This is a genomic window from Spiribacter salilacus, assembly GCF_009649225.1.
Lineage (GTDB): Bacteria > Pseudomonadota > Gammaproteobacteria > Nitrococcales > Nitrococcaceae > Spiribacter > Spiribacter salilacus.
This window is the reverse complement of sequence record NZ_WJPP01000006.1, coordinates 1-81634: the sequence shown is the minus strand read 5'-3', so window position 1 is coordinate 81634 and position 81634 is coordinate 1. Positions and strand designations below refer to the sequence as shown.

General features: G+C 56.1%; 17 protein-coding genes and 1 tRNA gene. 16 read left to right on the top strand and 2 right to left on the bottom strand.

All coding sequences use genetic code 11. The features are described from left to right. The first annotated feature begins 21 nt into the window (after positions 1-21). From GH984_RS10460 to GH984_RS10410, 11 genes are all read left to right on the top strand, one after another. On the top strand, positions 22-31302 hold the full coding sequence (locus tag GH984_RS10460; RefSeq protein WP_216643667.1) for a hypothetical protein: 31281 nt from the start codon (positions 22-24) through the stop codon (positions 31300-31302). A gap of 53 nt (positions 31303-31355) precedes the next feature. Beyond that, complete coding sequence (locus GH984_RS10455) at positions 31356-31568, top strand: toxin-antitoxin system HicB family antitoxin (RefSeq protein ID WP_153720169.1); 213 nt, start codon at positions 31356-31358, stop codon at positions 31566-31568. Between the two features lie 94 nt (positions 31569-31662). Then, a complete protein-coding gene (locus GH984_RS10450) occupies positions 31663-63954 on the top strand; it encodes a hemagglutinin repeat-containing protein (RefSeq protein ID WP_153720168.1) in 32292 nt (10763 codons plus the stop codon). Between the two features lie 92 nt (positions 63955-64046). Continuing rightward, on the top strand, positions 64047-64745 hold the full coding sequence (locus GH984_RS10445) for a SapC family protein (RefSeq protein ID WP_153720167.1): 699 nt from the start codon (positions 64047-64049) through the stop codon (positions 64743-64745). 4 nt (positions 64746-64749) lie between these two features. Next, positions 64750-66321 carry a TolC family protein gene (locus GH984_RS10440; RefSeq protein WP_153720166.1) on the top strand — a complete coding sequence of 524 codons (1572 nt, stop codon included), beginning with the start codon at positions 64750-64752 and terminating at the stop codon, positions 66319-66321. Between the two features lie 49 nt (positions 66322-66370). Further along, positions 66371-67192, top strand: a complete 822-nt coding sequence (locus GH984_RS10435) for an efflux RND transporter periplasmic adaptor subunit (RefSeq protein WP_172973229.1) — start codon at positions 66371-66373, stop codon at positions 67190-67192. Beyond that, the gene (locus GH984_RS10430; RefSeq protein ID WP_153720164.1) at positions 67189-69036 is read left to right on the top strand and encodes an efflux RND transporter periplasmic adaptor subunit; all 1848 of its coding nucleotides are present in this window, start codon (positions 67189-67191) and stop codon (positions 69034-69036) included. The genes GH984_RS10435 and GH984_RS10430 overlap by 4 nt, the downstream gene beginning before the upstream one ends. A 6-nt stretch (positions 69037-69042) precedes the next feature. Then, positions 69043-71193 carry a site-2 protease family protein gene (locus GH984_RS11110; RefSeq protein ID WP_153720163.1) on the top strand — a complete coding sequence of 717 codons (2151 nt, stop codon included), beginning with the start codon at positions 69043-69045 and terminating at the stop codon, positions 71191-71193. After that, positions 71193-73130 (top strand): preprotein translocase subunit SecA, encoded by a 1938-nt coding sequence (locus tag GH984_RS10420; protein ID WP_153720162.1) that lies wholly within the window; start codon positions 71193-71195, stop codon positions 73128-73130. The genes GH984_RS11110 and GH984_RS10420 overlap by 1 nt, the downstream gene beginning before the upstream one ends. After that, positions 73123-73482: a hypothetical protein gene (locus GH984_RS10415; protein WP_153720161.1), complete on the top strand. Its 360-nt coding sequence runs from the start codon at positions 73123-73125 to the stop codon at positions 73480-73482. Before GH984_RS10420 ends, GH984_RS10415 begins: the two co-directional genes overlap by 8 nt. A gap of 33 nt (positions 73483-73515) precedes the next feature. Then, complete coding sequence (locus GH984_RS10410; protein ID WP_153720160.1) at positions 73516-73809, top strand: hypothetical protein; 294 nt, start codon at positions 73516-73518, stop codon at positions 73807-73809. Here the strand turns inward: GH984_RS10410 and putA are convergent. Further along, the gene (gene putA, locus GH984_RS10405; protein WP_153720159.1) at positions 73806-77084 is read right to left on the bottom strand and encodes a bifunctional proline dehydrogenase/L-glutamate gamma-semialdehyde dehydrogenase PutA; all 3279 of its coding nucleotides are present in this window, start codon (positions 77082-77084) and stop codon (positions 73806-73808) included. The genes GH984_RS10410 and putA overlap by 4 nt on opposite strands. 182 nt (positions 77085-77266) lie before the next feature. Here putA and GH984_RS10400 point away from each other — a divergent pair, with 182 nt between their 5' ends. From GH984_RS10400 to tadA, 3 genes are read left to right on the top strand one after another with little or no spacing between them, the layout of a single operon-like run. Beyond that, complete coding sequence (locus tag GH984_RS10400) at positions 77267-77920, top strand: response regulator transcription factor (RefSeq protein ID WP_153720158.1); 654 nt, start codon at positions 77267-77269, stop codon at positions 77918-77920. Beyond that, entirely contained in the window at positions 77907-80234 is a 2328-nt protein-coding gene (locus tag GH984_RS10395) for an ATP-binding protein (RefSeq protein ID WP_153720157.1), read from the top strand. Before GH984_RS10400 ends, GH984_RS10395 begins: the two co-directional genes overlap by 14 nt. A gap of 14 nt (positions 80235-80248) precedes the next feature. Next, entirely contained in the window at positions 80249-80710 is a 462-nt protein-coding gene (gene tadA, locus GH984_RS10390) for a tRNA adenosine(34) deaminase TadA (protein ID WP_256365623.1), read from the top strand. On the opposite strand, the gene GH984_RS10385 is transcribed toward tadA, so the two are convergent. Further along, positions 80703-81044 carry a hypothetical protein gene (locus tag GH984_RS10385; protein ID WP_153720156.1) on the bottom strand — a complete coding sequence of 114 codons (342 nt, stop codon included), beginning with the start codon at positions 81042-81044 and terminating at the stop codon, positions 80703-80705. The genes tadA and GH984_RS10385 overlap by 8 nt on opposite strands. A gap of 16 nt (positions 81045-81060) precedes the next feature. Here GH984_RS10385 and GH984_RS10380 point away from each other — a divergent pair, with 16 nt between their 5' ends. Both GH984_RS10380 and GH984_RS10375 read left to right on the top strand, forming a co-directional pair. Beyond that, the gene (locus tag GH984_RS10380) at positions 81061-81393 is read left to right on the top strand and encodes a DUF1820 family protein (RefSeq protein WP_153720155.1); all 333 of its coding nucleotides are present in this window, start codon (positions 81061-81063) and stop codon (positions 81391-81393) included. Positions 81394-81429: 36 nt separating this feature from the next. Further along, positions 81430-81520 (top strand) — tRNA-Ser (locus GH984_RS10375). The last annotated feature ends 114 nt before the right edge of the window (positions 81521-81634 follow it).

Here is an 81634-nt window from a genome sequence, read left to right as displayed (position 1 = left end):
ATTGCCGAGCTTGATAGCTTTGTGGAAAGCTCTGGCGGCTCGAACACCGGTGGTGGTGACTCGGTGGCCACGAATGGCGCCATTGCCACCAACCTCGTACTCGGCACTGCCACAGCTGAGATCCGCAACAGCACTATCACCACCACCAGCGGTGGCGTCTCCGTCATTGCCGATAACGAAGCCAGCATCGAGGCTACCAACAAGAGTGTCACGCTCTCGGGCGATAACGCCGCGGGGGCCAGTCTTGCCTTTAATACCGTGGGTTACAAACCGCAGAACCTGCTGCAGGCAGGCTTTGACACGATTCTCGGCATTTCTTTGCAGGAAGCAGCCGACGCGCAGGCTATTGCCCGGGTGGTCAACAGCACAGTCACCGCGGCGGGCGATGCGGATGTTAAGGCATTTAACGAATCCTTTATTGAGGCCAATCTCCTTAACGATGCCACCTCGTCAGCCAGTGCCCTTTGGGGGGCTTCCGGCTCCGCCACCAGTGGCTTACTGGCCAACAACCGCGTTGCCGGAGGGGCATTGACCGAGATCGATGGCAGTGATGTCACCACCAGCGCATCCGGTAACCTGACGCTGTTGGCTGATGATAATTCTTTTATTAATGCCACCAGTGTAATGAAGGCCATCTCTAGCAGCACCAACGATGGTGGCGCCAGCCTGCTCGGCGGCATGATTGATCAGATGGGTGAGAGCTATGGCTTTACCAGTAACTCCGGTACTCAGGCGCTTGAGAAAGGCGATCGGGTGCGGGTGGCCAGCAGTCACACAGCCAGTGGTGTTCAGGGCGCGACTTATCGGTACGTCGGCTCAGATCAAGATGTCAATCTGGGTACCACTGACTACAACGCCACCAACCTCTGGGCCCGCGTTAGCGAGAGTGATCCCTCTGATCTGATTCCGCAGGGGTTGAATATCACCGGCTCCAATTCGGTGGCCGCTGGTGCGCTGATCGTGCGCAATGATTTAAGCGGCGGTGCCACGGCCAAGGTGTTCGATAACAGTACCCTCACTTTAGATGGCTCCGCCACGGTCGAAGCCACCAGCCGCACGCAGCTCAATGCCAGCTCTGAGGGCATCGTGACATCCAGCGGGGGCAGCGCCACCGGCGCCGGAGTCAGTCTGGCTAAAAACGGCATGATTGTGGTGAACCTGGTGCTGGGCGCGGCCAACGCCGAGATCGTGGGTGGCTCGGTCACCACCGGTGGTGACCTCACCGTTAAAGCGACGAATGACGCGCGCCTCAATGCGCTGCTCAATAGCGTCACCACCTCGGGTGATGCCGCCGTGGGCGCAGCGGTCGCGTTTAATACCCTGGGCTATCAGGCCCAAGACATTCTTTCGCAAAGCGTCGATGCGCTGCTGGGAACAGGCTTTGGTGTGGCCGAGCCGGCGGAAGCAGTGGCAAAGATTACCGGCACCACTTTGGATGTGGGCGGTGATCTGACGATAACCGCGGATAACATCGCACAGCTCAATGCCACGCTGTCCAATGCCGCCAAGTCTGAAGCCTCAGCGCTCTATGGCGCTTCGGGCTCGGCTGCCGGCTTTGTACTGACCAGTAATTTGGTGGCCGCCGGTGCGGATGCACGCCTGGATAACCCGGCCGAAAACAGCACGGCTATCGGTGATGTGACCGTCGAAGCGATCGATAATGCGGGCATTTACGCCAACACCAAGCTGGTGAGCTCTTCGGTTACCTCCAATACCGGTGGCCTGGATATTCTGCGCAGTTCGCTGGATACCGCCACTGATCTGGCCAACCCGCCGCGTTACTACAGCAGCGATGGTCTGGAAGATTCCAGCTTCCCGCTCGCCTTTGGTGACCGGGTACAGGTTAACGATGGCTACACCGTTGATGTGGACGGCGAGGCGGTTGAGGTTCCCGCGGGTGTTTACGAATTCCTTGGTGTTACCGGTAACTTTGCGCCTACCACCGAAGACTATCTCGATCTGGATTACTGGAAGCCCGAAACCTCCGCCAGCGGCCTGATTCCGGATATCGGTAACGTGACCGGCTCTGATGCCATTGCCGTGGGCGGCATGGTGGTGCGCAACCAAGTGGAATCGGGTGCCGTGGCGTTGGTCACGGGCGCCACCTTAACGGCCGGTAGCCTCAGCGTGACGGCCAAAGAGACCTCTACGATGGTTGCCGAGCTCGATAGCTTTGTCGAAAGCTCCGGCGGTTCTAACACCGGTGACGGTCAGTCCGTGGCCAAGAACGGCGCGATTGCCACGAACTTGGTGATTGGCAGTGCCACCGCCGAGATCCGCAGTAGCGATATTACGACAACTGGTGCGGGTGATAGTGACGGTAGCGTTTCGGTGCTTGCCGAAAACGACGCCTCCATGGAGGCCATTGGCAACAGCGTGACACTGTCGGGCGACAAGGCCTTTGGCGCCAGTTTGGCGTTTAACACCGTGGGCTATGAGCCGCAGAACCTGCTTTTAGCCACACTCGATGCGTTAATGGGCACCAATATTGGTGACCAACAGCCCGCTGAGGCTAGCGCCTTAATCCTGAACAGCACGATCAGTGCCGCCGGTGATGTCACCGTGCGTGCGGATAACACCGCCAGCATTGAGGCAGAGCTGCTCAACGATTCCACCTCCGCGGCCTCGGCACTGATTGGTGCCGAGGGCATTGCCATTAGCGCGGCCCTGGTCACCAACCTGGTAGCCAGTGGGGCGAGTGCTGAAATTATCAACTCCACCGTGGATGCGAGCGGTAGCGTGACCGTAAAGGCCACCGATGAGGCCTCAATTGCCGCATCCAGCATGATGAAAGCCATCTCGAGTACCAGCAATGATGGGGGCGCGAGCCTGGCCGCTGGCCTACTGGACCAGATGGCCGATAGTTACCGGTTTACCAGCAAATCCGGTACGCAGTTCATTACCCAGGGCGATCTGGTGCGGGCAGCCTCAGACCATGACAGCAGCAAAGCCGTGGGCGGAGCGGTGTACCGCTACAAAGGGTCCGGGCTGGGGGCTGATATTGATTTGGCCACCGCTAACTTCCTAGGCAGTGACTGGGAGCGGATTAATCTGGATGGTGCCGGCGCCATCATTCCATCGCTGAATATCGGCAAATCCAATTCCATCGCCGGCGGCGGATTGGTGGTGCGTAACGATTTGCGCGGTGCGGTACTCGCTCGCATCGAAGGCGGGCAGGTTGAGGCCGATCAGGATATTACGATTGATGCCACCGAAGCGGTCACGCTGGCCGCCAGCAGCGAGGGCATTGTGTCGTCCTCCGGCGGTAGCGCGCTGGGTGCCGGCACCTCGCTTGCCGTTAATGGCACCATTGTCACCAACCTCTTGTTATCCGGCGCTGAGGCCCTGGCGCGCAACACGAGCCTAGATGCCGGGCGCGATATTCTGATTCAGGCCGATAACGCGGCCTTAATGGATGCCACGCTCAATAGCAAAACCCAATCGGGTGACAAGGCTGTGGGCGTATCGCTGGCCTTTAATAGCATGGGCTGGCAGGCCCAAAACCTGATCTTTAGCGCGATTGATGCGGTGCTGGGCAGCAGCATTGGCGATGCCGACCCCACCGAGGCCAAAGCCACCGCGTTAGACACCACCTTAATCGCCGGGCGTGATCTCACGCTGGATGCCAGCAATTCAGCCCAGCTGAATGCCACCTTATCGAATGCCGCTACCTCAGAAGCCTCGGCGTTGATCGGTGCCGGGGGTGCTGCCGCCGCCGCCGTGGTGTCCAGCAACATGGTCGCGAGCAATGCCGAGGCCTGGATTGACTTCACCACCACCGGCACCGTCAGCGCCGCGGGTGATCTGACCGTGCGCGCCGAAGATGAAGCGGGAGTGTTCTCCAACATCAAGCTGGTGAGCTCATCGGTTACGAGCAACACCGGCGGCATGGATATCCTTAAAAACGCGGCCAACCAGCTGGATGAAAGCGCCTTTAAGTTCGTGAGCACCGACGGCGAGCAAACCGTTGAGTTTGGCGATGTGGTGCGACTGGCCGCTGGGCATGCGGCCGGTGGCACGGGTGGTGGCCTGTATCGGTACATGGGCGAGACCGCCACCATCGATTTGAATGAAACCGATTTTGAAGACTTTGGCTACTGGACCGAAGAATCGGCCGCCAAAGATGTGCCTGAGCTGAATATTACCGCCTCAAGTTCCGCCGCCATGGCGGCGCTGATTGTGCGTAATGATGTGCGCTCAAACGTGCTGGCCCGGGTGGCCGACAGCACGGTGAATGCCGGCACGGTCACGGTAGAAGCCCTCGAGACGGCCTCCATTCGGGCGCTGAACGATTCCACGGCCGAGTCCTCGGGCGGCAGTGCGGTAGGCACGGGCGACTCGATTGCGGCCAATGGTGTAATTGCCACCAATGCGGTGCTCTCTGCGGCGGATGCGGAAATTCGCAACAGCACGGTGACAACCACGGATACCACCGGTGCAATTACCGTTAATGCCGAAAACCGCTCGCTGATCGACGCACGTAACCTCTCCAACGTAATCACCGGTGACACCGGCATTAGCGGCACGCTGGCGTTTAACACCATCGGTTATCAGTCACAGAACGTATTGCTGCGCACCATCGATGCGCTGATTGGCACAGATATTGGCGATACCCAACCGGCGCGCGTGAATGCGCTGATTATAGACTCCAACCTAAACGCCGCCGGCGATGTGATCGTGACCGCGGATAACACCGCCACGCTGCGCGCCACCGTGAGCAACGATACTGAGGCAAAGGCCGAGGCATTAATTGGGGCCAGTGCGCTGTCGGTGGGCGCCATCCTCACCAGCAACCTGGTCGCGGCTGAGACAAACGCAGCCATTGAATCGAGTGCCCAGCGCACACTCACCGCTGGCGGTGATATCCGCATTGAGGCTAACGAGGCGGCCAATATTATTGCCAATGTCGAATTATCGTCTGTGGCCAGCGCCGTTAATGATGGCGGCCTGGGCATGGTCACCAAGCTACTGCTCGAAGAAGACGGGCTTGATTTTACTGATCGCTCGGGCTCACAGTCGGTTTCTAACGGCAATTTGGTACGAGTGGCGGCACCGGCATACACCAGCCTTGAGATAGCGGAAACGCTCAATCAAGGCGACCGGGTCAAGCTGAAGTTTGACATTGACGCCGGCGATTCAGGCGATGTGTTTGAATATATTGGCACTACGCCGCTGGAAAATGCCGAGCTTGATCGCCAGAACTATGGCAACACCAACCAGTGGCGCAAAGTGCTGGGGGATGCCGAGCAGGTCTATCGCTACAAAGGCAGCAACGCCACGGTTGATTTGGGCACGGCCGATTACACCGACGAGGATGTTTGGGAAGCGCTTGCGGATGTTGATCCCAACAATCTGGTCCCCGGGCTGAGTCTGTCGATTACCCCCTCTAGCGCGCCGGCCTTTGGTGGGCTGATTGTGCGTAATGACCTGCGCAGTGGTGTGACGGCCGATTTAGATCGCCAAGTGGCCAGTGCCGGTGGTGATGTGGTGATTTCCGCGGTGGAGCAAAGCCGCATTCTGGCCCAGACCAATAGCACGGTGATTTCCTCGGGCGGTAGCATGTTTGGGGGCGGTGTCTCCATTGCCGTCAACGGCGTGATTGCCACCAACACGGTGCTGGCCTCGGCTGAAGCCACCGCGCAGCGTGGCTCGATTACCGCTGGTGGCGATATTGACATCGTGGCGCGTAACGAAGCCGGCATTATCAGCACCATTACCAATACCACTGAGGCCGGGGGTATTGGGGTTGGCGTGACGCTCGCCTTTAATACCGTCGGTTATGAGGCGCAGAACATCTTTGCGCAAACCATTGATGTGATTGCCGGCGGGGTGTTTGGTACGGCTGACCCGATCGTGACCTCAGCCACCACTGAGAATCTTGATCTCAGCGCTGGCGGTGACCTCACGGTAGCGGCGGATTCTAATAGCTTTATTGACGCCCGCATCGAAAGCGCCACGGCCGTTCAGTCGATTGCGGTGGCTGGGTCGTCCTCGACCATTGGTGTGGGTGCGGTGCTCACGCTCAACCGAGTGAGCAGCATCACCGATGCGCTGATTGGTACGGCCAATAACACACTCACGGTAGGCAGTGACCTTACTGTTAGCGCGCTGGAGCGCGGCACCATTCTCTCGCAGGTAGAAGCCTCAACCATTTCGATTGCCGGTGGACTGGCTGGTGGCGCTACGAGCGTTTCCGTTGCTTTTGCGATGGCGCGCAACAGCTTAAGCGCGGTGAACACCGCCAAGGTTGATACCGGCCAAGCGCTGAATGTGAGCGGCGATGTGCTGATTGAAGCTGATCGCACCGCCTTGATCGATAGTGAGGTGAGTGCCACGGCGGTGTCGGTGGCTGTTGCAGGAAGTGGTCCCTCTGTGGCCGCCAGTGCAGCGGGGGCCATCGCGGTGAACCGCGTGCTCGGCGGCAACTTCGCGCTCTTGGAGAACAGTAACCTTACGGCCGGTGGTGCGGTGAGTATTCAGGCCAAGGATCAAAGCCGAATTGATGCGCAAGTCAGTGCGGATGCGCAATCGGTGGCGGTCAGCTTTAGCAGCCCCGCACCGGCCCCTGCGTTCGGGCTTTCGATTGCGATCAATGAAATTGGCTGGAATAGCACCGATGTGTCCGCCACTTATGAGAATAACGACACGCCCACGAGTTTGGTGGCCGGGCAGAGCATTCGCATGCGCACCGGCCCGCTGGTCGGCCAGGTGTTTGAATACCTCGGTCCAACCCTGACTAATCCCAAACTGGGCGAACAGAATTATGGCGATCGCACGCTATGGCGGCGGATTGATCGCGTTCAAGATGGCGCGCAGACCGTGGCCGCCATCCGCAATGGCAGCGTAGATGCCACGGGGGCCTTGAGTATTGAAGCGGCCTCTGAGGCACAGATCGATGCGGTGGTCACCGCCAAGACCGTGGCGATTGGTGCATCAGCGGTAACGGCCGTCGGCATTAGCGTGGGCGGTGTCGTGACCACTAACGACATCAACATGGACGTGCTGGCGTACATGGAAAACGCCCAGGATCTAAGCGCCAGCGCAATTGTTGTGTCTGCCAATAACCAGGCCCGCATCAATGCGGTGGCCGAAGCGGCTTCGATTGGTGGTGCAGTGGGTGGCGGCCCAGCCGTGGCCGTAAGCGTGGGCATGGCGCTGAGCTTTAACGAGATCCTGGGTGATACGGCAGCCTTCCTGCGCAATGTCACCGATATTCAGAGCACCAGTGGTGATATTCAAGTTACTGCCAATGCCAGCCCAACGGCGCTGGGCTCTTTTGACCTGAATAATGAAGCAAACCTCAATGTGGCCGCACTCAACGCGGCGGCCATTTTGGATGGCGATACGCCCAGTGCCACCACCCTCAATGCCTTAGAGTCCGCCCTGCGTGGTGCAGGCGCGGCGGTTAGCGACGTCGTACAGCTGCGCGTGGTCGAGGCCAATCAGCGCTGGCTGGCCATTGATCAGTCGGGCCGCAGCTACCAGCTGGCGCTTAATGGCAGTGTGCTCGAGGTGACCGCTACTAGCATTAATGCCGTGGCCAGTGCAGCCTCGATTTCTGTCTCCGGCAGTGGGGCTGCGAGTGTGCCGATTAGCGGTGGTGCCGCGATGGCCTTTAACCAAGTCGGCAACCGGGTTCAGGCGCTGATTGAGGGCGGCAGCACGGTCACCAGCGCGGCGGGCCTTGATCTTACCGCCACCAATCTCTCAGGCATTAACGCCAGTGTGCGCACAGAATCTTTGGCGGTTGGCGTCGGTGGTGGTGCGGGTGTGGGTGCTTCCATCGGTACGGCGGTGGCCCGCAACTGGCTGGGCTTCGATAGTAAAGACAGCGCTTACTCGGCGATTACCGAGGCGCGCATTCTCAACGCCAGCGTCACGGCCGCGCAAAAACTCACCATCAATGCGCTGGCTGATCAGCGGATTACCGCAGATGTCTTTAGTGGCTCGGTGGCCGTCGCCGGTGGCGGCGGTGTCGGCATTGGCGCAAGTGGCTCCGGGGTAAACGCCAGTAACGTCATTGCTAATATGGTGCGCGCGGAGATTCGTGGCTCGGGTAACGATAGCCGGGTTGCCGTGGGCAGTCTTGATATTGATGCGGTCGATCGCTCCAGCATTCAAAGCTTTGCGGGTGCGGCCTCGATTGCCGCCGGCATTGGCGGCGGTGGCGGTACCGCCATCTCCATTGGCGCGAGTATTGCGCGCAACACCATCCAGACGGTGGTGCAGGCGGGCGTTTTTGATCACAACTCGGTGCGGGCATCCAGCACTACCGGGGCGATTACGATTGACGCCAAGCGTGAGGGGTCCATTCATACCGAGGCCATGGCGGCGTCTGCCTCGGTGGGTCTCGCCGGTGCGAGCGGACTTGCCTTAAGTGGTGCGGGTGCCGATGCCAAGAACTTAATTACTGGTGCCACCCGTGCGCTGGTCGACAATGCCGATCTTTACTCCTCCGGTGCCGTTCACCTGGATGCGCAGGATCAGGCTTCCATCAATGCGCGTATCAGCGCGCTCTCCGCGGCTGTCGGTGCAGGCGGTGCCACTGGCGCGGCCGCCTCCATAGGCGTAGGGCTGGCGCGCAATGTGATTGGCTGGCAGCCCAGCGATGTGGAGGCCAACTACACCACCGATAGCCGCCCAGCGGTGGTGGCTGCCGGTCAAGTGGTTGAAGTGCGTCATGGCGTGCGCGATGGCGAGAAGTACGAATACATTGGTGAGACCCCCCTGCTGCTGATTGCTAACCAAAACGGCAATCTCTCGACCCAGGATTACGGTAATCGCAATCTCTGGCGTCAGGTGGGTCTGGCCCGTGAGGGCGGTGAGATCCATGCCCGCATTACGGATTCGTCAGTGAATGCCATCGGCGCATTGAGCGTGACGGCTAATTCCGAGCAAAGCATTACCGCCGATGTGCAGTCGGCCTCGGTGGCACTGGCCGGCGGCGGAGCGATCGGTTTGGGCTTAAGTGGCGCTGGCGTGGGTGCTACTAACCGTATTGAAGTGGATGTGCGCGCCGATATCAGCGGCCAGGCCAGCGATCGGGTGCGGGCAGACCGCATTACGCTCACCGCTACCGATGATTCCTCAATTGTGGCCGATGTGCAGTCGGCGGCCATCAGCGCGGCCTTTAGTGGGGTCAGCGGTATTGCGCTCTCCGTATCCGCCAGTGTGGCGAATAATACTGTCAGCAATCAGGTGATTGCCGAGGCGAAGGGTCTGTTTTTAGAGTCTCGCGGTCGTGACATCGTTATCAAAGCCACAGAAAACGCCCAGATTCGCTCTGAGGCGGTTGCCATTGGTGCGGCCCTTAGTGGCGGTGGATTTGCCGGCGTTAGCTTTGCCGGTGCCTTTGGTGATGCGTACAACGCCATTAGTACCAATACCCAGGCGCTTGTGACTAATGCACAGATTAGCACGGGCCATCAACTGCATGTGCTGGCCGATAACACCGCCAGCATTCGGGCAGAGATTGGCAGTATTGCCGCCTCGTCAGCTGGGGGTGCTGTAGGTGGGGGGAGCATTTCGATTGGCTCCGCGGTGGCCGAAAATGCCATTGGCGGTATGGTCAAAGCGACTGCCACTAACGCCGACATTTATGCCCGCACCGTTACGCTGCGTGCCACCAACGATGCCTCCATTCGTACCGAAGTCGATGCCAAGAGCCTGGCGGTGGCCGGAGGTGCTGCGGTTGGCGCTGCGGCGGCAGGTGCTGGCTCGGCCTCCTACAGCCAGCTTGAAACACTGGTGTTGGCCGAGGCGCGCGATACCAAGCTCCGGCTCTTTGGTGATGCCACCATCCAGGCTACAGACAAATCCACCATCGTCTCTGATACCGCTGCGGCTAGCTTAGCTGCCTCGGCTGGTACAGTTAGTGGCGCTATCGCGATCGGTGTTTCCCTTTCAGAAAACCGCCTAGATAACCAGATCTTAGCCATTGCAAGTGGCCTTGATTTTGCCTCACAAACCGGCGGTTTGGCCGTATTAGCGAGTGATGAGGCCAGCGCCAACGCCGCCTCTGCGGCGGCTGCCATGAGCGGCAGCTTTGGCCTAGGCGTGGCCGCCTCCGGCGGTGGTGCCAATGCCATTGCCAAGGTCAACACAGTCACGCGCGCGCTATTAGAAGACTCAGTAGTTAATGCCGGTGGCGATGTTCAAATTACCGCAACGAATAATGCAAATGTCACCACTGAGGTGCGTGCAACATCGGTTGCGGTTGGCTTTATTGCAGCGGCGGCGGCGGGCACGGTTTCGCGGGCTGATTTTGCCAATGTGGTTGAAGCCATCATCGAAGACAGCCATGTCTTTGCGCAAGGCCGGGTGGGTGTTGATGCGCGCTCCAACGTTAGCGGTGATGCCAGTGCCAGCGGGCTGGCGGTAAGCGGCGGTTTAAGCTTGTCGGTGGGCGCATCGGATGCCCAAGCACAGGCCGAGGGCACGGTGCTTGCCACGCTGCTGGGCGATAGCCTGATCCGCTCTGAAACCTTCGTACTGCAATCCGAGGCTCACGATGCACTCTACGCGCGCAGTGAAGCGAGCAGCGCAGGCCTGCTGGCCGGTTTGGCCGGCACTATCGCCATTGTTGATGACACGCGCGATGTGGTTGCTCGGATTGGCCAGGGCACGATGGTTGATAGTGGCAATGTGGCGATTTTTGCACGCCATAATCAGGTGGGCGATACGCGAGCAGACGCCAAGGCGCTTGGCCTGCTAGCAGGTACCGGGGCGCTGGTCGAGACGAACATGACGGGCGCGGCCTATACGCTGATTGACGAGCAGGCCACGCTGCGGGCCACCAAGAACATTCGGATTAACGCCAGCAACTTAGGCCTGAAAGAGCGTTATGCCAACGAGAATAACCTGACCTCAGGCTCAGCCGGTTTGGTTACGCTCAATGCATTAGTCAGTCACACACTCTTTGGGACCGACTCCAGCCGCTTTACCGCCGAAGTGATCGTAGGCGATGGGGCAATCATTGAGGTGGCTGGCTCACAGCTAAACCCGGGCCGCATCGATATTGGCAGTGAGGTCAATGTGTATGCGGTAGATAGCGTATTTGTTGAGGGTGTTTCTCTGTTTGGCCTGTCAAAAGGTCGAAGTGAGATCGACGCGGCAACGCGCTCGGCGGTAACGATTGGTGATGCGGAAATTCGCAATCCGAGTGGCGATATCTACATCACTACGCGCAGCGTGGGCACCGCAAACGCCAGCGCCAACATGTACACCACTTCCGTTTTAACCGGCGTGACGGGTGCCGATGCCGTGGGCCGCGTGAATGCGCTCAACCTGATTGAAACCAACGATAGCTTTATTCAAGGCGGCACGGTACATCTGTTGGCCGGCGTGAATAGCCGCGGTGAAGTTAACCAGCTCAATGGCTTTAGTGATGCGCAAATCACCTCGGTCAGTATTTTCCCGGCAATTAACGACCCCAACCCAGATTTGAGCATTCGCGAGCAAAATCGGATTAACCTTGCGGGTGCAACGGTACTGCAGTCCATTGGCAACGTGCACTTAAGAACGGTTGAGGGCATTGGTGGGGATGAGCGCGGTGCAGAAACCGGCGGCATGGTCTCCGTGTCCCTGATTCCTTATGGCTCTGGCATCGACCGACGTGGGCAGGTGGATGAGTCAACCAATCAGGTCAATATTGCCGATACGGCACGGGTGCAGGCGGGTGTGAATAATCGCGCGGTACTGCATGTGTTGCCGGTGACCGTGGATGGGGTAACTCAGTTTGACTGGAATCGCGTCGGGACTGAGCTCAGCACAGCTGAGAAAGCAAAAATGCATATCGATGCCAATGTGGCGATGGAATACGCCGCGCTGGATCTTTCCGGTTTGGATATGGCCGGCCTTGATGCTGAAGAACGGGCCGCGCAGCAACAAATCCTTAATGCGCTAGATCGCAAGTTCTACGTCATCAAGCCAGTGGCCATGGAAGCGCCGATTGTGCGCATCGAAAATGTCTCCAACATGTTGCTGGAGCGGCGTGAATCGATTTTGGGCTGGATGGCGAGCCATTCGGACAATCCTGAAGCCATAGCGCGCTATCAAGAGCAGCTTAAGCAGGTTAACGAGGCGCTCGACGAGCTGGGTCTGGTCGAGACCATTGTGGTGGACGGTGAGTCTTTTGAGGTAGTGGCACAGGAAATGGACGAGGTCTTCCTCGACATGCCGGATGTCTATGCGGCCCCGGGTTCGGTATTTATCGACGCCACCAGCACCAGTGGCTCAACCATTGATAATCTGATTCAAGGAGGGCGTATCAGCACGGCCAGCACGGCGCGTATTGATATCCTCAACTCAACCCCACTTCAGATGCGTACCTTTGATGCCGTGATCAAAGATTCGCTGGTTGTAAAACCGGTTGATGGGGCGATGACCACCTTTAATCCGGGCAATGTTTTCCTGAATAGCGGTGCGCTGACGGATGAAGGCCCGTCTGAGGTGCAAAGCAGCATCAATATTCGCCAGCTCAGTGAGGCGCCAGCTCGTCTGAATCTCGGCACCTTGATTCAGTCACGCCTCTCTGGCCCACAGGATCTGTTCCTGCTGGGCTCGGTGTATAACGAAAACGGTGCCGTGACCGTTAATAACCTCATGGGCAGCATCGAGGTGTCGGGACAGTTGCGTGCCGGGGAGCTCGATGTCTCCAGCGCGGGCAACTTTGATTTGAACGTGGCCGGCTGGCAGCACATGGCAGATCCACGCCAGCTGGCAGATTTCACCAGCCGTTATCCACTCGTTAACCCATCACAAAGCGAAACGCAGGGCTTTGAGGCGTATAACCGGCTTGCTGATTTCAATACGTTGCAAAGCGGTCTGACACAGCGCGCGCTATCGCAGATCGTGGCCCAGGGCGATATCAACATTAATGCGCAGTATCTGAACATTAATGGCCTAATTCAAAGTGGATTTACCGACCTTCAATTGACGGTCTCAAAAGATTTTGCGGCCACCCAAACCACTAGCCTGTATAACTTGGCCGCCTTTGGTAAGTCGCTGGATGACTACAAGCAGCCAGCGGTCACCTTGGATGGTGTGAACTTTGGCACGGTGCCGTTTAGGAGTTACTTTGACGCCGATCTGGGTGCCATTGTGGTTGAAGAAATCACCAGCACCCCAGGCAGCATTACCCTAACCGGTCAGGTCTTTAGTACCGGTAACGGTCAGATTTTGGTTTCGGACGGCGCACCAAACATCCGTGTTGATAACTTTAGTCAGTACGATGTGATTTTTGACGGGATTGATCTGCGAGCTTCACGCCCTGGGCAGTTGACCATTAACGATACCTCCCGTCTGTTGAAGTCTGAGTATGTTTTTGTGGGCGATGAGGTCACGCAGTCTGACTTCCAAGGCGCTTTGGTTAATGGCGAGATCGTTTACACGCCAATTGGTACAGATCAGGTCTTTGATCTGGCCGCCATGGAAACCGCACGTGCGGCGTTTGAAGCTGATTCCAGTAACTTTGGCAGCGGCTATGAAGTGCTGCGTGACACGGCGCATCGTATTGTCTACGAACCAGCTGAAGATCTTTACTACACTTGGGTTGAAGGGCAGGGCTTTGCCGAAACAGAGATTAGAAAGTACGAGAACAACAGCTTTAACCTCTTTGGCGTTGACTCAGATTGGCTTTCTAAAGATACCGAGTATGTCTGGCAGACGGTGGAGTACACCGATGAAAAACCGCTGCTGGAATCAGAGCTGCTGCTAAGTGAAGCTGAGCTATTAGACCTGCTGACGGTTGGTTCTCCCTTTAGTAGTGATGAGCCGGTTTATGGCATTGAGTACTTGCTCAAGCGCAACACGGCGGTGCAGCTGTACAAAGGCGTTTCAGAGGTTCGGGATGTCCGCACCAACCGGATTTATCAGTTCGTCGGTGAAGGTGAAGATACCGCACTGAATCTGCCACGCACCGATTTCTCAGATACCGATCTATGGAAAGATACAGGCCGTAGCGTGAGTGGTGATGATTACCAGAGTGTGGGCGCCAACCGCTTTGATAGCACCTTTGAGAACATCTCAACCACCCAAAAGAGCTGGACAACCGGTGGCGGCTGGCTGAGGAAGAAAACCCATCATGTCGAGACGACTGTCGTCACCGGCATGACTGACTATTACACGCATTATCTGCGTGCTGATTATCCCATTCAGATTGGTCAAATCACCGCCTCAGAAACCCCTGGCGTGATTGTGAATAGCTCCGAGGGCTCGGTCATCTTCCGCGGTGATGTGAAGCTGGCCGAAGGGGGCATTAACGACGATGGCGTAGAGACGACGCGCATGGCAATGACCCTGGATGTGGGCGGCGATGTGCGCTTTACCGATTCAGCCGCTTTCTTTGGTTATGCGCCACAGATTGAGGCGGGCGGTCAGGTTGACCTGACGATGGAAGGCAACAAGGGCACCACCAATATTGAGGCCGGTGGTGATATTGACCTGGTGGTGTTCTCCACTGAGAACGACAGCAGTGTGTTGGTTGCCAATCGTATCGAATCAACCCGCGGTGATGTCACCATTCGGGCGGCCCAGGGTATCGAAGGTATCGGTTCGGGCGAGGGCCAAGAAATTAAGATTCGCGGTAATCGGGTGCAGCTCGATGCCGTGGATGGCAGCGTGGGCCAGGTTCTGCTTGATGGCAATACCCAAGGAGATGGGGGTTTAGCGGTACGTGCCAAGGGCGGCGTCAATATCACCCAAACTGCCGGCGATATGGTGTTAGTGCTACCGACGCTATGGGATAACCCAACCGCCTCGGTCTTGTCCCTTGAGGGCAACGTAACGCTGCATAACTTGGCGGGTTCCATCACTGATGGGGTGAACGGTCAGCTATCGCTAGAGGCCAATGGTAATGCGGGCCTTGCCTCTGCCCTGTCTGAGGCGGGTATTGATGCGGCGCGCTCGGAATATAGCCTGAACGCCGGTTTTGCGAAGTTCCTTAATCCGCATGTGGATATTCGCAGCCTAGGTGCGGCGGAATCGAGTGATTTTCTTAACATCAAAGCCAATGCCGTGGCGCTGGAAGCGTGGGCCGGCGGGCAGGTGGGTGAGCTCGGCGATATCTTGGTGATTGAATCGCCGCATGAGTTTGAAAATTTATCGCTTGCCCAGCAACGGGCATTGAGTGCGGCCGGCGCGGGCGATGTGGTGGGTGTAACCCACGAGCTCTACCGCTACCTCGGTGCAGATCGCGACCTTGACCTGCTGCACACCGATTTGGTTTCGGGTGAAACGCTGGTGCAAGACATCGATACCGGGTCGCTGTGGCGCTACACCGGCCAAAATCGCACCGCGTTGCTGTCTGATGCGCTAGCTGGCGCCGAAGACTCTGCAGATTGGGAGCTCATCCCAACAGTCATTGAACTCAAAAAAGATCAGACGCTGATTAAAGATATTAGCGATGACAAGGTATGGCGTTATATCGGTGAAGATCCTGAGGATGGTGAAGAAGGTAAAGAGACAATCTCACTCGCGCTACTTGGCCGCGAGCTATCTGAGGTTGATCCAGAGAACAGTGAGGTCTGGGCATTAGTTGAAGACAGCGCGGTCACTGATAACTTTGCGCTTGATCCTGATGCCGATCAGTTCTTCACCCTATTAAAAGACGATGGTCGTTTTGATAAAGATCCGCAAAAGGGCTGGTATGAAAGCGATTATTTAAATGTGGATCGGTTTGCTGATGATGGCGTTTGGGAGCGGATTACCGCCGATTACGTCACTGATACCGATCGGCGGACCGAGTCTGAGGCCAATCGGGCACTAGCGCTCACCAGTGGCGATCGGGTTCAGGTGCAGTACTCCAAAACAGAATATGGGCTGTATGAGTATGTGGGCGATGCAGGCAGTGTTGACCTAAGCCGTCAGGACTTTGCCAACGCCAGCCTTTGGCAGCGTATTGATGCCGATGGCGCAACCGACGGCGGCACGCTTGAGCTTGAAACCGGCATGGTCGTTGCCAATAAATTCCGCATCGATCGCATGGCGCTGCAGGTAGCCGAAGATGTGAATATTGGGTTTAACGATCCAGCAACCAGTGGGCTAACCGCCCGTGGCGGCGATGTGATCGTGCAGACCAACCAAAGCGTGATTGTGGATAGCGTTGTCGCAACAAGCACCGAAGGTGGCAATATCCGCTTGGTCTCCGGCGGCGAAGTGGTACTCAATGCCGCCTCAGAAATCTCTGCCTTGAACCAAAATTCTAGCATCTATGTGGAATCCAGCCAGGCGATGACGCTGGGTAGCGGCTCGATTGTGAATGCTGGCGTTAAAGTCGAAGGCGGCGTGCCAACAGAAACCGGCGCACAGGCCAGTGTTTATCTGTTTGCCCAAGAGGAGATGTGGATTGATGGCGTCGTTGCCGCCTCAGGCAACTTGACCATCGATATGGGCACACCAAACGCTGACACGCCAAGCAGTGCCGAGGTTTTTAATAATTACTTTAACTCGCTGGATGAAAGCCATCCGCTGTATGCCGCAAGCGCGGCAGACATGCCCGACTACGGGTTGTTGATGACGGGCACGCTGGTCACCACCGGTGCCGATGCCGATATCCGCATCACCGGGCCCAGCAACCTGTTTATGGTCGGTAATATTAAAACGCAGGGCATTGGCGCCGATGCCATGCTGCAGTCTGATCAATGGGTGTATGTCGAAGGCGAAATAACCATTGCCGGCAATTTGGAGATACACGGTGGGGTGCTACGCAGTGGCATTGAGCTGATTGATCGTGGTGGCGCGAATGCAGACGGTATCAGTGTGTGGATTGCGCCAACCAGCGTAATCACCACTACGGGAGATAACAGCACGCTGAGCCTCATTGGGTCGCAGGCCGTGCAGGTGGATGGCGTGGTGATTGCCGGTGGCAACAGCGGCACAACAGGCTTTGAGTTCACCGCAAAAGATGCGCACCTTCAGGTTGAGTCGGTGAACGCAGCGGTCACCATTAACTCCGGCATGGCGGCCTCGGGTAGCGCGGCGGTGACTGCGGTGCTTGATGAAGATGAGTCGTTCTATAACGGGGTGGGCGTGGGCATTCAAGTAACCGCCGCGGGCGGTATTACCGTGGGTGGCGGGCTGAGCGACGGCAGTTATGTCTCAACCGAGGCCACGCTCAAGCTTGAAACGGGCGGGCATATCGAAGTGATGGGCTTGTTGCTCTCGGGCGGGGCCATTGAGCGCACCGTGTCTGATGACAGACGCACAGACACGGTGGATTGGCTCAATACCGGTGCCTCGTTAAGCCTGATGGCGCTCGGCCAGGCCTACCTAGGCGGGCAGGCAGCTGGCGTTAACGGCGGGGGCAAAGTCGAGGTGCCTGGCACACTGCGGGCTGGTGGCGCCATCAGTATCCGTGGCGGCAGTGGCCGTGCAGATGCCAATGGCGATAATGATGGTCTCGCTATCAAGCTGCCCGCCGATTCACGCATGATGGTGAAAGACGCCGACGGCACGATTGATTTGATCGCCGCGGGCGCCATTGATGTTTGGGGTTTTGCGGCGGTTGGCGGCGACTTTACGCAGACCTTTGATGCCGATAACGACCCGCTGAGCCTGACGGTCTCGACCACCAGCCTGGCGGGTGATGGTGCCCTGAACATCACGGCTGATGATCACATCAGCGTGCTGGGTGAGCTTCATTCCACCGGATTGATCGATGCGGCAGCCGATACGATTGAGGTGGGCGGCGCGGCACTTCTAAAGACCACCGACGCAGACAGTCTGATTCGCTTAGGCGTTCGCTTAGGCGCTGAGAACACCATTGTGGTGCAGGAAAAAGCGGAGACGGGTGATCCCGCAGCGATTCAATCGGCAGGCGCCGTCGAATTTAAGGTGCTGCGCTCTGATCAGCTCACCTTGGGCCAGAATCAGTTTGATGCGGCCAAGGGGGTAATCCTCCGGTCCTCCGAAGACTTATTGGTGGATACCAAGATCGATGGCGACACGCTGGGTGTTGGCCAGATTACGCTGGCCACCGATGGCTTGCTGACGGTAACGAGCGACGGTTACGTTGTGGCCGATGAAAGCGTGAGCCTAGAGGGCGATGAGATCGCTTTTGCCGGTGTGGCCGAAGTGCGTCAGGCAGACCCAACGGCCTTGTCACACTGGCAGGCGGTGAACGACTTCACCATTTCTGGTGAGTTTATCGGTGGGCGGTATCTGATTGAGGCCGGCGCCGATCTCACCCTTGAAAATGTGGTGGCCGATGTCGAGGCCTTCCGCCTGAAGTCAGGCGCCGATCTGACGCTGGGCAATTTCGCCACACAGGATCAGGTTGATGACAGCGCCACAATCGCCGACAGCGTGACCATCGAGGCGGCTTCACTGATCGGCCTTGAGGCAGATGGGCACTTAATGCTTGGCGGTAATGCCACGCTTGAGGCGACCGACACAGATAGCGAGTTCAATGTAAACGTAGGTTCAGCCCAATGGATTGGTGAAGGCCGAGCTGCCGAAATGGCCGTGGATGTGAGCAACACATTCACGTTGGGTGGCCCAGTCATTAGCTATAGCGGTGAAGAGCCTAATGCGTTGACCGATAGCCGAGCGGTGCTGGATGCCGTTGATCAGGTGCGCATCGATGTGGGTAGCAACTTTACAGTGAATGACGCGCTAATCACAGCGGATGCGCTTGATTTGGGCAGTGCCGGCCAGCTCGTGCTGGCGGGTGGCACGGTATCGGCTTTGAGTGATCTTACTCTGCGTGGCGACTCGATTGTGATCGATTCTTCGCCGGTAGTTGGCGCGGGCGGCAGCATTACGGCCGTGGCTGAAAAGTCATTGATGCTGCGGACGCATTTGGGTGCTCAATATGACGATGAAACAAACCTTGTTGATTGGGTAGACAGCATAAGCCTCACGTCGAACACTGCTGACATCTCCATCGGTAATGGCGCCACGGATATCGATGGCGATACGGTGACGGTGCTTAATGCGGGTGCGATTTTCGCCAATAACCAGATTGAGCTTGATGCCAGCGGGCAGGTCAACTTACTGGCTGGCGCAGCCTTGGAGGCGCGGGATACCGGCTCGACATTGCGCGCCACGGCTGACGCTGAGCTATTCGTGGCCGGATCAGCCGATTTGTCCGCCGGCGGTTTGCTGCATCTGGCTGGTGAGGTGGTGACCATTCAGGGCGATGGCGAAGTGACTGACACGGGCGCAAGCGCTGAGCTGCAGGTCCATGCGGTTGATCAGATCGTGATTACCGGTGCGCTCGATTCGAGTGGGAATATCGAGCTGAAATCTGGCATTGATTTGAACAACAACGGCACAGTGCGAGTGCTAGAGGTGGGGCGTGCCACTGCGGCGGGCAATCTGGATGTTTTAGCAAGCGGTGCGGTAAAGCTGCGCGCCGATGTCTCTGGCCAGAGCTCAGAGCTGATTCGCGTGCCGACTCTGGTTGATCGAACCGTGTATGAGCCCGAGGTCAGTGGCTATCAAGACACCCTGGACGGCACCATCGTCATTCCCAAGGTGACCTGGAGTACGACCACGCAGCTTGAAGTAGTGGCACAGAAACGCGTTGTTGTGGGTGAGGAATTTGTTCGCCTAGACGCCACCCTTGAGCAGATTGGTTACCACAACGGGACTGACTTTAAAGAGTTCTTTGTTGAGGGGATTGGTGAGTCGGATGAGGGGGTCGATTACTCCAATGATGAGATCGACTGGAGCAATGCGGGTACCACGCTATTGCCTGACCGTGCCGCAACTGCTGTCTCGACAACCGATCCTAACGATCCGGATTATAAACGCTTCGACCAGCTCGACACCGCCCAGCGCCAGGCGGTATTGAATCACCTGGGCTACAAGCCGCTGTTTGACTTTAGCTACAGCAATGCCGAGAAGGTTACCGTCATCGACGGTACGGCCACCACGCAGGCCACCACGCCAAGTTGGTCGGGCAACAGCACACGCGTAATGAACCTTTCTGAGTCTGGCTGGCAGGATTTCTACATCCAGCTACCGCAGGGCGCTGAAGAAGACATCCAGCGCATCGTCTCCCAAGGCGCGCCGCAGTATCTGGTGGATGACGACACCCGCGAGGGAACCAACGACGGAGAATGGAAAACTGCCGCCGATTTCGGCGTGACGGTGGAGTACGTGAACGTCGATGATGATTCCGATGTTCAGACCACCTTTACCGAGGGTACGGATTACAACAATGCCAATATCGATTGGGAGAGCTTTGAGCTGAGCGAACCGGCAGTTGACGCTGGATGGGATGATTTGACGGATGCCCAACAAATTGCGGTGGCCAAGGAGCTGGGCTATCTGCCAGTGTTTGGTGATCCAACAGCGGACCTTGATGAACTCGGTGAGTGGGTCGGTACCGTCTTCGACACGGCTCAGGTGACATACACGCAGGAGGAATCTCGCTGGACTGAAGCGCTATATCCAACGAACCGAAGCTACCGGGTGGTGGAGACGGGGGCTGATGAAGCCTACTGGGAAGTGGGTTATGTGGATAACACCGGCAAGCGGTCCTTTGAGCTGCTTGATAGCGAAAAGACGCTCGAGTTGAGCTACACCCCTGCATGGGCGGAGAACTATGCAGCGACATCTGGCCCCGAGGAGGCGGAGATGGCAGCCGACTACGTCGGTGGTGGCGGATTTACTAACCTGATTAAGGCGGATCAGGATTACTTGGATGCGCTTGAGGATTACACGGCAAGCTTGACGCGCCAGGGTGAACGTGAGATCGGCGATCAGCTCGCGGCAAAATACGGATTTTTTGACGGAAGTGCCAGCCAGAGCTTTGAAGTTTCTTCAAGCGATCAGTCTAAATGGTCGCGAGAGATCTTGAGCGAGTTGGGTGACGGGAGTTATTCCGTTTACCGCAGTGATGGCACCCAGAGTGGTGATTTGATTGGCGCTGAGCAAAAAGACGATGTGACCGTCAGTATTTCTCCGGTCGTTAAAACCTCGGGTAATGTAGGTTTAGGGAGTGATACGTTCGCTCAAACGTTTACCCTTGAAGCTTGGATATATAATTCTCCCGACGGAAAGATTTTTGAGTTTGTCAGTGATGACGCCGGTAACACTCGGTCTATAGAAATTATTGACGGGAAGGCCATCTTTTGGTTATACCAAGGAGGAGACGACGTTTGGAGTGGAGTAACTTCAAGTTCTAGAGTCGATGTTACTCAGTACCGCCACGTGGTCGCGAAATACGCATACAACCCCGATTACCGTGCTCCGCTCATGTTGTTTGTCGACGGGAAAAACGACACTAATAAATATAAAGATTATAGTGATACCCTCACGCGCCCATACAACGTGGAGGGTGATTGGGAAATAGGCATTGCTGGCGCTGTAGCGCTCCGTTCCTATGATGTAGATATCTATAATTATTATCTGTCGGATAGCGGCATAAGAGATAACTACATTGCCGGAATATTTGGTGCATACGGCGATGGTAGCTATTCCGGCGGAACCCAAACTCAATCTCGGGCCGACTGGATTGCACAGGCCATTGACTTATCGCTTTCCAGAGACACTGCTGTCAGCAAGAACAACAGCTTTATGAGTTTCGCCGAAGGCGGTCAATATCGTGTTCAATACGATATTGACGGATCGACTTTAACGGCGTCTAAGATCAGTAAGAAGGATGTCACTACCGCCAAGGAAATCTTCTACGACTACGATTACGAATGGCAATCCACCGATGTTGACTTAAGAGATCAGCGGCTGAAGTTGGATTATCAGATGGTGTACCAGCCATCGGATGTAACCGGGTTGGTTAACGAGTTTGGGCTGAAGTCGCAGGAAGTCGCGACCGTCAGCGAGATTACGGAAAACGTCTGGAAGCGCACGCCCACCTATAGCCTCTCCGCGCAGACTGAGCAGGTGGCCGGCGTTGGAAACGAAACCCAAACCATCGCCACCTTCGCCGGCAATGCCCTCGATGCGCAGAACATTCGGATTGAAAGTGGCGCGGATGTCACCGTTACCGCGGTGGTCGAGGCCTCGGGCACGCTGGAGATCGACGCTGCCGGCACGGTCACAGCGCAGGGTCATAACGTCACGGCCGATGATGGCATTACCACCATCAATACCATCGCCGAGCTTACCGCTGGAACAAGCCTGGATATTTCAGCGGGTGGGGATGTTGACCTGGCGGCCACGTCTGTTTTGACCGCACAAGGCCCGGCCGGTGAGGTCGCCGTGGCCGCCACGGGTGATGTGACACTGCGTGGTACGGTCCTCGGCAGCGATCTGGACTTTGAGGCGGGCGTAAACCTGACGCTGGTGAGCACCGCGGTCCTCGAGGGCTTGGGCGAGGCCAACTCCGACACCCTGGCACTCGCCGCGGGTCAGACCCTCTCCCGGACGGCCGGTGAAACCGCTCAACACAAGGCGTATCTGGCGGTCGATCATCTGATCGTCGATGTGGATGGGCAGACCGCCTTGGATCTGAATGGGCTGGATACCCTTACGCTCAAGGGCGAGGGCGGCGATCTCCAGATCAGCCATCGCGGTGCCCTGAATCTGAACGCCGAGGCCACGGATTCCGACATCAGCCTGACCAACTGGGGCGATCTGAGCCTGCTGGATCTGAACCTTAGCGGTGACACGGCCGATAACCGTCTCGAGATTGAGGTGAAGACGGAGTTCTCATCGAACGCCGTGGCGACGCAGGCCGGCATTGTGGTGCGTGATCTGGTGAGCACCGGGTACGTCGCGCTCACCGCCGCCGGCACGCTCAGCCACGAGAGCGCAACTTCGACGGCCATTGAGGTCGATCATCTTGATCTGGATTTGGTGGGTGATGCCGATCTGCGCACCCTGGTTGGTCGGTTGGATGCCAAGATTGAGTTTGGTGACCTCACGCTGGATCAGGGCTCAGGCGTTTTGACGCTTGATGAAGTGCGCGTGATCGGTGGTGATCTAACGGTTGACTCGGATGCCGGCATTCGCCTGGAGGATGTGCAGCTGAGCGGGGTGGCCGAAGCTCGAGGGGACGGTGAGACCACGAATGCCGGCGACACCCGTGATATTACCCTCGATGCGGCCAACATCGTCGATCGCGTCGGCACCGCCACGCTGCGCACGACCGCTGGCGATATCCTGGGCCTCGGCGGGCTGGATGTGGCACAGCTCAGCGCGGATGAGCTAGTGCTTGAAGCTGCCACCGGCATTGAAGGTCTGGCCATTAGCGCCAACCGCCTGACCACGGCCACCAGCACCGGCGGTGATCTCACCCTTCGCCACCTGAGCGCGGATGAAACGCTGAGCATCGGCGACTTGAGCCTGGCCGGCAGCGGCACGCTGACGCTTAACACCGTGGACGATCTTTATCTGGATGACGCCAGCAGCGTGAGCGTGAATAACGGCACGATCCGGCTGGAGTCTGAAACCGGCAATATTACCGTGGACGAGCCCACCGGCTGGTCGAGCAACTCTGATGACTCGATTGCCGGCTATAAAGACTTGAGCTTTATCGCCACGCTGGGCGTAGTCGATCTCCACCGCCAGTACGCCACAGCAGACGGCACGCTCGAGTACCGCGCCGCGGGGTTCCAGTTTGATGGTGAAACGGCCTTTACTGAGAATCTCAGCGCGGAAACCGTGATCATCCACGCGGTGCATGGTGATCCAACGGATCTGGACAAGAGCACCTTTGGTGAGACGCTGACCATCAATGCGGATATCGCCGCCGAGTCTCGGGTTGAACTGATGTCTGATCGCGATGTGCTGGTCATTGGCGACATTACGCACAGCGACGGTGGCGACAATCAGATTGATACGCTGTCGATGCGGGCCAATGGCCTAGCGACAGTTGAAGTGCAGGATGTTGATGGTGATGGCAACGGCATCGTAGACGGGGGTGGCAATGCAGTTACGAGCACGCGTACCACCGGTGATATCACCCTCAACACGCAAGCCTTGTCAGTCGACGTCTTTGATCTCAGAGCCGATGCCAACATCGCCATTGCCACCCAGGATGACTTAACCCTCAAGGGCAATTTCCTGGCGCTTGAGGGCTTCTCGCCCGTGGAATCGTTGCGGGTGGATGTGCGCGGCACCGATGGCACACCGTCGGTGTTGGATTTTGCCAGCGGCGTGCTGAAAGCCACTGATAGCATCAACCTGGTAGCCGATGAAATTCAGATGAACGTGGGCAGTCTGCTGCAGACGCGAGATCTGATAGTCGATGCCGGCTTCGATGTGATGGTCAATACCCGAGTCGACACGCTCGACGCCTATTCAGCCGGTGGCACCGTGGAAGTGCGTGAGGCAACCGACCTGGAGGTCCAGCGCCTGGGCAGCGGTGGTGGCGATGTTATTCTTAATGCGCGCGGTAATCTGACGCTGCACGATGTCTGGATCGATGCCGATGGGCGTGATGATGACAGTGGGCAGACCATCGGCAACCGAATTATCGTCAGCAACCTGGGCGATATTGCGCTGGCCGCCGTAGAAGCTGGTCGGGACGATGTCGATAAGCTGCTCTCCGAGGTTCAGATTAATACACGGGGTGCTGTTAGCCTGATTACCGGCACCGCTGGCGCTGACAATCACATCATTGCCGCCAACGCCAAAATTAATGATGGCAAGCTCAAGTCTGGTAGTAGCGATCGTCAGGATGACTGGGCACAAGGCTCTGGCCAGTCTGGCCTGAATGTGGCCACGGCAGACGGAACCTTTGATTACAACGCCACTGAAAACGCCGCCAATGCCCTGCTTGACCTCGAAGGCAGCGATGGCAACGCGGTGCAGGGCGATTACGTCATCAGCTTGCCATCGGACGATCCAAGCTTTGGAGAGGGTAGTCTTGCCACGCTCACCTCAAAAGCAACGGGCGATATTTTTGTGCTGGAGTTGCCGCTTGGTGATGCTCAGGGGCTAGACCTTGAGAGCCTGAATGGCAAAGTTATGTTGGCTGGAGACTTTGGTCGCGCCGATTCAGACATCCGTCTAAGCGGTCAGTCTATTGATGCCGGCGGCACCATCACCGCACAGAATTTGAGCGTTAAGCTCTCAGAAAACGCCACACTCAATACTCAAGCCAGTGGTCTCAGCCTAGAGAACGGTCAGGCCGTGGATTTGGTGATCCATCAGTCGGGTGAGCTCAGCAGCGGCGACGTTGAACTCCAGGGCGGCAGCCATCTCACGCTGAATGCAGATAACAACGTGCAGCTAGCCACGCTCAAATCCGCCAATACCGATTCTGAGCAGCTGGTTGTGGTGCTGCGGGGTGATGGCGGTTCAAACTTCGCCCTGACCGATGGGCTGGATATGACCGGTAGCATTGATGCTGGTGATCGCGCCTTCACGGTGGATGCCGATACCAGCCGCCTGGAGGGTGATTTGATTGCCGGTAGCTTTGTGCTGGTCGGCTCAGGTAACACCGCCGTGTTGGATGGCACCGTCACCGCCAGTGATGCGGCCGGCATCACCATTGATGACTCCCTGCGCGCAGTCGATGCGCTGACCCTGAAGGTCACGGATAACACCGCTGATATTGTGTTGGGCCGAGCAGCTGATCAGCTCAGCGAGGGCCAGGCTCCATTCTATCTGGCCAGCAACGGTGACAGCGATCTGGCCACCCTGCGCCTAGAGCTGGCCGGCGGTGATGCCGTGTTCCACTCGGTGATTGATGCGGGCACTGGCACCAGCCCAACTACAGACCGCCTTGAAGGGCTTGAGATTGACGGGGCAGAGGATGTCACCTTTAACGAAGCGCTGGAGGTGGCCGGTGATGTCACCATTAACGCCACTGGTAATGTGAACTTTGCCAAGGGCGTGACGCTACATGATGGCGGTTCGCTGACGATTAATGGCGCGCAGGATGTGCGCTTCACGGATGGCCTGCTCACGCTGCAGGCCAGCAGCGGCGAGGCGGGTGATGTCACCATCAATGCGGCTGAATTGCTCACTGGTGATGGCAACACCGCGGAAGACTTCGTGATTGACTATGACCTTAGCGGCAGTGCCGAGGGCGGCGCGGTTACTCTGAATGCGGTGCTGGGCGCGGATAATCTCCTGCAGGACTTAACCATCGATAACGCCGCTTCAGTCAGCCTTGACAAGGCCGTGACGGTGCAGGGCAATGTCGATCTCACCACCGATACGCTGGTGGTTGATGCGGCGCTTAATTCTACTAGTAGCGGATCACTTGCAGTGACGGCCGCCACGGCCAACCGCGATATGGCGGTGGATGTGGCTACAGAGCAGGCGGATACCCTAACCCTGACCACAGCCGAGATTGACCGCCTCTCTGGCTTTGCCAGCCAGCGCCTTGAAGCAACCGGTCAGCTCAGCGTGGGCGTAGCGGACACCACCTTTGAGCTGTCTCGCGACACCGAGCTAGTGAGCGGTGGCGCCATGACCCTGAATGCCATTGGCTCGGCGGATGGCAGTGCGCGCGATCTGCTGCTGAATTCAGGCACGGGGAACCTTGAGCTCAATGCCATTGACCTGACGGGCGATCTTAGCGTTGTGGCGGTGGGTGATATTACCCAGGCAGCGGATACCACCATCGATATCACCGGCCTTGCCGATCTGACCACCACGGGCAATAACATTACCTTGGGCACCGGCAGCGATGCCTTTACCTCAGGTACCCTGCGGGTGAACGCGGCAGACGTTACCGTAGTGGATACGGATGCCGGCATCACCTTCAGCGGCGATAGTGATATCACCGGTGCGTTGAACTTAACCGCGCAAAACACGATTACTGACGATACGGCTGCCACGCTATCCGTTGCAGGCGCCGCCACCTTTAATGTGGTCTCCGAGACGGGCGATATCCTACTCGATAACGCCAACCATCTTGATGACGTGATCACGGTAACGGCGGCCCGCGATGTGGTGCTCAAGGATACCGATAGTGGCATCACGCTGGGCGCTATGGACATTGGCCGCAACCTGACCGTAACGGCTGACGGCAACATCGATCAGGCAAATGGCACCAGCATCGATGTCACTGGCCTGGCCGATCTGACCGCCACGGACTATGACATCACCTTGGGCACCGGCAGTAGCGATGACTTTACCTCCGCCACCCTGCGGATGAGTGCGGATAACGTCACTTTGGTAGATACGGATGCCGGCATCACCTTCAGCGGCAATAGCGTAATTACGGGTGATCTGGATCTAACCGCGCAAGACACCATGACCGATGGTGATAACGCGACGCTGTCGATTGATGGCGCAGCCACCTTCAACGTGATTTCCAGCACCGGCAACATCCTGCTTGATAACGCCAATCATCTTGATGGCGTGATCACGGTGACGGCGGCCTACGATGTGGTGTTGAACGATACCGATAGTGGCATCACGCTGGGCGCCATGGCCATCGGCCGCGACCTGAACGTAACAGCAGCCGACAACATCAATCAGGCAACCGGTACCGATATTGATGTCACTGGCCTGGCCGATCTGACCGCCACGGGCAATGACATTACCTTGGGCACCGGTAGCGACGACTTTACCTCCGCCACCCTCCGGGTGAGTGCGGATAACGTTACCTTGGTAGATACGGACGCCGGCATCACCTTCAGCGGCAATAGCGCAATTACGGGTGATCTGGATCTAACCGCGCAAGACACTATTACCGATGGCGATGCCGCCACGCTGTCTGTCACCAGGGCGGCCACCTTTGAAGTGAATGGTGGAGATGGTGATGTGCTTCTCGACAACGCGCACCGTCTCGATGGCGTCGTCACAATTACAGACGCCACCCATGTGAATCTGCACGATGACGATGACGATGACGATGCCGGCATCATGCTGGGCAACATCGATATCACCGGTGATCTCACGGTCAACACCAGCGGCTTGATTGATCAGGCTACGGATACGCGGTTTGTGGTGGGTGGCAATGCGGTGTTTGATGCCGAAGCCGCGGCCATTAATCTTACCGCTACCAATAATGCCGTCACCGGCACGGTGGCGCTGAATAACACCGGCACTGATGCCGTGGCCTTTACGCAAACTGGTGCACTGGCGCTCGCGGCCTCCAATGTGGGTTCGGGGGCATTAACGCTTATCGCCACTGGCGCCATTACCCAAACGGGCGCCTTGGTACAGGCCGAAGAGGCTGAAGGCACGGCTCTAACCGTGGCCCGCTTTGCAACAGACGGTGCCGCCATTACGCTTGACCACGCCGATAACGAGCTTACCCAAGCGGTGTCGGCACAAAATACCGGCACAACGAATAGCATTCATATCGTCAACAGCATCGATACGGCGCTGGATGATGTGGACACCGCCGGTGATTTCACCATTCACGTGAATGGGGCGCTGACTCAATCGGCCAATGGCGTGTCGGTAGGCGGGCTCACGGATCTGACGGCAGACAGCATTCGACTGGGTAATAACCCCTCGTTTACCACCAAACAGGTGACGTTCACCTCGGATGGGGCCGTTGAAATTAATCACACGCAAAATAATGATGCCAAGATCGTCGGCACCAACACGGCGGCCTCGCTGATCCTGCGCGCCGATGGCGTAATTACCAGTGCAGCGAATGCCAGCGTTACGGTCACTGGGGATGCCAGCATTAAAGCTGACAACCTGAATAGTGAAGACGATGCGATTACGGTTGGCACAGAATCAGATGAAGTCTTCTCGATTGGCGGTGAAGCCTGGTTCCAGGCCGGCAATAGCGGAGATATTACCGTTGGCGGCGATGGCACGGTCAACTTTGGCAGCCTGCGCCTGACCACCGATGGCGATGTCACCATTAACGAAAACAGCAGCACGCTGTTGAGCAATGCCAGTGTCATCGGCTCGCTGGATCTGACCTCAACCGGAAATATCACCGACGGTGATGCGGAGGCATCTGATGCAGCCACACTTACCATCACCGGCGCGCTAACGCTCGAAACCGATACCGAGTCAGACATTCTGCTAGATAACGGTCACGCAGTAGGCGGTATTGTTACCTTTACCCAATCGCGCGATGCCACCTTAATTACCAATAGCGGTAATATCCGCCTGGGCAATGTTGATGCCTCCCGCAACCTCACGCTTAACAGTGCGGGTGGTATTTCGGCCGAGGCGGACGTCGACATCAACGTGGCCGAGGTAGCCACCCTGCAGATTGGTGATAACTCTGATCTGACCCTGGGCGCCGATAACAATGTCTCCTTTGGTGCGCTGCAAGTGGTGACGGGTGGTAATGTCACCCTTGAGCTTGATCGGGCCCTGGAGTTCTCAGGCGCCAGTTCTATCACTGGCAACTTAGACCTAGACGTGGCGGGTACCATTGGCACCCGTGATGGCGGCAACTTAAGTGTGGGTGGCACGAGCAAGCTGGTGGCGGAGCGCGATGAGGATCCCCTGAACATTATGCTAACCAGCAACTTGAACGAGTTTGCTGGTGCGCTTGAAATTGCCGGTGAAGAGGTACAGATTGCGGCATCCGGCGCGGTGGAGTTGGCCGATGTGTCAGCCTTGAGTTTTGATCTCAGCCTATCCGGTGCGCTGACGAACACGGATGATGCCGATATCGATGTCATCGGCAATGCCACGCTAGAAGCAGCCAGCATGGACCTGGGCGGCCAAGCCAACGCCAGCCTAAAAGCCGGTACCTTTACGATCACCAGTGATGGGCTAGTTAAGCTGACTCATGTTGACGACACCCTATTTGTGGGTGAGAACACCATGGGTGCGCTTGAGCTGATCTCCCGCGGGGAGATTACCGATCAAGACGATGGTGGTGTAACGAGCCTGAGCATTACCGGTCAAACCACACTGACCGCGCAGGCAACTAATCAAACGTTGTTCGTCATCACCTTAGATAACGGTAACGACTTTGGGGGTGCATTTAACGTGCTAGCCGCCGAGTCGCTGCGCGTAAATGACGTGAATACCCTGCAGCTGGGTAACGTGGCGGTGCCTGAGGCCGAAGTAAGCGCCAATGGCATGATCACCAATGTGGCCGGTGCGCAGATGATCATTGATGAGCAGCTCACACTATCGAGCGCGAGTGCTGATTTGGGTGATCAAAATGGTGACCAGCTTGAAGCGAGCCTGTTTAACATCACCACCACGGGCGATGCGGTGCTTAGCGTGGATGGCGCGGCCGTGCTGGCCGCTGATAACTCCATCGGAGGGCTTTTTGACCTAAGCGCTACCGGCGAGATTGATGACGGTGGCAATGCCGTACTGGATGTGACCGGCACGGCGCGTTTTGGTGCGGCCGGCTCACCCATCACACTGGAGAATGATCACCGCTTTGGCGACCTGGAGATTACCGAGGCCGGTGGTCTTGTATCGGTGAATATGAGCGGCGATTTGGTGGCCAACGGCATTAATGCCGATGGAGCAGTTAGCCTAACTTCTACCGGCGCCATGACGCTCAGCGGCACGGTGCGCGCTCAGGGCTTAACCGCAACAAGCGGTGGGGCGATTACCAGCACAGCGGATATCACGCTGGGTGGCAATGCCGACTTGCGGGCCCGCGGAACGATTGACTTGGGCGGCTCGTTGAATGCACGTGCAGTTAACCTAAACGCCAGCATCATTCAAATGCAGGCGGATGGTGAGATTCGCTCTGGTGGCGGGCTCATTAACTTGCGCTCCACAGCGGCGCCGATGGTGCTTGGCCAGTTAACCACCGGCGGAGAAGTGCGGCTTGATGCCGGTGGGCATCGGGTGATGAGCGCATCGGGCAATATCGGTGTGAACGTTCAGGCCGGTGTGTTAACGCTCTCTGCACTGCCGCATACCGTTACCGGCTCAGCGCCCGGTGTGCGTGGGCAGTTGCTTGATTTAGAAAGTGAGCTGATTAAAGTTTCTGCAAACTCAATTCGCCTACCCGCTGGATTTGGTGATCGGCTGAGCCTAATCGATAGAGATGGCAACGGCTTCCTCTATCAAAGTGGCCCGCAAAACCAGGGCGTGTTCTTGATTTCGGTAGGTAATCGCGCCGGGCTAGCACCATGGCTAGACCGGGAGATACTGCTTCGCTCATACGGGCTTGGGGCGGCGCTTTCAGAGGATGCGGCAGGCCCTAACAACTCACTGTTGCTTGATAGCCGAGCAGGCTCATGGTTTGGTCAGGGCATGCTTGAGCGTGATCGCATGTCGCGCTCTAGCTTCCTTTCGGAATGGCGTGAAAGCATGTGGGGTGATCGTGAGTCACAGACCCTTGTGGGAAGTGGCGCGCGAGATAGCCTGCTGACCATGCGTTTACCGGGTGATCTCTGGCAGCCTGGCTATAACCTCTGGGGCCTAGGCACCGGCAGCTTGGTGGTTAACCACTACGGTAGCTTACAATTCTGGAGCCTCGGGCAAACCCTGCCCGATCTGCTGGATTTTGATCTGATTGCTACGCCGACACTCTGATTGTTGACATCCATCTTAGATTGGATAGTAATGGCTACGAGAGGAATAATGCCATGGCCACGTTAACCATCCGACTACCCGATGACAAACACAGCCGTTTGAAGGCGCTAGCTCGTCGTAAAAAGATGAGCGTCAATAAGCTCATCGAAGAAATGTCTACGCAGACACTGGCTGAGTTTGACAGCGAAATTCGTTTCCGAACGCTGGCGGCATCAGGCGATGTTAAACGCGGCCTTGAACTACTTGATAAGCTCGATTCAGAATAAAATGTGGGTGGAGGGCTCCCACTTAGCGTGTGGCCCTAGCCGCTGAGAGCAAGTGAGAAGTTCGCGCTCGTGGGTATGATTTACTCGCGAGACTATGGGTGTATTCCAATCTTTTAAACGGCTTTCCACGGCGCTCCATCGGGCTGCAGATGCTGAGCAGCCGCGGGATATTTTTGCCCTTGAACCCTTAGAGCAAAGAATTCTTCTATCGGCCGACCCCATGCTCTCGCCCGCCGGCGTGATGGCGCCAGAGGATGAGCCAGAATCCAACCACGTTGAAACCATCCCCAAAGATGAGCAAGCCGAAAAGGTGGAGCTTGCCCTTGATGTGGAGGATCTCTCTGAGCAAGAGCGCGTTAATGTGGCAACGGATGAAACGCTAAAGGGTGATGGCGAGCAGGCTATTCGGATCGACAATGCCGGTACGCTGGCACCGGGGCACTCACCCGGCAGCCTAAGCGTTACTGAATTCTCTCAGGATCGCACCGGCACACTAGAGCTTGAGGTAGGCGGAACCACGGCGGGCACGGAGTTCGATGAGCTCGATGTGGCCGAGCGCGCAAGCCTAAACGGTGATTTGGATCTTTCCTTTATCGATGATTTTGTCGCTGACTATGAGCCGAGCGCGGGCGATACCTTTGAGCTAATGCGCTATGGCGAGGTTGAGGGCGGTTTTGATCGCATCAACGGGCTGCATGATCAGGGCTTTGAAGACACACTGCTGCGCTTGGATGAAACGCCAACAAAACTCGTGCTTGAAGCGCTGGAGAGTCAAACAATTACGCTTCCAACAACCGCTGAAGAGGGCGGTCAGGTCGAAATCCGGCAGGATGAGCTCGGGAGTTTGTCCTTCTCGGGGCTGATGACAAACACGATTTCGCTGGATGCCTCACCGGGGCTGACCATTCAAGGCACGGCGGGCTATACGATTCGCTTTATCGACACCCTAGATTTTCAAGACAGGCATGTGTTGGTGAGGGGTGGCGATATTGAAATTGGCAATGGCGCTTCACTAAGCACCACCGGCGATCTCACCTTGCTCTCACAAACCGGGAATATCGCGGTATCGGGGCAGCTTGAGGCGGGTAAAACGCTCACGCTTGATGCTCGGCATGATGCCGCGCAAGCGCAAATTACCCTTGAAGATGATGCCTCGCTGCAAGCAGAGCGGATACGGCTGAATGCCTCCACTGCCGGCAGCGTGAGCGAGACGAACGCCCGCGTGGAAGGCGATACGCTGGCGCGCGTAGATTTAGGCGCTGCCAACTTGCAAAGCACTGCTGGCGGCGTGCACCTGGTGGCTGAAACGGCAACAAGCTATCAGTCTGCCGGTATTTTGGCCGGCAATACGGTAGCCGCTGCGGCGGAAATTACTGCTGATGGCGCCAACATAGACACCCAAAATGGCCCGCTGCGTTTACACGCCAAACAATCCGTTTCACTCACCGCTGAAACACCCGAGGCGTTCGCCTGGAGTGGCGCGGGGTTGGCGGTTAATCGGCTTGATGCCGATGCGCGCATTACGCTAAATGAAACCGCCTTATCGGCCAATAATGGTGATATTGATGTTGCCATTGACTATGCGCCAACGCTGAGTGCATCGGTTAAGGCGATTACCATCGATGAGCTGCTGCCCCCAATTGACCTGCCGGTTGATTTGCCAAGCTTTGGTGTAAACGCGCTAGCGGCAAGCAATACGCTTAATGGCGTGGCCAATATTACGCTTACCGGTGGTGAAATCACCACCACGGCAGCGGGCAACGTCACCGTACTCACCCAGCAGCGCGCCAGCCTAACCGCCAGTGTTGAGGGGGGTGGGGGCACTACGGCCTCGGCCGTCGTTGCGCTCAATACGCTGGGGTGGGAGGCCGATTCGCTATGGGCACTGGGCGCAGACACTTTATTGGGCCGGCCTGATGCCGATGCCGCCAAGGCCTTTGAGGTGCAGGTTGGCATCACCAACACGCGCTTTACGGTGGCGGACAATTTACGCATTGAGGCCATCTCGGCCCCGCAGTTAAGCACCTCACTGGTTGTGGATGATGGCGCGGATGACCCCGGGTTTGGGCTGTTGCTCAGTAGCAACTTGGGCAATGTGAATGTGGCCGTAAGTCTTAATTTAGACGCCGATGTGACCCATAACATCGGTGGTGAGATGATTGTGGTGGCCTCCGATGCCGCCGAAATTCAGGCCAACGCCACCGCAGGCCGCGGGGTGCTGATTGCACGCAATGACCTTAATCACGATGTAACCATTAGCATCGCTAACGCGCAGCTCAACGCCAATAGCGATATGCGCATCTTAGCGCGCAATGCGGCGGTTATTGCAGCCAGCCTTAATGGCGTTCAGCCGGGCACAGATGATGAGGCCACGGCTACCGGTTTTAGCGGCATCGCCGCAGTCAATCAGCTCCGTGGCTCGGTGGGCGTAACGATTAGCGATAGCAGCCTTAAGGCATCGGGCGATTTGGTGGTTGATGCGCGTAATGCGGCGGAACTGAGCGCAACCACCGAATCAGAGGCCCAAGGGGGGCAGGCATCCGTAAGTGGCGTGCTTGCCTTTAACGTGATGGGCTGGAGCGCGCCGAACCTGCTAGCCGGCAGTCTCGATGCCCTGATTGGCAGTGAGCTGGGCACCGAGGTGCCACTGCAGGCGCGGGTGATTGTGCGAAATTCTGAGCTAGAGGCCGATGGCAATCTGCAGGTGGGCGCTGCCAGCCAGCAAAGTCTGACGAGCACCCTTAGCTCGCTAGTTACTGCAGCAGACGCTGGCGTTGCTGCCGGCGTGGTTCTGGCAAGCAATCTGATCAGCAGCCGCGCGCGCTTGCAGCTAGAGCGCAGCACGCTGAAGTCTGGTGGGCAGGCCACGTTAACGAGTAGCGATGCCATAACGGTGACTGCCTCCATTGATTTAAGCGCCGGCGCCGGCGGCCCCGTGGGCGCTGGCGCGGTGGTGGCGCGTAACGATGTGCGAGGTGGTGCTGAAAATCAGCTCTCAGTGATTACGCTGGAGGCGGGTGGAGATATCTCGCTTACAGCCAGTGGGCAGGCCAGCATTACTGCGGATTTAACCGGCGTGGTAGAGGCCACTGACGGTGTTGCCCTAAGCGGTTTAATGGCCACTAATCTCATTCTGGCGGATGTTGAAAATCGTCTGCTAGACAGCACACTCACCGCCAACGGCAGCATCGAACTAACTAGCACACAAAACGCACAAATTAAGGCCACCAATACTGCTAGTGCCAGTGCCGATGGCGCCGCGGTGGGCTTAACGCTGGCATTTAATGTACTCGGCGTGGCCGCGCAAAATATCTTATCGCTGGGCAAGGATGCTCTGCTTGGCGGGGCACTGGGCAGTGTCGATAAAAATCTCACGCTCACCCGCCTTGAGCGCAGCACAATTACCGCCGGTGGTGATGTTACGGTTAGTGCCCAGGCAGGGATGGGTGAGCAAAGCGGCATCACCTCACTGATTGATGGCGCCGCGGCCTCAGAGGCCGGTGCTGGCGTGGGGCTGATTTTGGCCGGCAACCGAGTTGAGGCGGATACACAAGCAGTAGTGATTGGTGGGCAGGTCAACACCGCCGCTGCCAACCCTGCCGCTAGCCTGACATTACAGGCTGAAGATCTCGCATCGATAGATGCCCAGGTGCAGCTGGCGGCCGGCGGTGGCGTTGCCGTCGGTGCCGTGCTGGCACGTAACGACATCAACACTACCGTGGTTGCGCAGGCCAAAGATGCGGCGATCACGCTGAGTGGCAATGCCACCATCACCGCAAAGCAAAATCAGCGCATTAACGCGGTTCTCAGCGGCAGCATCAGCGCATCAGCAGAAGGCTCTGGTGCCAGCGGCATTGCGGCAAGCGGTGCTATTGCTTCGAATCGCCTGCTCGGGTCGGCGCAGGCCGAGCTGCAGGGTGGCAGCCTGACTATTGATGGTGATTTGCTGATCAGCAGCACCGCAGATGGGCAGGTTGATGCGGATAACACCCTAGCACTAGATGCCAGCGGTAGTGCCGCAGGGCTAATGCTGGCGTTTAATAGTATCGGGCATCAGGCGGGCAATTTACTGACCAGTGGGTTGGGTGTTTTGCTGGGTGGTAGCCCACAAAGCACGGTGCCCTTATCGGCTACCGCGCGGGTTACCGGCGCTGAAATCACCGTGGGCGGTGATGCGGAAATCACGGCAGCAACCACGGCAACCATCAACGCCAACACACAAAGCACGGCCGCCGCCTCGGGCAATGGCGTGGCGGCTGGCCTGGTGTTGGCCACCAACCGCGTAGCCAGCGAGGCCATCGCCGAAATCCGTGATACCAATGGCGTGGTTTCAATAACTGGCGATTTGGTGGTTAAAGCAACCGATGCCCCGCAGATTTTGGCCGATGGCGTTGTGCAAGCCAGCAGTGGCCTGCCTGGCGAGGCGCCGGCTGGGCTTGATGGGCAGCTGGGCGCGCTCATTGATTTCTTAAGTGGCGATATGCCCAACCTTGAGCGGGCCATGACGCTGGCAACGTTGCCGATTGGCGATGCGGTGCATGAGTTGGGCCTGCGGTTTAACCTAGGCTGGGAAGATCTCAGCGTGCTCTCCTTTTTGGATGGGGCGGGTACTAACCCCGCAGCGGCTGGCTTTGCAGACGGGGTGTTGTCTTTGCAGCCCGGTGCGATTGCCGGTTTTGCTGCACCGCGGCTTGATCTTGAGCTGCTGGTGCCTGATCCGGAACTTCCCGCCTACACGGTGCGTGAGCAACTGGGCAGCACCGAGTTTGCTGGTGAAACGGTGAACTGGGGCGTACAGATTGATTTTGGCTGGGACGAGCTTAAAACCAGCGAGCTACTGGCCGCCCTGGTTGCCAATGATTTTCAGGCCGCCTTGCCGGGTGTGGAGTATTCGATTTACATCGAAGGCGAGGAATCTACCGTTTGGACGCCCGAGCCGTTTTTGCCAGAGACCATTACCTTTGAGCCGCCTAAGCTTGCCATGCGCTTATTTGATAAGCCCGTGGAATTTAAGCTGGCAGACGAGGCCGCCGGCAATGCGCTAACGCTGAATTTAAAAACGCTATTGGCGGATACCCCGCTTGAGCGCCTCATTGATGGGGATTTTGCCGAGCAGAGCTTTGAACTGGGTACCATCAATTTGGCTGATCCAGGCGAAGGCACCCCGCTGGTTATCGAAATTGCGGATGACCCCGCCGCCACGGTGGCCAACTTGCTCCAAGCCGTGGCGTTTTTGCCCTCGAGCGTGAAGCTGCGTGACCCCAGTATCGACTTCTCTTTGCTCGGTACGCGTTTTAACGAGGCCTTGCCAATTGCCACCTTGGCCAACCAAGTGGATTGGTTAACCAGTGGTACGGATGACACCGGCGGTTTTGCCGAGCTTGATCTGGCGGCGCTTTATGGTCAATGGCTGCCGCCATCACTCAGCGGCTATGTTAACCAGCTGGTGGATGACACACGCACATTGGAGCAAAGCTTGCCGGATGTGCGCTTGGGCGATATCACGCCAGAGGGCCTAGAAGACTATCGTGGTGTGATCGATCAGGCTATCGGGTTTTTAGACGACCTCGGTGTCAGCCTGCCGTTTAATGCGGTACCCGATGGGGATGATGCCGCCGCAGATCCTGCCGACTCAGTTGTAGCTGTTCAAACCATGGCGCCGGCCGGTAGCGAGGCGCCAGCCAACCCCGCCTGGGCGTTTAGCCTGCCCGATACCGAGCGCTTTAAGCTGAGTTTTGCGGTGAATGGCGAAGGCCTCGAAACGCGAGAGCTAGTGCGCACCGCAGGGGCAGCCAGCATTCAGTCGGCCATTGCCGCGGCGCTGTCGGCAACCGATGTTGGCGCTGAGGTTAGCGCGGAGGATGATCGCTGGCGGGTCGAGTTTACTGGGGCCAACGATGGCAAGCGGGTGAGCGACTTTGCCTTAAGTGCGCTGGGTGATCCGGCCGATCAAAACGCAAAACCCGCCTCGGCAAGTGCCATTGGCGGTTTGATTGCGCGTAACGATGTGCAGGGTAAGGCCCTGGCTCAGGTTGCCAGGGCCGTTCTTGAGGTGGGCTCAGCCAACATTCAGGCTGATGAATCAGCACGCATTCATGCCCAGCTTGATGGCGCGGCCACCGTGGGTGAGGGCAGCGGTGCCGGGCTGGCCGCCGGTGGCATTTTGGCCACCAACCGGGTGCTGGGCCAAGTGGATGCGAAAGTAAATTCGGCAACTATCACCACCACGGTAGGTGATCTTCACGTTAAAGCAACAAACACCACCGATTTACTGGCCAAAAACACCAGCGCTATGAGCGCGGGAGACAACGCGGTTAACGCCACTTTAGCTTTTAACACCGTGGGCTGGGAGGCCACCGATTGGCTTACCGCCACGGCCGAGGCGCTGGCAAATACCGATATTGGCGATGCCGATCCGCTGATTGTGCGCGCACAAGTAACCGACTCAACACTGGATTTGACCGGTGGGTTACGTATTGAGGCGCTTAATGATTCGGCCATTAGCGCGCAGTTGGGTAATGAAACAGCTGCCGGGGGTGGTGGTCAATCAGGCGGGCGATCGCTGGCCGCAGGTTTTGTGCTTTCAAGCAACATGATTGCCACCGATACGCTGGCAACACTGAATGAAAAGGGCGGCTCGGCGGCTGATGCGCTGGTCAATGCCCAGGATACCGCCAGCATCATCGCAGATACGGCACTGAGTGCCACCACCGGTAGTGAGGGTGCCATGGCATCGGCATTGCGCGCTTTAGGGGCGCTCTATCGGGATGAGGCAATGGCCGATACCGATGAGCTTACCCTGCAAGGTGGCGAGCGAGTTGGGATTCGTGAGGCAGAGTACCGATTGCTGGATCGCCCCGCCGAGCTCAGCACCGGTGAACGGGTGCAGCTGGACTGGGCTATAGGCGGTGGTGAAGCCGGCGCCATTTATGAGTTTATTGCCACCTCAAGCGAGACGGATGTACGGCTAGATCGGGAAGACTTTAGCGATACCAGCCGCTGGCGCAAAGTATTAGCCGCGCCGCGCGGCATTTATGTATATGAAGGCAATGCCGGCGACACGGTCGATCTTTCCGCTGAGAACTTCCTCAATACCGATCGCTGGCGCGCGGTGGATGTAGATGGTCTGCTCAATGATGCCGCCTTAGCGGCTATTGATGAGGTAGAAGCGGCCTTTGGTCCGGCCGCCCGAGGTAGTAGCATCGGTGCGGTTATCGCGCGTAATGATGTGCGGGGCCAGAGCCTGGCCGAGGTTAAGGCCGCCACCTTAACGCTTAATGATGCCCTGCAAATTCAAGCGCTCGATGAGGCGCTGTTGGTAGCGGATAATCGCGCCCAGGCCACGGCCGATACTGTGGCTGCCAATGTCATTATCGCAACCAATACCGTGCTAGGCGGCAGTGAGGCAAGCCTGCTCGGCAGCACAATCACCACCGGGGGCAATCTGCTGGTTAAAGCCGATGCCGCCAGCACCCTCATTGCGCAGGTGGATAGCCAACTACAGGCCTCGGTATCCGTTGGCATTACGCTGGCGTTTAATACCATCGGCTATCGCCCCGCTAATCTTTTTGAAAACGTGGTGGATACCCTGCTTGGCACCAATTTAGGCGGGCTTGAAACCTTAAAAACGCTTGCGCGTATTGAAAATAGCACGCTCGATATTGGCGGTAATGCGCAAGTGTTGGCAACGGCCGATGGCAGCATTAGTGCCCATATCGCCAATCAGGCCCTAGCGCTTGATGTGGCCGTTGGTACAGACAGCGGCGCTGCCACCACACTCACGGTGGCGCCGGTGATGGCGCTTAACCGAATTGCTGCCACTACAGAGGCCCGCTGGGAGCTGGGTAATAACGGCGATGAAGCAAGTGTTGATGGCGACCTTAAAGTGCTGGCCGCCGGTGATACCGATATTACCGCGCGGGTTAGTGCTACCGCTGCCAGTGCAGGCTTAAGTCAGGCAGGTGCCGCTAAGGCACTGTCTTTTGCAGTATCGATGGCACGCAACGCCATTACCCATGCGGTAACCGCAGCGGTAAGGGATGATGCCGATGGCCTGACCACGCGGCCGTCTCTGCGTGTTGATGGCGATATTGAGATTAAAGCCACGCGCGATGCGGCCATTAATGCCCAAGGGTTAGCAACGGCAATTGCGATAGTCGCCAGTGCATCCGGCAGTGGCTTGGCCATCTCCGGGGCGGGCGCGCTGGGCTTTAACCGCATTAATGGCGCCACGCGGGCCGTATTAAGCGGCGTGTCGCTAAGCAGTGGGGGTGATTTGCGGGTTGAATCGCGAGACCGGGCGCGTATCGAAGCCCGCCTGCGTGCAACGGCGGCCTCCGTGGCCGTAGGGCTGGGCAGTGGCAGCGCGCCGGCAGCGGCGCTGGGGCTGGCGGTATCACGTAACGAAATTGGCCAAACCAGCCGTACCGATATCACCGCAGATTACACCCAAGCCGATACGCCTACTGCGCTTAGCACGGGGCAAACCGTCAAAATCACCGATGGCCCACTACGCGGCGGGGTCTATGAATACCTCGGCAAAGCCGTTAGCGATTTGGTGCTAGCCAACCAGAATTTTGAAGACCGTACGCTGTGGCAGCGAGTTGATCTGATATCAGCCGCCGCGGGTATTGCAGCAAGCATTGAAGATGCCGATATCGATATCGCAGGCAGCTTGGTGGTGCATGCCGATGCCCGATCGCTTATCAACTCTGTAGTGGCTGCCAACAGCGTAGCCATTGGCGCGAGCAGTGGCACGGGGGTTGCCGTAGCCGCCGGTGGCGCGGTCACATTGAACCTGATTAATCGAGATGTGGTGGCTGAGGTAAATCAGCTAAATCAACTGCTTGCTGATGATATCTCCATTAGATCTGAAAACCTCACAGGCATAGATGCACGAACCGGCGCAGCCGCGATTAGCGGCGCACTCGGTGGCAGTACCGGTGTGGCCATTAGCGTGGGTTTAGCGCTGGCGTTTAACGAGGTGGATACTGACGCGCGCGCCAGAGCCGTTAATGTGAGTCGCCTTGAAAGCCGCACCGGTGCCATCGATATTCGTGCCAACCAGAGCAGCACGCCGCTGGGCACGATTGATCTGACTGAACATGCAGCACTCTCAGCCGCCGCGCTCAACGGTGCCGCTGAGCAAGAAAGCGATAACCCAGACACGGATGCCGATGAATTTGCGCAGGATTTAACCGCTGATCGTGCGGTACTCACGGCGTTGGCTGGAGCGCTAAGCAGTGCCGGCGTTGAAATCAACAGCGTGGAGGATACCGATGAGCGGCCCTTTGAACTGGCCACGATTGATGCGGGCACAGCCTGGCTGCTCACCGATCAAGATGGGCGGAGCTATCAGCTGAAGATCAATGACCCTGCCACGGCGCCCGATGCGTTGCAGGTGTCAGCCTATACCGTGAATGCCGTGGCCACGGCGGCGAGTCTCTCCTTTGCAGCGGGCGGCAGCACGAGCGTGTCGGTGAGCGGCGGTGCCGCGGTGGCGGATAACCGGGTTAATGGCGATACGCTGGCAGAAGTCAGTGGCAGCACGGTTAAGAGCGCTGATCGGTTTGATTTAAACGCTAGCCAAACAACCGGTACTAATGCGGGTGTTCTAACGGCCTCGCTAGCCATAGGGGCGGGCGGCTCCACGGGCGTGGGCGCATCAATTGGGGTAGCGGTAGCTTATAACCGTATTGGCAATGGCGCAGAAGATCGCGCTGAGGCCATTGCCCGGGTGGTGAATAGTTCACTGGATATTACTGGGCAGACGGCCATCGAGGCGCGTGCTGGCCAGCAGATTACCGCCAACGTTTTTAGTGGCTCGGTGGCCATTGCCGGCGGTGGCAGCGTGGGGATTGGTGCCGCTGGCTCTGGGGTGGATGTGCGCAACCGTGTGCATGCGGGTGTGAGTGCGCAGGTTAGCGGGGGTACCGCGGATACCCAAGGGCTGAACCTATTGGCTGAGGATGCCTCGCGTATTTTGGCATTTGCTGGCGCGGCTTCATTGGCAGCGGGGCTTGGTGGGTCCACTGGCGGGGCGTTGGCCATTGGCGCGAGTATTGCCCGCAACAGTATTGATGTGGTGGTTGAGGCGAGCCTTAAAGACGCCAATGTTAACAGTGGCGATGTGCGGATTGAGGCGCGTTCAACCGCAGTGATTGAGGTAACGGCGATTGCCGCCTCGGCAGCGGCCGGATTAGCGGGCACCACGGGTTTGGCCCTAGCCGGCGCCGGGGCAGATGCCAAAAACCTCATTGGCGGTGCAACGCGGGCATGGATAGAAGATGCCTCGATAACCGCAACGCGCAGTGTGGTGCTGGATGCTGAAGATGCCGCACGCATCAATGCCTTTGTGGCGGTGCTGGCACTATCGGCCGGCGGCGGTGGCACGGCTGGCGTGGGGGCGTCGTTAGGTGTTTCGCTGGCGCGCAATGAAATCGGTATTCAGGAAAACGCAGTCACGGCGGACTACACCACCGATGAGGGTGAGATCGCCAGCCTGGCTAATGGCAAAGTGGTTAAGGTGCTGCATGGCGTAAGAGCCGGTGAAACCTATCGCTACCTGGGTGAAGACCCCGTAGAAAACGAAGACCTGGCGCAGCAAGACTATGGCAACACCGATCTTTGGAAGCGCGTTGGCATCAGCCCAAATGCACGGGCCGTTGAAGCCAAAGTGCTCACCAGCGATGTTGATGTTACCCGCGGTTTGACGGTAAAGGCGCAGGCCGATCAGCAGATTCGTGCTGAGGTGTTCTCCGTTTCTTTAGCGTTGGCCATTGGGGGCGCTGCTGGCGTTGGGCTAAGTGGCGCTGGGGTGGGTGCGGTTAATCGCATTCATGTTGATGTGCTTGCCAGTATTGATGGTGATGCCAGCAACCGGGTGCGTGCCGGTAATGTGCTGTTAGACGCACGGGATACCGCAGAAATTAACGCACGTGTTGGCGCGGCAAGCATAGCGGCGGCGTTTGGTGGCAATGTTGGCATTGCGGCATCGGTGGCAGCCACCGTGGCGCAAAATCGTATTACCAGTTCGGTAGTTGCCCGGGTCAACAACCTAGATTTGCTGGAGACTCGCCGCACCGGGCTGGATGTGCGGGCACGCAGTGACGGGCAAATTGATGCGTTGGTGTTTGCGCTAGGCGCGGCGGCAAGTGTGGGTGGCACGGCCGGTATTAACTTCTCTGGGGCGTTTAGTGATGCGCGTAATGTCATCACAACCACTACCCAGGCGCAGCTGCGCGACTCAACCTTGCGTAGTGCCGGCAATGTGTATGTGGATGCCCGTCAATCAACGCAGATTGATGCGGAGGTGCGGGCGGCGGCGGCATCGGTGGCCGCGGGCATTAGCGTTGGTGTGGGTATTGCCATTGGGTCTGCTCAGGCCACCAACACCATAGACGGTGAGGTGAGCGCAACGGCCAACAGCGTTAATTTAACCGCTGAGGGTGGGCTCAGGCTGACTGCAGATAACGATGCCAGCATTAAAGCGTTGGTAGATGCCAAAAGTGCGGCATTGGCTGGCGGTAAGGTTTCAGTAGCCGCTACTGGCGCCGGGTCTGATGCACGTAATCGCATTGGTATTGATGTGACGGCGCAAAGTATTGGCAGCACGCTAACGGCAAAAAATAATGTGATATTGCGGGCTGAGGATGAATCCCAAATTGATGCAACCGTGCGTGCTGCATCAGTGGCGGCATCGTTTGGGTTGGTCTCTGCAAGCCTAGCAGTTGGCGTGGCGCTGGCTGATAACCAAATTGATAATCAGATTAAGGCAGAAATTAACGCGGGCCGCGTGACGAGCGAGGCAGGCAGCATCACGCTAACGGCAAAAGATACCGCGCGGGTCAATTCGGAGGCCGCCGCGGCGGCCGTTGCCGTTGGGGTGAGCTTAGGTGGCAGCCTTGCTGGTGGTGGTGCGGAGTCACTCGTTACCATCGAAAACCTGACCCAAGCGCGCACAACCAATGCCGCTCGTCTCGATGCCGCTCAAGATGTCACGCTGCAGGCCACTAGTGAGGTAAACGCGAGCAGCGAGGTCAAAGCCACCGCCGTATCGGTTGGGCTTATTTCCGCAGCAGCGGCTGGCAGTGTTTCGCGCGTCACCTTGAACAATCCCGTTGAGGCGCTAATTGACGGCGGTACCGTGAACGCCGGTGGCGCGGTGGTGGTATCGGCAGACGCCAAAGCCACCGGTTCCGGTAAGGCGGCCGGTCTTGCCGCAAGTACCGGCGTTGCGGTGGGGGTAACTACCGCCAAGGTCAGTGCGAGCGGTAATGTGCGCGCGGGCTTGGGCCAATCAACCACGCTTACGGCAAACCGACTCAATGTTCAGTCTAGTGCCTTGGATACGGTCTTTGCTGAAGGCGAATCGAGCAGTGGTGCATTATTGGCCGCGGTTGCTGGTGCACAGGTTGAGGTGGTGGACACGCGCGATGTGATTGCCCAAATTGCTGATGGGTCAAAGATTACGGTTACTAATTTAAGCGTGGCATCGAGCCACCAGCAGGCCGGCGATGCGCGGGCAAATGCAAGCTCCATTGGCCTAGCCACCGGCACGGGGGCAAAGGTCGAAACGCGCCTCACGGGTGCGGCGCTTTCACGAATTGGTGACGGGGTGGCAATAGATGCCACCGGCAATGTCTTTATTAATGCGGTCAATATTGGGCTTAAAGACCGGTATGCGCAGCAAAATAATTTGCGCGCTGGATCTGCCGGTGCGGCAAACGTGAGTGTGCTAAGGAGTTACACCCTGTTTGGCACCGATAGCAGTCGGTTTAGTGCTGATGTTGAGATAGGTGATAACAGCCGTATTGAGGTAGCCGGCTCGGTGCAAGCGCCCGGGCGTATTGAAGTTTCAAGCCTTGCCGATGTTTTTGCGGTTGATAGCGTTAGGGTTGAAGGCGTGGGCGGGTTCAACCTCTCGCTAGGCCGTAGCAAAATTGATGCCGCTACGCAGTCGGGTATTGCTGTAGGTGCCTCCACCCTGCGTAATGACAGCGGCGATGTGATTCTTTCCGCGCGCACGATTAGTAGTGCAAACCCCAGTGCGAATCTTTACACCGCCTCGATTCTAACCGGGGTAACGGGTGCTGAAGCGGTGGGCCGAGTCAATGCCTTAAACTTGATTAAGACCAGTAATGCGCTAATTCGTGGTGGCAGTGTGCAGCTGCTTACGGGGCTTGATAGCGGCGGGCGCGTGAATCAGCTAGGCGGATATGCCGATGCGCAGGCCACCGCGGTTAGCATTTTCCCCAACCTTGCACGCCCCGATGCCGACCTAAAGATTACCGAGAGCAATCGAATTGATTTAACCGGTGCCACGCGCATTCAGGCCATTGGGAATGTGCAGTTGCGGGCCATCGAAGGCATTGGTGAGGATGATCGCGGCACAGAAGCTACCTCATTACTGTCTTTATCTGGCATCCCCTACGGTAATGACCGCACCAGCCGCGGTCAGGTGGTCAGCGCCACGCAAGAAGTGCTTGTTGCTGAGGCCACGCAGATTAAAGCGGGCATTACCAGTGATTTGATTTTCCATGTGCTGCCGGTGAGCGCGCCGAATCAGCCCGATTTTGATATTTCACGGCTGGGTACAGACCTGACGGAGGCTGAGAAAACGGCACTCGGGGTCTTGTCTGATCAGCGCATGGAGTATGCCGCGCTCGATTTCTCCAATTTGGATGCCACCGGGCTGGATGACGAAGAAAAAGCCACCCGTGATGCGGTGTTGGCAGCGCTTGAGAATCGGTTTTATGTGATTAAGCCTGTAGCGGTTGCGGCGCCAAGCGTGAGTTTAGATACCGTGAGCAATCTGCTGATTCAGCGCTATGACACGCTGCGCGGGTGGATGATTAGCCATGCGGAAAATGAAGAAGCCGTGGCACGCTACCAATCGCAACTCGAGCTGGTAGAGCGGGCATTAGACCGATTGGGCCTGCGTGAGGAAGTTAACGTTAATGGGCGCACTGAGTATGTGGTGGCTGAGGAGCTGGATTTAGTTTTCCTCGACATTCCCGATCTATATGCCGCGGCAGGCCTAGTTCGTATTGATGGCGTCGATACCGATCGTGACGCGTTGAATGCCGGCATTACAGCTGGGCGTATCGGCGGCGCTGCAAGCGCACAAATCGATATTCGTAACGAAACGCCGTTGCAGATGCGTATTTATGATGTGGCCATTGCCAATAGCCGGATCATTCAACCGGTTGATGGCCGGATGCTAGAGCTTGACCCCGGCAATGTGTATTTGTCTGGCGAGTCGTTAACAGGCGTGGCCGAAACGGGTGAAAGCGAAATCAGCATCCTCCAGCAAAGCCAACCTGCAAGATTATTAGGCCTGCCCGAGCTGATTATTGAGCGACTTTCAGGGCCCAGTGACCTATTTGTGCTGGGTTCGGTGGTGAATGATGATGGCAGCGCAACGCTCGATAACCGAATGGGCAGTGTTGAGGTTTCAGGGCAGATTCGTGCCGCCACCTTAGATGTCAAGGCATCCGGCGATTTTGATTTGAATGTTGAAGGTTGGCAGCACTTTAGCGACCCGCGGCAGCTGGTGAATTACGCCGAGCGCTATCAAGCAGCGCGAGATTCCGAAAATGGCCAGGTTTTGGATTTACGGTTTAATGGCGGGATAGCCAGCACGTTTGCGCAAACCATCGAGCAGGCCATTATCGACCGTGAGCCGACGCGAGTGGTGGCACGTGGCGAAATCAACATTAGTGCCACCTACCTGAATTTAAACGGCATTTTGCAAAGTGGTGTTACTGATCTTGAATTAACGATTCGCGAGAATTTTGCCCCCACCGAAACAACCGCCTTATTTGGTGATGTCCGAAGCGGGCGCTCTTTAGACACCTATACTCGTGCCCCTGAGGTATTAGTGGCCGGTGTTTCATTTGGTGAAGTGCCGTTTAGTAGCTATTTTGATGCCGCCAGTCAGGCGGTCGTGATTGAAGAGCTGGCGACAACGCCTGGCCGTGTCACGGTAACGGGCGAAATCTTCAATACGGGCGCGGGCAAAATCCTGATTGCAGATGGCAAGCCAAGTCTGCGCGTAGATAATCGAACAGACTATGATCTGGTGTTTGACGGGATTGACCTTGCGGTATCAAGCCCTGGGCTGTTAACCATTAATGACACCAATGGACTTAAGCGCACGGTCTACACCTTTGATGAGGGTGAAATTACCGAAGAGACCTTCACGGGCACCCTAACAACCGGTGAAGACGGGCTGCCACGCATTAACTACAGTGACGATGGCACAACGGTAGCCCACAACATTGCCGCGCTGGCAGCGCAACGCACAGCGTGGGAAGACGCGGGCAATTTAGATGCAGCCGACTATAACCCTTTACGCGATACCCAGCATCGTATTTTTTATCAGCCTGAGGAAGGCACTTTTTACAGTTGGGTTGAGGGGCAGGCGTTTACCGAAACTGAAATTCGCAAGTACGAGAAGCGCTCTTTTAATCTTGTTGGGCGAGATTGGGGGTTCTTGGTTAAAGACCGCAGCTGGAAATTCCGTCGATTTGAGTATAGCGATGAGAGGCCGTTGCTGGAGTCTGAGACATTAATCACCTCAGAGAATTTTAACCGGGCTGAAGATTTGCTTGGCTTTGAGGTTGTTTACGCGCTTAATTTTGAAACAAAGCGTAATACCGCAGTTGATATGCGTGCCGGGGTAAGCCAAGTACGCGTGGTGGATGGTACCTTCCGGCGCGGTGATGATGTGATTTCTACCGGCATCATTTATACCTATGTTGGCCCTGATCAACCCGTTGAGTTGGTTGAGGCTGATTACTCTGATGGAGAGCTATGGAGTAAAGGTAGCCGCTTTGAGGGTGAGTTTGAGGCACCGGGTGCTAACCGCTATGACAATAGCTTTCAGAACTACACCTACAACCAGCGTAATTGGACTACCGGTGGTGGCTGGCTGCGCAAAAAGACCCATCACACCGAAACAACCACCGAAACTGGGTTTAAAGATTTCTACACTCATACCATTCGGGCCGATTACCCGGTAATTATCGATCAGATTTCAAGCTCGGGCGATGCCGGCATCAATGTCACGGGGGGTGGTTCGGTCTTTTTCCGGGGTGATGTGCGTATCGGCGATATGACGCTGAACGTAACCGCAGATGGCAATATTCGCTTTGCCGATGGCGCTGCCTATTACGGCCGCGCTCCGGTGTTAAACGCGGGCGGGCATATCAAAATGTCGCTTGAGGGCGGCGCGGGCACCGGTGATATTCGTGCCAAAAACGATATTGATATCAATGTGTTTAGTGTGGGTGAAACTGGGGAGGCTTCGTTACGCGCCACGCGCATTGAGTCGACTATCGGAGATGTTCGCCTCAGCGCCGTGGACGGAATTTTAAGTTTTGGACCGGATGTGAATGAGGAGCTGAGCATTCGGGGTAATCGAGTTGAGCTGGACGCAGCGAACGGCGCGGTTGGCAATATCAAGCTTCAGAGTAATACCCAGGGCACCGGTGGTGTGGCGGTTCGCGCGGCTGGCAACATTACCATCGAGCAACAAACCGGTGATCTGGTGCTATTGCGGCCCACGCTTTGGTCAGGCGGTAACGCGGCTGTGGAATCCACCGGTGGCGATGTCACCTTAAGTACCGTTTCAGGAAACATTATTAACGGCGATGCGGTAGTTGCAGCTAGCGGCATCGAGGGGCTATCGCGTGCAGAGGTTCTTAAAGACTTGCTACGTGCCGATGGCTATTCAGATGGGCGGGTGGATTACCGCTTAAGTGCAGGGCTTGCCACATACCTCAACCCGCATGTGGATGCGGCCGATTTGGGCTCAGAGGTTACCAGCGCCTACACCGCGGTGCGGGGCAACACGATTGAGCTTAATGCGGGCACAGACGGGGCTATCGGTGTGGTGGGTGATCGCATCATTATCGAGCGCCCTGATCAGTTTGATGAATTGAGTCAGGAGCAGCAGCAGGCTTTGGCTCAGGCTGGGGTGGGTGATGTGATCGGGTTGAGCCACGCGCTCTACCGCTACCTCGGTGCGGCCGCCGAGCGCGATTTGGCCAAAGAAGATTTCACGGATGAGGATGCGTGGCAAAAAATCACTGCAGATTATGCAACTACAACCGATAGACGAACAGAAAGTTCGGTTAATCGTGCGCGTGCATTGGCAACCGGTGATTTGCTGCGTGTGCAGTACTCCCGAGCAGATTACGGCCTTTATGAATATCTGGGCGATGCTGCAACCGTTGATCTAGCGCGTGAAGACTATGCCAACACCGAGCGCTGGAAAAAGATTGCGATTGCTGATGAGGGCAACGCCAGCGATGGCGGCACCCTAGCCCTTACTGAAGGCATGTTGATAGAAAACCGTCATCAAGTAGAGAGTTTGGTTTTGCAGGTGTTTGATGGCCTGCGTGTTGATTTTAATGATCCCAATAATAACGGGCTAACCGCCACTGCCAGCGATGTTGGGATTGAGACTAACGATTCGGTCACGGTGCAGACCATCACGGCCACGAACGCAGACGGCGCAATTATTCGCGTTATTGCCGGGGGTGAACTGGTGCTGGCGCAAAATGCCACGGTTTCTGCGCAGTCGGCAGATTCAACTATCACCTTAGAATCCGGGCGGGCGATGATTCTGGGTTCGGCGTCAGCGGTGACCGCCGGGGTTAGTTTTGATGGCGTCGAGCCGCAAGTGGCCGGTGAGCGTGCCAGCGTGTTCCTGTTTGCGGGTGAAGAGCTGTGGATTGCCGGTACTGTTAATGCTACCGACCGGCTTAGCATCACCATGGGCAATTACGGTCCGCAGTCTGAATCGAGCGAGAATTACCGCACCGCGTATTTCAACAGCATGGCCGATGATCATCGCCTGTTTCAGGCGGCGGGCAGCAACAACCCCGAGTTCGGTTTCCTGTTGACCGGCACGCTGACTACGCTCGGTGATGATGGCGATCTGCGCGTCAGTGGCGAGGGCGCCATTCTTATCCGTGGTGACATCGATCTGCGCGGTGCACGCTCCGACCTGATTTTGCAGTCGGATCAGTGGATCTACTGGGAAGGCGACGCCACTGTGGGCGGCAATATCGCGCTGTATGGTGGTGTGCAGCAAAGCGGTATCGAGCGCATCGACCAAGGTGGTGCGGCTGAAGATGGCAGCAGCCTGGTGGTGGCTTCAACCAGTATTTTGCGTACCACCAGCGCGGATGCGCGGATCGAGCTGATTGGCTCGCAGGCCGTCCACCTAGAGGGTGTGGTACTCGCTGGCGCCAGCTCGGGTGAGCAGGGCATCAACTTTGATGTCAAAAATAACCAAATTCATGCTGAGTCGTTAAATCAGCAACTGCGCGTAGCCTCCACATTGGCGGCCTCAGGGCAGGCCGTGCTGAAGGGCGGCGTGGCAACTGACTTTGATGGCGTTGGCGTGCGTATCACTGCAGCTGGCGGCGTCACGGTGGGAGCAGGGCTCAGCGATAACAGCTGGGTAGCAGCCATTGATGCCGAGCAACCGGCGCTGCAGATCGAGAGCGCCGAGCATCTGGAGGTGTTGGGCACGCTGCTGGCTGGTGGCACACCGCTCAGCACCACTGAAAACAATATTCGCGAAGATACGGTCACCTGGATCAACAGCGCTGCCATGCTCTCCTTAGTGGCTGGAGGGCAGCTGGCGTTGGGTGGTCAGGCCGCGGCAAACGGCAACGGCACGATTGAAGTTGGCGGTACCTTGCGCGCCGGTGGCGCCATTAGCCTGCGCGGCGGCGGTGGCCGAGAGGATGCCAGCGGCAACAACGACGGCATTGCAATCCGCATGCCCGCGACTGCACAGATGGCCGTGCATTCGGCCGATGGCGAAATTGATTTGATTGCCGAGGGTGGCGCCCGACTGTGGGGCTTTGTGGCCAGCGGTGGCGATATGGCGCTGCGCTACGATGCCGATGGCGACCCGCTGACAACCGATCACCGAGTCTTTACCCCCACGCTCTCGGGTTCCTCGCGCATCTCCGTATCCGCCCAAGATCGGCTGGAGGTGCTGGGCGAACTGCGTGCGCATGATCGCATCGATCTCGATCTGACTGCCGTTGAAACTGATGCTACGGCGGCCGTGCTCGCCGACGAGGATGCGCTTAGCGGTTTGAGTGCCGGTCTTACCATTACGAGTGAATCACGGCTGATCACCACTGGGGATAGCGGGCGGATTCAGCTGAGCGCTGAGCGCGACCTGACGGTACAGCCGCTGGGCAATGGCGCGGCGGCGCTGCAGGCTGGCAATGATCTCCGCTTGCTAGTGGGCGATACCGAGCAGCTGCGCCTGAGCGCTGGGCAATATCAGGCGGCGGGCAGTTTCGTGCTCGGTTCGCTCGAGGATCTCACCATCAGCAACGTGTTCGATGCCAGCACCATCGGTGTGCAACGCATTGGCTTTAGCGCGGGTGGCACGCTGACCGTGACGCAAGAGGGCGGTGTGCGCGCCGCCGAGTCTATCGATCTGAGTGCCAAAGAGTTGGTCTTTGCCGGTACGCTTGAGATTACCGACGCTACCAGCACCGCCACCACCCGCCTGCATGCTACCGAGCGCCTCGAAGTAAGCGGTGAAATCAATATTCCCACTGCGCTGAGACTGGAATCAGATCAGAACATCGTCATTGCCAGTGCGGATTTGGCGATGACTGGCGCTGGGCGGGAATTCAGCATTGTTGCGGGTAACCTGCTCAATCTTGATGGTAATACCGATCTGTACACCACCGCGGCTGATTCCAGCCTGACCATTGAAGCCACCCGTGCAGAATTGGCCGGGCGCCTGATTGCTGGCGGTACTGCGAATTCAGAAGACCCCGGTAATCCAATTTGGACTGAGGCGGTTGGCACCGGCACCGCCGAGCTCACTATTACTCTCCAAGAAGAGATCCAATTTGGTGTAGCAGAGAGCCCAGCTTTGCTGCTGGCGTCTGGCACCGTCACGGTGGCAACCGGGCAGGCCGACCTCGCCGGCACCAGCGGTGATCTGCTCAAAGTCGGCAATTTGGCGCGTATTGAGGCGGATACCGTTAACCTCGAATCCACCGGATTGCTGTGGCTGGCGGGCGGGCAGGTCAATGCTATCAGCGAGGTGCAGTTGTTTGGTGGCGCTAATAACAATGCCAGCCGCACCGGTGTGGGCTTGTTCATCGATCAGGGCGCGGCGCCAACGCTTGAGGCCGGCGGCATACTCACCGGTTCAGCCAGTGCCTCGATTCTGTTGCGTGATGAGCTGATTGCACGGACGGTCTCGCTCACGTCAACCGGTGGGCACATCTCGATTGGTGATGGTGAAGAAGACGGCGACAACGTGCTCACAGGGGCAGGGCAAGTCACCGCGGTGGATGCCATCACGCTTACCGCCGAAGGGCAGATTAACCTGCTGGGTGGCGCAGATCTCACCACCACCGGCACCAATAGCCAAATCACGGTGCGTTCGGCTGATAATGTGTTGGTCGATAGTTTGGCTGCACTAAAGGCCGAGGATGGCTTGATTCACCTGATTGGTGATGCCGTTACCATTAATGGCCGGCTCGATGCCGAAGGCCAACACGGCCGTGCCCTCATTAACGCGGCGGGGCAAATCGTGCTCAACGGCGAGATTCACAGCACGGCAGACATCGACCTGCGCGCCGGTATCAGCCTGAGTGCCGACACGCAGGCATTGCTCAGCAGCGTTAATACTGATGGCCTTGCTGACAATGCGGATATCCATATCCTCACTACCGGCCTTGCTAACGCCACAGGCGCACTCAGGCTGCAGGCGGGCGGCAACGTTAACCTTGATGCCAGCCTAGGCGATGAGGTAGTGCGTAGCATCCGCGTTCCCACGCTGATCACCCAAACACGTTTTGTACCGGTTGAAACCGAAGAATATCGTGATGTCTTTGTCGGCAGAATCCTTGTGCCGGAGGTCACTTGGGAAGAAACCACCCGGCTTGAAGTGGTCGCTCAAAAACGCGTGACTGTTGGCGAGCAGTACCTAGCGATGAATGTGACGCTAACACAGGTGGGGTATTACAACACTTCAACTAACACAGAGCGCACCTACTTTATTGAAGGGCATGATTACGAGAATGACGAAGTAAATTGGGATAATGCTGGCAACGAATTACAGCCTAACCGGAAAGCGACACCTGTTACAGCTGACTCGAATAGTTCAACTTACCTAAGGTTTGACGAACTCAATGATGCACAAAGAACAGCTGTCTTAAATCACCTCGGTTACAAACCGTTGTTCGAATTCAGTTACACCAATGCCGAGCAAATAACAGTCCGTGGTGGCAATGTCACCACGGCGGCGCAAACGCCGGCCTGGGATGGCAACCCAGACGTGGTCGTTAGTCCAGACATTGCAGGCTGGCGCGATATGGCTATTCGGCTACCTGATGGCGCGCAGGATGATATCCAACGGGCTGTTTCGAGGGCCGTATCACAGGCATTGGTTGATGATAACGGTGAGACCAATTTGACTGATGGAGTTTGGAGTGCTGATCTTACCTCATCAATTTATCGTGCCGCAGATGGCACAGTTAGAAACGCCTTTGTTCAAGGCAGTGGCCAGGATGCAGACTATAGAAATGAAGACATCTCATGGCAGTTGCTCGGTGTTCCAGTTGCTGGTGATGATGCCACATGGGCTGATTTGGGCAGATCGCAAAAAGCAGCCGTTGCTAATTATCTGGGTTACGAGCCTGTTTTTAACGCTTCTCAGCCCGGCGCTTTGGTTGGAAGCTTTAAAGATAGAGTCAACGTTTTATATGAACAAGTTGGTAGCCAGTGGACAGGTGTGCCCGGTGACGTCTCAAAAAGATATCTCGACGTCTCTGGTGATACTCGTCAAGAATTTTGGCGAGTAAACCCGACCAATCTCAGCCAAGCCCAGCGACAATTTAATACGGATGACACTGGTAATGTTAGCCTCCAAAGGATTCCCAGCTGGGCAGTTGAATATTCTATAAATAATGCTGTCCGATCCGCTTCTACATCACCTGCTGAGCTGTCTGCAAATCGAGTGCAAGCAGGAGATTCCTATCTAACTGCCCTACAGACGAATACGGGCGAGCTCTTGCTTCAGGACACTCAAAGCACTTCAACTCAAGTAGCAAGCTGGACTGAAGTCAACAAAAAAGACTATGTCTTGTTTACCATCGCGGAAACAACCAATGGCGGTAGAAGTAAAACCGGGGATCTTTATGACAAGTTTGTAGCTGCGTTTTCAGATATATTCGGCAGTAATGTAAACCCAAGTGTTAGCTCCAAGGTTCCATGGCAAGGCCCAATTGGCGACACGTTAGAAGGTAGAGGTTTTCTATCGGTTGATGTGCTTGATGCTAGCCGGGTCATTACCTTTGTGACTGAAGACTCAGCAAGTTTTGCAAATAACGAGATGCGCTGGCATACAAATAGTGTCTCGGATAGAGACGGGGTATCTAGGTTTTATACTTGGTTTAACGGCTATCGATCGGAAGCATTGCCTGAGGCTAATTCAGATAACACCGTAGATATTGATAAAGCACGTAATTCATTTTTTGATTATTATATTGATTCAGATACCCGAAGTTCTAATGCCCAAAACGGTTTAGTGAGCCGCTTTTTAGTCACTTACGACAAATATGAAGATCCAGCCTCGTCCGGCGATTTCATTTATCGAACGTCGTTGGAGCTCTGGTTGTCACGTGACGTATTTGTCAACGAGACGGTGAGTGATTTCACCTACGACTGGCGATCAAACGAAACCGAAATCCGCGACCCCCGCATTCGCCACGACTGGCGCGTTGTCTACGAACCCACCCCGCTGACCGAGCTGCGCACAGAGTATGCGGTGAAGACGGTGCGTGAAGAGACGGTAACCGAGGTTGAGCGCAATGTTTGGCGGCGTGAGCCGGTGGTAACTCTGGACGCGCAAGAAGTTCAAGTGCCGGGCTTTAATTCAAAAGAAGTGTCCGTTGCCGAATTTGAGGCCGATTCTTTGCGGGGCGATAACATCCGAATTTCAACGGGTGGCAGTGTATCGCTGAGTGGTCGCATGGCGGCTGATGCCGCTTTGACGGTGGATGCCGGAACCAGCTTGTCGGTGGCTGCAGCCAGTGTGCTTGAGGGTCAGACGATTACGTTGGATGCGGGCAGCAGCATGACCGTGAATGGCGAGGTCGGCGCCTCCGCTGAAGACGAGGGCACTCCGGTGAATACCCAATCAGTCATGGCCACCGCTGCCAACAACGTTGTGGTGACTGGCGCGGTTCGAGGGGAGTCGATCACGCTGGAGAGCACTGGCGGTGATGTGGTGCTGCGGCCGGGCGAGACCAATAATGGCACGTCACCACTGGCCTTGGTGGAGGCGCTTGGTGAGACGGGGTCAGTTACCCTGCAGGCTAGCGGCTCCGTTATCCAAGGCGGAGATGCTGACAGCTTTGAGCAACTGATGCCCGGCGCAAACGTCATTGCCGATAGCCTACACATTGAGGCGAATGAATTGGTGCGCGCCGATCTGACCAACATTGGCGCGCTGCACCTGGCAGGTCAGAGCGCCGACATGCTGATTCGCCATACCGGCGACCTCACGCTCACCTCGGCCAACTTGACGGGTGAAGACTCAGAGCTGTCGGTAAAAATCGAAACCGCCCTCGCCGAAAACATTCAAGACGCCGATGATACCGATGCGGCTGCCAATGCCCGGGCGAAACTGACTCTCGGCGAGGTGGTGAGCGCAGGCCGACTCGAGCTGAACGCTGCCGGTGGCATCACCTACGTCAACGCCAGCAGCCCAGCGCTGCAAGCTGCTGAGTTGGTGTTGTCGGCCGGCGGCACAATCAATCTGCGCACACAAACCGGTCGCCTCGATGCCGAGCTGCGCAGAGGGGATCTGATTATTGACCAATCTGGCACTGAGCTGACGCTGGGCACCATGGTGCTGGATGGCGGGGATCTGACGGTCGATTCAGATCAGCGAATTGTGGTGGAAGACATTTGGCTACGTGGTAGCAGCTTGGGCTTTTTTGGTTTTGATGACAGCGTTGGAGGCACACCGGATGCCGAGGCCGACTTTGATGCCACCCGCGATAGCGCCGTCGGCTCCGTCACGCTGACTTCAGATGCCGATATTATTGGCATGACCGACCGGTCTGCAGTGATGATCCGCGCTGAAAGTCTGGACCTCACTGCACAAACCGGTATTACCGGGCTTGAGGTGGCGATCAACCGTCTGGATGCAGAGAGTCAAAGCGGTAACATCGAGCTGAATGATCGGGAAATCATCGAGGCCGATGGCGCCCAGAGCAACGGGGATGGCAGCACCACGGTGCTGGGCCGCAGCCTGAATGTGGGCACGGTAACGCTGGTTGGCGATGGAACGATCACGCTGAGTGCCGAGGAAAATTTAATACTGGGGCCAGACGCACACATGACCAGTGGTGGTGGTTCGGTCAAACTCGTGGCCGAATCTGGCACCTTGCGTATCGATCGCCCGGCCGATGGTTGGACAGACGCTGAGGATGACCCGATCACCGGCTTTCACAACCTAGCGCTGATCGCCACTGGCGGCACGCTCGATGCATTCCGCCAGTTTGATCAGGCACCGGGCACGCTCGAATACCGCGCCAGCCGCTTCCAGTTTGGTGACCCAGCGGGCGATGCCGGCGATCGCACCGTGCGGTTCGAAGAGAATATGCAGGCTAACCGCATCATCATCGAGTCCACCTACAGTGGCGATGAAGCCGGCCGTTTTGGTGCGGCGTTGATGATCGATGCTGATCTGGCGGCGCGGGCCTTAGTGGACTTGCGCTCAGATGCCAATGTGCTGGTCAACGGCAGTCTTGAGCGCTGGGCTGACCTTGATGCTACTGATGATCCGGTGGTGATCGATCGGCTGGTGATGCGTGCCGAGGGTAAAGGTAGCTTGAGCGCGCTCGAGGTCATCGGCGATGTGCCTGCGCCAGTTAACGATGACTCTGCCGCCGCCCGCGGCACCGGCTTCATCTCGATTAATGCGCCTGCGTTGGCGGTCGATCAGGTTGATCTTAGAGCCGAAGAAACCATTTTTGTCAGCACCCAGAATAGCTTTAACGTCAATGGCGTGGTGGCGGGTCTGTCTGCGCTCGATCCACTGGCGGCGCTGCGCATAGATGCACAAAGCGGTAATGATGAAGAACCGGCAGAGCTGAGTTTTGGTTCTGGCGTGATCAATGCCACCGAGAACATCGAGATCAATGCCGATCGACTCACGATGAGTTCGAATGGCTTGCTGCGCACAACCGACCTATCGGTGCGATCAGTGGGTGATGTGGCGCTGAGCACCGATGTGCAAACAGTGGATATCCGCACGGATGTTGGTGATATCGACCTACGTCAGACTGGCGATTTGGATGTAGAGCGTCTGCGCACCGACGATGGCGCCATCACCCTGCGCAGCCGTGGTGATCTTGTGTTGCGTGATGTTCAGATCCTCCGTGATAGCGTGGGGAATGATTTTGATGTCCGCACGCTAGGCAACATCGACCTGGGCCGCATCGATGTGGGTAACGAAACCAACGATCGTCAAAACGCCACCGTCACGCTCGACACCATTGGCGACATCCGCCGTGCAGCGTTTGCCAGCCCCAACGCCTATCAGGTGTTTGCGCACAACATCACCATTAATGGCACAGAGTTGCCTGCTGTTGGCAATGCGCAGCGCCCCAATCTCGTTGTCAACAATGAGTCTGGCGATTTTACTCAGGATGGTGTGTCGCAAGCAGCCATTGAGTTAGGCAGGCTTGAGGGCACCGATGAGGCACCAGTGCAGGGAGATACTGTGGTCTCGGGCCGGTTTGCGGTAACCAATCAGCAGATCGGTTCAAGCGAGGGTGCATCGGATGACTTTGTGCCTTTGAGCTCACGCGCCACCGGCACCATTCGCGTCACTGACTTGCAGCTTGAAAACGGCCAAGCCCTAGACTTAGAAAGCACTCAGGATGAGGTGGTGATTGGTGATGATGTGGGCACCGCAACATCGGATATTCGCCTAGCCGGTAAGCGTATTGAGGGCAACGGAAAGACGATTACGGCCAACAAGCTGACGGTTGGGACGGAATTAGAAACCGAGCTAAATACCAACACCAAACAAATCGAAATTGTGGGTAAGCAACCTGGGTTGAATGTGAGCCTGAATAACCTCACAGAAATCATTGGCGGGTTAATTAATAGCAAGGGCGGCAACGTTAATCTGAACACGCACAACAATGAAAACCAGTTTGTTCAAATTGATGGGGTAGATACCGATGATGCCGGCACCGCAATCAATTCGAATACTCAGGTAACGATTGACGGGATCATTTCAACTGGCGTTCTCGGCCACTTGCAACTCCTTACCCAAAAGTCGGCCAATCTGAACTTGAATGGACAGGCAGGTACCAAAACCAACCTCAATAACCTGACCAGCAACGGGCTTAACATCACCTCAAATGGCGATGAGGAACTTCGCCTGACCGGCACAACTAATGCGGGGTCGGGCGATGTGGATATCAATGCCGATACATTGATTATCGATGGCAAGGTGATGGGCAATAACTTCCAGTTGGTTGGTTCGGGTAATACGTTGCGCTTGGCCAACGATATTGAAATGGCCGGTAATATCGTGATCGACGATTCAATTCGTGTGGATGGCGATATTGAGCTAACCAGCGGCGGCGATATTACGCTGGGGCGCGATGGCCTCAGTACGCCATTTTACCTGGCAGCGCATGATGAGACCGCCAATAGTGCGCTAACGCTTACCGCTACCAATGGCGGCGCCGTGAGCATCTTTAGCGCGATTGGTGCGGGCACCGGCGCAACGCAAACAACCGGGTTGCTACAAACCTTAAGCATTATAGATGCCAGCGATATCGATTTTCATGAAACGCTGGATTTAGCCGATACGCTCAGCGTTGATGCCAGTGGCGATGTTACCTTCCACAAAGCGCTAACGCTGTCTGCTGATTTAGATCTGCAAACTACCGGTGATATCTATTTTGCCGAGGGGGTTACCCTTGAAAATGGCGCTAACCTGAATATCACCGGCGCAGATGATGTGCGATTTGGTGGCAATGTGGTGCTGAGCGGTCAAAACGCGGGGCAGGCGGGTGGCGTAACCATTAATGCCAATCGCGTGCAGGGCGGTGCCGATGGAAGCGATCAGGTCAACCTGCAGCTTGATGGCGGCATAGCCAACCTAAATGCGGCAGTCGATGCCACGGCGCTCACAATCAACGGTGCAGAGTCGATTATTTTGGGCGATACCGTGAGCGTTGATAACGATGTATCGCTGGAAACCAACGCCTTGCAAATTGATGCCGCAATAAGCGGCAATGGCGAGCTCACAATCCACACTCAAAAAGCCAACCGGGGTATTCAGTTAGGGGGTTCAGCCAGTGATAGTGATCAGCTGACCCTTGACCAAGCCGAATTAAATCGGATTAGCGGGTTTTCACACCTGCATGTGGGTGAGCTGAGTAATACGGTCACCGGCAGCGTCAATTTAGGTCTTACCGATGGCACGGCGGCAGTGTTGCCCGTGGCAACAACCATCTACGCCACCAACATGGTGGTTAATGCCGTGCAAACAACCGGGTCCCTCGATTTAGAAAGCGGTTCAGCCCTTGAGCTTGGCGCAATTGATGTGGGTGGCGAGTTGCGCGTTGACGCGGATGGGGCTATTACTCAAGCGGCGGACGGCAGTTTTACCGTAGGTAGCTTAAAAATAACGGCAGCAGGCAATGTCACCATTGAGTCAGATGGCACGGTGCAGCTGTTGGGTGTGAGCACAATCAGCGGTGATCTCGACTTGCATGCCGAAACGGGCATTACCAGCGATAGCACAACCGTGCTAGAGGTTGATGGAAATACCAATCTGAGTGTGGGCGCAGGGGCGACTATCTCTCTTGCCAACGGAACAGTCGTCAATCAATTCGATGGCACGCTATCACTGAGTGGTCAGTCTGCCCTCATCAAGGCCAACGCAATCACACTTGATCAGGTGGCGCTATCTGATCAGCTCACGCTTGTGACCACCGGCTCGGTGAACCAGACATTAAATGCTGAGATAACGGTTGGCAGCCTCATGCTTGAGGTTGGCGCTGATGTAGACCTAGAGTTAAGCGGAGATGTCGCCGTAGAGCTCAGCGGCACCAGCACCATTGGCGGTACGCTTAATTTAGTGGCCTCCGGTGGTTTAACCGGCACTGGCGTGCTTGAGGTAACCGGCGCCGCTGTTCTCAGCGCTACTGCAGATGATGACATTCAACTGTCCGGCAAGCATACCTTTGATGATGGCCTGCAGATTTTAGTTGCACGCCATGTTGAGCTTGGCTCGGCACAGGCCATTTTGCTAGCGGGCGCTGATATTAAAGGCAACCTGTCGATCGATGCCGATGGTGCAATCACCCAAAGTGCTGAGTTAGAAGTAGCAGGCACTACCTCATTAACCAGCACGGGTGGCATTACGCTAACTGACCGCGACAATCATTTTGTGGGGCAGGTTGCGCTAGAAGCTGTGAGCGTTGAGCTGCTCAGCGCACGAACGCTTGAGCTTGGCAAAATTGATCTATCTGGCAATTTAGACTTAACCACGGTGGTGGGCAACATTGTTCAGTTCAACACCATTGAGGTGGCGGGCGATGCCATCATGCTGACCGAGTCTGAAGGGGCCAGGATCCTGCTAGACGAAGAAGACTATACGATTAGTGGCGCGCTCACGCTAATTGATGGTGGCGATACCACCGTGGTGTCTAGTCAGTCTGCAATAAACCTGGCTCAAATGAATGTGTCGGGCAACCTTGTGGTGCGCGGTGTGGGCATTACGCAAAGCGGCGCGTTAACGGTGAGTGGTTTTGCTCGGTTTGATGCCGGGGCTGGTAGTCTTATTCTTGATCATGCCAATAACCAGTTTGCTGATGTGGTTCGTTTGCAAAACAGTGGTGAGCATGATGTGGCCATCCACCAGGGCGGTACGCAGGCATTAACATTAGATGCAGCCACCTTAGGCAGTGGCGCGCTCACGGTTACCGCCGGCGGTAATATCACTCAAAGCGGTGCCATTACCCAAGCGGCTGAGGCCGGGCTCACCCAATTCATTACCGGTGATGGGGCGATAACGCTGGATCATGCCGATAACCAGTTCCGCGGCGCGGTGTCGCTCAAAAACACCGGTGAACATGATATTGAAATTGAAAATAGTATCGATCTGGTGCTCGATGAGACTCGTACGGATGGCAATCTAACGATTCGGGTAACGGGTGCGCTTACGCAGTCTGGAAACGGTATTAAGGTGGGTGGACGCACAGATATTACTGCAGCCAGCCTGCGAGTGGGCAATAACCCGCCCTTTGAAACGGAATCCATTACCTTTAATACAACGGGTGAGGCCATTGTTAACTCCACCAATGGCAACAATATCCGCATAGACGGCGTGAATACGGCCGATAGCCTGATTATGCGTTCAGACGGAATTATCGAGACGGCAGCCGATGCGCAAATCACCATCACCGGAGATGCCCATATCAAAGCCGATAATGGTGAATCTAAAGGCGTAGCGATTTTACTGGCAAACGGCGCGGATGAGCGTATTGAGATAGGCGGCGAGGCCTGGTTCCAAGCAGAAAACGATGGTGACATTACCGTTGATACGGCAGGCACCACGCAGTTTGGATCAGTCCGGTTTACCACCGGGGGCGCGGTTGATATTGCCGAAGACAGCGCGATGACGCTGAGCAATGCAAGTAGTGCAGCCGCCGTTACCTTGCAAAGCGCTGGCGCGATGGACGATGGCGAGCTTGAGGAAGCGGGTGGGGTGTTAACTGCTTCTGGCCCAGTCAGTTTAACAGCGGTTGACGAGGCCGATGTGCGCTATGCCATTACGCTGGATAATGGACATGACCTTTCAGGCAATGCCGTGAGCGCGCAAGCCGATGCCTTAACGCTGAATGTGACCGGTGCGCTAGCGCTCGATCAGGTCGACATCACCTATCTGACTGATCTTACAGCCACCGGCGCCATAACCAACATAACCGGTGCTGCGCTAAATGTAGGCAGCCTGCGTCTAGAAACCGACAATGCTGTCACCTTAACACTGGCCAGTGGCTTTGACTTTGCCGGTGTTTCTGAGGTGGGCGGCGATGTGGATATCACGGTAGACGCTGGAGACATTGGTAACACCGCGCTGGGTATTCTCGATATCTCAGGATCAGCCAAATTTGATGCAGAGCGGGATATCACGCTTACTAATTCCCATGGCTTTGGTGGCACGGTGGAGACGGTGGGGCGCAATGTTTCGCTTACCGACCTTGATGCATTAACTTTGGGCGATCAAACGGTGAGTGGCAATTTAACGGTGGTTTCGGGGGGTGCGCTGGATAGCACAACCACCGCTCAAATTGCGGTTACCCGAGATGCAAGCTTTACCGGTACCCGCATTAATCTGGGGCAGGGCGATGGCCGCAGCTTGAGCACCGATGCACTAACCCTTAATAGCGATGGACGCGTAGAGATTACGCACACCGGCGATGTGGTATTTGCCAACACCAGCGCCGTGGCAGAACTGGTGTTGATAACGGATGGAAATGTAACGGATCGGGCTGCAGGTGGGCGGCTAGAAACCACCGGCACCAGCCAGTTTGAAGCCACAGCCATTACGTTAGACAACATCCATGCCCTAGGGGGTGAGGTATTAGTAGATACGGGCGATGCCTACCTGAACACGGAGGGTGATCTGTTACTAGGCAACACCACACTCACGGGAGATTTAGTGGCAATAGCGGATGCCGCCAATGGCACCGTGCTTAATACAGAAAACGCCGTTATTCAGATTGATGGGCAGGCATGGCTGCGGGGCGCCTCTGTTGATATGGGTTCAAGTCTAGATGCTGACTTCACGGCAGGCTCACTGCGCTTGGGCACAACGGGCAATGCCTTGATTGTTGAGCAAAACGCAACGTTATTTACTGAAAGCAGCGTGGTAGGCGGTAATCTAAACCTCAACAGTGGCGGCGCCATTGAGCAAACAACCGCCGCCACGCTGATGGTAGAGGGCGATACGGTGCTGCGCGCGGTTGATGGCCTGACTGAAAAGCCCGAGACCGTGCGCTTGTTAGGGGCCAATGATTTTTCGGGCCAGCTTGGTATTACCAACGCCGGCGATGTGGCGCTAAACGATATTGGTGATTTGGCGCTGCAAGACTTGCTGGTCGATGGCACTTTAGATATCACGGCAGGCCGCGACATTCTCGCGACGGTACCCGTTGATTTGCAGGTTGATGGGTTGGTTGACCTGCGTGCCGAGCGAGATATTCGCCTGGCTGAAGGTGTTAATGCCTCAGGCTCGTTACAACTGCAAGCCGGTGGCAATGTTGAGCTCGATGGCACCAGCGGCATCGGTAATGCGCTGAATATCACCACTGGGGGTGGCATTCAGTTTTTAGGTGACGTTAATGCGGGGGGTGCGCTTCGCTTACAGGCTGGCGAAGATGCGGAATTATTGGGCGCCAATCTGCAAGGCAGCCGGCTTGATCTGACAGCCGGCGGCACGATCACTCAACAATCTGATGTTTTGGCCGGGCCAGTGCAATATCGGGCATCGGTTATTCGCATGGAAGCGGGCAGTATCACCCGTTCGAATACGGGCACGATCGACTATCAGGCTACTGGCGGTACGATGCAGCTAGCCAGGCTGGCAACCGGCGGAGACGTGCGCATTAATGCAGGTGCACAGCAGGTAGTTAGTGCTAACCCGGGCATGGCGGCCAATATAGAGGCAAACAACCTGTTTTGGCAGGCCGCGCCAGCCGGCGTTACGGGCACCGCTTCTGGCGTACGGGGGCAGTTGCTGGGCATGGAAGATCGGCTCATTAAGGTGTCTGCTAACACCATTACATTGCCGGCGGGCTCTGGCGAGCGTCTTGGCTTAATTGATCAGCGTGGGCATGCCTTTTTATATCAAACTGGGCCTAATAATCAGGGCGTATTTTTAGTTTCTCTTAATAATCGCGCCAACATCATGGGTGGCTGGGTTGACCGAGAGTTTCCGTTGATTGCGTATGGCCTGGGTGCGGCGCTTGCTGACGATGCGCGGCCAGAAAGGCCGCCGCTAGCTGGCCGCTCTGCGTTTGATATGGGGCGCGCATGGCTAGACAACATCCCAAGCCGTGATGCCGATCGATTTTGGCGTGCGGGTTTTCTAGCGGCAGAGCAAGATAGCTTTTACACGGTTCGCCCGCCTGAAGCGCTCTGGCAACCGGGGTTTAATCTCTCAGGGCCGTTGGCCTGCAGCATGGTTGTTAATCCGTTTAGCAGTTTGCAGTTTTCATGCCTTGGCCAGTCATTTTCAGGGGTGCTGAGCTTTGATTTGGAATCGGAGTTTGTATTTTGACGTTTCAAGGTAATGCAAGGCATTGCAAGGATGTGCGGAAGTACCCGTTTATCCTGCAATTATTATAAATTACCAATTTTCATGGAGAAAAAATGTTTAGCAAATTAGTCCCGTTAAATCGTGAAACCCATGCCAATCTCAAAGTGAAGCCAATTGATAACTTTGGCTTTGCGAAAGGCTTTCATATTGCCTCGCTGATGGTGCACGAATTTGCGCGGGCCGCATCCGTTTATCCTATTGTTTTTCTTGAAGATAAAGAAAAAGATGAGTTTCGGCCCGTGGTGTTATTGGGCTTAGAGGCGGGTGAGAATTTGTTTTTAGCTGAAGACGGCAGCTGGAATGCCTCCTACGTGCCCGCCATTATTCGCCGCTATCCCTTTGCGCTGGCGCGACTGGGTGAAGATGAAGATCAATTTACGGTTTGTTTAGACGAAGACTCTGATTTTGTGAGTGCTGAGGAAGGCGAGCCCTTATTTGACGACGAAGGCGAGCCAACGGGAGTGGTTGAGAATGTGAAGCGTTATTTGGGCGAAATGCAGCAAATGGAGGTGTTCACCCAACAGTTTTGCCATTTCCTCTCAGAGCATAATTTGTTTAATCCGCTGAATATGCGGGTACGCCAAGGCGACACAATGCGGAATGTAACGGGTTGTTACGTGATTAATGAGGAGCGGATTTACAACCTATCTGACAAACTCTTCCTAGAGATTCGGGATAAACGTTACTTAGCGCCCATGTTCTCGCATTTAACCTCGCTCAGTCAGATTGAACGGTTGGCAAAGGAAGCATAAAACGATGCGTACGTTTTTAAAGCGTTTAACGATAGGGTCTGTGGTCTTAGCTGCGCCTATAGCCTTTGGTAACAACGCGGCACAGCTCGATGCCGAGGCGCTTGAGCGTGCACTGCGTGCTGAGCATGGCGGTGCGCTGGCGTTTGATCCCTCAACGGCGGTGCAGTGGGCCTTACTGCGAAATACCGATGTGTTAATTGCCGCAGAAGATATTGAAATTGGTGAACAGCGCGTGGAGGCAGAAAAAGGTGGCTGGCAGCCTGAGTTTTTTGCCAATGTAGAGCGTAGCGAAACTGAGCGTAAAAATAGCCTCGATCGGCCTGATCGCCCCGTTTTGATTGATGAAACGAGCTATGGGGAGTTTGGTATTCGCTCCTTGGTGGGCACGGGTGCTGAGATTACGCTGAGTTATGAGGCAAGCGATCGGTTTAGTAATGCTTCATCAGGTGATGATCCAGATGGCTTTGATGATGTTATCGCAAATGTACGCTTTGAAATTCGTCAGCCGCTGTTGCGCGGCCGCGGTGCGGTGGGCATTAAAGGTGCGGTTCAGCAGGCCAAGCATCAGTTAGATATTGCCCATCAGCAAATGCAACGCCGCTTATTGGATAGCAGCTTTAATGTGCTGCGAACCTACTGGCAGATGTATCGCGCACAGCGCACAGCGGCGCTAACGTCTGGCTCTGTGGCCAATGCCGAGGCATTGTTAGAGGATTCACGGCGCTTAGTGTTGGCCGGGCGGCTGCCGCAGAGTGCCATTGATGATGCGGAGTCTGGCTTGCTGGTACGGCAGGCCGAGCTAGCAGCGGCATCGCAGCAGGTGAGTCAGTCACAAGCGGAAATGCGCCGCTTGCTCGACGTCGACCCCGTTGAATACGGAGACTGGGAATTTGAGGCAGCTGCTGAGCCAGATATTGGGCCGATTAACCCGCCTGAGGATTTTTCAGCCTATGTGGCGCAAGTGCTCGATATTTGGCCAAGTTATCAAATTGCCAACAAGCAGGTCGCGATTGGGTATGAGTCGATCAAGATGGTTCAAGACGATCGGCGTAGCAGCCTAGATTTAATTCTTTCTTACGGGCAAAACGCCAGAAGTTTTGAAAATTCGCTGAGCGATGCCTTTGATGAATCGTTTGAGAGTGAGTACCCCGAGTGGGTGGCTGGCATTGAGTGGTCAACCAAGCTTGGCGGCAGTCGGCGCGGGCGCGCAGAAGAAGCCGTGGCCCGCGCGCAGGTTCGGCAATCGCAGCTAGAAGCTAAAGCCATTCGTGGCGAAGTGGGTAATCAGCTGATGAACCGTTTAAATCAAGTCAGCACCACTTACCAAGAACTGCAAAGCCATAACGATAACGTGATGATTCTGAATCAGTTATTGCAGCGTGAGCGAACAGCGTTTGAGCGTGGAGAATCGTCTGTGCGGGCCGTGCTTGGCCGGGAAGATGCGCTTAACATTGCACGGCTACGCGCTATCGATGCTGAGGTTCGTTACGAGTTGGCAAAGTCATCACTACGGCTATCAGATGGTACTCTACTCGATGAGTTGGGTGTCGAGCTGGAAGTCGCGGATGAAATTTGAGTTAAGCCGTTTTATTCACTGTTGTTGTTTAATCGGTGCAGGATGTTGGATGGGGTCTCTTGCCCTCGCGCAAGAAGACCCCGCAGAAGATTTTAGAAATTTCTCGCCAGAGCAAATTGTGGCTGTGGAGCCAGAGGCGCTGGTGGGTGTTGTCTACCCGCGCGGGCGGTATTTACTTGCCCTAGAGGTGAGCGGCGTCGTCGCAGAAGCTCCGGTGGATGAAGGAGAGCGGGTCGAGGCCGGCCAGCCCTTGCTGGTGCTCCAGCAAGAAATTCAAGATCTTGAGCTTGAGCGACTTGAGCTTGATTGGCGTGATAACAGCGCGCTAACGGCCGCACGCAGTCGGCTGGCGCTTATTGAAGAGCGCCTTGAGAGCTTAGAGATGCTGTTTGCGGATACCGGCTCTGTCAGCCGTGATGAGTTGCGTAATTTAGAGTTGCAGCGGCTGAGTGCCGCGGCAGAGGTTGATCAGTTAGTGCTGACCAAATCGCAACAACAATTAGACTACGAAATTGGGTTGGGGCGCTTAGCGCAACGCACGCTCACTGCTCCCGTGGCAGGTACGATTAGCCAGGTCACCTCAAAACCGGGTGAATGGGTGCAGGCCGGTGACCCTGCGGTTGAACTGATTGATAGTGGGGTTAATTTCGTACGCCTTAACTTACGCAGCCGACAAGCGGTAAACCTTACACAGGGAATGTCAGCAATCGTGGAGGTTGAAGGGCAACGTTATGATGGGCGAGTCAGCTTTATCTCACCAATTGCCGATCCGGCCAGTGGTCGGGTTGAGGTGAAGGTGGAATTTGATAACCCTGATTTTCTGATTCGTCCCGGGCTAAGTGCCCGCGTACAGTTGACCCCCGCGGAATGAGCCAGCGATTAGGCCTCTTTGATTATCTCCAAGACCTGCGCGATTTGCGCCTTTTGGCCGCGCAGCAGGGGTTAGATGCATTTGATTGGCCACGTTACTTAAGCACGGCGCAGGGTTTTTGCCAGGCTGATTGGGTGGCGGTTGTTCATGTTGCCGAGCAAGATCTGCCCCCCAAGCTGCTCGGTCAAGTGGGGTCTGATGACTTGGCCCTGTCTCGGTGGCTGGGTGCCCCCGATGCCAAGGCACTGTTGGGTCGTGTTAAGGCCAGTGGCTATGCACTGCGCGCACGCTCACCCGGCGCGCCCTTTGAGCCGCCCTTTTTAGCTATTCAAATGCCCGGCGCTGAGCAGGCGTTTGTTTTGCTGGTTGGGCTGGAGGCAGACTCAGAAGACGCCATTAAAGCGGCGCTCACTCGGGCGGGGCTCATTGCCGATATTTTGCCTGACGAAGCCGAGCAAAGCGGCGTTGAGTCAGCAGGGCTTGGTCCTTTGTTAGATGTGCTGTCTGGTTGTTTACAGGCACAGCGTTTTCAAACCGCAGGCTATAGCCTGGTGAATGGTTTGGTTAGTGCCGCAGAGGGGATAGATCAGGCCGTGCTGGGTTGGCGTGAGGGTGCTTATATTCGCGCGCGTTTCATTAGCCACTACGAGCGCTTTGAGCGAAAAACTGAACAGGTCAGACTGATGGAGGCGGCCTTAGAAGAGGCGGCTGATCAAGATACGATGATTCAGTGTGCTCAGGGTGATGCAGAAGGTACCCCGGGTATTATCGAAGTGGCCCATCAGCAACTGCTAGCGCAACTAGGCGCTAAAGATTTAGTCACGTTTCCGTTGCACGATGCCGATGGTGAATCGATTGCCTCCCTCACGCTGATTAGCTATGTTGGCCCAATTAGTGCCCAAACGGTTTCTAGCGGTTATTTGGTGGCGCAAACCATAGTAGGCCACCTGCAAAATTTACGGCGCGAAGAGGCCGGCGTGTTTAAGCGGCTTGGCTATCGAGTGCGCCAGAGTGTGAGCCGCTGGTTTGGCGGTGAGAATCTTTGGATTAAAACCGCCATTGTTGTGCTCAGCGCAGTCTTGCTGTTGGCTGCGGTCACGCCAGTCACTCATCGCGTGAGCGGTACGGCGCGCCTTGTTACTGATGAAACGCGACTGCTTACGGCACCTTGGCAGGGCACCGTTGCTGAGGTCAATGCAACAAGCGGCGATGCGGTTCAAGCTGGCGACACGCTGGTGGTGATGGATACCGAAGAGCGCTTGCTGCAACTTGCCGAGCTTCAGGCCGAGTTACAGCGCAACCAAGCTGAGCTTGATCGCGCGCGGGCTGAGTTTAATAACGTAGATACCGCAGTGGCCGAGGCGCGCGTTGCCCAAACCAGAGCGCGCATTGCCCAGGTGCAGCGACAAGTCAATCAAGCTGAGCTCATTGCACCGCTGACGGGCGTGGTGGTTGAGGGTGATCGGCGTGATTTGCTCTCAGCACCAGTCAATCAGGGTGATCGATTAATGCGCGTGGCAGAGTTACGCGGCATTTATTTGCTGATTGATGTGGCTGAAGAGGATATTCAGTTTGTTGAATCGGATAGCACGGGTACGTTTTCTCTAGTGGCACGGCCGTCTGAGCAGATCGCCTTGAGCGTAGAGCAGATTATTCCAATGGCGCAGGTGCGTGATGGGCAGGGTGCGGTGTTTTCCGTTAATGCCAGTTTAGATACCGCTGTTGCACCTTGGTGGCGGCCTGGCATGACGGGCGTTGCGCGTATCGATGTAGGTAAACGCAGCGCGCTGTGGGTGATTGGGCATAAGGCGTGGAATCGTCTGCGTCTTTGGCTTTGGTGGTAGGCGGCCGTGGCACGTTCAACCTTTAGCGAATCTTGGTATCAAGTGGCACCCTTGCGGGTTGGGTTATTGCCAACTGTGCAAGTACATAAACAAACCTATCGCCATCAGATTTGGTATGTGCTGCAGGATAGCTGCTCTGAGAAGTACTATCGCCTGCGACCCGAGGCCTGGGCATTTGTGGGCCAGCTCACACCGCGGCGAACCGTGGAGGAGATTTGGTCAAAGTTTTGTGAAGACCACCCCGAAACCGCCCCGGGCCAAGAAGAAGTAGTGGCGTTGCTCGCGCAGCTTCATCAAATGAATTTGCTGTTTTTTCGATCTCAAGGCGGTAGTGAAGGGATTTTTGAGCGCTATCAAAAGGGGCGCCGAAAAGAAAAGCTGAGCTATTTAATGGCGTTTTTGTACTTCCGCATTCCCATTTGGAATCCGGATGAGGTGCTAAAAGCCAATATTGGCTGGTTACGGCGCTTTTTTACCCAACCGGCTTTTGTGATTTGGTTGATTGTGGTGGTGCTGGGCGCCCGTGCTGTTTTGCAAAATACCGATCGGCTTCGCAGTGCAACACAGGGCCTGCTGGCTGCAGATAATTTGATTTGGCTGTTCGTGGCGCTGTTTTTCTTAAAGCTATTGCATGAGCTTGGGCATGCCATTGTGTGTCGTCGATATGGGGCCAGCGTGCATACCATCGGCATCATGCTAATTGCCCTAATGCCCCTGCCGTACACAGATGCCAGTGCCAGTTGGTCTTTACGCAGCCCATGGCAGCGCTCGATGGTGGCAGCTGCTGGTATGTATGTAGAGTTATTTATTGCCGCATTGGCTGCACTGATTTGGGCACAGACGGCCCCGGGCTTGGTTAATGCGCTGGCGTTTAATGTGATGATTATCGGATCAGTCTCATCACTGGCCTTTAATGGCAACCCATTGCTCAAGTTTGACGCCTACTACATCCTCTCAGACCTGACGGGGCTGCCAAATCTGTATCAAAAATCCTCTCAGCAGTGGTTGTATTTGCTCAAGCGATACTACTTAAGGGTAAGCCGTGCCATTAGCCCGGCAGAAGACCGCTATGCACGGGTGTGGTACCTAAGCTATGCGGTGGGCAGCATTGCTTATCGTTTGATGGTGATGGTGGTGATCACCCTGTATATGGCAGATATTTCGCTGGTGCTGGGGGTGTTGATGGTGATGGCCATGGGATACATCTGGCTGGTGGGCCCGGCGGTTAAGGGGGTGAAATATCTGGCGCGAAATGGTGAGCTACAACACGGCAGGCCGCGTGCGGTGGCTCTGGCACTGGTAGCGCTGGGCTTGGTGATTACGCTGCTGGCGGCCTGGCCCATGCCGCAAGGTCTGCGAGCGCCGGGCGTTGTTGAGGCAACAGAGCGAACCACGCTTTTTGCGGCGGCCGGTGGGCAACTAGAGCAGGTGTCTGTGGATGATGGCCAGCCAGTCGTTGCCGGCCAGGTTCTGCTTGAGCTTAGCAACGAAACCCTAACACTTGAGCGAGAGTTAACGGGCCAGCAAATTATTGAGGTGCGGTGGTTGCTACGACGGGCGGTCAATCAGTCGAGCGGTGATCTTGAAGCGCTTGAAGAGCGTGAAGCATGGCTGCTCCAAAGGCTCGATGAGATTGATGAAAGGCTAACCGCACTGCAGGTGCGTGCACCGCATGATGGGATTTGGATTCGCTCAATTGGCCCAGATCAGTTACAAACACAAATTACGCGGGGGCAGCGCCTAGGCACAGTCCTTGCCCCTGAGCAGAAAGTTTTTGTGGGTGTGGTCAGTCAAGAGCGCGCTTCTAGCTTGTTTGACGGTCAACTGGCTGGCGGAGAAATCCGCATTCACGCTAATCCGGGTCAGCGCATTAATCCGCAAGCCCTGCGCTTTTTACCCTTTGAGCGGCGTGAGCTGCCCAGCCCAGCGTTGGGTATTCCCGGCGGCGGGCGGTTTGCTGCGCAACCCGATGAGCAAGGCCGGATGATGGCGCAAGAGCCGTTTTTTGAGCTGCGCGCGCCGTTGGATGCGGTGGCTAGTGCACGCCTAGAAGATGGGGTTTTGGGTACGATTCGCGTAGCTCTTGAGCCGGCGCCGCCCTTACAGCAGGGCTGGACAGCGCTACAACAGTTGCTCAAAGCGCGTTATCAGCTTTAATGGAGATGACCGCAGCATTTCGGCATGAGCCAACGCGGCGGATTCCAAAGGATCCGCGTTGGTTTGAGGTGGCACCTGCGCTGCTTTGGCACCGGCTCAGACGCTCGCAGCTCGAGTCAAAGTATGCTCAAGAAGCCGCGCAAGTCAGCGCTAGTGTTAAAGACTTGTCTACCCTGTCTGATCCCCAGCTACAGGCGCTGCTGGACCAATCTCGCCAAGCTGCTGCGCGCCGGCAGATAGATACCTCTCGGGCCATCTTATGCAACGCACTAGCGGGGCTTTGCGAGGCGGCAACCCGGCAGCTCGGCCAAACACCCTACAAGGTGCAAATCATGGCGGCGCTTGCCATGCTCGATGGGTATGTTGTGCAAGTGGCGCCAGGCGAGGGTAAAACACTTACGCTGGGGCTTGCAGCGGTAATCCGGGGTTGGGAGCCGGGGCCCTGTCATCTGATTACCGCTAACGAGTATTTGGCCGCGCGTGATGCGGAATTTCTGCAGCCCTTATATGCCTTTTGCCGATTAGAGGCGGTGGCGCTTAACGCCGAAATGAACCCCGAGGAAAAACGTATCGCCTATACCAAGCCGATTGTCTATGCGACTGCCAAACAGGTTATTGCCGACCACCTCATTGATCGGGTGCGTTTTGGCGGTGTTGTCGATCGTATACAAGCCAGTTTGCGTACCTTGCGCGGTGAAGCCTCGGTGCCGCTAATGCAGCGCGGGTTGCAGGATGTGTTGGTAGATGAAGCAGATCAGATTCTGATTGATGAGGCGATTACGCCCATGATTATTTCAGAGCCAGAGCCTAACCCCGGGCTAAAAGACGCGGTAGCTAAAGCCCATGCGCTGGTCGAGCAGTTAGAAACTGATCGGCATTATCGGTTGGTGCCCGGTCAGCGGGATGTGATTTGGCGAGAGGCCGGGCAGGAGGCCTTAGCCCGTCTGGCCAAACAATTACCGGCAATGTGGCGCAGTCGTGGTCGGCGCGAAGATTTGTTTACCCAAGCGGTGTTGGCCCGTGAGCGGTTTATTCAAGATCATCACTATGTGGTGCTTGAAGACGAAGTGGTGATTGTGGATGAAGGTACCGGCCGCAGTATGCCAGGGCGCACCTGGAGTTATGGCCTGCATCAGGCCATTGAGGCCCGCGCCGGTGTGCCGCTCACTGACCCCAGCCGAACGCTTGCACGCTTGAGTTTTCAGAACTTTTTTAAGCTTTATGGGCGCCTTGCGGGGGCCAGCGGTACGCTGCAGGATATCGATCATGAGCTATTCTTTAACTACCGCGTTCATACCCTGCGTATACCTCCGCGAGTGCCATCGCGTAGGCAAATTGACCCGGTGCAGATGTTTGCCGATCGGCTAACTAAGCGCGATGCGGTGGTTGCTCGTATTCGCCAATTACATCAGCAGGGGCGAGCCGTGCTGATTGGCACGCGGAATGTGGCAGATAGTGAGTTTTTGGCGGAAGCACTAACCCAGCAAAGATTAGAGTTTCAGCTGTTGAATGCCAAGCAGCCTGCGTTAGAGGCTGAGATCGTATCGGCAGCCGGTGGCAGTGGGAAAATTACCGTAGCTACAAACATGGCTGGCCGGGGTACCGATATTAAGTTGTCTCCAGAGGCCGCCGAAGCGGGTGGGCTGTGTGTGATGATGTTTGAGCCGCATGAGAGCATTCGAGTGGACTGGCAGTTATACGGAAGAACCGCGCGGCAGGGGCAGCCGGGCGAGGTGTTTCGTTATGCAAGCTTAGAGGATGAGCTTATTACCCGAAATCTTCCGCGCGCTATTCATTGGTTAGCCCGTTTAAAACCGCAGCTAATGATTCGCGCCGCTCAGCAGCGTGCAGAGCGCCGCGCGTTTGGTTTGCGCAAACGCATCAATCGGGCCACCCGCGAGTCGCAGGAGCGAATGACTTTTACCGATCATGTTTAATCACGATTTTATCTTTAAACAACAGGGTTTTGACTGGCTGCCGAGCTGGATCGATCGGTCGCGCTTGTTCAACATCGCGTTTGAACCGGCGCAAGGTGTTGTCAAACTTTACTTTTTGTCTGCCGATGAACAGACCCTTTACAAAGTTGAGGGTAAGCGGGTTATTGAGCAGCATCTAGCTATGCAGCCCGGCGCGGCGTGGTCAGCGCTTGAGCAGCGACTGGGTGCGGCGTTTGATGAGCGAGAGATTCAGCCCGATACCATGGAGGGGCAAAATCTTTATCTGTTTATCGAGCCGGCCGGGCTGCAGTCTTTTATGCGGTTTTTGAGTGCCTTTGCGCGGGCCAATTAGCTTAGCGACTGGGAATTGCGGCGCTGGATCGGTTTGATTAATAACGAGCCACCGCCGACGTTGGAGGCGGCCTGGCAGACGGGCAGCGTTGCCCTGGTGCGCGTGTCTTTAGACGGGTCAGATACCGATAAAATCTATGCACGCCCACTCTTGCGTGATAAGCCATGGCAGCTTGACGAGAAAAGTCATGAATTTTTTTCAGCGGTATATGGGGTGTCTGGTGCGCCCTTGCTTGAGCATTTAAAACACCTCTGGGTTTCTGTTGATGTGCAAACGGGACGCTTGGTGCTGGCCAATCAGCATCATCACCTATTGCACAACGACTAGGGCGTTGCGCTTGCTAACAGCTCGGCATTGCCGCCCGAGGCGGTTGTATCAATACAAACATGGCGCTCAAAGTAAACATGTGCTGTGTCTGGATAACCGGTAATTAGCGGAATGATAGGGCCTTCGCGGCGCGCTAGGGCTAATGCCAGTTCACGCCCCGTTGCCTCATCACCCCACCAGATCACACCGCCAATCTCGTTCAGGGTTTCAAGTTCAGCGGGGTTGAGCTTGCCCTGCAGTGTTTTGCTTTGGCCGCCAAGGGCTTGGACCTGCTGGCGCTGCTCCTCCAAGGCTTGTGGATCTGGCCCAAGGCAAAGCAGCGGCGGGCGTGGCATAAGATAGAGCGTATTCGACTCGCCTGTTGGGCCTGGCATGTCAAAGTGATGGGGTGGCGGCGCAGTGGCCGGCTGCGGCGCAGCAAAACGCGCAAGATAATGCGGCCCGCCCGCCTTGGGGCCGGTGCCCGATAATCCTTCACCGCCAAAGGGCTGGCTGGCAACAATCGCCCCAATTTGATTGCGGTTAACGTAAATGTTGCCGGCATGAATCTGCTCAGATAGATAGGTTGAGCGCTCATTAATGCGCGTGTGAACACCAAAAGTCAGCCCGTAGCCGCGCTCATTAATTTGTTTAATAACGGTATCGAGGGCGTCGGCCGTGTAGCTGGCAACATGCAGCACAGGGCCAAAAATTTCCTGTGCAAGGTCTTGGATGCTGTTTACGCCAATCACCGCTGGGCCAATAAAATGCCCCGTGGTGGGTGGGTCGAGTTGTTTGAGTAGTCGCCCATCTGCTTTGGCGGTATCAATATAAGCTTGAATAGATGCCGCGGCAGGTGCATCGATAACGGGGCCGATGTCGGTATTCAGTGGCCATGGGTTGCCGATGCTAAGCTCATCCATAGCGCCATAGAGCATGGTGAGGAAATCGGCATACACCTCTTTTTGAATATACAAACAGCGTAAGGCCGAGCAGCGTTGCCCCGCCGACTGAAAGGCACTGGCAATGACATCCTTAACGGCTTGTTCATGTAGCGCGGTCGAGTCGATGACCATCGCATTTAAACCGCCGGTTTCGGCAATGAACGGGGTGCCTGGCGCACAATGTTTAGCAAGGTTTTGCTGGATGAGGCGCGCGGTGTTGGTGCCACCCGTAAATGCAACGCCATCGATGCGCGAGTCACAAGTTAATTGTGCCCCAACCGTGGTGCCATCGCCGGGGAGTAGTTGTAGCGCCGTTAGCGGAACGCCAGCCTCATGCAACAGAGCCACGCCCTTGGCGGCCATGAGGGGTGATTGCTCGGCAGGTTTGGCAAGTACAGCATTGCCCGCAGCCAGAGCGCCGGCAATTTGGCCGGTAAAAATAGCAAGTGGAAAGTTCCAAGGCGAAATGCAGGCAAATCGGCCACGGGGTTTTAAGTCGTTTTGCCGCGCTTGTGCTGCGTAGTAGTAAAGAAAATCAACCGCTTCTCGCAGTTCGCCTACCGCATCGGGTAAGTTTTTTCCGGCTTCGCGCGCGGCAATGGTGAGAATTTCGCCAAAGTCACGTTCATAGAGCTCGGCGGCATGCTCCAATACATCAGCGCGCTCAGCCGCAGGCGCCGCCCACGGCGTTGCCGCGCCAATGGCTTGGTCAACTTCCTCAGTAGTGGCGTAAAGGACGTCACCCACTTTCTCTGCCGGGTTGGCTGGGTTTGTCACAACCTGCCAGTTGCTGCTGGTTCTGCTAACGGGCTGGGCAATAATCGGTTCTGCTAAAAAGTGCTTACGCTGCTGAGCGCGGGCCTGCTCAATCAAAGCCAAATCATCGCTATCGGCAAGATCAAAACCCCGGGCATTACGTCGGGTTGGCAAAAAGACTTTATGCCCGGTGGGCAGGGTTGGGGCGTAACAGAGCGCTTCAAAAGGGCAGGTAACCACTTCTTCTGCCGGAATGGTTTTATCGGCAATTTGATTCACAAAAGACGAATTGGCCCCGTTTTCTAGCAAGCGGCGGACAAGGTAGGCAAGAAGGTCTTTGTGTTGACCCACCGGTGCATAAATGCGGCAGCGTGTGTGATGGCGTTCCATCACAATCTCGTGGAGTTTCTCCCCCATGCCATGGAGTCGCTGAAACTCAAACTGCGTACGGCTAATACCGAGTTCTTTTGCCAGGGCAATGACGGCGCTTAACGTATGGGCGTTATGCGTGGCAAATTGCGGGTAGATTCGATCTGTCATGCCTAAGAGCTTTTGCGAGATATTGATGTAGTTCACATCGGTAGCTGCTTTATTGGTGAATACCGGAAAGTGATTAAGCCCGAGTACCTGCGCATGTTTAATCTCGGTATCCCAATACGCCCCCTTCACTAACCGTAAGGTGAATTGGCGATCGAGTGTTTCAGCTAGGGCGTAAAACCAATCGACAACCTCGGTTGCGCGGTGCCCATACGCCTGCACCACCATGCCAAACCCATTCCAGCTGGCAAGGTCAGGATTACTGAGTACCTGCTCAACAACCTGTTGCGATAGGGCAAGACGATCCATCTCTTCGGCGTCAATGTTTAGCCCAATGTGATGGGTTGCCGCCAGGCGCACTAGCGCCGCTAAGCGGGGGGTAAGCTCTTTTGCAACTCGCGCCTGCTGTGCCACCTCGTAGCGTGGGTGCAGGGCCGAGAGTTTGACCGAAATACCGGGGTTTGATCGGCTGTCACGCGTTTGTGCATTTTTTGCGATGGCAAGAATGGCGTGCTGGTAAGCGTTAAAATACGCTTGCGCATCCGCGGCGGTGCGGGCGGCCTCACCCAGCATATCGTAAGAGTAGGTGTAGCCTTTTGCCTCTAACCGGCGCGCACGCCGGGTGGCTGACTCAATTGACTCGCCCAGCACAAACTGTCGGCCCATCTCACGCATGGCAAGGCGCGCGGCCTTGCGAATGGCGGGCTCGCCAAGGCGCTTTATAGCGCCCCGTAGGGTCTGCTCAACACCGCTGCCATGCGCGTTAAGTACGCCGGCTGTCAGATCAAGGGCAAAGGTGGAAGCATTAACCCATGAAGAGCTTGACTGCCCCTTGTGACGCGCCCAATCGCCACTACCAATTTTATCTTCGATCAGTGCGTCAATACTGGGGGCGTCTGGCACGCGCAACAGCGCCTCGGCAAGGCACATCATTGCCACGCCTTCTTCAGTTGATAGTCCATACTCGGCTAAAAAAACCTCCATCAAGCCAGGTCGGTCGCCTTGGCGGATGGCATGAACGAGCTCGGTGGCGTTGGTTACGATTGCTTTTTTATCCATGGCCTAGATGGTAGGCCAGATGCGAAGTCTTTTTGACCTGAAAGCAGTCTTTTTATGATCCATTTGGTTTGTTTTTGTCAGTAAAAGTCGGAACAAACCACATGATTTGGGTATCCTCTTGGTGTAAGGTTTTAGGCTACCTTAAAGGCAGTACACAGTAATTTGAGTGGGTTAAAACCGTCATGGAAACGTTAATTGTTGAGGATGATGCTTTCTTTCGGAGTGTAATTAAGGATGCGATTGAGAGCAGCCGGATGGATTGTGAGGTGCTTTTAGCGCCTACCGGCCATGATGCAATTAATCTACTTTCTGAGCATGGGCATCAGATTGGGGTTGCATTGGTGGATTTGGGGCTGCCGGATATGGATGGCCTTGAAGTGATTCGTGAGATTAATGCGCATTTTCCTGATGTACGAATTTTGGTCATTTCCTCTTCAGCAGAAGAAGGGCGGCTCTTGGCGGCCGTACGCCTTGGCGCTGTGGGTTATATCGTTAAAGGCGATGCGCATATTTCGATTTCCCGTGCCATTGAACAGCTGATGGATGGATTACATCCAATTAGCCCTCAGCTTGCGGGTTATTTGTTAAAGCGTGTCTTTAAAGAAGATCCGCCAGCCACTGTGGCTGATGAGCCAACCAACTTCTCGCCGCTTACACGCCGAGAAAGAGAATTGTTAGTGCAATTTGCTGAGGGCGCATCTTATGCGCAGGCAGCAGATAGTATGAATATTTCTGTGGCAACGGCACAAACCCACGCTCGAAACTTGTACAGAAAGCTGGGTGTGCATTCAGGCTTACAGGCGCTGTCAAAAGCGCGTGCGCATGGATTGCTCTAGACGCACTGGCCTGAGTAATTGGCTTAAGGATGATTTAGCGACGCTAATCGAGGGCCTGCCAATCGCTTTGGCAGTAACCAAGTTAGATAAACAGCGTGATGTTATCTATGTCAATCAGCAGTTTACGGATAGTTTTGGGTACACGTTAGAAGATATTTCCACCGTTTATCAATGGGCAGAGCTAGCTTATCCCGACCCGGATTATCGGAGCAAAGCCTTTGCCCGTTGGGACGCTGCCATTGCAGCGGCTCAGCAGGGCGCGGGCAAAATTGAATCCCTTGAACTGAGCGTGACCGGTAAAACCGGCACGGCGCGTGAGGTGGTTTTACGCGCAATGGTATTTGATGTTTACGCGCTGGTTACCTTTACCGATGTCAGCATCCTCAGAGAGACTCAGGCCGCACTGCGCAGCGCAGAGCAGCAGCTACAGCAAACGGCTTATGAGCTAACTGAAAACATCCCTGTTGGAACCTATACCATGGTGCAACCACCAGATGGGGGCATGGCCTATTTCGCCTTTATGAGCACTCGCTTTTTGGAGCTTACCGGGCTTAAGCGTGAAGAAGCGGCGGCAGATCCGATGAAGGGGTTTGCGTGTGTGCATCCCGATGATTTTGATGAATGGGTTGCGCTTAATGCAGCGGCCTTTGAGAAGCAGGCGCCATTTTATGGCGAAACCCGGGTGGTGGTAGACGGCAAGGTCAACTGGATTAGTGCCGAGTCGGTGCCACGCAAGCTACCCGATGGTTCCACCGTGTGGGAAGGGGTATTGGCCGATATTACCACCCGCAAAGCTGCTGAACAGCAGCTGGTAGAAAACAAACAACGTGCCGAACGGCTGGAACGGGCAAAAAGCGCCTTTCTGGCCAATATGAGCCATGAGATTCGCACTCCGATGAATGCCGTTCTTGGGCTGACAGATCTGCTGATGCGTGATTCGCTTGAAGAACGCCAGCGCGATATGGTTTCGCGCATTCAGGATGCCGGTGAGCTATTGCTGTCGATTATTGATGATGTGCTGGATCTGTCTCGAATAGAGGCCGGCAAACTAGTCATTCGACAGCGTTTGTTTGATTTGAATGAGGTGCTCGAGCGGCTTCGTAACCTGTATCAGCATGTAGCAGATAGCAAAGGGCTAGCATTCGAGCTTTTCCCGGCATCTGGCCCGGTGGGCCAGGTATTAATGGGTGATCCGCTTCGTCTTGAGCAAGTGCTCGGAAACCTAGTGGGTAACGCCATTAAATTTACCCGCCAGGGTCGGGTGCAAGTTAGCGTTGATACGGTGGCGCAAAGTAAAGAGCAAGTGCGCTTTCGATTTAACGTGTCAGATACCGGTATCGGGTTGTCAGAATCAGATCAATCTGGGCTTTTTGAGCCATTTACGCAGGCCGATTGGGCGGATAATGAAAGTTATCCAGGCACTGGGCTGGGGCTTTCGATTAGTGCTCGTTTGGTTCGGTTAATGGGGGGTGATATTGGGGTCAAGAGCACGCTAGGCAAGGGAAGTGTGTTTTGGGTTGAGTTGCCCTTTGGTGTTGCTGAAGGGCAGTCGGGTGTTTTGCGCGCGGCCGACCCGCGCTCGATGGTTGATCAGCAGCTTTTGAAGGGATGCCGACTGCTGGTGGTGGATGACGGTGAACTCAACCGGTATTTGGTTCAAGAGTTTATTGAAGCGCTGGGTGGGGAATGTGACGCGGTGAATGATGGTGAGCAGGCTTTGGCCATGCTCAATGATCATCCAACGTTATATAGTGGTGTGCTGATGGATGTGCAAATGCCAATTTTAGATGGGCTAGAAACTACCCGGCGGTTAAGGAAAGACCCTCGATTTAAAGCGTTGCCGATCGTGGCATTTACCGCTGGCGCGATGGAAGAGCAAAGAGAGGCCGCCTTAGCAGCCGGAATGAACGATGTACTGCTCAAGCCCTTAAGCTTGGAGCAAATGGCTGCGTGCTTTGGGCGTTGGTGCAAACAGGCCATGCCCGAGGTACCTGGAATAGATATTCAGCATGCGGCGCACACCATGGATGGGAATGTTGCCTTATTTGAGCGTCTCTTGGGTATTTTCCGCGAAGAGTTCTCTACGGTACTGGTTGATTTGAAGGCTGATTTAGCCAAGGGTGATGTGGCCTCTGCCCAGCGCCGCTTACATAATATTCGTGGCTCGGCAACACAAATTGGTGCATTGCAGTTAGCGTCAGTGGCTGGTCAGGTAGAAAATGCCATAGAGAAAGAGGATTTTATTGACAAGCAGCTAATGGATATATTTGAAAAATCTATAAAACTGATAGTTCCAGCCATAAAAGCTGGATAAGAGAGAGGCTAGCCTTGAACCACACAGATTATATGCGTCGCGCTTATGCGCTCGCCCAACAAGCCGCTGAGCAGGGCGAAGTGCCTGTTGGCGCGCTTCTGGTGCAAGGCGATCAGGTGCTAGCCGAAGCCCATAATGCGCCGATTGGCCTGCACGACCCCAGCGCTCATGCCGAAATGCTTACGCTGAGGCAGGCAGGGCAGGCGATTCAGGCTTATCGATTACCGGATACCACGTTATATGTAACCCTTGAGCCGTGCCCAATGTGCATTGGGGCTTTGATTCATGCGCGGGTAGGGCGAGTTGTGTTTGGTGCTCACGACCCCAAAACTGGCGCGTGTGGCAGTGCGATGTCTTTACATGCACATACCTCGCATAATCATCAAATTGAAGTGATTGGTGGTGTGCTAGAGAAAGACTGCGCGGCACTGTTACGTGAGTTTTTTAAGCAGCGCCGGGCCGGTCATCTTAAGTGAGCGCCCAATGTGTAATCCAATAATGCGGCGCGGTGACTTGGTTATGCGCTTCACGATTAGTGTCGGTTAAACCATAGACATCTACCTGCGTGAGCGCCGGCTCAAGGGCTGCCTTGATCTCAATCAGCCCAGGCCCATTAAACCCCCAGCGCTGGGGCTCCATTCGCCGCAGCCACTGTGAGATTTCTGGGATATTGTAAAACCAGAGCTGAAAGGTATGTTCCTGCCCGTCGGTGACAGTGCAGCTGACTTTAAAGCGCGCCGGGTCTCGGCGCACAGGTATCAGCGCCACCTCAGAAAATGCTTGTCCTTCCCAAATATGCATCCATGTCATGATACACTTTTAGGTTATGAATCAAGCAGCGCGCATTTATCGGGTCATCTTTCACAATCAGGGTAAGATTTACGAAGTCTATGCTCGGGGTGTGTCAGATGGGGCACTGATGGGATTTGTGGAAATTGAGGAGCTAACCTTTGGTGAGCGCACTCAAGTGGTGGTTGACCCTGCTGAAGAAAAGCTTAAAAGCGAGTTTTCTGGGGTTAAGCGAACCTACATTCCTATGCATGCCATTATGCGCATTGACGAGGTTGAAAAAGAGGGCACGGCAAAGGTTTCGGACACGGATTCAAAAGTAACGCCGTTTCCAATGCCCTTTTATGGTCCATCTAAAGGCAGTGATTGATCAGCCGGGCTGGCTGCATTAAGCTGCGCATCTTCTGGAGAGGTGTCCGAGCGGTCGAAGGAGCACGCCTGGAAAGCGTGTGTACGGTAACCCCGTACCGAGGGTTCGAATCCCTCTCTCTCCGCCAGATATAAAAATGCCCCCGCAGTGGGGCTTTTTTATATCTGATGAAAGTGTGTTCGAACCCTCGGTAAAGCAATTGGGGTTCGACTAATTGCCGAAGGCAATTAGGACCCCGAGC

What these genes read in the sequence shown, in the direction of transcription:
- GH984_RS10455 (WP_153720169.1), top strand. Translation starts at nt 31,356, where the DNA reads ATGGCCACGTTAACCATCCGACTACCCGATGACAAACACAGCCGTTTG.
- GH984_RS10450 (WP_153720168.1), top strand. Translation starts at nt 31,663, where the DNA reads ATGGGTGTATTCCAATCTTTTAAACGGCTTTCCACGGCGCTCCATCGG.
- GH984_RS10445 (WP_153720167.1), top strand. Translation starts at nt 64,047, where the DNA reads ATGTTTAGCAAATTAGTCCCGTTAAATCGTGAAACCCATGCCAATCTC.
- GH984_RS10440 (WP_153720166.1), top strand. Translation starts at nt 64,750, where the DNA reads ATGCGTACGTTTTTAAAGCGTTTAACGATAGGGTCTGTGGTCTTAGCT.
- GH984_RS10435 (WP_172973229.1), top strand. Translation starts at nt 66,371, where the DNA reads ATGGGGTCTCTTGCCCTCGCGCAAGAAGACCCCGCAGAAGATTTTAGA.
- GH984_RS10430 (WP_153720164.1), top strand. Translation starts at nt 67,189, where the DNA reads ATGAGCCAGCGATTAGGCCTCTTTGATTATCTCCAAGACCTGCGCGAT.
- GH984_RS10420 (WP_153720162.1), top strand. Translation starts at nt 71,193, where the DNA reads ATGGAGATGACCGCAGCATTTCGGCATGAGCCAACGCGGCGGATTCCA.
- GH984_RS10415 (WP_153720161.1), top strand. Translation starts at nt 73,123, where the DNA reads ATGTTTAATCACGATTTTATCTTTAAACAACAGGGTTTTGACTGGCTG.
- putA (WP_153720159.1), bottom strand. Translation starts at nt 77,084, where the DNA reads ATGGATAAAAAAGCAATCGTAACCAACGCCACCGAGCTCGTTCATGCC.
- GH984_RS10400 (WP_153720158.1), top strand. Translation starts at nt 77,267, where the DNA reads ATGGAAACGTTAATTGTTGAGGATGATGCTTTCTTTCGGAGTGTAATT.
- GH984_RS10395 (WP_153720157.1), top strand. Translation starts at nt 77,907, where the DNA reads ATGGATTGCTCTAGACGCACTGGCCTGAGTAATTGGCTTAAGGATGAT.
- GH984_RS10385 (WP_153720156.1), bottom strand. Translation starts at nt 81,044, where the DNA reads ATGACATGGATGCATATTTGGGAAGGACAAGCATTTTCTGAGGTGGCG.
- GH984_RS10380 (WP_153720155.1), top strand. Translation starts at nt 81,061, where the DNA reads ATGAATCAAGCAGCGCGCATTTATCGGGTCATCTTTCACAATCAGGGT.